Annotated in this window: 48 protein-coding genes; 25 read left to right on the forward strand and 23 right to left on the reverse strand. The window is 46.3% G+C overall.

Features of this window, described 5'->3' with window-relative positions; all coding sequences use genetic code 11:
• The first annotated feature begins 615 nt into the window (after positions 1-615).
• Positions 616-4,185, forward strand: coding sequence for a DUF4347 domain-containing protein (locus tag Q5691_RS04060; RefSeq protein ID WP_333343959.1), 3,570 nt, complete (start codon positions 616-618; stop codon positions 4,183-4,185).
• Between the two features lie 776 nt (positions 4,186-4,961).
• Positions 4,962-8,174, forward strand: coding sequence for a DUF4347 domain-containing protein (locus tag Q5691_RS04065; protein WP_333343960.1), 3,213 nt, complete (start codon positions 4,962-4,964; stop codon positions 8,172-8,174).
• Positions 8,175-8,416: 242 nt separating this feature from the next.
• Here Q5691_RS04065 and Q5691_RS04070 read toward each other — a convergent pair whose 3' ends face one another.
• From Q5691_RS04070 to Q5691_RS04090, 5 genes are all read right to left on the reverse strand, one after another.
• On the reverse strand, positions 8,417-11,956 hold the full coding sequence (locus Q5691_RS04070) for an AAA-like domain-containing protein (protein WP_333343961.1): 3,540 nt from the start codon (positions 11,954-11,956) through the stop codon (positions 8,417-8,419).
• Between the two features lie 27 nt (positions 11,957-11,983).
• On the reverse strand, positions 11,984-15,562 hold the full coding sequence (locus tag Q5691_RS04075; RefSeq protein ID WP_333343962.1) for a WD40 domain-containing protein: 3,579 nt from the start codon (positions 15,560-15,562) through the stop codon (positions 11,984-11,986).
• A gap of 27 nt (positions 15,563-15,589) precedes the next feature.
• On the reverse strand, positions 15,590-19,105 hold the full coding sequence (locus Q5691_RS04080; protein ID WP_333343963.1) for a WD40 domain-containing protein: 3,516 nt from the start codon (positions 19,103-19,105) through the stop codon (positions 15,590-15,592).
• 27 nt (positions 19,106-19,132) lie between these two features.
• Positions 19,133-22,771 (reverse strand): WD40 domain-containing protein, encoded by a 3,639-nt coding sequence (locus Q5691_RS04085; protein ID WP_333343964.1) that lies wholly within the window; start codon positions 22,769-22,771, stop codon positions 19,133-19,135.
• Between the two features lie 241 nt (positions 22,772-23,012).
• On the reverse strand, positions 23,013-24,302 hold the full coding sequence (locus tag Q5691_RS04090) for an AAA-like domain-containing protein (protein ID WP_333343965.1): 1,290 nt from the start codon (positions 24,300-24,302) through the stop codon (positions 23,013-23,015).
• Positions 24,303-24,988: 686 nt separating this feature from the next.
• On the opposite strand from Q5691_RS04090, the gene Q5691_RS04095 reads away from it, so the two are divergent.
• The 3 genes from Q5691_RS04095 (at position 24,989) to Q5691_RS04105 (ending at position 31,743) form a co-directional block, all read left to right on the forward strand.
• Complete coding sequence (locus Q5691_RS04095; protein ID WP_333343966.1) at positions 24,989-26,557, forward strand: ATP-binding protein; 1,569 nt, start codon at positions 24,989-24,991, stop codon at positions 26,555-26,557.
• A gap of 90 nt (positions 26,558-26,647) precedes the next feature.
• Positions 26,648-30,328, forward strand: a complete 3,681-nt coding sequence (locus tag Q5691_RS04100; protein ID WP_333343967.1) for a GAF domain-containing protein — start codon at positions 26,648-26,650, stop codon at positions 30,326-30,328.
• A 197-nt stretch (positions 30,329-30,525) separates the two neighbouring features.
• Positions 30,526-31,743 (forward strand): adenylate/guanylate cyclase domain-containing protein, encoded by a 1,218-nt coding sequence (locus tag Q5691_RS04105; RefSeq protein WP_333343968.1) that lies wholly within the window; start codon positions 30,526-30,528, stop codon positions 31,741-31,743.
• A 49-nt stretch (positions 31,744-31,792) separates the two neighbouring features.
• On the opposite strand, the gene Q5691_RS04110 is transcribed toward Q5691_RS04105, so the two are convergent.
• Both Q5691_RS04110 and Q5691_RS04115 read right to left on the reverse strand, forming a co-directional pair.
• A complete protein-coding gene (locus tag Q5691_RS04110; RefSeq protein ID WP_333343969.1) occupies positions 31,793-33,073 on the reverse strand; it encodes a recombinase family protein in 1,281 nt (426 codons plus the stop codon).
• 3 nt (positions 33,074-33,076) lie between these two features.
• On the reverse strand, positions 33,077-33,436 hold the full coding sequence (locus Q5691_RS04115) for a VOC family protein (RefSeq protein ID WP_333343970.1): 360 nt from the start codon (positions 33,434-33,436) through the stop codon (positions 33,077-33,079).
• 176 nt (positions 33,437-33,612) lie between these two features.
• On the opposite strand from Q5691_RS04115, the gene Q5691_RS04120 reads away from it, so the two are divergent.
• The 4 genes from Q5691_RS04120 (at position 33,613) to Q5691_RS04135 (ending at position 38,209) form a co-directional block, all read left to right on the forward strand.
• A complete protein-coding gene (locus Q5691_RS04120) occupies positions 33,613-35,757 on the forward strand; it encodes a SpoIIE family protein phosphatase (RefSeq protein WP_333343971.1) in 2,145 nt (714 codons plus the stop codon).
• Between the two features lie 156 nt (positions 35,758-35,913).
• Complete coding sequence (locus Q5691_RS04125; RefSeq protein ID WP_333215645.1) at positions 35,914-37,149, forward strand: adenylate/guanylate cyclase domain-containing protein; 1,236 nt, start codon at positions 35,914-35,916, stop codon at positions 37,147-37,149.
• Positions 37,150-37,180: 31 nt separating this feature from the next.
• Positions 37,181-37,789 carry a DUF6272 family protein gene (locus Q5691_RS04130; protein WP_333215643.1) on the forward strand — a complete coding sequence of 203 codons (609 nt, stop codon included), beginning with the start codon at positions 37,181-37,183 and terminating at the stop codon, positions 37,787-37,789.
• A 66-nt stretch (positions 37,790-37,855) separates the two neighbouring features.
• Positions 37,856-38,209, forward strand: a complete 354-nt coding sequence (locus Q5691_RS04135; protein ID WP_333215641.1) for a slr1659 superfamily regulator — start codon at positions 37,856-37,858, stop codon at positions 38,207-38,209.
• Between the two features lie 125 nt (positions 38,210-38,334).
• Here the strand turns inward: Q5691_RS04135 and Q5691_RS04140 are convergent, their stop codons facing one another.
• Complete coding sequence (locus tag Q5691_RS04140; RefSeq protein WP_333343972.1) at positions 38,335-39,816, reverse strand: ATP-binding protein; 1,482 nt, start codon at positions 39,814-39,816, stop codon at positions 38,335-38,337.
• 129 nt (positions 39,817-39,945) lie between these two features.
• A complete protein-coding gene (locus Q5691_RS04145; RefSeq protein WP_333215892.1) occupies positions 39,946-40,776 on the reverse strand; it encodes an alpha/beta hydrolase in 831 nt (276 codons plus the stop codon).
• 159 nt (positions 40,777-40,935) lie between these two features.
• Here Q5691_RS04145 and Q5691_RS04150 point away from each other — a divergent pair, with 159 nt between their 5' ends.
• Both Q5691_RS04150 and Q5691_RS04155 read left to right on the forward strand, forming a co-directional pair.
• Positions 40,936-41,136 (forward strand): hypothetical protein, encoded by a 201-nt coding sequence (locus tag Q5691_RS04150; RefSeq protein WP_006634481.1) that lies wholly within the window; start codon positions 40,936-40,938, stop codon positions 41,134-41,136.
• 156 nt (positions 41,137-41,292) lie between these two features.
• On the forward strand, positions 41,293-43,326 hold the full coding sequence (locus tag Q5691_RS04155) for a BamA/TamA family outer membrane protein (RefSeq protein ID WP_333343973.1): 2,034 nt from the start codon (positions 41,293-41,295) through the stop codon (positions 43,324-43,326).
• 460 nt (positions 43,327-43,786) lie between these two features.
• On the opposite strand, the gene Q5691_RS04160 is transcribed toward Q5691_RS04155, so the two are convergent.
• Together Q5691_RS04160 and Q5691_RS04165 are read right to left on the reverse strand one after the other, a co-directional pair.
• Positions 43,787-45,118: a HEAT repeat domain-containing protein gene (locus Q5691_RS04160; RefSeq protein WP_333343974.1), complete on the reverse strand. Its 1,332-nt coding sequence runs from the start codon at positions 45,116-45,118 to the stop codon at positions 43,787-43,789.
• Positions 45,119-45,163: 45 nt separating this feature from the next.
• Positions 45,164-45,715, reverse strand: a complete 552-nt coding sequence (locus tag Q5691_RS04165) for a CPBP family glutamic-type intramembrane protease (protein WP_333215884.1) — start codon at positions 45,713-45,715, stop codon at positions 45,164-45,166.
• Between the two features lie 59 nt (positions 45,716-45,774).
• Here Q5691_RS04165 and Q5691_RS04170 point away from each other — a divergent pair, with 59 nt between their 5' ends.
• Positions 45,775-46,089 carry an acylphosphatase gene (locus tag Q5691_RS04170; RefSeq protein ID WP_333215882.1) on the forward strand — a complete coding sequence of 105 codons (315 nt, stop codon included), beginning with the start codon at positions 45,775-45,777 and terminating at the stop codon, positions 46,087-46,089.
• A 133-nt stretch (positions 46,090-46,222) separates the two neighbouring features.
• Here Q5691_RS04170 and Q5691_RS04175 read toward each other — a convergent pair whose 3' ends face one another.
• Entirely contained in the window at positions 46,223-46,870 is a 648-nt protein-coding gene (locus tag Q5691_RS04175) for a phosphoribosylanthranilate isomerase (RefSeq protein WP_333343975.1), read from the reverse strand.
• A 133-nt stretch (positions 46,871-47,003) separates the two neighbouring features.
• Here Q5691_RS04175 and psaK point away from each other — a divergent pair, with 133 nt between their 5' ends.
• From psaK to Q5691_RS04195, 4 genes are all read left to right on the forward strand, one after another.
• Complete coding sequence (gene psaK, locus Q5691_RS04180) at positions 47,004-47,288, forward strand: photosystem I reaction center subunit PsaK (RefSeq protein ID WP_333040629.1); 285 nt, start codon at positions 47,004-47,006, stop codon at positions 47,286-47,288.
• Positions 47,289-47,368: 80 nt separating this feature from the next.
• Positions 47,369-48,565 (forward strand): site-2 protease family protein, encoded by a 1,197-nt coding sequence (locus tag Q5691_RS04185; protein WP_333215878.1) that lies wholly within the window; start codon positions 47,369-47,371, stop codon positions 48,563-48,565.
• An 81-nt stretch (positions 48,566-48,646) separates the two neighbouring features.
• Positions 48,647-50,596, forward strand: a complete 1,950-nt coding sequence (locus Q5691_RS04190) for an adenylate/guanylate cyclase domain-containing protein (protein ID WP_333215876.1) — start codon at positions 48,647-48,649, stop codon at positions 50,594-50,596.
• Positions 50,597-50,634: 38 nt separating this feature from the next.
• Positions 50,635-51,420 carry a DUF928 domain-containing protein gene (locus Q5691_RS04195; protein WP_333215874.1) on the forward strand — a complete coding sequence of 262 codons (786 nt, stop codon included), beginning with the start codon at positions 50,635-50,637 and terminating at the stop codon, positions 51,418-51,420.
• A 50-nt stretch (positions 51,421-51,470) separates the two neighbouring features.
• Here Q5691_RS04195 and Q5691_RS04200 read toward each other — a convergent pair whose 3' ends face one another.
• Complete coding sequence (locus Q5691_RS04200) at positions 51,471-52,250, reverse strand: biotin/lipoate A/B protein ligase family protein (protein ID WP_333215873.1); 780 nt, start codon at positions 52,248-52,250, stop codon at positions 51,471-51,473.
• A gap of 144 nt (positions 52,251-52,394) precedes the next feature.
• On the opposite strand from Q5691_RS04200, the gene Q5691_RS04205 reads away from it, so the two are divergent.
• Together Q5691_RS04205 and Q5691_RS04210 are read left to right on the forward strand one after the other, a co-directional pair.
• Positions 52,395-52,721 carry a thioredoxin domain-containing protein gene (locus tag Q5691_RS04205; protein WP_190738970.1) on the forward strand — a complete coding sequence of 109 codons (327 nt, stop codon included), beginning with the start codon at positions 52,395-52,397 and terminating at the stop codon, positions 52,719-52,721.
• Between the two features lie 226 nt (positions 52,722-52,947).
• The gene (locus tag Q5691_RS04210) at positions 52,948-54,162 is read left to right on the forward strand and encodes an LL-diaminopimelate aminotransferase (RefSeq protein WP_333215871.1); all 1,215 of its coding nucleotides are present in this window, start codon (positions 52,948-52,950) and stop codon (positions 54,160-54,162) included.
• Between the two features lie 252 nt (positions 54,163-54,414).
• Here the strand turns inward: Q5691_RS04210 and Q5691_RS04215 are convergent, their stop codons facing one another.
• Both Q5691_RS04215 and surE read right to left on the reverse strand, forming a co-directional pair.
• Positions 54,415-54,813 (reverse strand): hypothetical protein, encoded by a 399-nt coding sequence (locus tag Q5691_RS04215; RefSeq protein WP_333215869.1) that lies wholly within the window; start codon positions 54,811-54,813, stop codon positions 54,415-54,417.
• A 127-nt stretch (positions 54,814-54,940) separates the two neighbouring features.
• Complete coding sequence (gene surE / locus Q5691_RS04220; protein ID WP_333215867.1) at positions 54,941-55,747, reverse strand: 5'/3'-nucleotidase SurE; 807 nt, start codon at positions 55,745-55,747, stop codon at positions 54,941-54,943.
• 215 nt (positions 55,748-55,962) lie between these two features.
• Between surE and pheS the strand changes: the two genes are divergently transcribed.
• Complete coding sequence (gene pheS, locus Q5691_RS04225; protein WP_333343976.1) at positions 55,963-56,967, forward strand: phenylalanine--tRNA ligase subunit alpha; 1,005 nt, start codon at positions 55,963-55,965, stop codon at positions 56,965-56,967.
• Between the two features lie 223 nt (positions 56,968-57,190).
• Here the strand turns inward: pheS and Q5691_RS04230 are convergent, their stop codons facing one another.
• Both Q5691_RS04230 and Q5691_RS04235 read right to left on the reverse strand, forming a co-directional pair.
• Positions 57,191-57,637 (reverse strand): hypothetical protein, encoded by a 447-nt coding sequence (locus Q5691_RS04230; protein ID WP_333215863.1) that lies wholly within the window; start codon positions 57,635-57,637, stop codon positions 57,191-57,193.
• A gap of 794 nt (positions 57,638-58,431) precedes the next feature.
• Entirely contained in the window at positions 58,432-61,956 is a 3,525-nt protein-coding gene (locus tag Q5691_RS04235) for a response regulator (RefSeq protein WP_333343977.1), read from the reverse strand.
• 1,156 nt (positions 61,957-63,112) lie between these two features.
• Between Q5691_RS04235 and Q5691_RS04240 the strand changes: the two genes are divergently transcribed.
• Together Q5691_RS04240 and Q5691_RS04245 are read left to right on the forward strand one after the other, a co-directional pair.
• The gene (locus Q5691_RS04240; protein WP_333215625.1) at positions 63,113-63,358 is read left to right on the forward strand and encodes a hypothetical protein; all 246 of its coding nucleotides are present in this window, start codon (positions 63,113-63,115) and stop codon (positions 63,356-63,358) included.
• Between the two features lie 321 nt (positions 63,359-63,679).
• Positions 63,680-64,303, forward strand: coding sequence for a GNAT family N-acetyltransferase (locus tag Q5691_RS04245; protein ID WP_333215627.1), 624 nt, complete (start codon positions 63,680-63,682; stop codon positions 64,301-64,303).
• A gap of 695 nt (positions 64,304-64,998) precedes the next feature.
• On the opposite strand, the gene Q5691_RS04250 is transcribed toward Q5691_RS04245, so the two are convergent.
• The 4 genes from Q5691_RS04250 to Q5691_RS04265 form a co-directional block, all read right to left on the reverse strand.
• Complete coding sequence (locus tag Q5691_RS04250; RefSeq protein ID WP_333343978.1) at positions 64,999-72,207, reverse strand: DUF4347 domain-containing protein; 7,209 nt, start codon at positions 72,205-72,207, stop codon at positions 64,999-65,001.
• Between the two features lie 773 nt (positions 72,208-72,980).
• Positions 72,981-75,092 carry a prolyl oligopeptidase family serine peptidase gene (locus tag Q5691_RS04255; RefSeq protein ID WP_333343979.1) on the reverse strand — a complete coding sequence of 704 codons (2,112 nt, stop codon included), beginning with the start codon at positions 75,090-75,092 and terminating at the stop codon, positions 72,981-72,983.
• Positions 75,093-75,438: 346 nt separating this feature from the next.
• Positions 75,439-76,032 carry a recombination mediator RecR gene (gene recR / locus Q5691_RS04260; protein WP_172187730.1) on the reverse strand — a complete coding sequence of 198 codons (594 nt, stop codon included), beginning with the start codon at positions 76,030-76,032 and terminating at the stop codon, positions 75,439-75,441.
• A 152-nt stretch (positions 76,033-76,184) separates the two neighbouring features.
• On the reverse strand, positions 76,185-76,553 hold the full coding sequence (locus tag Q5691_RS04265) for a translation initiation factor (RefSeq protein WP_333215634.1): 369 nt from the start codon (positions 76,551-76,553) through the stop codon (positions 76,185-76,187).
• A gap of 383 nt (positions 76,554-76,936) precedes the next feature.
• Here Q5691_RS04265 and trpB point away from each other — a divergent pair, with 383 nt between their 5' ends.
• The 3 genes from trpB to Q5691_RS04280 all read left to right on the forward strand — a co-directional run bounded on the left by trpB (position 76,937) and on the right by Q5691_RS04280 (position 79,755).
• Complete coding sequence (gene trpB / locus Q5691_RS04270; protein WP_333085184.1) at positions 76,937-78,175, forward strand: tryptophan synthase subunit beta; 1,239 nt, start codon at positions 76,937-76,939, stop codon at positions 78,173-78,175.
• Positions 78,176-78,452: 277 nt separating this feature from the next.
• On the forward strand, positions 78,453-78,959 hold the full coding sequence (locus Q5691_RS04275) for a CAP domain-containing protein (protein ID WP_333343980.1): 507 nt from the start codon (positions 78,453-78,455) through the stop codon (positions 78,957-78,959).
• 163 nt (positions 78,960-79,122) lie between these two features.
• The gene (locus Q5691_RS04280; RefSeq protein ID WP_333215637.1) at positions 79,123-79,755 is read left to right on the forward strand and encodes a ribonuclease D; all 633 of its coding nucleotides are present in this window, start codon (positions 79,123-79,125) and stop codon (positions 79,753-79,755) included.
• 433 nt (positions 79,756-80,188) lie between these two features.
• Here Q5691_RS04280 and Q5691_RS04285 read toward each other — a convergent pair whose 3' ends face one another.
• Positions 80,189-81,250, reverse strand: a complete 1,062-nt coding sequence (locus tag Q5691_RS04285) for a hypothetical protein (protein WP_333208929.1) — start codon at positions 81,248-81,250, stop codon at positions 80,189-80,191.
• A 746-nt stretch (positions 81,251-81,996) separates the two neighbouring features.
• Entirely contained in the window at positions 81,997-83,124 is a 1,128-nt protein-coding gene (locus tag Q5691_RS04290; RefSeq protein WP_333208927.1) for a HetZ-related protein 2, read from the reverse strand.
• Positions 83,125-83,269: 145 nt separating this feature from the next.
• Here Q5691_RS04290 and glyS point away from each other — a divergent pair, with 145 nt between their 5' ends.
• Positions 83,270-85,453: a glycine--tRNA ligase subunit beta gene (gene glyS, locus Q5691_RS04295; RefSeq protein WP_333343981.1), complete on the forward strand. Its 2,184-nt coding sequence runs from the start codon at positions 83,270-83,272 to the stop codon at positions 85,451-85,453.
• Positions 85,454-85,725 lie beyond the last annotated feature (272 nt).

Raw genomic sequence — 85,725 nt, forward strand, 5'->3', positions numbered from 1 at the left:
TAAAATCTAAAATCTAAAATCTAAAATCTAAAATCTAAAATCTAAAATCTAAAATCTAAAATCTAAAATCTAAAATCGATTGACTGTTAGTAAATGCAACCAAACTTCCTGGTAATCAGTATTTGGGTGTACCGCCAACCTAGCAGCTTCAAAGCATATAGAATTCTTCAAAATCTACATAATTCTGTTTTCCCTTGGATGAAATACAGCTAGGGAAACTCTAGTGCATTGTGCCTATACGTAAAATATCACAATCAAATAAAAACTACTCAATATAATTAAGAGGAGTTATTCTGGGGGAAATTACCTCCACCCTTTCCGACTACCTGAAAGCAGACTACTTTTAGCAAAATAATGTCGCAAAAATTTGATAGTACCACCTATATTGATTTATTTAAATCTGCAATATAAATGTTGTAATATCTTCCCATCGGTAGAGGTAATAATTTTCATTATGGTCAATGGAGAAAAGGTAAATGTGGCTCAAAATAAATCAACAAAAATATTTTTAAAATGACGCCATCTCCAAATTAGGTGTTAAGATATAATCAAATAAGTCTGATGAGATTACTCCTGGGTGTATCTACTAATAATGCCCTTAATGGAGTCTCCAATATGAGTTCTACATTCGCTCAAGTTAACTCACAATCTGCTTTTGAAAAAGTGCCACTGCGCTCCTTAGTCTTCATTGACTCCGGCGTGGAAGATTACGAGTCACTTACAGCGGGAGTGCTGCCGGGACAGCAGGTAGTAATACTCGATCGCACCAAAAACGGCATCGAACAAATCACCTCCGAGATGGAAAAATATGCCTCTACTAACGGGGCGATAGACTCGGTTCACATTATTTCTCACGGCAGCTCTGGCAGCCTACAATTAGGCAATACCGCTCTGGGTTCAGATAACATAGAGCAATACAAAAGCCAGTTGGAAAAGTGGCAAACTTCACTAGCCCCACAAGCAGACATCATGCTGTACGGCTGCGATGTAGCCGCCGGTACAGGTGCTAATTTCGTAGATCGATTCAGTCAATTAACCGGAGCTGATGTTGCGGCATCTACCAACATAACCGGCAGCAACGGCGACTGGAATTTAGAATTTGCCTCTGGTCAAATTGAATCTCCCTTAGCCTTGCAGCCAGAGGCGATGGCAAGTTACCAAGGTGATTTAGCTACGATCGTAGTAGCCAACAATAGCGATAGCGGGCCCGGTTCATTAAGGGCTGCGATCGCCACCGCTGTTGCAGGGGATACAATTACCTTCGCTCCAGGTTTAGCCAGCCAAACCATTACCCTCACCAGCGGTCAACTCGATATTCCCGTTGGCAAAAACATCACGATTGACGGCGCTGCCGCACCCGGTTTAACTATCAGTGGTAACAACGCATCCCGCGCTTTCTTTGTCAACGCCAACGTTGCAACTGCTACTAATTTTGAGGTCAAAAACCTCATTATTACTAACGGCAAAACTACCGATCGAGGTGGCGCGATCGGCACAACCGACGAAGTAAACCTCACAGTAGAAAACGTTCAGTTCAACAACAACGTCGCCGATCAAGGCGGTGGCGCAATTTTCGGTAATTTCAACAATACCCTGACTGTTACCAACAGTAAATTCAACGGCAACGTGGCCACCGCAGCAAACGATGAGCGCGGTGCAGGTGCGATCGGCTTTTTGAGTTTCAAAACTTTTACAGTCACCAACAGCGACTTCACCAACAACAAAGGAATTAACGGCGGGGCAATTAACAGCCTTCAAGGTAAGCTGACAATTGACAACTCCCGATTCATCGGCAACGATACCACCGCAGCCGTTTACGCAACAGGCCAAGATAATCCGTTTTTAAGGGGTTTTGGCGGCGCAGTTTACACAGACAGAGCCAGCAATCCCAGCGAAGCTTCCGGCACAATTAAGATTACCAATAGCGTATTTCAAGACAATAAAGGTCGAGGTGAAGGAGGCGCAGCTTATCTGTTCACCGGCAGCCAAGACAACGTTATTTTGGAAAAGAGCACCTTCCAAAATAACGAAATTCTGGCGCTACCCGGTGGAAATCCTGGAAACGGTGGTGGGGTAACAATTTTGAGCGACAACACCAACCAGGGATTGACCATTACCAACACCACCTTTGCGGGCAACAAAGCCGGCAATCAAGGTGGTGGCCTGTGGACACGCAATGCCCCTGCTACGATTACTAACAGTACCTTTTCTGGCAACTCCACGGCGTTTGCTGCTGGTGATTTCAACAAACTCGGCGGTGCAATGACTCTTGGTGCACCCACAACCATTCTCAACACGACGATCGCCGATAATTCTGCCGGCTGGGTTGGTGGAGGTATCTTCGCCGATGCCAATAATGTCACCCTCAAAAACACGATTCTTTCCAACAATACAGCGGCTAACGGAGGAAACCCTTGGGGCATTCAGCAACACGCCACCGCCCAATATAGCGATCAAGGAGGGAATTTTCAGTGGCCGCTGATTGACACCGATACCAAGGTGACGACAAGTGTGACGATCGCAGACCCCTTACTTGGCCCTTTGCAAACCCTCAACGGCGCTTTAGTCAGGCCGCTGCTGATAGGAAGTCCGGCAATTGATAAAGGGATTGCCACCGACGCACCCACTACGGATCAGCGCGGCGTGACTCGCCCTCAAGATGGCGACAGCATTCCAGGTGCGATCGTGGACAGCGGCTCTTTTGAATTGGGAGGTAGTGTCGTCCCAGCGCCAACTCCCACACCCGCGCCGGCCCCAACTCCCACACCCGCGCCGGCCCCAACTCCCACACCCGCGCCAGCGCCAACTCCCACACCCGCGCCAGCGCCAACTCCCACACCCGCGCCGGCCCCAACTCCCACACCCGCGCCAGCGCCAACTCCCACACCCGCGCCGGTCCCGACTCCCACACCCGCGCCAGCGCCAACTCCCACACCCGCGCCGGTCCCGACTGAGACTCCGACTCCGGCGCCAACTCCCACACCCGCGCCGGCGCCAACTCCCACACCCGCGCCGGCGCCAACTCCCACGCCCGAACCGGTGCCAACACCAACTCCCGAACCGGTGCCAACTCCCACGCCCGAACCGGTGCCAACACCAACTCCCGCACCGGTGCCAACTCCCACGCCCGAACCGGTGCCAACACCAACTCCCGCACCGACTCCGCCGCCAACACCAACTCCCGCACCGACTCCAACTCCGGCCTCGGATGATTCCCTACTCGATAGCCTCAACGCCCCGCAACTAGATCCTGCCACCATCACCCCCAACCCCGTCCAACAAACTATTAACGGCGGCGAGGGTGCCGATTTCATCATGGGCGGTGTCATCAACGAGTCAATTAACGGACAAGCCACCAACGATACTCTCTACGGCATGGGCGGCAATGACAACATTGACGGCGGCGCAGATAACGACTTAATCTTCGGCAATCAAGGCAGCGATTTCATCTCTGGCGACGCTGGCAACGATACCATCTACGCTGGCAAAGATAATGACACTGTTGTTGGTGGTGAGGGCGACGACTTTTTGAGGGGAGATCTCGGCAATGATACAGTTGCCGGCGGCGGTGGCAACGACACGCTTTTTGGTGGCAAAGATGACGATATCTTACTCGGTGAAGATGGCGACGACTACATTTTAGGCAACTTAGGAAATGACACAATTAATGCTGGAAACGGCAACGATATTGCCTTTGGCAATGAAGGTGCAGACCTAATTTTTGGCTTATTGGGAAATGACACGCTTTACGGCGGCAAAGAAAACGACAGTCTCGATGGTGGTGAGGGCAACGACTTGCTGTTGGGCGGCAATGAAAACGATGTGCTGTTCGGCGACACCGATAACGATACGCTTTACGGCGGTAAGGGTAATGATATTCTCAGCGGCGGTGCTGGGGACGATTTCCTGTCCGGGGATGTTGGGGATGATACATTGACGGGAGGTTCGGGAAATGATGTGTTTTTCCTAAATCAAAGTTTGGGTAGCGACATTATTACCGATTTCCGCAAGGGAGAGGATTTAATTGGGTTGAATTCTGGTTTGAGTTTCAATCAACTCAGTATTACTTCCAGCAACAATCAAACTTTGATTAGTGTGACGGACACCAATCAATTGTTGGCGAAGCTTAACAATATTACCCCCGGTATTCTCACTGCTAGCGATTTCACTCAGGTAACAATCTAACTGCCTGGGGTAGGGTGCGCTATAAGCAGCCAGCCCGCTTAGAAGTGGTGAAGAAAGCTCCCAAACTCCTAAAATTTGCTGGATGACGTTAGCGCAGCCCGCCCCTAGGGGGGCTACGCCAACAAATAGGAGCGATCTGATTCTTTTCAACTGCGATCGGTAATAAATCTTGTTTATTGCCGATCGCCCACACCTAGAATGAGGCACATCCGTCTATTGCAATCCTGAGCTGGCTAGCCATAAGTAGCGCCCGAATAAAGCCAGCTTTCTCAACACTAAATTTCAGATTTCTGGGAACTTTTTTCCATATAGTAAAAAAGTTAAATTAATCAAAACTTTAGGAAATTTTCCTGGTTTTATCTAATGTGAATGTATCAGGTACTAGCTAGAGCAATTCTCAGGACTTCCGAAGTCCAGAAAATATTTTCTGGATTTTACCTGACCAAGGCTCCCCAATGGTTTGATGCACTACTTATCTGGCTAATGAGGTGCATGGCAAATCTACATATAGAGGTTCCCCGTGCCCGACTATTTACATTACATCCTCTGCTACATTTAATTGCCAAAAAAATCGCAATTTCCACCCAGCTTAAACTGATTATGAAGACAAGTCTCGGATTTCACTTAGGGATAAAATTAAAGTTTTTCCCTAAATTTTAATCTCCCCGATGGATAACCGAGGTTTTTATTCTACGTTCTGCCTTTTGTATCTCTAGCCTTCTGCTTTCAAGGTGAATCTACCAGCATATAGTAAACATTCTCATAGGGTATGCGAAATGAACTCAAGTTTTGCCAGTATTGATTCACAATCTGCGAGCCGCAATTCTCGTTCTAAATCTATTGTCTTCATTGATTCCGAGTTAGATGACTATCAAACTCTTACGGGTGGCCTGCTTCCCGGTGCAGAGATCATCATTTTAGATAAAAATGGTAACGGAGTCGAGCAAATTACTGCGAAACTGCAAACAATTTCTGCTGCGGGGGAAACTGTAGATCAAGTTCACGTTTTTTCTCACGGCAATTCTGGCAGCTTGCAGCTAGGTTCTACGACGTTGAATTTGGATAATTTATCGCAATATGAAAGCCAGTTGCAAGGGTGGCGAAATGCGTTGAGCGACAAAGCAGATATTGTCCTTTACGGTTGCGATGTTGCTGCGGGTTCGGGAAGCGATTTTGTCGATCGCCTGGGCGAGTTAACCGGGGCTGATATTGCGGCATCTAGCGATCGCACTGGTCTCGGAGGTAACTGGAATTTGGAGTTTGCCAAGGGTGATATTGAAGCACCGCTAGCCTTGACTCCAGAGGCAATGGCGAATTATCAAGGGACTTTAGCGACGATTACCGTTACTAACAATAATGATAGCGGGCCCGGTTCCTTGAGAGATGCGATCGCCTCCGCAGCAGCCGGCGATACCATTCAATTTGCCTCGACTCTTGCGGGCCAAACAATTACCCTCACGAATGGTCAACTTGTTATCAACAAAAACTTGACAATTGATGCAGTTGATGCAGCCAATTTAACCATCAGTGGCAATAATACTTCGCGGGTAATCCGCACAGAGAGTGCAACAAATGTTACTCTAAAAAACCTGATTATTGCCAACGGCAAAGTTTCTGGAACCGATCAGAATAATGAGGCAACTAGCGCCGGTGGTGGCATTCAAACAGGAGGTAGCAGCACTTTAACTTTAGAAAATAGCCAAGTCAATAATAATGTTGCTGGTTTTGGTGGCGGCATTTACACGGGTTTCCGCAGCACGACGACTGTAATTAACAGCAAGTTTAGTGGCAATGATGGTTCATTCGCGGATAATACCGAACGTGGTGGCGGCGCGATCGCAACTAAAAGCGGCGGTGTTCTGACTATCAGAGATAGCGAATTTACCAACAACAAAGGCAGCTACGGCGGTGCTGTTAATAACCTGTTGGGCAGCATGACGATCGAAAACTCTAAATTCATCGGCAACCGCACAGAGAAAGGCGTTGGCGGGGCAGTTTACGTCGATGGTGCTAATGCTTCGGGGCCGAATGCAACCCCCGGCCCCGTTGCCGGAACTATTGCTATCCGCAACAGCGTTTTTGATGGCAATATCGGAGCGAGAGAAGGAGGAGCGGGATTTTTATTTGGCTATCTTCAAGATAAGATAGTTTTGGAAAATAGCACGTTTGTTAACAATAAAGCTGTTAAGGATCTAGCAGGACTTGGAGGTTCCGGAGGCGCAATTCGTCACGGAAATGTGGATCTTACTGTAACAAACTCCACTTTCGCTAATAACCAAGCTGAAGATAATGGAGGCGGTTTGTGGGCAGGAGGGAATGGAAATATCAGCGTTGTCAACAGTACCTTTTCCGGCAACAGCGCTGCTAAGCAGGGCGGAGGAATGGTTGTCGCTAACAGAGATTCCTTTTCGACTAACATCGTTAATTCGACTTTTGCTAAGAATACCGCTGAATTTTCGGGAGGTATTGCTACTTTTAACGACCCTGTGAAATCGCCAATTACTGTCAAGAATTCGATTTTTGATAGGAATACGGCAAGTAACTCTTTTAAAACTAGGCAGCACACTGGACGGGAGCTAATCGATGGGGGAAACAATCTTCAATTTCCCGCTAAACTGACGGTTGGAGATCCTAATGATAGTAATGTTACGCCGAATGTGACGATCGCCGATCCCTTACTCGGCCCTTTGGAAAATATTAACGGCGCTTTCGTGCTGCCGCTGCTAACAGGAAGTCCGGCAATTGATACTGGTACTGGTGCGGGCGCGCCGGCGGCAGATCAGCGCGGTGTGAGTCGCCCTCAAGATGGTGATAATAACGGAAGTGCGATCGTTGATATTGGCGCTTACGAATTTAACCCTACAGTCACGCCCACCCCAACTCCCACACCGACTCCGACGCCGACTCCAACTCCCACTCCGACTCCCACACCCGAACCGACTCCGACTCCCACACCCGAACCAACTCCCACGCCCACACCCGAACCGACACCAACTCCCACGCCAACTCCGGCCGTAGATGATTGCCTACTCGATAGCCTCAACCCTCCGCAACTAGATCCGGCCACCATCACCCCCAACCCCGTCCAACAAACTATCAACGGCGGCGACACTACCGACTTCATCATGGGCGGTGTCATCAACGATTCAATTAACGGACTTACCGGCAACGATACTCTCTACGGCATGGGCGGCAATGACAACATTGACGGCGGCGCAGATAACGACTCAATATTCGGTAATGAAGGCAGCGATTTCATCTCTGGCGACGCTGGCAACGATACCATCTACGCTGGCAAGGATAATGACACTGTTGTCGGTGGTGAGGGCGACGACTTGTTGAGGGGAGATTTAGGAAATGATACAGTTGCCGGCGGCATTGGCAACGACAGCATTTTCGGCGGCAAAGATGACGATATCTTGCTGGGTGAAGATGGTGACGACTACATTTTAGGCAACTTAGGAAATGACACAATTAATGCCGGAAATGGCAACGATATTGCTTTTGGCAATGAAGGTGGAGACCTAATTTTTGGCGACATCGGTAACGATACCCTGTACGGCGGCAAAGAAAACGACAGTCTCGATGGCGGTGAGGGCAACGACTTGCTGTTGGGCGGCAATGAAAACGATGTGATCTGTGGTGACATCGGTAACGATACGCTTTACGGGGGCAAAGGTAATGATATTCTCAGTGGTGGCAGCGGTGCAGATTTCCTTTCCGGGGATGTTGGGGACGATACATTGACGGGAGGTTCGGGAAATGATGTGTTTTTCCTCAATCAAAGTTCGGGTAGCGACATCATTAATGATTTCCGCAGGGGAGAGGATTTAATTGGGTTGAATTCTGATTTGAGTTTTAATCAACTCAGTATTACTTCCAGCAACAATCAAACTTTGATTACGGTGACGGGAACCAATCAATTGTTGGCGAAGCTTAACAATATTACCCCCGGTATTCTCACTGCTAACGATTTCATTACTCTGTAATTATTATACTAAATCCGGTTTGTCTATACCCTCGATCATTCTGCGTATCCTTCGGCGGTTAAAACCGCTACTAAACAAACGAAGTCTGAGTCCGCAGAGTGAGATAAAAGGAGTATTTAATCCGGATTTAGTATTATAGCATCTTCCAATAAAAAGTAGCCAAGGATGATAAATATCCTCTAATATTCTGATGCTATAGCCACACATATTAATCTCTTTTTCCTAATAAAGCGGACTTGATATTATTCCGTTTTAATACGATCGCACAAATGTCTGTCCTCCTCCTTAACTTCCGCATTGGTTCGCAGATAATCCCCCACGCGATCGCACGCATAACCGAGTTCATCGAGTTTGAGAATACGCTCTAGATCCCACAAAATCACAGTGCGATCGTCCCCGGCGGAGGCAATGAGTTTGCCATCGGGGCTAAACGCAACTCCCCAAACGTTCCCTTCATGTCCGGTTAGCGTCGTTATTTCTGTCCCGTCTGTTTTCCAGAGTTTGAGTTCACCAGTTGCGCCTCCCCCCACCAGCATTTGACCGTTTGGACTAAAATCAACCGCCATCATGCCTCTAGTATTTCCATTGAGGGTTTTGATCAACGTGCCATCGCCTGTCCAGAGTTTAATCGTGTCATCCATGCTGGCAGTTGCCAATGTGCGGCCGTCTGGACTCATAGCAACTTCCCAAACTCCACTGCGATGACCTTTCAAAGGCTTGGAAAATTTACCGTCCAAACTCCACAACCGAACTGTCGCATCTTCACTAACGGAAACTAACTGTTTTCCGTCGGGGGTAAAGTCCACATCGTAAACCCTTGCCTGATGTCCTGTGAGCGTCATCAGGAAAGTACCGTCAGGCTTCCACAGTTTTATGGTTTTATCATCGCTGGCAGAAGCGAGTAGTTGACCGTCTGGACTTGGGGAAATATCCCAAACTCCCGCCTCATGTCCTTTTATTGTTTTTAGCAACGTGCGGTCAAACTGCCAGAATTGAATCGTTTTATCTTCACTGGAGGAAGCCAGGTTAGGTGTGTTGGCAGGGTGGGCAAAGCTAGCACCCCACAGGAAAGAAACGGAGTAAAACGCAGCCTGCTTTCCGGCAAAAGACTTTAGCAATCTACCGTCTCGCGCCCACACTTTAAAGGTTCGATCTGAACTCGCTGAAGCTAACATCTGACCGTCTGGGCTGAAATCGATATCCCAAATGGTGCTGCTATGTCCGTAAAGGACTTTTGAGAAGGGGTTGGTCAGGTTCCAGAGTCGGGCAGTAGTGTCGTCACTGCCGGAAACAATCATTTGACTGTTGGGAATAAAGGCAAGCCCGCGAATTCCAGATTGATGCCCTTTAAAGGTTTTTAACAGTGTCCCGTCTGACTTCCAAAGGTTTATGGTTTGGTCGGCACTGGCGGAAGCGATCGCATCGCCTGCTGTGTTTACAGCAACTTCAAACACTTCCGAATTGTGCCCTATGAGAGTTTTGAGCAGCGTTCCGTCGGGTTGCCAAATTTTAATCGTGTTGTCAGCACTGGCAGAGACGATGACGGGACGTTTTTTGCCACTATTATCGCCAAGTAAGACGAATTTAACGTCCCAAACAGTGGCGCTGTGACCTTCTATGGTTTTCACCAGTTTGCCATCCAAAGTCCAGACCTTGACCGTACCGTCCGCGCTGCTAGAAGCAAGCTGGTTTCCATCAGGACTAAAAGCAACACCCCAAACCCCGCTTTGATGTCCGCTTAGGGTTTTAAGCAGTTTGCCATCCATGCTCCACAGGCGAATGGTACTGTCTTCACTGGCAGAGGCGATGCGCTGCACATCAGGACTGACGGCAATTCCCCAAATCGCAGCACCGTGTCCCTCAAAGGTTTTGAGCAGCTTGCCTTGCCGATTCCACACATAAATGCTGCCGTCCAAGCTGGCTGTGACGACGCGCTGGCTGTCAGAACTAAAACTGACAGCGTGGACGGTGCCTTTGTGTTGCAGGGTGTGCAGTAGGGTGCCATCAAGCTGCCAAAGCTTGACAGTTTGGTCGTTGCTGGCTGTCGCTATCAGTTGACCGTCAGGACTGGCATCAAGTCCCAGAACTGCACTGGGATGCCCCGACAGGCGATTGAATTCTGTCGTTCCGTAGATGGCTTGTTGCAGCACTTGCTGAACTTGAGATTGCAATTGAAGGCTGGAATTAGGGAAACTATCGAGTCTGCGTCTGGCTTTGATGGCAGTCACGAGAGCATCTAATCGCTGTTGGGAGGCGAATTGCCCGGAGGATGAGGAGGTGAGGGCTTGAATTTCGCTCGTAACGGCTTGATGATATTGCCAGAGGGCGAGGATGCTGGAGGCGATCGCAACTATCAGTGCTCCACTTAGCGCTCCAATAAACCTCCGCTGTCGCTTTGCCGTCTCTCGCTCTAAAACTAACCGCTTGCGTTCTTCTGTGAGTCTGGCTTCAACTTCTCTGAGCCTCGCTGCTTCCAGCGCTTGCTGCACTTCCAGCCTGTCTAATTCGCCAGAAGCGGCTAAAAAGTGATAATCCAAATCGCTCAAACTTTTTCCCTGGGCCCAGTAGGAAGCGTCTTTTAACGATTGTCCGCGCAACAATCGCGATTCATCGGTTTGTTTTGAAGCGATCCAAGCGTTGAAAGCTTGGGAATAAGGACGCAGTTGCCCTAACTGTTTTTCTACCCATTGCAGGTTAAAGACTTCTTGATAAATCTGGTTTCTTACCTTCAACAAACCTTGTTGTTTTACTACCAAACCTGATAGCAGCAGTTCGATCTGCTCTCGACTATCATCCGCTTCAAGTCCACCACATTGTAAGAGGTTTTGATAGATACCTAAGCTACGTGCAGTGAGTTGTTCGTTGCGAATGATGCGATCGCGGATTGTCTTTAAATGCTCTGGCTCATCTTGCGATTCCCATTTATTAATGATGTTTTCTCTCACCAATGATTCCACAAAAAATCCCTCGGTTCCCGGTATTTTTAAATCACCCGTGTGGGATTTCCGCGCCATTTTTACAACTAATTCACATATTTTTTGCGTTAAAAACGGCTGTCCTCCAGTCCAATCTAAGATTTTTTTGAGAACTGCTTGCGGATTGGCTATGACATTTTCTAACCCTTTCGCTAATGGTTGCGCTTCTTCTAAGCTAAATCCTGACAAATCGATCGCTTGTCCGATATTAAAAGGTGTCCGATTTTTATCGGCGATTAAATCACTGGGTGTAGCTACTCCGAAAATCGCGAAGGTAATCCGGTTGTATTCTGGATTAATGGCTCGTTGGTTGTAACAATAACGAATCAAGGCAAAAAAGTCATCGACGGGAAAATCTAAACTTAAAATACTATCAATCTCATCGACAAATATAAAAATTCGCTCGTTCGGAAATTGAACCAATAAAATCTCTTCAATAAATTGACTCAATCTTTGCAGGAGAGAAACTTCTTCTTGTTCTTTCCACCAAGTTTTTAAGTTTAATTGCCCTAAAAGATGGAAGCCACGCCATAAATCCCCAACGATTCCTTTGTACCACTGTAAGGGAGTAATGTTTTCGCTACCGATACGGGTCATGTCGATCGTGCTGCATTGAAATCCTTCGGCTTGCAATCGATGGAAGGTGCGAACGAGAAGGGAAGATTTGCCCATTTGTCGCGAATTGAGGACGTAGCAAAACTCGCCTCGTTTTAAGGCTTGATAAAGTTCGATATCTGCGTGTCGTTGGACATAGGTAGGCGCATCAGTTGTGAGACTGCCACCAATGTGGTAAGAGTAATCTTTCATAATTGATAGTTAATTGTTTCGGATAATTTAGCGATCGCCCACTCGATCGCACAGATGCCTATCTTCCTCCTTCACTTCGACATTCGTTTGCAGATAATCCCACACCCAGTCGCATCCATACTGGAGAAAATCGAGCTGGAAAATTCGCTCTAAATTCCACACAATTGCTGTGGTATCCTGACTGGCTGAAGCGACTAACTTCCCATCAGGGCTAAAGCTGACTCCGAACACCCCATCGCTATGTCCTTTTAAGGTTTCAAGCTCTTGACCATCGTAGCTCCAAAGTTTAACTGTCCCGTCAAAACTTGCTGAGGCGAGAGTCTTGCCATCGGGGCTAAATGCGACTCCGAATACCCCATTTTTGTGTCCCTTTAAGGCTCTAATTTCTGTACCATCCAACCGCCAAAGTCTCACCATGCTATCCATACCTGCTGAAGCGAGAGTCTTGCCGTCAGGGCTAAATGCCACTCCCGCTACCTGACGGCGATGGCTTGTTAAAGTGTGTAGAAGCTTGTAGCTGGGCTTTCCAGAGGCGATCGCATTATCCCACTGCCAAAGTTTGACAGTGCCATCCACACTACCAGAGGCAATGAGCTTTCCATCGGGACTAAATGCCACTCCGTTAATGTGATCGCTATGTCCTTTGAGAGTTGCTAATTGGGTGCCGTCAATCCTCCAGACTTTGACCGTTTTGTCCTCACCCGCGGAGGCGAGTGACTGCCCATCGGGATGGAAATCAACCGCGAAAACTCTACCTTGATGTCCAGTAAAAGTCTTGATTAAGGTTCCATCTAGTCGCCACAATCGAACAGTGCTGTCATAACCACCTGTCGCAATCGTGTCTCCCTTTGGGCTGAAATCTACTCCGAAAACTTTATCAGCTTGTTTAGGGAAAGTGCGAATTAAGCTACCATCAAGCGGCCAAAGTTTAACGGTATTGTCACGACTGGCGGTGGCAATTGTCTTACCATCAGGACTAAATTTTATGGTGTAAATTGATGCTTGATGTCCGTTAAGAGTCTTCAGCAAACTATCATCAAGCTTCCAGAGTGCGATCGGGCCATCCCAACTGGATGAGGCAAAGATTTTCCCGTCAGGACTCCAAGCCAATCCAGAGACGACATCCTTCGCGACTAGCAGGGTTTTTACCAGAGTCCCGTCAAGCTGCCACAGTTTGACTGTTCTGTCTAGACTTGCCGAGGCAAGCAAACCACCTTGAGGGTTAAAAGCGATTTTGGTCACGGCATCGCTGTGTCCAGTTAGGGTTTTGACTAAAGTTCCGTCAAGCTTCCAAAGTTTGACTGTTTTATCCGCACTCGCCGAGGCAATGAGATATTCTGAAGGGCTGTTGGCGTAGCCTGCGGGCGCATAGGCAACATTCATAACTCTATCCGTATGTCCGGTGAGGGTTCTGATCAGTTTACCGTCTGCATTCCAGAGTTTGATGGTTTGATCTTTAGAAGCAGATGCAATAGTTTGACTGTCCGGGCTAAAGGCAACGCTGTTAACTTCATCTGTATGTCCGGTGAGAGTTCTCAGCAGTTTACCGTCTGTACTCCAGAGTTTAACTGTTTTATCTTTAGAAGCAGAAGCAATAGTTTGATTGTTAGGAGCGATCGCGACTTGTGAAATATTATCGGTATGTCCTTTTAAGGTCTGCCATAAGGTATAACTCGGCTTGACCTTGGTTGATTTTGTACTGTTTTTACGCCAAAGTTTGACTGTTTTATCCGCCGAACCCGAAGCAATTAAATTCCCTCTGGGGTTAAATACGACTCCCCAAACTGCATTGTTGTGCCCTTGAAGCATTCCTAGTCTTGTACCGTCTTTTTCCCAAAGATCGATCGTTTTGTCGGCAGAAGCTGAGGCGATGAGTTCCCCATCAGGACTGAATGTGACATCATTCACCACATTGTTATGCCCCGATAAATGATTATAGTCAACTGCTCCATAAACAGCTTGATGGAGAGCTTCTTTAACTGAGCGTTCGAGTTCTGGGTCTACACCACCTAACTTTTGCAGTTGTCGCTTTCCTCTGATTGCCTCTATGAATGCGTCTAGTTTTTGATTGGAGGCGAATAGTGCTTCGGAAGATTTGGCGATCGCTTTGATTTCGCTGACAGCAGTTTGCCGATACTGAAAATACACCGCTACCCCCAATGCACAGGCGATAATTAATGCTATTGTTACTACAAAAAGCAAAAATCTTTGCCGCTTAGAACTTTTTTTCTCTACAGCTAATCTTTTTTGTTCTTCCGTTAGTCTGGCTTCAATTTCTTTAGCCCGTTCTGCTTCCAATCCTACCTGCATTTCTCTGCGGTCTAATTCTTCAGAAGCGCCTAAAAACTGATAATCTAAGTCACTCAAACTTTTACCCTGGGCCCAAGCTTGAGCATTTTTCAATGCCTGTCCGCGCAACAGTCGGGATTGATCGGTCTGCTTGGAATTTATCCAAGCATCAAAGGCTTGAGAATATGGACGCAAGGAAGCGAGATTTTTTTCTACCCATTTTTTGTTAAATACTTCTTGATAAATCTGGTTTCTTACCTGTAAAAACCCCTGAGATTTTACTACCAAACCAGACAGCAATAGTTCTACCTGTTCTCGCGAGTCATCGGTGGGTACTTCCACTCCTTGTAAGATTTTTTGATAGATGCCTAGTAGTCTGCCAGCACGTTGCTCGTTTCTCAGGATGCGATCGCGGATCGTCTTTAAATGCTCTGGTTCGTCTTGAGATTCCCAATTCTGGATGATGTACGATCGCACGACAGATTCCACAAAAAATCCTTCCGTTCCCGGGGGAATTATCAGCACGTCACTGTGAGATTCTAGCGTTGCTCTTACTATCAATTTACACAGCTTTTGGCTCAGAAATGGTTGCCCAGAAGTCCAAGCTAATATTGCTTTCATAATTGCCTCGGCATTACTAACTACACTCTCTAACCCTTGAGTTAAAGGAGAGGCTTCTTCCAAGGAAAAACCGGGCAAATCTACTGCTTGTCCGATATTAAAAGGTGTCCGATTTTTATCGGAAATTAAATCACTGGGCGCAGCTACTCCGAAAATCGCGAAGGTAATCCGGTTATATTCTGGATTAATGGCTCGTTGATTGTAACAATAACGAATCAATGCGAAAAAGTCATCGACAGGAAAATCTAAACTTAAAATACTATCAATCTCATCGACAAATATAAAAATTCGCTCGTTCGGAAATCTCGCTAATAATACCTCTTCAATAAATTGACTCAATCTTTGCAGGAGAGAAACTTCTTCTTGCTCTTGCCACCAGCTTTTTAAATTAACTTTTCCTACCAGATTGAAACTGCGCCACAAATCCCCAACAATTCCTTTATACCACTGTAAAGGAGTAATGTTTTCGCTACCGATACGGGTCATGTCGATCGTGCTGCATTGAAATCCTTCGGCTTGCAATCGATGGAAGGTGCGAACGAGAAGGGAAGATTTGCCCATTTGTCGCGAATTGAGGACGTAGCAAAACTCGCCTCGTTTTAAGGCTTGATAAAGTTCGATATCTGCGTGTCGTTGGACATAGGTAGGCGCATCAGTTGTGAGACTGCCACCAATGTGGTAAGAGTAATCTTTCATAATTGATAGTTAATTGTTTCGGATAATTTAGCGATCGCCCACGGCATCGCACAAATGTCTATCCTCCTCCTTTACGTCGGCATTTGTTCGCAAATAATCTCGCACGCGATCGCATCCAGAGGCTAGTACCCGATCTAACTCTACACTCTCCTCTAAATTCCAGAGAATTACTGTTTTATCCTCTGAAGCAGAAGCAAGAGTTTTGCCCTCAGAACTAAAAACTAAAGACCCCACCCGTCCGTTATGTCCAATTAAAGTGGTAATCTCATTGCCGTCACGTTGCCAAAGTTTAATCATACCGTCACTACCTCCTGTAGCGATCGTTTTATTGTCAGGACTAAAAGCCACACTCCAAATTCCAGAAATATGTCCCTTGAGAGTGTGTAGCAACTTACCATCACGACTCCAAAGTTTAGCCGTTTTGTCATCACTCGCCGAAACAATTACCTCGCCGTCCGGGCTGAAAGCTACACCAAAAACTAAACTACTGTGACCTTGAATGGTCTTAATTAACCTACCATCAAGCCGCCAAAGCTTAACTGTCTTATCTCCACTTGTTGAAGCAATAACCTTCCCATCAGGACTAAAAGCTACCCCCCAAACCCCAGCTTTATGTCCTCTGAGGGTAGTCAATTCGGTTCCGTCTAACTGCCAAAGTTTTACTGTTCTATCCCCACTGGAAGAAGCTATAATTTTGCCGTCAGGACTAAAAACAACTCTCCTCATATCAACTCCTCCTGGGAGAGTCTTTAATAAAGTGCCATCAGCACTCCAAAGTTTAACTGATTTGTCTGCACTAGCGACAGCAATAATTTTGCTATCGGGACTGATATCAACACCACTAAACGCAGAGTTGCGGCCCTCAAATCGCCTCAGTAAGTTACGGTTCCTGTGCCAAAGCAAAACCTCGTTTCCACTTGATGAAACAACTAATCTTTGATTTTTGCTTAAAGCTACTCCCCAAACGCCAGCAGTATGTCTCCGTAGAATTGTCAGCAAGGAATTACTGAATTTCCAGAGTTTAACAGTGCCATCAAAAGAAGTCGATGCAAGATATTCGCCATTGTGACTAAATGAAAGATCGCTAATTGCGCTGCCATGTGCTTTGATCGTGGTGAGTAAGGTGCCGTCAATGTTCCAGAGTTTGAGTATTTGGTTATCAGAACCAGAGGCGATGGTTTCTCCATCGGGGCTAAAAGCTAATGCCTGAACTCCTGCCTCATGGGCGGCAATTGTTCTTAACAAAGTGCCGTCACGGTGCCAGAGTTTAATAGTACCGTCTCCAGTGCCCGCAGCGATCGCCTTACCATCAGGACTAAAGATAATGGATAAAACAGGAGATTCATTTTGTGAAAGCGTTTTGAGCAAGGTGCCATCACGCCGCCAAATTTTCACAGTGCTATCTTCAGAAGCGGAGGCAATTAACTCTCCATCTGGGCTAAAAACTGCTTTCCTGACTACGCCAAGATGCCCTGTTAATGTCTTGAATAATGTGCCATTGCGCCGCCAGAGTTTCACCGTACTATCTTGGGAAGCTGAGACAATTAATTCTCCATCTTGGCTAAACTTGACGCTGTAAATTGGAGCTTTATGTCCTGTGAGAGTGTGTAAAGGTAGTGCTGCTTTATCTGTGCTACTGTTAAGCTGCCAGAGTTTAATTGTTAAGTCTCCACTCCCAGAAACGATAAGCTGACGATCGGGACTGATGGCAATTCCTAGAACGGGTGCTATATGTGCTTTGAAGGTGCGAATTAATCTGCCATCTTGATGCCAAATTTGCACCTCCCCGTCGCTTGTCCCCACAGCGATCATCTCCTCATCAGGACTAATGGCTAAGGCATTCATCCAACCACTATTGCCTGAAAAACGGTTATATTCAATTGCTCCATAAATTGCTCGACGTAGGGCAGATTCAACCATGCCATTTGTCTGGCGATCTGTGCCGTTTAATAGTTGTAGTTCTTTTCTGGCTTTGAGGGCTTCTATTAAGGCATCTAACCGCTTATCTAAGGCAAATAGGGCTTCGGAATACCGCGTTATGCTTTGAATTTTGCCAATTTTTTCGTTGCGTTGGCTTTGAGTGGCTTGATGATATTGTGAAAAGGCGATCGCTCCCAATCCTAAAGCTAAGATTAAGGCCATACTGAGTGTTACTATAAAGTGTTTTTGTCGTTTGGCATTTTTTTTCTGCTCGAACAGTCGCGCTTCAACTTCTGTTAGTCGTGCTGCTTCTAGTGCTTGTTGCACTTCGATGCGGTCTAATTCTTCACTTTGGGATAAAAACTGATAATCTAGGTCACTTAAACTTTTTCCTCGCGCCCAATCTTGAGCGTCTTTCAATGCTTGTCCCCGCAATAGGCGCGATTTATCTTGTTGTTTTGTCGCCCACCACGCATCTAAGTTTTGCGAATAAGGACGTAGTAATCCTAATTTTGTTTCGATCCATTCGCTGTCAAAAACTCTTTGATAAATTCGATTTTTTACTTTCAGGAAACCTTGTTGTTTTTCTACCAAGCCACTGAGTAGCAATTCTATCTGTTCTCGACTGTCATCGGTTGGCACTGGCACTCCTTGCCAAATTTTCTGGTAAATTCCCAGCCATCTACCCATGCGCTGCTCGTTTCGCAAGATGCGATCGCGGATTGTCTTTAAATGCTCTGGTTCGTCTTGCGATTCCCATTTATAGATGATGTTTTCTCTCACCACCGATTCCACAAAAAATTCCTCGGTTCCCGGTAGGATTTTTAAATGCCCGCTGTGGGATGCGCGCGCTATTCTTACCACTAATTCACATATTTTTTGAGTTAAAAATGGCTGCCCTTCCGTCCAAGCTAAGATTTCTTTGAGAACTGCTTGCGGATTGGCTATGACATTTTCTAACCCTTTCGCTAATGGTTGCGCTTCTTCTAAGCTAAATCCTGACAAATCGATCGCTTGTCCGATATTAAAAGGTGTTCGATTTTTATCAGCGATTAAATCGCTGGGTGTAGCTACTCCAAAAATCGCGAAGGTAATTCGGTTGTATTCGGGATTAATTGCTCGTTGGTTGTAACAATAACGAATCAAGGCAAAAAAGTCATCTACGGGAAAATCCAAGCTTAAAATACTATCAATCTCATCGACAAATATAAAAATTCGCTCGTTCGGAAATCTCGCTAATAATACCTCTTCAATAAATTGACTCAATCTTTGCAGGAGAGAAACTTCTTCTTGTTCTTTCCACCATGTTTTTAAGTTAAGTTGCCCTAAAAGATGGAAACTGCGCCATAAATCCCCAACAATTCCTTTATACCATTGTAAGGGAGTGATATTTTCGCTACCGATGCGGGTCATGTCGATCGTGCTGCATAGAAATCCTTCAGCTTGCAATCGGTGCAGGGTGCGGACTAATAGAGAAGATTTACCCATCTGTCGCGAGTTGAGGACGTAACAAAAGTCGCCTGCTTTTAAGGCTTCGTAGAGTTCGGAATCTGCTTGTCGTTCAACATAGGTAGGCGCATCACTGGCGAGACTGCCACCAATTTGGTAAGAGTAATCTTTCATAATTGATAGTTAATTGTTTCGGATAATTTAGCGCTCGCCCACTGCATCGCACAAATGTCTGTCCTCCTCCTTCACATCGGCATTTGTCCGCAAATAATCCCGCACCCAGTCGCAACCAAACACCAGAGGGTCTGTATTGAGAATTCGCTTCACATTCCACAAAATCGCCGTTTCGTCATGGCTGGCGGAAACAAGGAAAGTGCCGTCGGGACTGAAGGAAACTCCTGTCACTATACCTGTATGCCCCGCGAGCGTCCTCAGCAAGATGCCCTCTTTGTTCCAGAGTTTCACAGTGTTATCCAGACTTGCCGTAGCGACGATCTCACCATCCGGGCTAAAGGAAACTCCCATCAGTGCCTGTGTGTGACCTTTAAGCGTTCGCAGGATCTGTAAAGAGTGAGGAACCGAAGAGTCAATAAGAGTCGATGAGATATCTAATTTCCAGAGTTTGGCGGTGCTATCCATACTGGCTGAGGCGAGCATCTTGCCATCGGGACTGAAACTGACTTTCTTAATCAAAGCTTGATGGGCATCAATCGCCTGCAACAAAGTGCCATCTAGTTTCCAGATCGCGATCGCGCCGCTGCTATTGACGGCGGCTAGAGCTTTTCCATCAGGGCTAAAGGCCACACTCCAGAAGGTGCTGCCATCTAGCTTCAGAGTTCGTAGGGGCAGTGCCCCCGTGCCTGCCCCGTCTGGCTGCCAGAGTTTCACCGTGCCGTCTGCACTTGCGGAGGCAAGAATTTTACCGTCAGGACTCCAAGTAATTCCGTAAACGATTCCGTTGTGTGCCTTGATTTCTCGCAGGAATCTGCCATCCTTATGCCAGAGTTTAACTGTTTTTTCGCCCCCCGCGGCAATAAGTTTACCGTCAGGACTGAATGCCAAATCCCAAAGCTCTCCTGTGCCCTCCTTGAGCGTTTTGTGCAACGTGCCATCGACGCACCAAAGTTTCACCGTGCCGTCTATACTTGCAGTGGCGACGATTTTACCGTCAGCAGCGAAAGCAGCAGCATAAAGAGCAGCGTCGTGACCTTGCAGGGGCAAGAAAAAAATGTTTTTCGGCTGCCAAAGTTTGACATCATTTCCTACACCCAGCGAAGCAATGAAAGTGCCGTCAGGACTGAAATTGATATCCCACACGGCACTGCTATGTCCTCTAAAAGTTCTCAGCTCTTTACCGTCTTTGCTCCAAAATTTAATGGTTCGATCATCGCTGCCTGTGGCGATAATCTCACCGTCAGGACTTAAATCTAGACTCTCAACGCCAGATGCGTGACCCTTAAGGGTTTGTAGGGGAGGCACTTGCGTTGGCGGGTTCCCCGACGTAAGCAACGTGCCTGGGTGTAACTCTTCGTCTAGGGGAGCATTGGAGCGCCAAAGTTTAACAGTTTTATCCATGCTCGCGGAGGCAAATATCTCGCTGTCAGGACTGAACTTGACATTCCAAATGGCAGCGCTATGCCCTTGAAACGCTCGCAGTAACTTTACGGATACCCAGAATGGGCCGTTTTTTTTCCACAATCGGATCGTACCCTCCGTACTGCCGCTACCGAGCATTTCCCCGTTGGGGCTAAAGCTCAGGCTCCTCACCGCATCGGTACGATCGAGAATGGTTAATAAATTGCCGTTTTTGTCCCAGAGTTTAACGGTGTTATTCTCACCGGATGCGGCTAAAATCTCCCCATCTGGGCTGAAGGCTAGACCGTTAAACTCGGTGCTGTGTCCCTCAAGGGTGTGTAAGAGTTTGGGGTTCTGCCAAGACGTTCCCTTTTGCTGCCAAAGTTTAACTGTGCCATCTTCACTGGCGCAAGCGAGGAGTTTGCTATCGGGGCTAAAAGCCACCCTCCATACCACAGCGTTGTGGGGAAGAGTGGCAACAAGGGTGCCATCTCGCTGCCAGAGTTTGACCACTGTCTCTGTACTTGAGGAGGCAATGGTCTGAGCGTCGGGACTGATTGCTAATCTAAACAGTGTCGCCTGTTGTCCTGACAAGCGGTTGAACTCGGAAGCTCCATAAACTGCCTGCTCTAGTAATAATTGCACGCGATTTTCTAGTTCGGAATTTGTGCTGCCGAGTTGTTGCAGTTTGCGCTTGGCTTTGATGGCGGCAATGAGGCTGTCTAATTTTCGCTCTAAGGTAAAGAGGGCTTCGGATGAGGTGGCGATCGCTTCGATTTCGCTCAAGGTAGCATGGCGATATTGCCAAAAAGCTGCTGTTCCGAGAAACAGGGCGATGGCTAATGCGAAAGAGAGTGCAGCAATAAACCACTTTTGCCGTCTGGCATTTTTTTCGACTTCTTTTAACCTTTCTGCTTCTAAGGTTACTTGCATTTCTTGCTTGTCGAGTTCGGCGCTAGCTGCTAAAAACTGATAGTCTAAATCGCTCAAACTTTTTCCCTGCATCCAGATTTGAGCATCTTTTAAGGCTTGTCTCCTCAAAAGGCGCGAATCATCTGTTTGTTTGGCAGCGACCCAAGCATCGAAAGATTGGGAGTAAGGACGCAGTTGCCCTAATTGTTTCTCTACCCATTCTATATTAAATACTTCTTGATAAATTCTATTTTTTACCTGCAAATAGCCTGCATTCTTTACCACTAAACCCGATAGCAATAGTTCTATTTGTTCTCGGCTGTCATCGGTTGATACCCCCCCTAGCCCCCCCTTAGTAAGGGGGGGAGCCGAAGGCGGGGGGGTCAGAATTTGCTGGTAAATGCCGAGTAATCTTCCGGCGCGTTGTTCGTTTCTCAGGATGCGATCGCCTATCATTTTTAAATGCTCCGGTTCGTCTTGCGATTCCCATTTATCGATGATTTGCGATCGTACTAGACTATCCACCCAAAATGCCTCGGCTCCAGGGGGAATATTTACTAATCCTCCCGCCGTTTCTAGGCTGGATCTATACGCCAAATAGCAAATTTTATGGGTGAGAAATGGCTGTCCTGAAGTCCAAGCTAATATTTGTTTGAGAACGGCATGAGGATTACTGACGGCACTCTCTAATCCCTTAACTAATAGTTGGGCTTCGTGCAGTTCAAAACCCTGCAAATCTATAGCACGACCGATATTAAAAGGAGTTCGCTTTTTGTCTGCAATTAAATCGCTTGGCGTGGCTACTCCAAAAATTGCAAAAGTAATGCGGTTATACTCTGGATTAATCGCTCGCTGATTGTAGCAAAACCGAATTAAGGCAAAAAAATCATCGACAGCGAAATCCAAACTGAGAATGCTATCGATTTCATCGATGAATATAAATATCCGCTCGTGAGGAAAATTGACCAGCACGATATCTTCAATAAAATGACTCAATGTTTGCGAAAATGAGACCTCTTCCTCGTCGCGCCACCAAGTTTTTAAATTAACTTTTCCTACCAGATTGAAACTGCGCCACAAATCCCCAACAATTCCTTTATACCACTGTAAGGGAGTGATATTTTCGCTACCGATGCGGGTCATGTCGATCGTGCTGCATTGAAATCCTTCGGCTTGCAGCCGGTGCAGGGTACGGACTAAGAGAGAAGATTTGCCCATTTGCCGGGAGTTAAGGACGTAACAAAATTCGCCAGCTTTTAAGGCTTCATACAGTTCGGAATCTGCTTGCCGCACTACGTATGTAGGCGCATCACTGGCGAGACTGCCACCAATTTGGTATGTTACCTGGGTCATGCGGTTTATGGGTGGGTTTAAAGCTGAGTATGTAGGGAATTTATTTAGAGGTAAGGATGTGGTGCTGGAGCTGTATTATAATATAATTTATGATAAATTATGCTAACTTCTGGTTAATTTATGCCTGTTTTTTAGTCCGCATAGGCGGACTTTGTTTGTATAGCAGCGATTTCTAAGCGCCAGAAAAAGTCGAGTTTTTAAGGCGGATATTGGATTACGCAAATGAACTCTAAAGCCAGCTCTAAATAAAGTTGTGCGAAGTAAAATACAGGCGGTACAACTCGCAGCTTAGCGTACAGCGGTTGTTATCGATATGAATCAGCCCCATACTAAATAATTTAGAAGCCAATATCGGATCTAATTCCACTCCGTGTTCCGATTTTACCACTTGTTTAACTGCAACCGCAAGTTCGGGATACTCTTGGAATGTGGTCCAAAAACTCCGCAAGTAATCTTTATAAATTCCCGCTATTGTCGGAGCTTCTTGTAGTAGCTGATCTAGCCTTACACTGTTTTGACAGAGGTGGTAAAGAGCTAGCCGCACCAGATAAGGATGTCCCCCCACCATTGCCATCAGTCGATCGCCATTGGGGCCATCTGTCCAATCCAGTCCGTGACGCTGGGCTAAAGCAACTATCTGCTCTTCTGTAAAATAGGGCAATTGCAGCGGCAAACCGACATTAAAAGGCGATTCTGTGAGCTTTAAAGGAATATAAATTTCTGTGGAGTGAAGAACGATTAACCGCAGTTTTTCCAGGGTTTTAATCCGCTTTGCTTCTTCATGCCAGCTTCGCAGCAGTGGCAAAAATTCTCGGGCAATTTTGGGATACTCAAAAATTTTATTTACTTCATTTAAAGCTAACACAAGAGGCGTACTTATTTTTGCTAATACATATTGTTGCAAATAGATGGTGCAGCTTACTTTGCTACCCATGTCTTCATCCCAATAATCATCTAATAGAGGTGGTAATCCTAGGTGACGGCTGATATTGGCACAAAACCAGCGTAAAAATTTATCGATATTAGCTAAAACAGCTTCCTCGGCTTGCTGAAAATCTAAACTTACTGTTCGATAGTCAAGAGAACTTGCACGATCTAAAATCCTTAGCAGAAGGGAACTTTTTCCCATCTTCCTGGGAGCCTTAATCCGCAGCACACTTCCTGGTTTGGTAATCTCTCGATAGGCGAGTTCTTCAATTAGCGGGTGATGGATATAAAATGGCGAACCGAGGGGTACGGGAGATCCGGGAAATTCTAAAGGTGTTGCGAGGCATTGGCTGCGGGTGAATTCTTCAATTAATTCTCGTTCCTCTGTGGTCAGGGAACGTGATTCTACACAAGAGCGAAAATTTGATTTGCTAATAGATGTCTGCAAGATTTGAGAGAGAGATTGCCACAAGGACGAGGCGATGTTTCTCAGGTAATGCTCTCCGTAATGAGAGGCAGATGCGATACTTGTATAAGTCTTTCCTTCCCAAACTTGGCGGAGTATGATTTCTTGTATGGGATATAAATCTTTTTGTAATCGCACACGAGTTAGCTGTAGTACCTCATCTATCGTCATAACGAGCAATAACCATATAAGTGTATCGTTGATATTATCACTTATGATTGAGTGTAAAGCTCAGAGCGATCGCCGATTGGATTGCGACACGATACTGTCGCGACATTTTTCATGGGGTAATTGGTCAAATCGGTTAAATCTCCCCGAAGAGTATCACTGTCAATGATCAAGAATTCCCTCGCGGGGTGGGGGCGGGTGTATTTAACCTGTCTGCACTTTTCAAAGGTACAAAAGTGAACCCACCTCTACAGGTTTTTGAGAATGGTTCTCTTCGTTAATTTAAATCCGTGACATCCGTTAAATCTGGTAATTACCCCGTTGCCTGACTGGTCACTCAGTGCTACAACCCAATTTTAATGGGCGCTGGCGCTCCTACTGGAAAGGAATCTGCGCTCAGTTTTTCTTGATCGTTGGCCAAAATGTCATGTCGGTGTCACAGTTGGTAGTGAAGGCAGAATTAAAAATGTGACAGTTGACTTTGCTAAAGCTGAGTCGATTGATGTTAATTTAATTAACAATAGTTTCAGATCGCTGCATTTACTCATCACAAGTGTGAAGGCCAAAAGCCTAATTCTTATTTGTGTGCCAGCATTTTTTTAAAATTTTCCTGTAATCACCTCTGAAAAATTTTAGCAAATAACCGAGTTAATTTGATGCAAATGGTTCATGAAATGTTTTCAAATTATTTTATTCCTCACGGTCATTGCTACTTGTGGAAGCCGGGATTAGTGGGGCTACACGTTTTGTCCGATGGTTTGATAGCCGTAGCTTATTTTTTGATACCGATTACGCTGATTTATATTGTTAAAAAGCGGCAAGACGTGCCTTTTGACTGGGTTTTCATGCTGTTTGGCTCTTTTATTATCTGCTGCGGAATTACCCATATTATGGAAATATGGACGCTGTGGCATCCTAATTATTGGTTCTCGGGTTTTCTTAAAGCGATTACGGCGTTGATTTCGCTATCTACAGCAGCAGTGCTGGTGGAACTAATCCCAAAAATCTTGGCTATTCCCAGTCCTGATCAATTGGCGGTGGCAAATGTAGCTTTACAAAATGAGATTGGCGATCGCAAACAAGCTCAAGAAGCACTCTCGGAATTAATGCTAGAATTGGAAAAACGGGTGATAGAGAGGACGATCGCTTTAGAATCCACTAATGAACTTTTGCTACAGGAAAATCGCGATCGCTCTTTGGCTGAAAATTCATTGCGGCACTCGGAAGCTAAACTGCGAGAACAAACTCAGCATTTAGAGAACGCTCTGCAACAACTTAAAGGCGCTCAAACTCAACTCGTGCAAACTGAAAAAATGTCGTCTTTGGGGCAAATGGTAGCTGGGGTTGCCCACGAGATCAATAACCCTGTTAACTTCATTTATGGCAATCTGATTCCTGCGGAGGAATACATTAAAGAGCTTGTAGAATTGATTAAGGCTTATCAAGTTTATTACCCCACTCCGGCGCCGGAAATTGCAGACAAGATTCACACTATCGAACTCGATTTTATTTTAAAAGACTTGCAAAAACTTTTTGGTTCGCTCAAAATTGGAGCAGAGCGAATTAGGGAAATTGTTAAATCTTTACGGACTTTCTCCCGGTTAGACGAAGCCGACATGAAAAAGGTAAATATCCATGAAGGTCTCGATAGCACTTTAATGATTTTGCAGCACCGCTTGAAAGAACAACCAAACCGTCCGCCTATTCAAGTGATTAAAGAGTATGGAGATTTGCCAGAATTGGAATGCTACGCTGGACAGCTTAACCAAGTATTTATGAATATTTGTTCTAATGCTATTGATGCTTTAGAACAGATTGTACAGCAGGGATATTCGACCAACGGCTATTGGGAAAATAATTTATTTGACTACTCACAAAACCCCTATTGCCCACTGCTAAAAATTCGCATCCGCACGCTTTTAGTTGATGGCAAGTGGGTGCAGATTCACATTGCTGATAATGGCACTGGCATAGATTATGATGCGATCGCTAAAATTTACGATCCATTTTATACAACGAAACCTATCGGTGCTGGTACCGGACTGGGTTTGGCGATTTCTTATCAGATTATTCAATCCCATGAAGGTTATTTGCGCTGCACATCCGAGGTTGGGAGAGGTACGGAGTTTATCATTGAAATTCCTTTGCGATCGCAATTTAGCGAGCGCCACCTAGTACAAAAGCAAGCTGTTATGAACAAGCTGGGTTTAGGCGTTAATAAATAATGCTGAATCCAGCTAAATTTTTCGGTTTCTTTTATTTTTTGCCTAACTTAGGCATCATCAAATCCATATTATCTGCCAATAACAAGTATTATGTGGGAAGCACTCAAAAATATCTTTTCCCCTACTCAGTATATGCCTCACGGTCATTGCTATCTTTGGCAAACGCCTTTAGTGTGGCTGCACGTAACTGGGGACTTTTTAATCGCGATCGCCTACTATTCAATTCCGGCGATGCTAATTTATTTTATCTTCAAGCGGCGCGATGTTCCTTTTTTAGGAATATTTGCTTTATTTGGTGCATTTATTATTCTCTGCGGCACGGGTCACTTGCTAGACATTTGGACGTTGTGGCATTCCGCTTATTGGCTGTCGGGGATTGAAAAAGGAATTACTGCACTGGTTTCCTGCTACACCGCCGCCTCGATGGTAACACTATTGCCCCAGTTTTTGTCTTTAAAAACCCCCCAAGAATTAGAGGCCATAAATCGCAAGTTGCAGACTGAGATTGGGGTGCGTGAAGATGCTGAATTAGCGTTGCGCCACGCTTATGATGATTTAGAAATAAAAGTCCAAGAGCGCACCGTACAGTTAACAGAAATTAATGGTTATTTAGAAGCACAAATTAGAGAAAGAATAGCCGCTGAATCAGCTTTGCGCGAACGAGAAACTAGGTTAACAGAACAACAAAATGGTTTGCTAGAATTAGCGAAAAATTCTAGTATCTACGAGGGAAATATCGCCGAGGCGTTGAGAGAGATTACGCAAATGGCAACTCGTACCCTGAATGTTGATAGGGCAAGTATTTGGTTTTATCAGGAAGATAAATCCTCACTATGCTGTGCGGATCTTTACGAACTGAGGCCCAATCAACACAGCGCCGGCGCAGAACTAAAAGTTGCTGACTATCCTAGCTATTTCCAAGCTTTGAATACAGAACAGGCGATCGCAGCGGTTGATGCCAAAACAGATCCGCGCACCCGAGAATTTAGCGAATCTTATTTGACGCCTTTAAACATTTCGTCGATGCTAGATGTTCCTATTACCCATCAAGGACAAATTGCGGGTGTAATTTGTTTAGAACATCAGGGAACGACCAGGAATTGGACGCTCGATGAACAAAGCTTCGCTAGCTATGTGGCACAGATAGCAGCTTTAGCAATGGAAGCTCGCGATCGCAAGCAAGCTGAGTTAAACTTGCGTTCTGTCACCGAACGCTTGCAATATTTACTGGCGACTACTCCGGCGGTCATTTTTAGCTGCAAATTAGGGGGAAATTATGACGTAACATTTGTCAGCGATAATATTGTTTCAATGATTGGTTACGAAGCGCGAGAATTTCTTGATGGTTCCCTTGATTGGCATAGCCTGGTTCATCCCGACGATCGAGAGATTGTTGCTACTTCATTCGCTCAGATATTGGAAAAAGAATCGATTTCCTATGAATACCGCGAACGGCACAAAGACGGTAGTTATCGCTGGATATACGATGAGGTTAAGTTAGTCAAAGATGCTGCTGGTATACCTGTGGAGTGCGTTGGTTATGGAGTAGATGTTACTGCTCGCAAACAGGCGGAAATCGCCTTGCAGCAGCAAGTAAAAAGGGAGCGGCTCGTTAATTCCATTCAAGAGCGGATTCGTTCTTCTCTTAACCTAGAAGAAGTGCTGACAATGGCGGTGGAAGAAGTGCGCCAGTTTTTGTCAACAGACAGGACAGTTATTTACCGCTTTAATCCAGATTGGAGTGGATTTATAGCCGTCGAGTCGGTATCTGTCGGTACGATGCCAATTCTGGGAATTGATATTAATGACCCTTGTTTTCGAGAACACTACGTCTCTGTTTACGAGCAGGGACACCTGCGCGCGATCGACAATATTTATACAGCAGGTATTTCAGAGTGCCACGTTAATTTACTGAGCGAGTTGGAAATTAAAGCTAACCTCGTCGTTCCCCTTTTGCAAGGTGAAAAACTATGGGGGCTACTCATTGCTCATCACTGCCGCAGTCAAAGGCATTGGGACTCTTCTGAGATAGAATCTCTCAAGCAAATTTCCGTGCAGCTAGCAATTGCTATCCAGCAATGCACCCTTTTTGAACAAGCTCAAACAGAAATTGCCGATCGCAAATTAGCAGAAACAGCATTACAAAAAGCTGTCGTAGCTGCTGATACAGCTAACCGCGCCAAGAGCGAATTCCTTTCTTCTATGAGCCATGAATTGCGGACTCCTCTGAATGCCATTCTCGGATTTAGTCAGGTGATGGTGCGCGATTCATCTCTCAACAATCAACACCAACAGCACCTAGAAATTATTAATCGCGCGGGTGAACACTTGCTTGCCCTGATTAATGACATTTTAGAAATGTCCAAAATTGAAGCTGGAAGAAGTCAGCTTAATGAAAGCAGTTTTAATTTAATGCGCTTGTTAAAAACCTTAGAAGAAATGTTTCGATTAAAAGCTAAATCTAAAAAATTGCAGCTAAATTTGGCAGTGGGTGACGGCGTACCACATTTTGTTACTGGAGATGAAGGTAAATTGCGGCAAATTTTGATTAATCTTGTAGGAAATGCGATCAAGTTTACAGAGATGGGTAGTGTTACTTTGCGAGTAAAAAATCAGGGACAAGAAAGTTTGAGAGCTAAAAATGCAGAGTTTGGGGACACACAAACAAAACTTGCCGGCGCGGGTTCTGAACATTCCACAAGCTTAGCGCTTGAAGCCACAGCTATACAAAAAAAACCCGGATGGTGCACTGGTTTTAATCAGTCCGAAAGCTTGGCGGACTTTGATTGTGTAGACGCGAATGAACTTCGCCCGGAATTCTTACGCCTTCAGTTTGAAATTGAAGATACTGGCCTTGGGATTGCCGCAGAAGAGATAAATAAGTTATTTGAACCCTTTGAGCAAACAAAAACAGGTCAAAAGTCTCAACAGGGGACTGGATTAGGTTTACCAATTAGCCGCAAATTTGTACAAATGATGGGAGGAGATATTACTGTCAGCAGTACACCTGAGTTGGGAAGTAAGTTTGCATTTGATATTAAAATTAACCTGGCTACTCCCAGCGAGATTAAAATCCTTAAACCGCAGAAAAAAGTAATTAGTTTAGCACCGAATCAACCAGAATACCGGATTTTGGTTGTTGACGATCGCGCCGATAACTGCCTAGTCATAGAGAGATTATTGTCACCCCTAGGCATCCTCGTGCGAGAAGCTAGAGATGGTCAAGAAGCTATTGCTGTATGGGAGGATTGGCAACCGCACCTGATCTGGATGGATATGCAGATGCCTGTCATGGATGGCTATGAAGCAACCAGAAAAATTAAAGCTCATCCGATCGGAAAAAAAACTGTAATAGTTGCTCTTACTGCTAGCGCTTTTGAAGAGGAACGACAAACTATTTTAGGAGCAGGCTGCGATGATTTCATGCGTAAACCCTTCGAGGCAAAGATATTATTTGCGAAAATGGAAGAACTTTTAGGAGTACGTTACATTTACGAGGAATCTGTTGATGCACCACGAGAAAATGAAAGCGAAATTAGCGGAGGGAGTAGCAATCAATCTATCGAGTCACAACTCCGTCAAATGCCTCTTGAGTGGGTAGAAAAGATATCTCATGCTGCTCATGAATGTTGCGACGATAAAATTGTCAAGTTGATTGAGGAAATGCCGAGTGAGTTTGCTTTAGCCGCAGAATATTTAACTACTTTGGTGCAGGATTTCCTATTTGACGATATTATAGATATAGCGCAGTCAGCAGTTGCGACGAGGTAAAAATACCAGTTTTCATCAACTAATCTAAACTTAGGAGAGTATTTTATTGAAAAAAAACCTAACATTAAGCCCCAATACCGTCTCCTTGCCATCTCTTTTTAGGAGATAAAATCTGAATTTCTACTGTTGCATTTTTTTGAGGTAAACTTCGTAAGTGTTAATATTTTTTATCTTGACAAACTACCGTGAGAGATCGCATGGACAGCCATCAGTATCCTACAATCCAAGCCAACATTTTAGTAGTTGATGATAAGCCAGATAATGTGCGGCTTTTATCTACAATCTTGACCGAACAAGGGTATCAGGTTCGTAAAGCGCTGAACGGGCAAAGGGCGATCTCTACAGTTCAAGAGTTTCCGCCGACTCTAATTTTGCTGGACGTGATGATGCCAGACATGAATGGATATGAGGTATGTGCAAAGTTGAAAGCTTCACCAAAAACCAGTTCCATTCCCGTGATTTTCTTAAGCGCTTTAGATGACGTTTTAGATAAGGTGAAAGCCTTTGATGTGGGAGCAGTTGACTATATTACTAAACCTTTTCACGGTAAAGAAGTATTGGCACGAGTGGCAAACCAGTTAACTATTCAAAGTCAACAACAGTTACTTCAACAGCAAACAAAGCAATTCCAAGAACTTGTCGAACGTTTGCAAAACGAAATTAAAGAGCGGCAGGGGGTGGAGCTAGCTTTACGGCTTGCTCAAACAAAGTCGGATCATTTATTGCTGAATATTTTACCAGCAGCGATTGTTGAAAATTTGAAAAAGGGCGAGGGTTCTCCTGCCCAGAGGTTTGATTCAGCAACAGTTCTTTTTGCCGATATTGTCGATTTTACGTCTATTGCTGCTAGAATGTTACCTCTAGAATTGGTAAAGGTACTAAACCAGATTTTTTCAAGGTTTGACCAACTAACTGAAAAACACGGTTTGGAAAAAATTAAAACAATTGGAGATGCTTATATGGTAGCGGGGGGGTTGCCTGTGCCGAGGGCAGATCATGTAGAAGCGATCGCGAATATGGCCTTGGATATGCAGGAAGCGATCGCTGATTTTCAAACTGACAGAGGCGAACCATTTCAAATTAGGATTGGCATTCATACAGGGCCCGTAGTTGCTGGCGTAATTGGCACTAAAAAATTTAGCTATGACTTGTGGGGAGATACTGTTAATGTTGCTTCTCGGATGGAATGTCAAGGCTTACCGGGATATATTCAAGTTACTACTGCTATTTACGAAGTGTTAAAAGATCGGTATTTATTTGAAGAAAGAGGTGCGATCGCGATTAAAGGAAAAGGAGAGATGATCGCCTATTGGCTAAAGGCTAAAAAAGATAATTCAGCGTTTGAAACCGATTATAGTCAAAGGAAGTCCTCTCCTAGCGAAGTAATAGAGTACCCAAATACCCCACTGCTTTAAGAAGTCGGGCATCTCACCTAAAAGCTACGGATGAAAGTTGAACTAATTATTAAAAAATGAAAATAATTTGCAACTGCAAATTAGTAGGTTCCCGGACGATTTCAATGCGATCGATAAATTCTCGAAAGTAAAACCTGCGTTCTGATTCTGATAAATCGAGCCAAAATTGCGGCAGGGAAACTGTTTGGGCAATTTCTCGCAAATTTACGGGGGGTAGTTGCGCTAATTTGCTTTGCAGTTCGGCAATTTCGGTGCGGATTTTGTAGGCTCTAAACTCAGCCGTTTCGGTGTCTAATATGCCGCTGTCAATCAGGGCGGAAAGTTGCTGTATGATTTCTTGTTTCGATGCGATCGCCCTGACAATTCCTGCTTTAATTCCATTCATATTCGGCCTTTGCAACCCAGCAACAGCATCGGGTAAATCCCGACAAATACCGGCGATGGTTAATTGCAATACTTCATCGTAGGAAAGGCCGCTACATTTAGGCTGTTTTGAACAGTTAATCGGTCGCAAATAAAGGTATTCTTTTTCTTGGCGGTAGGAGGTGACTTTGGCAACTGTCATGGGGGATTTGCATTCTGCACAAATTGCTAAACCTGCGAGGGAACGTGGGGCGCTAGCGCTGCGAGGAGAAAGGCAGCGGTTGCGGCGCAGTAACCTGTCTATTTGGGCGGCTTCTTCTCTGGAAATAATCGGGACGTGGGTGTTAGAAATTACTTGGCTGTTTTGATATTCCAAATCGCCTCGGTAGGCGGGATTTGTCAACCAGCGGCGGCCGGTGCTTACAGAGATTTTTTTGTTGTATTTCTTGGCTAAATACCGCACGGAACCTCGCAAGGAACCGTAAATTAAAAAGTGTTCAAAAAAGTCTTTGACGGTGGGGGCGGTGGTTTTATCGATCGTATAACAATCTTTGCCGCGCCGGTAGCCGTAGGGAGCCTTACCCGGTGGAATCCGGGATTTGATGCGGTTGCGGGCGTGTCCTTTGCGAATACTCCGGCTGTGTTGGCTGCGCTGGATTTCTGCGAGGATTTGCAGCAAGTTTTGGCGGTTTCGCGGTTCTGTTTCTGCTTGTACGATGATTTCGACGCCGAGGTTTTCGAGTTGGGCGAGGTGCGAACACACTTGCTGTACGGTGTCGCCTAGTTCTTCAAACCGCTGAATTAATAAGTATTTGACTGGTTCTGTTTGGCAGTCTTTGAGGAGTTGTTGCAGTTGCTGCCGCCCTCCTAAGTCTTGATAGGTGCGATCGACTTCTTGACCCCAAATTTCCGGTGCGGGTGCTGCTTCCAGTAGCGGTTCGGTGTAAGAATAAGCGATGATTTTCATCTGTTACTCGCTGAGTTCGATGATGTTGCCGTCGGGATCTTGGGTAAATAATGCCGATCGACCTGACGCGCTCATTTGAAACGGGCAATTGTGAGCGATTAACTGCTGTTTGGCTGCCTCTAAGTTGGCCACAGAAAATGCTAGATGTCGGTTGCGTCCCCATTTGGCATGGTCTACGGCATCTGGGATAATTGTTGCACCTAAAATTAGGTGGAGCTGGAAGTCGCCGATTTGATACCAGATTCCGGGAAATTTTAAGTCGCGATCGATTTTTTGCAGTTTTAGTACGGTGCTGTAAAAGTGTTGGGATTTTTCCAGGTTGGAGATGAGGATGGCGCTGTGGAGGGATTGAGTAATTTGCATTGTTTCTTGGAATTTATTGTTTTATTTTAACCGCTGATGCAGGCAGATGAGCGCTGATGAACGCAGATTTTTTGATGTTGGTTGAGTTTTTGATATGATAACATTGTCCGTCGCTCTTAATATATCCATTATCAAGTCTTGTAACAAAAAACTGCCCCCTGGGAGTGTTTTTAACAATGGTTTCTCAAAAAAGTGCGATCGTCTCCAGATCGGGCAAATTTCGTCTCCGCAATGTCTTGGTAGTTCCCTTTGTTCTCCAAATTTTGGCGGCTGTTGGCTGCGTTGGCTATCTCTCTTACAGAAACGGAGAGCAGATAGTCAACGATATTGTTAGTCAGTTGCGGCAGGAAGTGAGTGCGAGAGTTTACGAACGTGTTCAAACCTATCTGGAAGCTCCGCCACTGGTGAATCAGATTAATCAGGATGCTGTACCTTTGGGGGTGTTGAACTTTGACGATTTGGAGCAAGCTCGACCATATTTTTGGAAACAAGTTCTGCAATTTAAGTCGATCGGTCACGCGGGAATTGCCAACGAAAAAGGTCAGTACCTGCGTGTGGGTTGGGTAAATCGGCTGGTTGGACTGGAACAACCTCAGCTTGCCCAGCAACTGATTCCGGGGGGTGGCGACTTGATCTATTACAACCTTGACGATAATGGAAACCCGACAACAATCGAAAAAAACACGCCCAATTATGACGTTCGCACGCGCCCTTTTTACAGAGTAGCTGTTGAGAAGAAACAGGCAGCTTGGAGTGAAGTTTATATTAATTTTGGCTACGGTACGCTGCAAATTAATGCGAGTCTACCCTATTATGATGCCGAAGGGAAACTAATTGGCGTGCTGACTTGCCAGATGGGACTAGATCAAATTCGCCACTTCCTGCAAACCTTAAGAGTGGGTAATTCCGGTCAAGTATTTATCATTGAACCCCAGGGTGAGTTAATAGCCACCTCGCTTAAAGAACAGCCTCTTTCGGTGGGAACAGGCAAAGATACAAAGCGGCTAAAAGCACAAGAAAGCAGCAACCCGCTGATGCGTCAAAGTGTGGTTTATCTGCTCGATAGCTTCAAGCGTTTGGAAGACATCCATCAAACTGTTCAACTTGACTTTAAGCTAAACGGTGAGCGGCAATTTATCCAAGTTTCTCCGCTAACTGACAAGTACGGTCTCAATTGGCTGATTGTAGTAGTAGTTCCTGAAGCCGACTTTATGGCGCAAATTTATGCTAACACTCGCCAGACTATTTGGCTGTGTATTGTGGCTCTCATTGTCTCTGTTGGAGTGGGCATTTTCACCGCTAGCTGGATTACTCGCCCCCTAAGCCAAATTGCTCAAGCTTCAGAATATCTAGCAGGTGGTGCTCTTAACCAAAATGTTGCTTCCAGTCGGATTTGGGAAATTGAAACCTTAACAAATTCCTTTAACAGCATGGCGAGACAACAGCAAGAATCCTTTGAAACTCTAGAAGATAAAGTCAAAGAACGCACCTCTGAACTCGCCACAGCCACGAAACAAATTGCCGCTCTCAACCAGCGCTTGAAAGCGGAAAACCTCCGCATGAGCTCTGAACTCGATATGCTCAAACAAATGCAGCAGTTGATTCTGCCAAAACCTGCTGAACTCGCAGCCATTCAAGATTTAGATATTGCCGGATTTATGGAGCCAGCCTCGGAATTAGGTGGTGATTACTACGACGTACTTTGTACTAACGGGGTTGTCACGATTTGCATTGGTGATGTCACCGGACACGGATTAGAAAGCGGCATTTTGATGGTGATGACTCAAGCTGCTGTCCGCACTCTTCAGGAAATGCAAGAATCCAACCCGGTGCGTTTTTTAGATACCCTCAACCGCACTATTTATAAAAATGTCCAGCGCATGAACTCCGACAAAAATATGACACTAGCTTTGCTAAACTATGCGGATCGCACAATTAGTATCAGCGGTCAACATGAGGAAACTATTGTGGTCAGGAAAGGTGGTAAAATCCAGCGGATAGACACCATGAATTTAGGATTTCCGCTCGCCTTAGATGAGGATATTTCCGATTGGATTAGCCATGTTTTAGTAGACTTAGAGCCGGGGGACGGGGTGGTGCTTTACACTGACGGCATTCCCGAAGCTAGAAATATGCACAAAAAATTCTATGGTATTGAAAGACTCTGTGAAGTTGTTTCTCAAAACTGGCACTTGAGCGCCGAACAAATCAAGGAAGCCACCATCGCTGATTTGCGAAAATTTATTGGAAAACAAAAGGTTTTTGATGACATTACTTTGCTAGTATTGAAGCAACAGGGAAATATTGTGCATAATTTATGATTGACTGTCGTCAACCCGGTTTCTACCAGGGGTATTGGATTTAGTGGTCAAGTATCGACGCAGAAACAAGATTTAGAGTTCCGCGCCTGTAAGTTATAATAATTTACAGCTAGGAAGTCAAACAACTTTGCGCTTCCAGATTCGGAAGTATAAATTATGAAACCACAAATAAATTTAGCACCATCTAAATCTCCAGAAGAACTCCATAAACAGCTACAGGAGTTGAGCGAAAAACTTGAGGAAGTAGAGGATGAAAAAAACAGCTATGAAACTTTAGTAGAAATTATCACGGAACACTCCACGGATCTGGAAAACCAGATCCATCATAAAAACCGAGAGATGCAGACTTACATCGAGCAGGTAAAAAAGGTTATAGATGCAGCTATTGCTGTAAAAAACAATAGCTTTCAACCCCAGATATTGTCAGATGTGGCAGCGCGCAGTGATGCACTGGGAGAACTGGCACAGGTATTTTCCCATATGGTGCAAACGGTGAAAGCGCGGGAACAAGAATTAGAGAAACTTTTGCAGGCTTACGGACGTTTCGTTCCCGATGAATTTCTCCAATTTCTCGGCAAGCAAAGCATGGTTGATTTCCAGCTTGGAGATCACGTGAGCAAAGAGATGGCAATTATGTTTTCCGATATGCGTTCGTTCACCACGATGGCGGAGCAAATGACTCCTCAAGAAAACTTTGATTTCATCAATAACTATTTACAGCAAATTAGTCCCGAAATTCGTAAGCATAACGGTTTTATTGTCAAGTATATTGGAGATGGAGTTATGGCAGTTTTTCCTGATGGCGTGGATGATGCTATTCAGGCAGGAATTGTGAAATTGGAGCAGTTGCATAAATACAATCAAAGCCGTAAAATAAATGGGGATATACCGCTGAAGATTGGCATTGGTATCCATGTGGGTGATACGATGGTTGGGATTATTGGTGACGCCAATCGGATGCAAGCAGATGCGATCTCAGATCATGTCAATCTCACCGCTCGTCTGGAAGGTTTGACTAAGTATTATGGCGTATCTTTATTAATTTCTGGAGATGTGGTACAACGTTTGAGTCAACGCGAAAAGTATCATATCCGTTTTTTGGATCGGGCTATTGTCAAAGGTAGACAAGAAGCCATTTCAGTTTGTGAGGTGTTAGATGTTGAAGTAGAACCAGTGCGATCGCTCAAAATTCAAACTTTGCCTATATTTGAGGAGGGACTCCAAGAATATTGTCAGGGAAATTTTGCTAAGGCCATAGTTTGTTTTGAACAGATAGTGGCGCTAAATCCAGATGACAAGCCCAGTCAACTTTACCTAAAACGCCTCCAATCGCTGTTAGAAAAGAGTCTTCCTGCTAACTGGAATGGCGTGTGGAAATTTACCCAGAAGTGACATTGATACATCAATTGGAGGCAGAAAAATCATGACATCTGGAAGCTTAAAAACAATGACACAAATCTTTGGAGAATTCATTGAAGAATTTCCTCCTGAACACGACTCCCTAGAACTTACATTTACCCCCAGTTCTCGCCCCATCAAACAGCGCTGGCGCAATAACAGGCTTTCAGCTCATTTTGTAGCCGATTATTTGTCTAGCTTTCTACCGGTGGATGAGGAGGATGCTAGCAGCGAGAAACGGATAAAAGAAAGCAAGGGAGCTGTGAGTTATGTGGCAAACGAACTGTTAGAAAATGCGATAAAATTTAATAACGATGATACCAATTACAAGGTAAGATTTGGTATACATTTTATTGGTGAAACAGAGGTGACGGCGATAATTTTTGCCAGTAATAGTGTCAAGCCAGAAAGGGCAAATAAATTGAAGGAGTTTATTGAAGAAATTCTGGCTTCCGATCCCAATGAACTTTATTTGCAGCAGCTTGAAAAGAATGCGGAATCGGAAAGTGACACATCGGGATTGGGATTGCTGACGATGATTAATGACTATTCAGCTAAGATAGGTTGGAAATTCGAGCGCAGACCAGATAGTGATACCATCATTGTTACGACTGTGGTTCAAATTAGGGTCTAGTTGCTAGTATTTCAATATTTACTCTCTTGTGCGAACGCACTATTTTAGTCAGGAAACAAAATTACAATGGGCATTCAAGAAATTCAAGGTGAAGATTACAGCATTCAGTACGATCCAGAATCAGTCACAGTCACTTTCCAAGGCGAACTGAGCCTGAGCGGCCCAGCAGAGTATGCGCCAATAGTCGAATTGTTAGATGAGGTTGCCAATCCCCAACCGCCTACTATTACCTTGAACCTAAAAAATTTGGAATTTGTTAACAGTTCTGGTATCAGTATGCTGTCTAAGTTTGTCATTGCCGTTCGGAAAAAGAAAACGATTCAACTTTTGGTATTGGGTTCAAATGATGTTCCCTGGCAACAGAAATCTCTCAGAAATTTAGAAAAGCTGTTGCCAACTTTGAAGCTCGAATTAGCGTAGGATATGTGTAAATTTTAACTACAGTTAATACAGGCGGGACGCCCGTTCCACACACAGTTAACATAGGCGTGACGCCCGTGCCACACCGAGTTAAAATAGATAAATTTGGATGATCAGTAAATTGCTTAAGTTTGCTGGATCGGCAGTTCAATGATAAACTCGGTTCCCTTGCAGGGTTCAGACTCGCACCGAAGCGATCCTCGGTGATTTTCTACTAAGATTTTGTAGACAATAGACAATCCTAAACCAGTACCTTTACCGATTTCCTTGGTGGTGAAAAACTGCTCGAACATTCGTTCTTTTATCTCTGCTGTCATTCCAGTTCCCGTGTCTGCAATCCGCACTCTCACGCGATCGGACCCAGCTAATTCTGTGGTGATCAAAATTTTTAGCGCAGCATAGGGCTGATTTTGTGATATCTCGTCCAAAGCATCGATCGCGTTGGTAATTAGATTCATAAATACTTGATTTAGCTGTCCTGAATAACACTCTACAGGAGGCAATTTTCCATAATTTTTAACTACTTGAATGTCGCGACGGTCTATTTGAGAATTGAGACGGTTTCGCAAAATTAACACGGTGCTGTCAATGCTGTCGTGCAAATCGCACATGGTCATGTTACTGTTATCGGTTCGCGAAAAGTTGCCCATAGATTTGACAATTTCGCGAATGCGATTGGAACCCATTTGCATGGAAGAGATAACTTTAGGCAAGTCTTCAACTAGAAAATCAAGATCTATCTCTTCGATTTTAGCTGTGATTTCGGAACAGGGATTGGGATAGCATTCTTGATAGAGACACAGCAGATGCAACAAATCTTGAGTATAAATTGCGGCATGGCTCAAGTTGCCGTAAATAAAACTAACTGGGTTATTAATTTCGTGGACGATACTAGCCATTAGCGCCCCCAGCGAAGACATTTTTTCGCTGTGGAGGAGTTGAGCTTGAGTTTGTTTTAGTTCGCAAAGTGCGCGATCGAGCTGGGCGGCTTGGGCTTCCGCTTTCGAGGTAGCAGCACAACTTTCTTGATAAAGTTCAACCTGTTTAAGGTCGATTTCAAATTGTTCGATTTCGCTTTCTTGCTGGTATTGACTCACCACGGCATCGAAAGCTTCTAGCAAGTCGCCGCCCGCTGCTTCGACAATGTAGAGCAGGTGGGGGTTTTCCAGCATGAGTTCGGCATCAGGAACTTGCACCAGTGCTTTTATTCGATCGATATATGCGCGCACTTGTCTGTCTAAATACAGTGGCGGCTCAAAATACATTGCCTTGAGGGCGGGTGAAGGGGGACTCACTAAGTTGACGCTGCTGCCAAGATTAATTAAGTCGCGGTGCGATTTTTCCATAAGCTCGATCGCCTCTAACAAATCCCGGCGCAGTTTTGCTCTTTCTACCCCATTCTGAGAGCAAACTAACCTCATGCAAAAAAAAGCCGTTCGTTGGGAAAGCATTCGCTGGCGGCCGCTGATGTTAATTACCGCAGCACTAATTTTTCTGGCAGTCGTAATTTCTTCCAGATTAAAGTAGTTGCTCAGTGCTGCCATTGGTAATACCCCCGACTCTACTAAATGTCTGTAGCTCCTGCTGACACAAGATTTAAGAGCCATAAAAAAAATTGTACAAGACACTAATCAATATATTCTGTATTTCCTAATAAAGTAGTATACTAAAACACAATTATTTTCAGTTGGTGGCTTATCACAATTTTTATGATTCGGCTTATTGCACAGTTTTTCTTAACTATTCAAAAATTCACAAGTCAACTTCGCCATAATTTGAGCTTGAGTTTGCGGCAACCCGTGAGCAGCATTGGGAATAATTACTAACTCTGCCCCCGCTATCTCGTTAGCGTAGGTTTCACAGTGCCATAGAGGAATTGTTTCGTCGCTATCTGCTGCGATAACTAAGGTAGGAATTTGCAATTTGTGAATTTCTTTTTCTACTGTATCAACTGCGTCTTCCGGTCGCATCCGACTCATTAAAAATGACCTTGCTACTGGTTGAGACATTAACTCCCTGCGCCACCCGGAAATTTGCTGTAATTTCTCACTTTTTCCAGCTAAACTAGCAAAAGGTTTTGCCAACTGCAAAGCCCAATCAACGGCTGGGGTTTCCCACAACAGCGGCCGCAAAGCATCATATTGACCGCAAAAACTATCGTCCCGAATTCCCGCTGGGGCTGCTAATACTAAACTGCTGACAGAATTAGGATATTTTAGGGAATATGCAGATGCTACCCAACCGCCAAAAGAATGTCCGATGATGCAGCAGGGTTCGATATTTAGTTGTTCTACAACTTGCCGCACAAAAGCAACTTCTACAGCTACGTCGTAGCGGATTTCTGGTTTGCTGGATTCTCCAAAACCCAACATATCTAAACTGATGCACCGAAACTGAGATTGCAATAACTCAATTAACGGCAGCCAGCAAGTCTTTTCTCCTAAGAAACCGTGCAGCATCAATAAGGGTCTGCCGCACCCGATGTCGAGGTAGGCGGCTGTTTGGGTGGTGCTATTGACAAATGTAGTTAATGTGTGCGTTTGTCCTCGAAGTGCTTGAGACTGCATGGGTGATCGACTCCTAATAGGTAAGATACATTTGTAAAGGATTGTAACAAAAAAGCAGTTCAAACGTTAAACTTCATTACGGAGTACACAGTTAGAAATAGACCATGATATTGTCTATGATTATTAGAAAACACTACAAACCCAAAGCAGGAGAACACTTTGAACTCTACTTTAAAACAGTACCCGGCTTGCTCTCTTCGCGAAGATGTCAGTGAGTACGTAGCACACCTACAGCTTCACATGACGTTACAAGCTCGCAACTTGCTCCCTACCATTACCACCGCTAAGGATAGTCGCGAACAACTGTTGCAGCAGACTCAGGCTCATTTTGAGAAACGTGTTTCTCGACAAGCTATTTAAACAAATTTAACGATCGCCCGCGGTCGATCGAACTTTCCCATATTTCAGCATCCCAGAAACCCGGTAGCCTCAACAATACCGGGTTTCTTTTCGGCTAATTATGCAGGGGCCCGGTTTTGGGTAATATGCGTTCGGTGTGTTTTAAATTTAATGTCTATGCGAATTCCGATTATTGCATTTTTGACTTTGGCGGCGCTGGCTGGTGGCGAATTGGCAGCGCAGGCGATTGATCCGAGTGCCGCACCGACTGAGGCGGAGTTTAGAGGGGGAACCGCAGAGGCGCAGAGGGCGCAGAGGGAGGAGGATGAGGTCATTGGTGACAACTTAACGTCAAACCGACCATCTATGTTGTTTGTAGCGAAGTCTCGATCCCCCCTAGCCCTTAATAAGGGGGGGACAAGAAATATGCTCAAAGTCCCCCTTCTTAAGGGGGATTTAGGGGGATCTAGACTAGATGACAAGCGACATTTGTTATCGCTTCCAGTCTTAAATAGTCACCAATCGGATGAGGTGAATCCAACTGTGCAGGATTTGCCGGCATCCGATGAGCTCGCAGCTTCTCCAGAAGTACGCGCGGCGCAGCTATCTCCTAGGGAATCGCCCTCATATCGTGTCCGGTTGCATAATAATAAAATTGAGTCAACAGTTAACACTCAACCATTGAGTTTTTCCACCCCAAGTCCACAGTCAACAGTCACCAGTCAACAGTCAACAATCATTCCGGTGCAACCGGGAGTGATATCACTCAAGTCCAGCCATCATAAAGATTTTACATCTCTGTTAAAAACTCCGGCGACGATCGCGGCCAACGCCGAAATCCCCGAAGCAGTAAACAGCAACGCCCGACAGCTAGGCGGTACTCTACAAATCAGTCAAGCGGCCAATGCTGAAGGCGTTTATGTTGCAGAGGTAAAAATTCGCTTTGTCAATTCCCGAGGCGAAGCTGTTGATAAAAAAGGGAATCCAATTGAGGGCAGAATTTCGGAAGATTTTATCCGAGGTGAGCTCAAACTCAAGGCGGGGGATAACTACAGCCGGGAAGTTGTACGATCGGATTTGCAGCAGTTGCAGCAATTGGGATTGTTTGACAAAGTGACGGTTTCGATCGAAGAAGTTGGCACGGATGTTAATGTAATCTACAACGTTCAAGAGCGATCGGCTCGCTCTTTTAGCGTGAGTGCCAGTCTGAGTGATGATGTTGGCGTTGCGGTTCCTCTTTCCTATACCGATCGAACTTTCGGTACAACCCCGCAGCGGCTGGCGGTGGATCTTCAGCCCAGCCTCCGAGGTATCCAGTACGATGTCCAGTTTGTCAGCCCTTACGTTGCCGCCGAAGACCGTTTGGGATACAGTGTGAGAGCTTTTGGCGATCGCAGAATATCGGAAATTTTCAACAAAGATATTGATTTGCCCAACGGGAACCGAGTTCGGGAAATTCGGGTGGGGGGAAATCTCAGGTTTACCAGACCTTTGGGCGATTGGCAATCGACTTTGGGGCTGAATTATACAAACATCAGTACGCGCGATCGCAACTTAAATATCGCCCGCCGCGACGAACTCGGCAATCCTCTCACATTCAGTGGCAGCGGCGTTGACGAGTTATACACTGTTTCTTTCGGTGCGATGCTCGATCGGCGGGACAATCCCTTCAACCCCACCAGTGGCTCAATTCTCAGCCTCAGCACCGAGCAGTCGATACCTCTGGGGCGAGGTAACATTGTGAGTAATCGGCTGTTAGCAAATTATATACAGTATGTACCAGTAACTTTGCTCGGCATCAGCGAGTCCGAAGCCTTGCCTGAAATGCTGGCTTTTAACTTGCAAGCGGGGACGGTAATCGGGGATTTGCCACCAACGGAAGCTTTTCGCCTCGGCGGCCGCAATTCCGTGCGGGGTTACGACGGCGGGGATATTGGCAGCGGCCGGAGTTATTTTTTGGCTTCGGGTGAATATCGGTTTCCTGTTGGTCAAGATGTTGGCGGCGTGATATTTGTTGATTTTGCGTCGGATTTGGGAACGGGAGATAGTGTACTCGGAAAACCGGCTGTAGTTAGGGACAAACCGGGGACTGGGGTGGGTGTTGGGGTGGGTGTGAGGGTGCGATCGTCCTTTGGATTAATTCGCTTAGATATGGCTGTTAGCGACTCCGGCGACCTCAAATTTATACTCGGTACAAAGCAACGGTTTTAACAATAGTGCAACAGATCATATCAATTCCGGTTGCACTCCTTCGGAATTGTTGACTGTTGACTGTTGACTGTTGACTGTTGACGGGCGGGTCGAAAAACTGAAGGGTTGAGAGTTAACTGTTGACTCGATTTTATTATTCCGATGCAACGGGAAACGATATCAGTTAACCCACAGTGTGAAACAGATTTTGGGCGACTCAATTGCCGCCAAAGCCGTTGGCCGGACATGATCAAACCTATCGGCCTCGGCTGGCGGGGTGTCGGTGATTTCTGCTAAGGATAGGGTAAATTGTCGATCGAATAATTGAGTTTGATTTCTTTCCTCAGCCCAACCTCCAAAGTTTGTAGTAGTAATCGAAATTGAGTGAAATACAGCACCTTGGTAAGGACACAACAATGTTGTATCCCTACTGTGTTGTAGGCAATTGACAATTGCTATACTGATTTATGCTCGTAAATGCTTAACGCTTTGGTTTCTTCACATCAACAGTTTTCGGCTTAGCCGCCGGAGTGCGGGGATAAAACTTAAACTTATTGAGCGCAGCACTTGCCGATTTAGCCACACCGCTATCTATATCTCGCAAAGCTTTTTGTAGCAGCGGAATCACTTTTTCAGACTTAATCATTGCTAGTGCTTCCACAGCAGCTTCGCGCACCTCCGGGTGAAGATCTTGAGCTAATTTTCCCAAGGTTTCTATTGCTCGCTGACCTTCCGATCTCAGAGCATTAGCAGCAGCCATTTTACCTAAAGCCGACGCTGCAAACTTGCGGGTTTCTTTGTCCTCACTTTGAACACATCCCATCAACTGCGGTAGGGAATAGATTGGTGCTTGTCTGGCAATTGGAAGCTGTTGTTCGACTTCTGGTTGATGTAAATCAATTGGTTGGGGTTCCGAAAGATCTGTGTAATTTAACTCTTCTTCAACTTCTGTTTGATTTAACTCACTTGACAGTTCCTGCCAAACTTCTTCTTGTGATAAACCTTCGGAAAATTCTGTTGAATTTAACTGACTGAACTGCTGCTCCGGGACTTCTTGTTGTACATTACTCTCGTACCGCTCTTGCAAAGACCTGATAGTAGCTTGCATCTGAGCTTCGTGCTCTCTCAACTGCTCGTGAGCCGCTTGCAACTGACTCTCGTATTGCTCTTGCAAAGCCTCCATATTTAACTGCAGCTCAACCTCGCGGTTCTCATATTCCTCGGCAGTTTGCCTCAAGCGAATTTCGTGTTCATTTTGCAAGTTTTGCAAATGTTGCTCCATCTGAGCTTGATAATTTATATGCAATTCGTCAGCAACTCTAAGTAAATGATGTTCGTGTTCTGCTTGCAAAGATTGGATATTTTGCTGCATCCTAGCATTGTTAGCGGCTTCTAATTCCTCGCTGATTTGTCGCCGCAGCTCATGCTCGTCTATGCTGGCAAATGGTTGGGGCTGACTGTCGCGTTCTGCCAAAACTTGTTGGATCTGACTGTCACGTTCTGCCTGAACTTGTTGGAGCTGATTTTCATATTGAGCTGCAACTTGTTGGAGCTGGTTTTCGTATTGGGTAGTAACTTGTCTGAGTAAATTTTCGTGCTCGATAGTAGCTTTTCTAAGCTGATTTTCCCGTTCTCCTTGCTGAGATTCGACAGCTTGTTGCACCCGAGACATCTGAGCTAATTCTATTTCCTCACTAATTCTGCGAGTTTGCTGCAAGTATTCTTGCTTTTGCTTCTTTAAGCGCTTTTCCACTAACCAGTAAGCAACTGCTACCCCTGCCAAAAAACCTACGATCGCTCCTATGATACCCACAACTGAGATCCTCCCGACAAAATAGTGATACTGGACTTTTTACATTTAACCATACAGCCTCCTGTAACCGCCCAGTAGCAACAGCCAGGCTGTCACTGCGAGCCAGTGAACCGCCACCGCAGGCCAGATAGAACCGCTTTGCAGGTATGCGAGGGAGCACGCAACTCCCAAAATTGCCGCCAGTAGCAAAAATACTGGATTCATAAAGGTCGATCGACCAACCGGGTAAAAAGTTAGCGCGTTCAGCGGGTGGTAAACTACAAAAACCGCCAAACTCGCGCATCCCCAAAACCACAGCATTAAGCCAGAAGCCTTCTCGAACGGGTGTGGCAGCATTAACACGCGGAAATATACTTCCTCGGTGATGCCAGGACTTAATAAACAGCCAACAAGCACTCCTACAATTGTAGGCCTGGAGGTTTGCAAATCAACTTTCAAAAATCCCGACCAAAAACCGATAGGAAGCGCGATCAAAGTGTAAATCAGCGTGAGCATAGCTGCAACCAGCCAATCAGTGAAATCGGGAATAGTTGAAAAAGCTAGGGTGACGCGGCGTACCAGCAATCCCAGCAGCGCCATCGCACTAAAATTTAACATAATCAAACTGATCCTTAAAATTTTCAAACAGATGTTAGCAGTAATTCGCGCCGTTTATTATGCAAAACCAATCATTGCCGCCCGTCAGAGCCCGCGTTTTTGTTTCGGGATTAGTTCAAGGAGTAGGATTCCGATATTCAACGAGGAATCAAGCAAAGTATTTCGGCCTCAGCGGCTGGGTAAGAAATCTCCCCGACGGCCGCGTCGAGGCTGTCTTTGAAGGACCCAAAAAAGCTGTGGAAGGAATGATTAGTTGGTGCCGCCGCGGCCCCACCGGTGCTACGGTTAGTGAGTTGGTTTTGGAATACGAAGACCCGGAGGGCGATTCCCTTCAAGATAGCTCCGCCGCGCGTACTTTTGAGATCCGGCGATAAAACAATAAAGGGAATAATCTGCGGTTGAAACCGCTACTGTAGAAACGAGGTCTGCCTAACCTACGGCAGACTTCGCTCACGCTGACTAAAGAATGAATCGGATAAAAAGCACGAATTTGGTATTGCCACCTTATCAATGATGAGCAAGTTGACTTAAATTAGCAAACAACTGAGTAACTTTGGTCAAATCTTTATCTCCCGGCGCTATTTCTACGCCACTCGAAAGGTCAACACCGCTGAAGTTATTGCCGATCGCGCTATCAATTGCATTTAAAATATTATCGGGTGTTAAACCGCCCGCCAGCAGCCAAGGACACTGCGGTCTAAACTCTGATAACATCATCCAGTCGATCGTTTTACCAGTACCGCCCAATTGCTGTGGATGGTAAGCATCCAGCAGTAAAGTATCGACACGAACAGCATAAACAGCAGCGGTGGCTAAAGTTTCAGGAGTCTTAACTCTCAGGGCTTTGATAATTTCAATTCCCGGCAAAAACTCCCGCAGTCGATCGCAATATTCCGGTGTTTCATCTCCATGCAACTGCACTCCGCTTAAATTTGACTCTGCCGCTACTTGACAGATATTTTCTATTGTGGTGTTGGCAAAAACGCCGATGCGATCGACATTTTCCGGCAACTGCTCGACAATCAGGCGAATTGTTTCTGGGCTGACATAGCGGGGGGAAGCCGGCACACAGATAAACCCCAAAGCCTGGGCTCCCAAGCGGGCGATCGCAATTCCTTGGTCTAATTTAGTGATTCCGCAAATTTTAACCCGCACTCTTCCTCCTCGGTTCCGCAGTTGTATCAAAATATCAACGAATTGTTAACTATTAAAACAAATCTTAGTTTAATGCAAACCGCTTTTTATAATTTTGGAAATCAATTTATCTGTGAAATCAGGAGATAAGAACATGATCACCTCATCTTTGCTGTTAGCCGTACAATCTACCGCTCCCTCAACACCAGAGTGGTCGCCACTGGTAGGACTGACAATGATTTTATGCAATTTGCTGGCGATCACGATCGGCTACTACGGCATCTCCAAGCAAAACCGAGGCAAGGGCCCAGCTTTACCCGTTGCACTCCCTGGCATGTTCAAAGGCTTCGGCGTACCAGAACTGCTGGCAACAGCCAGCTTCGGTCACTTGCTCGGAGCCGGAGTAATCTTGGGCTTGGGTAACGCCGGAGTTCTGTAAAAATCAGGGGAAAGGCAAAGGCAAGGGGTAGAAAAGATATAATAGAAACTCTTTCTTGCTCTCCTTTCCCAGGAAACTTCATGCAGACAGGTTGGCGAATCGGCTCTTTATTTGGCATCCCCCTAGTTATAGATTATTCGTGGTTTATAATTTTAGCCTTAGCAACCCGCGAATACGCCAGCAGTTACCGCCTGTGGGGGCCTGCGCTCTCCTGGAGTGCGGGGTTAGCAATAGCTCTGCTACTGTTTGCTTCGGTGCTATTGCACGAGCTCGGACACAGCTTGGCGGCGATATCGCAAGGAATTAAAGTTAATTCTATTACCTTATTCTTATTTGGCGGAGTAGCTTCGATCGACTCGGAATCAAAAACTCCCGGTCAAGCTTTTCAAGTAGCTATTGCCGGCCCTCTCGTCAGCTTTGCGCTGTTTTTAATCCTCGGTTTGGGCTCTCAAGTTCTTCCCCCGAAAAGTTTGCTAGCAATTGTCACCGAAAGGGTAGCACTAATCAATCTCGTTTTGGGATTATTTAACTTAATTCCCGGTCTACCTTTGGATGGAGGACAAGTTTTAAAAGCAGCAATTTGGAAAATCACTGGCTCTCGATTTGCCGGCGTTCGCTGGGCGGCAAAAACCGGACAAGTTTTAGGTTGGCTGGCTGTTGCTTTGGGTCTGAGTTTATGCTTTTTAGCGCGCGAGTACGGCGGCTTGTGGATTGCGCTGATCGGCTGGTTTGGCATTCGCAATGCCAGTGCTTATAGCCAAGTTACTTCGCTGCAAGAAGCCCTACTCAAAATTAAAGCCAGCGATGCGATGAGCCGCGAGTTTCGAGTTGTAGATGCAGATTTGACTCTGCGAGAATTTGCCGATCGATATTTGTTAGAAGTCAATCCGTTTCCATTTTATATTGCTGCGACCAACGGCCGGGATTTGGGGTTAGTGTCGATCGACGATATCCGTTTCACAGAACGCAGTCAATGGCAAGTTCAGACTTTGCACAACATTTTGAAACCCCTGGGAAAAACCCCCACAGTCTCCGAAAAAGCATCCATCGCCGAAGTAATTAACAGCATGGAAGCCCGTCAACTCCCCCGAATCATCGTCCTCTCGCCGATTGGTTCAGTAGCGGGGACGATCGATCGGGGTGACGTGGTTAAAGTTTTGGCAAAATACCTCAAACCCCAGATTTCAATGGCCGACATCAAGCGCAGCAAAGAAGAAAACAGCTATCCGCAGGGATTGCAGTTAAGTGCGATCGCCAAAACTGCACAAGAAAACTAAAAATTGGGTATCGGTAAGGGGCATCAGCGATCAGTTAAGATGTAGCATACTTTGTGACTCAGGGTTGAAACACTAAATTTTATGCCCCAATTCTTTAAGAGAATTTATCATAAATTTGCGGAGGGACTTGGGAAAAATTTAACTCATTTATTCCCCAACGCTGGCTTGCAACCTGTTGCTATTATCTGGATTGTCGTGACCGGAACTCTATTGGGAGTGAGGCATTTAGGCGGGTTGCAGCCACTAGAATTAAATGCTTACGACCTCATGGTGCAGTTGCGCCCAGATCGGGGCCCTGACCCCAGGTTGCTGATAGTTGAAATCACAGATCGGGACATTAGTGCTTTAAACAGATGGCCAATTTCCGATCGCGTTTTAGCAAAAGCGATCGCCGAAATAGCGCGTTTGGAACCCAGAGCTATTGGTCTCGATATAATTCGTGATATTGCCTACGAACCGGGGAGTGCAGAATTAGCAACTCAACTGAAAAACCCCAAAGTATTTCCCATTACCTTCATCGGCTCCTTAAAGTACGATCGAGTGCAGGCACCTCCCAACATACCAGACAAGCGGGTAGGATTTAACGATTTGTATCTCGATCCAGATGGTATAGTGCGTCGTAATGTGATGTCTATTGGCGATGGTAAAAACACGTTTTATTCATTTCCCTCCCGGCTAGCTTTTGCATATTTTGATAGCAAAAAAATAGAATCTAAAGCCACAGAAGACAATGAATTTATAGTAGATAAAACAGTATTTTATAAGTTACGATCGAACTCAGGAGGTTATCAGAACATTCCTGCCCAAGGCTATCAAATATTGCTCAATTACCGCTCTCCTAAAAAGATAGCAGAAAGCGTGACCATAACTCAAGTTTTGGAGGGCAAAGTTGACCCCAAATTGGTAAAAGGTAAAATAGTCTTAATCGGGGTGACAGCCCCAACTGTAAAAGATATTTTTTCTACCCCTTACAGCGCTACTAAAAACGGTAATATCCCGACGCCTGGGGTATTAATTCACGCAACGGCCACCAGCCAAATTCTCAGTGCAGTTTTAGACGGCCAAGGGCTATTTTGGTATTGGGATGAATGGCAAGAAATCCTCTGGATTGTGGTTTGGAGTGCAGTGGGTGGCTGTTTAGCTTGGCGGCTAGAAAAAGCGCTGAATTTGATCGCGATCGCGATCGTAGCTTGCGGCTCATTATTCGGATTCACCTTTTTCCTCTTCCTACAACAGGGGTGGATACCTCTAATTGCTCCAGCCCTTGCCCTTTTAATCACCGCAGGAGTCGCAGTTACCTATAAATACGAGCAGTCGAGACAACAGCAAGGGATTGTGATGAAATTATTAGGACAACAAACTTCACCCGCGATCGCAAATGCCTTGTGGAAAGAGCGCGTCCATCTGCTCGAATCAGGGTTATTGCCAGGTCAAAAAGTTACTGCTACGATCGTCCTCACCGACGTGCAGGGTTTTAGTACAATCTCCGAAAAACTCGCGCCAGAAGTAGTAATGAGTTGGTTAAATGAGTATTTATCAGCAATGGCCCAAGAAGTCCAAGCACATCAAGGGGTAATTAATAAATTTACCGGAGATGGAATGCTGGCAGTATTTGGCGTACCCATTCCCCGCACCACTGCAGAAGAAATTGCAGAAGATGCTCGCCTTGCCGTATCTTCCACTTTAGCTATAAGTTCGCGCTTGCCAGAAATGAATCAAAATTGGCTTGATCGCGGTTTACCGACTGTAAAAATGCGAGTAGGCATCTTTACTGGGCCTGTGATGGTGGGTAGTCTGGGAGGTACAACCCGTTTAGAATATGGAGTGATCGGCGACAGCGTAAATATTGCCTCTCGCCTGGAAAGCTGCGAAAAGGATCGGCAAGAGGACACTTGCCGGATATTGATTGCAGAAGAAACCTTTCTGTATTTGGCGGACAAATTTGAGGTAGAATCTTGGGGACCTTTACCGTTAAGAGGCAGGGAACAAAAAGTTAATGTCTACCGGATTTTGGGAAGGAAAAAGAAATAAAAAGAGAGAATATCTCCCTACAAATTCATGGAGTTAATATGAAAACAATTACTAAGTTTCTCATCAATCTGATATCAGTTGGCTCAATAGTATTGATAGCCACACTTAACATTTCTCAATTGGCAGTTGTGGGACAGCCCCAAATAAACACACCTGACCGCCCACCCAACCCTATACCGGGAGGGCCGCGCTTCATTCCGCCTACTGAAGATATAGATAATTGGCCCCCCACTCAACCGAGACGGCCTGTGCGCGGTGGCTGCGCGAGCATTAGTCAGCTAGGTCTCACAGCCTTAGTGCCTAAAAATAAGATCGGACGGACGGTTTCCGACTATCCAACATTCTTTTTCTACTTGCCTAAAACAGAGGCGGAATCAGCCGAATTTATCCTACAAGATCAAAACGGCAAGGAGATTTATAAACAGGATCTCACAATTAGCAATTTATCAGGGGTGATCGGCGTTAGTATCTCCGCTAACAAAAATGTGCCGCCCTTGGAATTAGGCAAAAGTTACCGTTGGAATTTTACAGTGATTTGCGATTCTCAAGACAGATCGAGCGATCAGATCGAAAGCGGTAGTGTACGGCGAGTTGAACTCAGTGCAGATATCCGCAGTCAATTAGAGAAGGCCGATGCGCGCCAGAAAACGGTTATTTATGCTGAAAATGGGATTTGGCAAGATGCCCTCAGCACCCTAGCTGCGGCTCGCCAAGCCAATCCTAACGATGCACAATTAGCTGCTGATTGGGAAAGCTTGCTAGAGTCAGTGAAATTGGGCAAAATTGCCAAAGAGCCGATCGTTGAAATTGAGCAGCAGCCATAGATGAGTTTTCCGATTTTAGATTGGCGATTTTAGCGAGATACCCGACTTCTTCAAGAAGTTAGGTATCTAGTATCTAATATATTTTCCTTCTTCCTTCTTTTTTCAACATCTGCTATATCCTGCCATTCCTGATCCGAAAGCGGCTGCACTTTCAAATCAATCTCCAAACAGCGACAAGCCGTCGCACTCAAAACATCAATTACAGTGGCAATCAAATTATCCCCTCCTTCAGATAGAGGTAATTGCACAGGAATTAATTCCTCTTCAAACACTTGAGAAAACAAACAAACATCCGGCTGCAAACGCATCGAACCGTGCTGCAAAATAGCATCACCCCGTCGCAATTGCGCGCTACCAATTAACTTGCAGCCATCAGCGGTAACTAAATCCGCACCCGTCGCAGTACCAAAACAATTCGGATTGTGAATATAACCCCTTCCCGCTTCCCCGTATTGCAAATCCAAACCCATCGCCCTCCAACCCTCAATCAAAAACTCGCAAATAGTCTGATAAGCTTTCATACGGCTGCTTCCAAATCCCGACGCCACAACTGCATAAGTTAAATCCCCTTGATGCAACACTGCGCGCCCGCCGCTGGGCCTCCTCACCAACTCCACAGGCATTTTCTCCCAAGACAACTGCTGCCAAAACTCCGGCCATCGGCGCTGGTGGTAGCCCAAGGAAATCGCCGCCGGTTGCCAGGTGTAAAATCGCAGAGTTGGCGGATGTTTGCCCGCTAGATGCTGTTCCAGTAGCCATTGGTCGATCGCCATCTGCACGCTACCAGACGCCGATAACAGTGGAATTAAACGCCATACAGAATTAGCCATCCGTCCCCAGTCCTGAGTTTGCACTCAATAATTCACAGAATGTTTTAAAATTAGTAACAGTTTTTTGGGCCTGTCTTCTAAGTTGGTGCAAGTTTCACGCCCGCCGGTGCTTTAGAAATAAATAGAAAAAATAATCGCAGAACCATGAGCAACAGTGTAATTGTCATTAACGACGAAAAATTTGAAACAGAAGTCCTGAAAGCAGAGCAACCAGTGCTTGCCTATTTTTGGGCTACTTGGTGCGGGCCTTGCAAACTGATCGCGCCTTCGGTAGACTGGGTGGCGGCCAACTACAGCGATCGGCTGAAAGTGGTTAAAATGGAAATTGACCCCAATCCTAATACTGTCAAGCAGTATAAAGTAGAAGGAGTTCCAGCTCTCAGGCTGTTTAAAAATGCCGAAGTAGTGCTGTCTCACGAGGGAGCTATTACTAAACAAACTTTGGTCGGTTTGCTCGACGCTCACTTATAAAGTTTGGAAATGATTCGGGAGTTTCCAACTCCCAACTTACAACTATATAAATCGCAAATATTTTTTTAACATCTCTCTTTTCTCCTCGATATTCCTCTCTGACTCTGCGCCCTCTGCGCTCTCTGCGGTTAATAAAAAAAATCACAAACTCAATAAAAATGCCATATAAAAAATAATTGATATCAAATAAAAATATTCCTTAAAATTCCCCAAAACTATAGAAAATATGCAATTTGCTAAACGTTTAGAACCACTGCAATTTAATGTATTTGCCGATATGGATCGGGCAAAAGCTCAAGCTAGAGCAGCGGGGCAAAATGTGATTGACTTGTCTCTGGGTTCTTCGGATTTGCCGGCGGCTGCTCATATTACAGATGCGATCGCCCATTCTCTGTCAGACACCAGCACCCACGGCTATTTGCTATTTAACGGCACAAGAGATTTTCGGGAAGCAGTAGCTATTTGGTACGAGCAAAAATTTGGAATTGTAGTCAATCCAGAAACAGAAGTGCTGCCGTTAATTGGTTCCCAAGAAGGCACGGCCCATTTGCCTTTAGCTGTACTAAACCCCGGAGATTTTGCTTTGCTGCTCGATCCGGGCTATCCTTCCCACGCGGGCGGTGTGCATTTGGCTGGCGGTCAAATTTATCCGATGCCGATATTAGCAGAAAATGCGTTTTTGCCGATATTTGAAGATATTCCGACAGCAGTGCTGGCTGAGTCGAAGATGATGGTTTTGAGCTATCCTCACAATCCTACAACTGCGATCGCCCCGGTTGCTTTTTTTGAGAAAGCTGTGGCTTTTTGTCGAGAACATCGGCTGGTTTTAGTGCACGATTTCCCTTATGTGGATTTGGTGTTTGACGATCGCAATTCTGCAATTGAGGCGACTGGTAACGAGGAAGAATATCGAAAATTGATGGCCCCGTCAATATTTCAGGCGGATCGAGATAAGAGTGTGGCGATCGAGTTTTTTACACTATCCAAATCCTACAGTATGGGAGGTTTTCGAGTCGGATATGCGATCGGCAATTCCGAACTAATTGCAGCGCTGCGACAGGTAAAAGCCGCAGTGGACTTCAACCAATACCGAGGGATTTTGAATGGAGCGATATCCGCATTAACAGGCCCTCAAGATACCGTCAGAACCAGCGTAGAAACCTTCAGAAAACGGCGGGATGCCTTTGTAAACGCGCTACAGGGCATCGGCTGGCAAGTACCCGTACCCCCTGCCACCATGTACGTCTGGGCGAAACTGCCGGAACCTTGGGCCAATGATTCCGTGAAATTTTGCACTCAGCTAGTACAGAGTACAGGAGTCGCAGCTTCCCCCGGTGCCGGTTTCGGGAAATCAGGAGAAGGCTACGTGCGATTTGCCTTAGTCGAGTCGCCAGCAATCTTGGAAACAGCAGTTAGAAAAATTGCTGAGTTTCTAAATTGAGCGATGTGATATGTGTCAACTTAACCCGAAACACCCTGGTGAGACTTAAGCCCACCAGACTTGAGCTTTGAGGCCGGGGTCAAAACCCCTGCCGGACTGGGGTTTTGACGTTTTTGGACACAGGAAGAAGGGCACGGCGTCTAAGTGCTTACCCGCAGATCAAGATGGATGCAATTGCTAAAATAGTGTGATTTATACCTAAAGGAATAGATATTTGCACGCAGTATCTGTCACAATCTTTTTTAAGAAATGTTAACGTGAGACATCTTGGGAATTACCAGTTCCGCTCACCCACTCTAAAAATCCTTGCAGTGAATTCTGTCGGAGTAGCGATTGTTCCGTAGCGGCGAGCGCACACCCGAAAAAGACCACACTGCCCAAAATTGCAATCAGCGGCAAAGGCTTGCCCAGCCCAAAGTCCCGCTGAAGGCGAGCTAACGGTCTGCTCTCGCGCCTGAGCATCTTTCCCACCGTCAGTTGTTTGAGACTAAAAGGATCGCGCACAAAATGACCGCTCCAGCTAATTACCATATGAGAATGACAGTGGGGACAAGTGAATAGTCCACTGACCATCCCGACTGGGCCTACGACGCTAGAACGGTTGCAGATCGGGCAAGTGACAGAATGAGTGTTATAGGTAGGAGCGTTCATAACTGTTTTTCTTGAGTAAAAAAAACTAACAAGTAATTGGGAGCCTGTGTTAACGCCAAAGGTATAGACCTTGAGAGGCACTTTTCCTTAATTCCTAGTTTACCGCTCCGATCGGGTCGATCGGAGCTCACTGCTTGGGAAAACCTTCAACTTGCCAATCCCGCAACGAGTGCAAGTCTGGAGCACAGGTGAGATTATATTGCAAAGGAGTTACGGTTATTCTGTTGTCGCGAATAGCTTGTACGTCTGTAGGAATATCATGCGGCACCGCCGAATCGGCGATTTCTTCTACATCTTCTAACAATTCCCCAGCTAGCCAATAATAAGTTTTGCCGCGCGGATCGGTGCGCTTTTGAAATATGTCGAAATAGCGGCGAATGCCTTGACGGGCGATCGCAACTCCGGTAATTTCTGCTTGTGTGACTGCTGGTATGTTGACATTCAACAGCATCGGTTTCGCCATTGGCTGTTTTTCCAACTGTGCCAGCAAGCTGACAGCGAAATCCACCGCCGGCCCAAATTCCTGCGAAGTAAAGCTGGCGAGGCTGAAAGCAATGCTGGGAATCCCTTCCATAATTCCTTCCATTGCGGCCGAAACCGTACCCGAACAGATGATATCCGTGCCTAAATTGGGCCCGTGGTTGATACCGGAAAGAACAAAATCCGGCGGTTTGTCCAGTAAAGCCCACAAAGCAAGTTTCACGCAGTCGGCGGGAGTACCCGAACAGGCCCAAGCTTGAACTGCGGGATCAAAAATAGATTCGACAATTTCGGCGCGGATGGGTTGGTGCAGAGTAAGGCCGTGGCCGGTAGCGGAGCGCTCTCTGTCGGGACAAACTACACTCACATCGTGGCCAGCGGCGGCGAGAGCGTTGGCGAGGCTGCGGATGCCTTGTGCAAAGATGCCGTCGTCGTTGCTAATTAAAAGTTTCATTGAAATTTTTATAGGCATTATAGCAATCTTAAACTAAATTCAACTAGGGCGATCGCTCTAACATCCAATTACCTATTACAAATTATCCGTAACTGCCATCAATCTAAAATCTAAAATCTAAAATCTACAAGCTGTCGAGCCAAAATTGCGCTAAACTCAACTTGGCCCAAAACTGCCATCAATCTAAAATCTAAAATCTAAAATCTAAAATCAAAATGACTGTCCAGCTAAGCGACATTGAAACTCAACTAGAAACCCTCGGTCAAGAGTCCAAAAGTGCGATCGCCACTGCCAATACCCTCGAACAACTCGAACAGTTGCGCGTCGGCTACCTCGGCAAAAAAGGCCAACTCTCTCAAATTTTAGGCATGATGGGCAAACTGTCGCCAGACCAACGGCCCAAAGTAGGTGCGATCGCCAATACAGTCAAAGAAGCCCTGCAAGCCGATTTAGAAGACAAACGCGCCGCCCTCCAAACCGCCCAAATCCAAGCCAAATTAGCCTCAGAAACCCTCGATGTCACCATGCCGGGGATTTTTCGCCCCCAAGGCCGCGTTCACCCCTTAAACGCCGTCATAGACCGCGCTCTCGATATCTTTGTCGGCCTTGGATACACCGTCGCCAACGGCCCGGAAATGGAAACAGATTATTACAACTTCGAGGCGCTGAACACACCGCCAGACCACCCGGCGCGGGATATGCAAGATACATTTTACCTAGCAGGCGGCAACTTGCTGCGGACTCAGACATCATCGGTGCAAATTCGCTACATGGAACAGCACAAACCGCCGATTCGGATTGTCTCTCCTGGCCGCGTTTACCGCCGCGATACTGTTGATGCTACTCACGCAGCAGTCTTCCACCAAATTGAACTTTTAGCCATTGGTGAAGGTCTGACATTTACTGACTTGAAAGGCACAATTAAAGAGTTTTTGCGGCAAATGTTCGGGCAAGATTTGCCGATTCGTTTCCGCACGAGTTACTTTCCGTTTACCGAACCTTCTGCCGAAGTTGATTTGCAGTGGAACGGCAAATGGCTAGAAGTTTTGGGCTGCGGAACCGTCGATCCTAACGTTCTTAAAGGAGTCGGTTTAGACCCAGAAAAATATACTGGGTTTGCGGCAGGTTTTGGGGTCGAGCGGTTCGCAATGGTACTTTATGAAATCGACGACATTCGCCGGGTTTATGCTAGCGACTTGCGTTTTTTGCGACAATTTTAAACAAGGGCTTGGGGTCGCTTACACGAGCCATCTAGAGGTCTTGGTCAATGTACATCAATCTTTCAGTTTCAAGTAAGTAAGTACAAATAAACATCACTTGGGGAGAGGGCGGGTTCTGCAACGATGACTCGCCCTTACTGTAGATAAGCCCTAAAGCCGCCCTTACAAGCCCCTGCAAGATATTATTGTTTTTTTGCGCTTACCTACTTAATTAATTTATTGTCTAGTTGCTAAAAACACCCTTGATGCTGTCAACAGCGCTCTCGACAGCATTCTTGGTATTATCTACTGCTTTCTGAGTCCGAGCTGAATCTTCCGATGCTCTTTTCTCAATTGTGGCCGCATCTTTCTTAGCTTTGCGCTCTACTACACTACCATCCTCCGATGATCGATCGACTTTAGCAGCATTTGTCTTGGCAGTTTCCTTAACTTTATCTTCTGTATCTCGGATGAAGTTCTTGGCTCGTCCAGCATCTTTGCTGGCTTTTTCTTGAACCGCATCGCCCGCATCTGCTGCTGCGATCAAGTTTACAGCAGGAGAGGCCATTGCTGCGGTGTTGGAGAAGAACGCACCAGACCAGACGAAGGCCATCGCTGACACGCAAAGCACAGTTGTAGCCATCAAGCGCCCGACAGTCGAAAGCCGTTTCGTAAAAGAATTCAGTTTCATACAATACACAATCAGATATGACATTACTATTTCTAACCGATCAGAGCGCTCGGCTGAACCGTTCTCTAGAGAGAGGTTATCCGCCGACCAACCGTTAAAAAATTTCCCTCTTTTGATAGATGGACGCAAGGAATGTCAGTCAATTTTAGATTTTAGATTTTAGATTTTAGAGTTGAGTCCCCACCCGCCCTTTGGAAGCTTGAACTTTGGTGAGTAGATTGTAAATTTTAGATTTTAGATTAAACAATTGATATCCAATCTGTTAGGAGCGGAATTATTCATATATCTCTTCTCGACCTCTGCGTTAATCTGCGTCAATCCTTTGTCATCTGCGGTTAATAAATTTTCTTTTTTTTGACCGCAGATGAGGGCAAATTAACACAGATTAACGCAGATGAATGACATCAATTCCGGTTGCACCATCCATAGGTAATTGTTGATTTTTGACTGGATTGGACTATTCCGATCCAACCGGAATTGATATGAGTCCACAACCGGAGCGCAGAGCCGCGCGCTTAAGTAGGTACGCGGGAAAAATAATCTTTATGCAACTAAACATTAACTAGCGTGATTCAAGTTAAATTTAACACATTGTTTACGGCTAGTAAGTAGGTGCGACTATCAAGCTATCATCAATCGGGCGATTGTTTGCATAAAATATCCCTTCTAAGGATTCTTTCACGGAGTGACAACCGCTTTGGGCTACATACATATTTGGCAGCTAATCTACTTATTTAGGAATAGGTTGTTCCAGAAATAGTGCATGGGATATCAACATATAATACTTATAATGACTAATCACAATTTAGTAAAAAAGTCAATACCGTTTCATCAATTCCCTTTAGTTTCAAAGGCTTATATTTAACAATGCGATTTTCCTCAACATAATCTGCCACCGCCGCCGAAATTAGCACCGTGTTTGGTTCCGTCACCTCTTGCAAGCGGGCGGCAATATTCACGCTCGGCCCGATCGCAGTATAATCCGATCGATCAGGACCGCCAAACATCCCCACCACCGCAGTACCCTGGTGAATTCCGCAGCGAAACCGCACCGGAGGCACGCCATTTTCCCCAACAATTCCCTGCTCCAACCAGCCCTTGTTAAGCTCCTTCAGAGCTTGCAGCATTTGGCCAGCAGCAGCCACAGCGCGGCGTACTTGCTCATTAGGGGTTAGTTCCTCCGGCGCCCCAAAGAAAGCCATTACCGCATCTCCAACAAACTTGTCCACGGTACCGCCACTGTCAAAAATAGCCTTAGTCATTGCCGCCAAATATTCATTTAACAGCTCAGCTACCCGGCGCGAGCGCAGCGTATTTGCCATTTGAGTAAAACCGACAATATCGCTAAACAAAATAGTAATCAATCGCGGTTCTGGGCGCAAATCCAAGGCCAAATCTCCAGCCGCTGCAGCCTTCACCATCGCCGGTGGCAAAAATCGGCGCAGCACCGACTCAGTTAAATAACTGTTCAACTGCTGCACTCGGCGCTCGTTTTGTTTGAGGGCGATCAAATTCCGCACTTCCGCCAACAATTCTCGATCGTTAAAAGGCTTAGATAAATAAGCATCTGCACCCCTTTCTACTCCTTCAATTCGAGTATCTTCGTCGGCTTTAGCGGTCAGCAAAATTGCCGGAGTTCCCTGCAATTCCTCATCCTCTCGAATCATCCGAATCAAATCCAATCCCGAAATCAAAGGCATCATCAAATCAGTTATAATTAAATTAGGGCGACGTTTTTTAGCTACCGCAAATCCTTCTTCTCCGTTGCGCGCCAACAAAACTGCAAAGCCGGCATCTCGCAGAATTGCCGACACATAAAAGCGCAAATCGGGATTGTCGTCAACCACCAAAACCGTTCCCACTGCTGTTTCTGATTTGATCGCTTGGAGCGCCTCTAAATTATGATTTTCAGCCTCATTTTCCGACAACTCCGCCTCCACATCTGCCAGTTCAACCGCAGCTTTCGATGAGTGAAACTCTGCAGGTATTTCTAGTACCTGTTCCGGGGGCAAGTGAGTCGAACCGAAGTGCAGCCAAACGGTAAAAGTAGTACCTTCGCCGTAAACTGACTCAACTGAAATTTGACCGCCATGGAGTTCGACTAATTCTTTGACAAGTGCCAAACCTAAGCCGCTGCCTTCATAGGAACGGCTAGCTGAACCTTCGGCTTGGCGAAAGCGCTCGAATAAATAGGGGATTTGTTCGGTGCGAATGCCGATACCAGTGTCTTTTACTTGCAACAAACAGTGAGCGCCGGCAGATTCAACTTTCAGAGTGATAGTTCCGCCTTCTGGGGTAAATTTGACAGCATTTGACAGCAGGTTGTAAATAACTTTATCAAATCTTTCCAAGTCCAAATAAAGTAAAGGACATTCTTGCAGTTGGGTAATTAAGTGCAGTCCTTTTTTCTCGCAGTAGGCGCGGAATGACTCTGCGGTAGAGTAACAGAAACCGACTAAATCGCAGGGGCGAAAACTTGGCTGCATCCGTCCAGCATCGAGCCGCTGCAAGTCCAGCAGTTGATTTACCAAGCGCAGGAGGCGACGGGAATTACGCAAAGCGATTACGGCTTGTTCGTAGGGTAAGTCTTCTTTGCGTCTACAAGCTGATTCCAGAGGGCCGATAGTTAGAGTTAGAGGGGTGCGGAACTCGTGGGAGATATTTTGGAAAAATTCGGTTTTGAGCCGATCGGCTTCCAAAAGCCTTTCTGCCTGCTGTCTGGTAGTCTGGTAGAGGCGCGACTGCTGCACGGCTAGAGCAGCTTGAGTTGCGACTATTTGAGCCAGGTCAATGTCTGAGATGTTCCAGCGGCGGATGCTGTGATTTTGGCGCAGGGAAATGCTGCCGATGATTTTGCCTTCTGAGAGTAAGGGAACGACTAACAGGGCGCGGGCTGGCGATCGAACTTGCAGTTCTGTAACATTTAACTCAGGGTGTTCGTCGAGATCTTCGATCGCCACCGGCTCTTTTGATACCATAACTTGCAACAACAGCGGATTGCCTCGAATCGGCACCAAAGACTGTGGCAAAGAAGGATGGGCAAAAACCCAGGCGCGAGTGCTCTCAGCAGCATCACCAGAAGCCGTCTCGTAGCCCAGAGAGTTCACAACTACTTCTGGATTGTCAATAAAACCCTGTTCTACAGCCACGGTATCCCTATCTGTGTCGTATAGCCCCACGCATTGGACGTATTCATCATCTTCAGTCCACAGAGATAGGGCGCAGCCGTCAACTTGCAAAGCTTGGCCGAGTTGTTGAGTAATGGCTGCAAAAATATTTTGGGGATCGAGACTCGATCGAATTGCCGTAGTAATAGTATTGACTAAGGCCTCGCGCTTGGCCAGCGCCCGCACCTGTTCGTAAGCCCGGGCTTGAGAAAGCGCCAAAGCCGCTTGGTCTGCCACCGTAATTACCAACTGTACCTCGTGGTCTTGCCACTGGCGCGGTTCCTCAAACTGGTGCAGCGCCAAGACTGCCATCAGTTCGATTTTGTAAAACAGCGGTACGATTAAGCTCGATCGAATATTCGCAGCTTCGTAAGCCTGCTGTCGTTGCTGATTATCCCAGTTTAAAACTCGATCGTCAGTTTGGGCATCTTGAATCACCTCCACATCCAGAGTTTCCCAAACCAAATCCGGCAGCAAATCCGGGGAGAGTTCGACAGCAGAAGCATCTCCGGGCGTGACTTCCTCATCGCCCCCCAAACCTTTAGTTTCTGCCTTCTGGTAAACGAACCACTCATCGGCCACCCGGCCGTCTTGGAACGGCCGCAGCAGACAGCAACTCACCTCAAACATCTGCCCGACAGTTTCCACAATTCTTTGCAGCATTTGCTGGTAATTGGGAGCCGATCGGATAGTATTGGTAACGGCATAAAGCAGCGATTCTTGGCTCAAAGCACGGCGCAGTTCATTGGTGCGCGTTTTCAGAAGATTGTGAGTCTCAACAGCTTGACTGACAAGATTGATTAGCTCTTGAGCATCCCAAGGCTTGGTAACGTATTTAAATACTTTGCCAGCGTTAATAGCTTCAACTAAATCTTCAACATCCGTATAGCCAGTTAAAATAATTCGGATCACGTCGGGGTACTGAGCCGCCGTCAGGCTGAGAAACTCCGTACCGCTCATTTTTGGCATTCGCTGGTCTGAGATAATCACCGCAACTTCTCCCTCTTTTGCCAAAATTTCGAGCGCAGCGGGGCCAGATTCGGCTCTGAGCACTTTGTAGTCTCGATGAAAGGTGCGGTAAAGCAAGTCGAGGTTATCCGGTTCGTCATCGACGATCAGAATTTTTAGCTTAGGATTTTCTTGGGAATTCATGCACCGTTCTCCTGTGCCCCGGGGCTGTTCGATTTAATAAGTCTGATCAAATGAAGAATTCGCCGATTTAAATTGCTGAAGTCATAGCATTTTCGATTTTCGATTTTCGATTTTCGATTGCGAATGACTGATGACATAAGGGTTGGGATTTTGCCTAGAGTGCCATTATTTCGGGAAAAAGGTATCACAATAATTCGTCGATATGAAGTTGTTGTGAGTGTGAGAGGCAAGCATCAACCTTGAGTTTTGATGTCTGGGTTTTCAATTCGGAATTCTTCTGAGCCACAGTTATCTGTCGTGCACCCCAATTTTATTATTTAATGATATTCACATAAACTCGTCTCCCGATAATTTTCCTTCCCCCCCTTACCTTTATGCAGCCGGAGAGCAAACACAAATCTGGCTATTTTAACTGCCGTCTGGATTTCTCAGAATACATAGGAATAACCGTCCTGATTGTGAGTTGATTTGCCAGATTTATGTTTGCTCCTGGCTCCTGGGACTATTTTATTTGGTATGTGAAAGCTGCCCGCAGCAAGATAGAATAGACAACCAACATCTTCGCCTGTGTTTTTTCCCACAAGTAATAGCAACTTTAACAGTCAGCCAAGGATACCGACCACAATCAGGCGCCGAGCCCCTGACTGATATTCGGGGGTGGCCCACAGACCACAGAGGTGTCTGTGGGAGTGACGCAATTGCTGTACCATTTTAGTTAGACTTGCACTTTTTTCCCCGATCTCGGCATTTTTTGTGCGTCCTGCAGACCAACGCCCAAGCCAATTACTGCAGCGAAACACCGCAAGCTCGAGCATCCATCTGTTAATCTTAGCTAGGGATGTACTCTGTGGAAACCGATCAGTCGATTTTAGATTTTAGGTTTTAGATTTTAGATTTACTCCACAGATGAATCGGGGAGCTTGAACTAGGGTCTAAAATTTTGATCGGTCCCCGACGAGTGTCGGTGGCTTGTATCGGTTTTTGGGCAGGGTCAATTAGCTCGATCGAGGTTTTTAAGGTCTCATCGCGCGCAGCAGAGTATCGAACCGACGGCGAAAACCCCTGCTGACTGTTTCCAGGCATCCAAATTTAAATTGGAAGTTGGGAAAGTACCCCCTAGCTCAACAGGTAAGGCCGGTTCCATGGGGGACGGACGATGGATAGCCCAGAACTGCTGAAAACTAGGGTGCCAAGCCGGGGGGGGCGGCGGCGAACATCCGACGCGCGATCGTACGCGGTGTTAGTATGGTCAGTCGTGGAGTTTTTCTACTACCGCTGGACGGATAAATTATATTCGATCGGGTATTTCCGTAAGCAGAGATCGGTAGGATTCCGGGAACCTGATGTTAAAACCTTTGTGATTGTTTTTAATACCTTGCCCGCTAAGCTGTCGCGCATTTAATTTGTAAGCTACTGTTTACTTAAACTCTTCTGATGCCGGCGGAAAGCCAGGGATCAAGCTTCAATTTAAAGGCAAAATAGCTTATCCACAAATCTAGTATTAGGGGATGAATTTTATTTTTTCATAACTAGAATATTAAATGATAAAAATTTTCTGTTTACCTCAAATTGTACTTAAAGTCAAGCACCAAAAAATATAATTTAATCGGGCTCATAAACTATGCCTATAAGTTAGGTTATAAGATCAGTATAACATTAGTGAATTTTCTAAGAGGGTAGCTTAGAAACCCGCGTAAAAAAATTAATATAGTGGCCTGGCATTGTGAATCCTTCATTTTTTTCCTCACCATCTCACCAACAACAAACTCCCGGACTTTCTGGTTTTTCGATCCGGGTCGCTGTGCCCAACGACTTAACGCAGCTAGCTGATATTTTAGCCATGAGCTTTCACTCCCGCGAGGGGTTGGTAGAATGGGTGTATCCAGTGTTGCGTTTGGGCATTTACGAAGATTTAAAAAATCGACTGCGTTCTAAGGCAGAACATTACATTTGTCTGGTTGCTGAGCTAGTCTCGCGCGAGGAGGGAACACAGAATTATCGATCGCACCGAACTCAGCGTATGGCAGGAACAGTAGAAATGGCTTTGCGTTCTCGCTTTCCTTGGCAAATCCCTAGTTCTGACTATCCTTATTTGTCGAATTTAGCCGTTCACCCGGATTACCGGCGGCAGGGAGTTGCTCAACAATTGCTCAGCAACTGCGAGGAGACCGCCAAAGAATGGGGATTTTCAGAGATTTACCTCCACGTTCTAGAAAATAATCACCCGGCGCGACAGTTGTACTATCAGGCCGGCTATCGCTTGCAACAGGTTGATTGGAATTGGACTGGTTGGCTGTTCGGCCAGCCGCGCCGCCTGTTTTTACGCAAGCAGATTTCGCTATCCTAAGCTAAGTATTTGAATTGATCATGGGGAATTGGGGCTTCGCCAAGAAAAAGGAAAAAATAGCTATCCGTGTATCTTGTACTTCCGAATTGTGGATCAATGGAATGGGAATGGGGAATTAGTGATAAATTTTAGTTTGCTCTTAATCCCGATCGCGCAACACAATAAAATTAGTCCGATCGAGCGATTAAAAGGGCGGGTTTTTGAGATTTCAATTATTGGCAGATATTTTTCGTGAACCCGCCCCTACCGTATTAGGCGTAATCGACCGGACATGATATTATATCAAATTCGGTATCCTCATCCGGCGTAAAAACCAGTCAATAATCACGGAATGTGCAACAAAAATTAATCTAATTAATCTGCGTTAATCTGTGTTTATCTGCCTGTATCTGCGGTTGAAAAAACATAATTCCTTAACCGTAGATGACAAGGAATTGACGCTAATTCAAGCCGATCAAGATAATAGATTCATGAATAATCCCGCTGCTAAAAAAAATGATTATACCAAATCCGGCTTGAATACACCTTTATTTTTTAGCATTTTAGAGAGAGACAAAAGGCAACTGTAAGAGCGATGTCAAGGGCCGAGTGCAACAAAGTTTCTAACCCGGATTGAGTAGGGTGAGGAACGCCACAGAAGTTCTGATCTGCTGTGGCGTTTTGTTCGCCAGAACAGGAGACTTTCGCCGCCAATTCTAGAGTTCAGAGAGATTTGGTAGGAAATCCGAGGAGCCGATTGGCCCGTTAACCCCAACCAGATTTGCTAAAACCCGATCGGTTCCAGCTACTCGCAGCAACGTACCGTTCGGAGTGGTGCTAAATTGCAACTGCTGGAAACTCAGCCCGTCGGTCAAAACAAACTTATCGACGCCTACCTCGAAGTTAATGACAGTATCAGTGCCGCCCTCACCATTCAACACATATCGATCGCTCCCAATACCTCCAATTAAAGTATCTTCGCCCAAGTCGCCAAACAGCCAGTCATCTCCAGCGCCCCCATTGAGAAGGTCGTTATCTTTACCACCAATCAAGGTATCGCTGCCAGCATCTCCGTTGATAGTATCTTGGCCTTCGTTGCCGTAAAGCAAGTCATCGCCCTCACCGCCGTTGATGCAGTCTTGCTGGTCGTTTGCGGCCACCGAGACACCCCGGTTATCAGCACGATCGCCATAGATGGTATCGTTGCCCTCGTCACCGCAGATCTCATCGCTGCCGTCACCGCCGTAAATCAAGTCGTCACCCCGATCTCCGTGTATGAGGTCGTTAGCTTTGCCGCCGTAAATCAAGTCGTTGTCTTCACCGCCACTGATGGTATCGTCACCCTCATCGCCGAACAGCACATCAGCACCGATGCCACCAAAGAGCAAGTCCTGGCCGCCAACATCTTGAACTCGACTTCGAGCACCGCCGTACATGGTGTCGTCGCCGCTGTCGCCCACAAGGGTATCAGAGCCAAGTTCGCCCCAAATCAGGTCATGATCTTTGCCACCCCAAACACAATCATTGCCTTTACCTGCTTGCACGGTATCATTACCGTGACCGCCGCCAATGATATCGTTGCCACCGTCGGCAAAGATTAAGTCTTGTTCCCCGATATCCCCGATTGACTGAGAACTGCCACTGTCGCCGAGCAGAGTATCGGCTCCTTGGCCGCCGTAGAGGGTATCGGACCCTAATTGACCGTAGATGATGTCATTGCCTTTACCTCCGTAAGCGCGATCGTTATCTTTCCCTGCAACCAGCGTATCGTTTCCTTGTTGGCCGTTGAGGAAGTCGTTACCGAAGCCTCCGTACAGCAAGTCGCGTCCCTGGGAGTCGCTAGCCTTTTGGTCGCGGATGCCCCCAAACAAGCTGTCGGAGCCGATGCCACCAAACAACGTATCGGAGCCGAGTTCGCCCCAAATTAAGTCATTTTCTTTACCTCCAAGGGCAATATCGTCACCTTTGCCGGTATGGATGGTATCGTCGCCCTCGTTGCCGTTAATCAGGTCTGCACCGTTGCCTCCGAAGATCAAATCGCCATTGTTCTGAGCACTGCTGGAGTTATCGTTGCCGTTGTCTCCCAAAATCGTATCGGCACCTAGATCTCCAAACAGGCTGTCAGAGCCTAAGTCGCCGGCAATCCAGTCGTTCTGTTTGCCTGCAAATACGATATCGTTGCCCTCGTCTCCGTAAACAATATCGGTGTCAATGCCCCCAAAAATCGTGTCATTGTCTTCGTTGCCGTAAATTTCGTCCGCGCCGTCTTCACCTAAAAGCAGATCGTTGCCTTCAAAACCGAAGATTTTTTGGTTGCCTTTGGTGTCTACGATCAAGTCATCGCCGTCGGTTCCTTTGGTGGTTTGTCCCTCTGAAAATTGTGAAATAGGCCGGACAAAGCCAACTGCGGGTGGTTGCTGCGGAGGCGCAAAGTTAATTCCCGGTTTTTCAATAATGGGCGAACATTGACAGTTGGTATCTGTTTCGGCGATCGGATTTGAGATGATCGGCGATGCCGGCGTTGGTGTGGGTGTAGGTATGAGTGGGGGAACTGTTCCAACTGGCCTCAAGATAGCAGCAACAGTAGCGCTAGCGGGGCTGACTTTGCCGAGGTTGTCGGTGGCGGTGTAGCTGAAAGTTGCTCCGTTAAAGTCAACTGTGGCTACGAAAAATAGTTGTCCTATTTGTGCCGGAGTCAAAACTTGACCGACTGTCACGGGTATGTCGCCGTTGACTGAATCTGATAGGAACAGGACTCCTTGGTTGGCTGGGGGGACTCTGGTGATGGTGTAAGAGACGATCGACCCATCGGGGTCACTTCCTCCCAATCCCAACACCTGCACGATGCCGTTAGTCGGAACCGTGAAGTTAACATTGTTAATCGATGGCGGTTGGTTGGAAGTCGGGGAGATAGCGGCAACTGTAGCAGTGGCGGGGCTGGTAGCGCCGCTGTTATCTGTGGCGCTGTAGCTGAAATTGGCACCGGTAAAGTCGCCGGTGGATTGGAAAAATAGTTGTCCTATTTGTTCCGGTGTCAAAACTTGACCTGGTGTCACGGCTACTCCGCCGTTGGCTGGATCTCCTAAAAACAGGATTCCTTGGGCCGCTGGCGGCAGGGTGTTGATGGTGTAAGAGGCGATCGACCCATCGGGGTCACTTCCTCCCAATCCCGGCACCCGCGCGCTGCTGTTGGGCTCTACCGTGAAATTAGCATTGTTGGTTACTGGCGGTAAGTTTAGGGGATTTGGTGTGGGAGTTGCTCCTGTGGCACCGAGAGTTGCGGTAGCCAGGGAACTGGTAGCGCCGTTGCTATCTGTGGCGCTGTAGCTGAAAGTTGCTCCGGTAAAGCTACCTGTGGATTGGAAAAATAGTTGTCCTAGCTGTTCCGGTGTCAGGATTTGACCGGGTGTCACGGGTACGCCGCCGTTGGCTGGATCTCCTAAAAACAGGACTCCTTGGGCCGCTGGCGGCAGGGTGTTGATGGTGTAAGAGGCGATCGACCCGTCGGGGTCGGGGTCGCTTCCTCCCAATCCTGTAACTAACCTGCTGCTGTTGGGTCCGAGGCTGGAGTTGGCATTGTTGGCAACTGGCGGTTGGTTGTTCGTTGGAGTTGGAGTTGGTGTGGGCCCTATCAGTCCAGCCACACTAGCGGTAGCGACTGGACTGATAGCACCGCTGTTGTCTGTAGCGGTGTAGGTGAAATTGGCTCCTGTAAAGTTGCCCGTCGTGAAGAAATATAGTTGCTGCAACTGTTGAGGAGTCAGGACTTGACCTTGTGTCACTGGTACACCGCCGTTGGCTGGATCTCCTAAAAACAGGACTGCTTGGTCTGGTGAGGGCAGGGTGTTGATGGTGTAAGAGACGATCGACCCGTCGGGGTCGGGGTCGCTTCCTCCCAATCCCGTGACTAACCTGCTGCTGTTGGGTCCGAGGCGGGAGTTGGCATTGTTGGCTAATGGCGGCTGGTTGTCAGTTGGAGTTGGAGTTGGTGTGGGAATTGGCGAAACAGGCCGCAAGATAGCCGCCACAGTAGCGACAGCGGGACTGGATGCGCCGCTGTTGTCTGTGGCGCTGTAGGTGAAATTGGCTCCTGTAAAGTTGCCCGTCGTTTGGAAAAATAGTTGCTGCAACTGTTCTGGAGTCAGGACTTGACCTGGTGTCACTGGTACACCGCCGTTGGCTGGATCTCCTAAAAACAGGACTGCTTGGTCTGGTGAGGGCAGGGTGTTGATCGTGTAAGAGGCGATCGACCCGTCGGGGTCGCTTCCTCCCAATCCTGTCACTAACTGGCTGCTGTTGGGCCCGAGGCTGGAGTTGGCATTGTTGGCAACTGGTGGTTGGTTGTTCGTTGGAAGTATGGCCGCGACAGTAGCGGTAGCGGGACTGGTGGCGCCGCTGTTGTCTGTGGCGCTGTAGGTGAAATTGGCTCCTGTAAAGTTGCCCGTCGTTTGGAAAAATAGTTGCTGCAACTGTTCTGGAGTCAGGACTTGACCTGGTGTCACTGGTACACCGCCGTTGGCTGGATCTCCTAAAAACAGGACTGCTTGGTCTGGTGAGGGCAGGGTGTTGATCGTGTAAGAGGCGATCGACCCGTCGGGGTCGCTTCCTCCCAATCCTGTCACTAACTGGCTGCTGTTGGGCCCGAGGCTGGAGTTGGCATTGTTGGCTAATGGCGGTTGGTTGTTAGTTGGAGTTGTGGGAGTTGGTGTGGGAGTCGGAGTTGTGGGAGTTGGTGTGGGAGTTGGAGTTGTGGGAGTTGGTGTGGGAGTTGGAGTTGTGGGAGTTGGTGTGGGAGTTGGTGTGGGAGTTGGTGTTGTGGGAGTTGGTGTGGGAGTTGGTGTGGGAGTTGGAGTTGTGGGAGTTGGTGTTGTGGGAGTTGGTGTGGGAGTTGGTGTGGGAGTTGGAGTTGTGGGAGTTGGTGTGGGAGTTGGTGTTGGAGTTGGTGTGGGAGTGGGTGCTATCAGTCCATCCACAGTAGCGGTAGCAGGGGGACTGATAGCACCGCTGTTGTCTGTGGCGCTGTAGGTGAAATTGCTTCCTGTAAAGGTTCCCGTCGTTTGGAAAAATAGTTGCTGCAACTGTGCTGGAGTCAGGACTTGGCCTGGTGTCACGGGTACGCCACCGTTGGCTGGATCTCCTAAAAACAGGACTGCTTGGTCTGGTGAGGGCAGGGTGTTGATCGTGTAAGAGACGATCGACCCGTCGGGGTCGAGGTCGCGGCCTCCCAATCCCGTGACTAACTGGCTGCTGTTGGGCCCTAGGCTGGAGGTGGCATTGTTGGCCTCTGGCGGTTGGTTGGGAGTTGGAGGTGGTGTCAGAGTTGTGGTGACTGTAGATGCGTTGTTGTCCAGAGTCGGGTCAGCGGTAGTTGAGGTACTTCTAGCGGTGTTGGTGACGCTGCCGGATGCAGGTACGATGAAGCTGACTGTGTTGGTGACGGCGGCACCGCTGGCTAAGCTGGGAACGGGCGCGAAGGTGACAATACCTGTATTCTCATCGTAGACACCGCCGTTGACTTCTGTTACGGCGCCAACGATGCTGTCAGTAATTGTGAGGTTTTCGGCTGTGCTTGGGCCGTTGTTGACTGTGGAAATTATGTAAGTAACTCTTTCACCTGGTGCTGCTGTCGCAGTCCCGCTTTTGGTGGTAACGACATCGGCACTAGGTGTCAGAGTTGTGGTGACTGTAGCCAGCGGATCAGTGCCGTTGTTGTTCTCAGGAAAAGGATCTGGGGTAGCTGACGTATTTCTGGCAGTGTTGGTGACGCTGCCAGATGCAGATGCAGGTGCGATGAAGCGGACTGTGTTAATGGCAGGAGCACCGGAAGGCAAGCTGGGAATCGGTGGGAAGGTGACAATCCCAGTATCTGGATTGTAAACAGCCTCGTTGGGTAGACTAACTATTGTTAAACCGCGAACAATGCTGTCGGTAACGGTGACGTTTTCGGCTGTGCTTGGCCCGTTGTTGACTGTGGAAATTATGTAAGTAACTGTTTCACCCGGTGCTGCTGCCGTAGTCCCGGTTTTGGTGGTAACAACATCGGCAAGAGCAGCAACAATTGTAGTTGAGACTTGAGAGATGGGTTGGGAACTATTGTTGTTAGCTAGATTTGGGTCGAAAGTGCTGGATGTGCTATAGGCAGTGTTAGTTAAGGGAGCTGTGACTGTTGGGGAAACTGTGGCGGTGATGGTGCGGGTTTGGCTAGCACCGTTAGCCAGAGTCGGAATCGCCGGCCAGATGACAGTTCGCGTTTTGCTGTCTAAAGTACCGCCGTCAGATATGCTGACTGGTATTAAGCCCGCGGGCAGGGGATCTTGAATCAGGACGCTTTCGGCGCTGTTTGGCCCGTTATTTGTGGAGGTAATCGTATAGGTTATGGTGCTGTTGGGTGTGGCGAACAGCGGGCCTTTTTTAACAATGGAAACGTCGGCTACGAGTGTAGGCGGATCTATACTTTGGATGATGACATTGTTAACTTCGTGAATGTTTGTGTTTCCCCCAGTCGAAGCAGCAAAGCCAAATTTAAAAGTACGTGGCACTGCTCCGTTTATGGTTGCCAAATTTGGTATGTCGATCAGTGTTTCGCCCGCATCAAATGTGTCACTACCGTCCAAGTCTAAGGCAACTGTAAGACGGTTAGGTGTTACTGAAGTCGTCGGGAATAATGTAATTTGGACGGTTCTTTTAGTATTAAGAGTAGTGCGACTGGGTGCGTCTTTATTGTCTATGCCAATGGAAACCCCCGTCAAAGTGTTAGTTAAAAGACTAGAACCTAAAAATTTATAATTTTCGGTTGGGATTGTGCTTTCCCTGCCTCTAAGTCCTACTGCATCAGGTCGCTGCCCTGGGCCGCCCACACGCCCTGCAGTAGGATTGGAAAAATTGCCAAACTCGTCTAATCCGACACCTAAATAACCTCCTGAAAGACCAGTTGAAAACAAAGCAGGATTATTATTCGGAGCATAGCCGAGAGAGCCACCGTAGCCTCCCGCTTTTGTTGGCGTAGCTGTTCCGTCAATGAGGAAAAAACTAATGCCATCGGCACCAAGAATGGGAGGCGGAACCCGTGTTTCAAAAGGATAAATGTCATTACCTCTGTTATAGGCAAAGAAATCAAAGGTAACTCTCAGACCCTCAGTGGCGGAGATGGGGTTGTTATAGATAACAAAAGCTGATTGGTCAAAGGCGTTTGATGTTAATCTCAAAGTACCTATTCCGGCTGGATCGCCAGTCCCTAAAGCAGGAATAACTCCGCTGGGGTTTGGTGTACTACCTGCGGTTAAGCCTGGGTCAGGTGTAAGGGTGTTGCCAACTCCATATATCCAAGGCCCGATTACTGTTGAATTTTTAAATTCTTCAGCCGCTAAGGTAGCGAGGACTGATGTGTAGCCTTCTAGGACTTCTTTTTCAAAGGCTATTTCGGTATTTATTTGTCCTGTGGTAATTTCTAATTCCCAGTCGCCGCCTAGTGCTGCACTCCCTGTCAGGTTGTTGGAAGCGGCAATATTTGCTCCTGTTATTTCACTGAGTTTTTGTATGAATTTAATGCCGAATTCGTCGGCTGCTATGTTACAGCCGTAAAGCAGAATGCTGCCAGATTCGTTAAGGGCTTTTCCCCACTGCTGCAATTGGTTGCTGTAGGTTTCTAGATTATCAATATTAATTTCTGTAGAGCCGATTTCTACTGCTGCTTCTCGACCGTGAGAAACTATGTGCAGGCTGGTGATGCTGTTGCGCTGACCCAGAATTTCGGTGATTTGCTCGATTCCATCCCGGGTTCTATCCAGCAAGATTACTTCTGTACCGCATTTCACTCCCCTGAGCAACTCTTGGTAGTTTTCTACTTTTGAATCCACAATCGCTAGATTTTTTCGGCTAGCCGTCTCTGCTTTATGGGTAGCTTGTCTCAAGATTTTAGTCTCCATATTTGTAGATTTCCCTGTTTGTGTAGATGACAAATTTGACAGATTTAGGAGGGTTTTCATTTGGGGTTAATTTTATTGCTAAATCTAAGCTACCCCTTTTCATAGGTGACGATAAACTTTCAACTATAAAGTTTTAAAAATTATTTGGTTTAGAAAACATAATACTTACCTCTATTTGTGATTTGTGATCTTAGTCAATCATTAGACAGGATTTACAGCGATCGCCCTTGGATGTCCTGATGCGACAGATGGCTGCAAATTCTAAGATGAATAAGGGGTAACAGCCTTTGTATTAGCGAAGATGCTCTATTTTTGGGCAAAATGATATCAGGTCTAAGGTTAGTTATATGGTAAATTACTTACGGATTCATCAGCACAAGGGGTCACACCCCTCATGCCACTGTTCTGAGTCTGGTGATATCGAGGCTGTCTCAGACAGCTTGAACGGTAAATATACTGAAAATATTAATTTCCTAAAAATTGGCAGATTTTGACTTTGAGGTGCGATCGCTCTTAAAAGTTGAGAGTACCGTATTTCTAGAGATTTATACTTATACTAATTGGGTGTGCAGTAAACTCACAGCCATGTAATAATAGCAACTTAACGCTACAAAATTTAACAAAAAAAGTTGACAAATTATATATGTTAATACCAGGATTGCGGGGCCAAAAAAGAACGATCGCCCTTGAATTCAAAAAGTACGATCGCCCTTTACACCGTCTTTCTATCTAAATCATCAAACTCCATCGATCGCACGCCCTAACGTCGCTTGCTAAGCGTCAATATCGAGTTCGCGCACTAAAAAAGCCCATTCATCAGCTAATTCTTCAATCACTTTAGCAGTAGGCTTGCCGCCCCCGTGTCCCGCTTTAGTTTCTATCCGAATTAACACGGGTTTTTCTCCCGCGTGGGTTTCTTGCAAAGCAGAAGCAAACTTGAAACTGTGGGCCGGAACCACGCGATCGTCGTGATCGGCAGTTGTAATCATTGTCGCCGGATAAGTCGTTCCCGGTTTGAGGTTGTGCAGGGGAGAATAGCCGTAAATTGTCGGGAATTCCTCGGCATTTTCGGGAGAACCGTATTCCGAAGTCCAGGCCCAACCAATGGTAAACTTGTGGAAGCGCAGCATATCCATAACCCCAACGGCAGGCAATGCCGCACCGAACAATTCCGGCCGCTGAGTCATGCAAGCCCCTACTAATAAACCGCCGTTGCTTCCACCTGCGATCGCCAATTTTGCAGGTTTGGTGTATTTGTTTTCGATCAACCATTCAGCGGCAGCTATAAAGTCGTCAAACACATTTTGCTTATTCAACTTTGTCCCTGCTTGGTGCCATGATTCGCCGTACTCGCCGCCGCCCCGCAAACAGGCGATCGCATAAACTCCGCCCAGATCCAGCCATACGACATTGCTAACCGAAAAACTCGGAGTTAGGGACACGCCAAAACCGCCGTAGCCGTAAAGATAAGTGGGGTTATTGCCATCCAACTGCAAGCCTTTCTTGTGGGTGATAAACATGGGTACTTGCGTACCGTCTTTGCTTGGGTAAAATACTTGTTTTGTTTCGTAATCGTTGGGATTAAAATCGACCTTTGGCTGCCGATAAATGGTACTTTCATCTGTCACCATATTGTAGTGATAGATGATGTTAGGTGCAGTGAAACTGGTGTAAGCATAAAAGGTTTCGGTGTCGTGCCGCTTGCCGCTGAATCCTCCCGCCGAACCGATTCCGGGCAAGGCAACTTCTCGCACGAAAGAGCCATCTAAGTTAAAGATTTTAATCTGGGTGTAGGCGTCTTTCAAGTAGGAAGCCACAAATTGATTGTTCAGCAGGCCTATGCCTTCGAGAGTTTCTGCTGCTTCGGGGATAATTTCTGTGAACCCCCCCTCTCTGGGCGACGGGGGAGTTTCATCACAAGCGAGGGATGACGGAGGTTGGTTGTTGGTGTCGATCGCAATTACGCGGCCCAACGGTGCATTCAAGTTTGTTTGAAACCAGAAAATAGATCCCTCATTGTCGATGAAACTGTACTCAGCCTCGAATTCGCTAATCAGTTCTACAACGGTTGATTCCGGTGCAGTTAAATCCTTGTAGAAAATCAAGTTTTTGGTTTCAGTTCCTTGCCAAACTGAGATAATCAAGTATTTGCCATCTTCGGTGACGCCCCCGCTAAATCCCCACTCTTTTTGATCGGGTCGCTCGTAGATTAATACGTCTTCAGATTGGGGGGTGCCGAGTTGGTGGTAAAACAGTTTTTGGTAATAGTTAACTTCTTCGTGCTTGCTTTTTTCGTTGGGTTCGTCGTAGCGACTATAAAAAAAGCCTTTGCCGTCGTGAGTCCAGGATGCTCCTGAGAATTTAATCCACTTTAAATGGTCTGATAAATCTTCGCTTGTTGCCACCTCACGGACTTTCCATTCCTGCCAGTCAGAACCGGAAGTTGACAAACCGTAAGCCATGTATTTGCCGTCTTCGCTGATAGCTATCCCCCCCAAAGCAACAGTTCCGTCTTCTGAGAGAGTGTTGGGATCAATTAATACTTTGGGTTCGGTGTCGAGGGATGTTAATGTGTAGAGTACGGATTGATTTTGCAGACCATCATTCTTGTAGTAGAAATAGCGAGATCCTTCTTTGAAAGGTATGCCGTATTTCTCGTAATCCCAAAGTTGAGTCAGGCGCTGTTTGATTTTTTCCCGCGCCGGAATTTCGTTGAGATAGGCAAAGGTAACTTGATTTTGGGCTTCCACCCAAGCTTGGGTGTCCTCTGAGTCAGGATTTTCCAGCCACCTGTAAGGGTCGGATACTTTGACGCCGTGGTAGTCGTCTGTTTGGTCGATTTTGCGGGTTGTGGGGTAGGTGAAAGGTCGATCGAATTGGGTCATGATTTTTTACTCTCGGTAACTTTGTCCAGTTTACCCTTTCGCGGCAGTGACGACAGGGAACAACGAAACTCAAGACCATAAACCAAATACCAAATACCCGACAGGTTGAAACCTGTCGCTACACACACAAAACCCGCCGACGCGGGTTTCATATCTTACAATTTTGTCATTATGAGCCTGAGCGAAGCAATCGCAGAAGCTTAGAATATAGCTCTCGTCGCATCAATTGTCAACTCTTCATCCTCTCTTCTCTTCCTACCCTTCGGGAACGGCTTCGCCGAACGTACTCTTGGCGTCTTCGCGGTTCGTTTCTCTTATTTTTAAATCAGCCATCACCCGTTTTCAACTAATCCAACTCCCTCCTTCCTTCCAAAGCACGAGCCAATGTAACTTCATCGGCATATTCCAAATCTCCCCCCATCGGCAAACCAAAAGCTATGCGCGTCACCAGCGTAAAAGGTTTTAATAAGTGACCGATATAAAGAGTAGTAGTTTCGCCTTCCACGCTGGGACTAATAGCAATAATTACTTCCTTAATCTTTTGCTGGCTGACGCGCCGGACTAACGGTTGAATGTTCAATTGTTCTGGGCCAATTCCATCCATCGGCGAGATAACGCCACCAACAACGTGATATTTACCCATGTATTCCCGCGTTTTTTCTAAAGCGATTACGTCGCGGGATTCTGACACTACACAAATGGTATGACTGTCGCGGTTGGTATTGCGGCAAATTTCGCAAACAGGGTCAGCAGATAAGTGAAAGCATACTTGACAGAAACCTACTTGCTGTTTGGCATCAATCAAAGATTTAGCTAGGGCTTGCACTTCTTCCTCCGGTCGCTTCAAAATATGTAAAGCGAGCCGCTGGGCTGTTTTTGGACCGACTCCTGGCAAGCGCTGCAATTGTTCGATTAAACGAGCTAAAGGTCGAGTGTACATTAAAAATCGGCGGTAATTGGTAATATCATTTCTGGTTGATTCGCGATCGTAGAATTAGCGCGATGTAGGGGCGGGTTTTACCAACCATCTATGTTTTAAACTAAGTATATCATAAACTCGTCCCGCCCATACACTGATGACTATTGACTAATTTACCCTCCACTAATTTTAGCTTTGTAGCCTAACTTTGTGATAATTTCTCGCAGCTTTTGCTTGTGTTCGCCTTGAATTTCGATTTCATTATCTTTGACTGTGCCGCCAGTACCGCATTGGGCTTTTAGCTGCTTGGCTAAAGTTGCTAATGTTTCGGGTTTTTCCTGAAAGCCACTGATGACTGTAACTGTTTTGCCGCCGCGTCCTTTTCGGGATGCTTCGATTTTGAGGTTTTGTTGATTAGGGGGAACTTCGGCAATTCCCCGTTGGAGGGCTGCCGAGTTGTCAACGTTGCCGAATTCGGAGTAAACTATTCGTTTGCCCTCGGTTGTTTTGCTGTCAGAATCTTTGCGTTTGGATGCTGCCATAGGTTAAGATGCTTGATTTTTTTTTACTGGTATTTCTAGTTTTAGCGGATTGGGGTATGGTTGCGATCGCTCGGAATGCCATCTATCTTCTACTTATTGTATTAGCCCGTCAATCGATTTTAGATTTTAGATTTTAGATTTTAGATTGAAGGATTGACCCCACGGATAAATTCGGGGGGCAAGTTTCATCGGATACAGGTTTTTTATTTCTGGACGAATGAATACGGGGGCTTGTATCCTGGATGCTTTCGCTCAAGGGTTCAAAGAATTATAATGAAATTTGTTCGATCGGCTCAAGTCCACAACCGATTTGGTACGATCGACACCAAGCCTCTAGCTTACCCGCGAATCTAAAAAATCTAAAATCTAAAATCTAAAATCAAATGACAGTCACCCCCCTGCATCTCACCACCGAAACCAGCGCCCAACGCCCCGACTCCCTCGGCAGATTCGGCAAATTCGGCGGCAAATACGTCCCCGAAACCCTGATGCCCGCTTTATTTGAACTAGAAGCCGCTTTCCACAAATACCGCAGCGAACCGGAATTTCAACAGCAACTCCAACAATTGCTCAAAGATTATGTCGGCCGCCCCAGCCCTTTGTATTTCGCCGAACGCCTCACCGAACACTACGCTAAAGCAGACGGAACTGGCCCGCAAATTTACCTCAAACGCGAAGATTTAAACCACACTGGTGCTCACAAAATTAACAACGCTTTAGCTCAAGCATTGCTGGCAAAACGTATGGGCAAAAAGCGGGTAATTGCTGAAACTGGTGCCGGTCAACACGGCGTTGCTACCGCCACAGTTTGCGCTCGTTTTGGTATAGAATGCGTTGTCTACATGGGCGTTCACGACATGGAAAGACAGGCTTTAAATGTGTTTAGAATGCGCTTGATGGGAGCCGAAGTGCGGCCGGTGGCTGCGGGTACGGGAACGCTGAAAGATGCGACTTCAGAAGCGATTCGCGATTGGGTGACAAATGTCGAAACAACTCATTACATCCTCGGTTCCGTAGCGGGCCCGCATCCTTACCCGATGATGGTACGCGATTTCCATGCGGTAATTGGTGAAGAAACGCGCGCTCAGTGTCAGGAAAAGTGGGGCGGTTTGCCGGATATTTTATTAGCTTGCGTTGGCGGCGGTTCTAATGCAATGGGCCTTTTCCATGAGTTTGTCGGGGAAGAAACTGTCAGATTGATCGGTATTGAAGCGGCGGGCGAAGGTGTGGAAACTGATAAACACGCTGCTACTTTGACTAAGGGAAGTGTGGGAGTTCTACACGGGGCGATGAGTTATTTGCTGCAAGATAATGAAGGTCAAGTGATTGAGCCGCATTCGATTAGTGCGGGTTTGGATTATCCGGGTGTGGGGCCGGAACACAGTTATTTGAAGGATGCGGGCAGGGCTGAATATTATAGCGTAACTGATGCAGAAGCGCTGGAAGCATTTCAGCGACTTTCGCAGTTGGAGGGGATTATTCCGGCTTTGGAAACTTCTCATGCGATCGCCTATTTAGAGACTCTGTGCCCACAGCTAACAGGCAATCCGCGCATTGTGCTGAACTGTTCCGGACGTGGCGACAAAGACGTGAACACTGTGGCGAAGGTTCTGAATATCTAGGTTAGCGGAATGTGGGGCGATCGCTCTGTAGGAATTGGTAACAATTAATTGGTGTCAACTTAAGACTAAAATCCTTTGTATCTCTCGTTTGTATCGAAGTCTAGATCCCCCCTAGCCCCCCTTAATAAGGGGGGAAATGGAAGCGATGTTTCGTCCCCCTTATTAAGGGGGATGCGAGGGGGATATAGAGGCTTATCCTCAGACGGTATACTCATACTACTTTTGGCCTTAAGTTGACACTAATAGTAACAATTAACTTTATTTCTCGTTTGATTTCATGTCCAAAGGTTTGATTTCGATTTGCTTGGGATTGTTGACAATCCTGCCTAAGTGTGACACCTCCATTCCTATGCGATCGCTGCCACAAACTCCCATGAATACTAATGTTGCTTCGAGTGCTATTACTGACTTAGAAAAAGCGGTTAACCAACAGATAAATCAATACCGAGCATCTAAAAAGTTGCCGCCGCTGAGTATCGATCCGCGAATCAGTCAGATAGCAAGAATTCACAGCGAAAATATGGCTAAGGGTAAAGTCAGTTTTAGCCACGATGGATTTGAGGGGCGGGCGAAAGCAATTACCATTCCTTATCAAAGTGTAGCTGAAAATCTTGCTTACAATTTTGGCTACAACGACCCGGTACGCAATGCTGTTGAGGGTTGGATTAAAAGTGACGGCCACCGTAAGAATATGGAGGGTCAGTTTAATGTGACTGGTATTGGGGTTGCGAAAAATGCCAAAGGGGAGTATTATTTTACTCAGCTTTTTGTCCGCAGTCGATAATTTGAAGGAAGAAGGAAGTTCGGCAACGGATTCTGTAACGGATGTAACGGATGTAACGGATGTCAGTCCGAGGGAAGTCGGAAGAGGGAAGAAGGAAGAGGGAAGAGGGAAGAAGGTAGTCAACAGTCAACAGTCAACAGTCAACAGTCAAAAATTACTAATAATGGAATTTGCAGATTTTCAAGTGTGCGATGGTGATATTCCCGATTCTCTCTTATCTTATTATTTGACTGCTCCGGCGATCGCCGTTGATACGGAAACAATGGGTTTGCTACCTTGGCGCGATCGCTTGTGTTTGGTTCAGTTGTGCAATCCCGAAGGTAAAGTTGCAGTGGTGCGGATTGCCAAAGGCCAGACAGCAGCACCGAATTTAAAGAAGTTAATGGAAGCCGAAAGTATTGAAAAAGTATTTCATTTTGCGCGCTTTGATATGGCAACAATGCGTTACAATTTAAGTATTGACATTGCACCAGTTTTCTGCACCAAGCTAGCTAGTAAACTTGCTAGAACTTACACCAACAGACACGGATTGAAAGAATTAATTCTAGAACTTGAAAAGGTAGAATTAAATAAAACATCTCAAAGTTCCGACTGGGGAAATGCGACTAATCTTTCTGACGAGCAACTAAATTATGCTGCTAACGATGTCCGCTATTTGCTGAGCGCTAAACAAAAGTTGACTGCTATGTTGCAGCGAGAAGAACGCTGGGAAATTGCACAGCAATGTTTTCAGTGTTTGCCAGTTTTTGTGAGTTTGGATTTATTGCAGTACAATGATGTTTTCGAGCACGGCTAATACCATTTTAGATTTTAGATTTTAGATTTTAGATTGGGAATGACTGATGACTACCAGGGTTTAGAGCAAGGGCATACAATTGCATTCTTTTTTTGAAATTGTATAATATTGTGTCACCTCGCACAATTGCAATCAAATTGGTTTGTAATGAAGACTTGAGTTATCATAAAACTCGCTTGGACTTGAGTCCTCACTACAAAGGTAATTATTATTATTTGACCGAAAGCATCCAGGATACAAGCCCCCGGATTCATTCCGAAAGCAGACTCAGGACCCAGAAATCAAAAACCTGTATCCGAGAAACTTGCCCCCCGAATTTATCCGTGGGGTCAATGCTTCAATCTAAAATCTAAAATCTAAAATCTAAAATCGATTGACCGGACTTGATGTGAGTTTAAAAAAATTCAAAACAGTCATCTATTGCTGATTATGGCTAATCGGGATTGTGTTCGTGCAGCAAAGCTTCAATTTGGTCGTCAACATTTCTAATCACCTGTTCCAAAGCGGGCAACCCCTCTAAAGGCACAGGAGAAAGCCGAGTTCGATCGCGAATTTGATTCACTTTCCGCTGCAATTCTTCGGCCAGTCGCAGCGCGTCCCGACTCAAAGTAGACAACTGCTGCTGCTGGTAAAACCTCAAAGCTGCCCCCCGCAAAACTTGCAGGGTGGCTTCTTCCTTGCCACCCACGGTCATTACCCGCAAGCGCAACAGCAAATGAGTGTTTTGGTATATGCGCTCAACTTCGACTTGTTTGGCCTGTTCCACCGGGCCAACAGGCATATCTGTCAGCCGTTTCAACTCATCGATGACCTCTTGGAAAAGGACGATATCGATACCTTCGAGCATCGATTTCAAAACGCCATCTTGACTCCAAAGAATGCGACCTTGGGACTGATGCCGCTCAAAAAACAAGCGGCCGATACCCTCTCGCAGCACTCTACCGAGCAATTCTTGCAGCAGTTGGGGCGCGGGCAAAGTTGCCAAAACTTCCACTTGGCTTGACAAGTGCAAGGCCTCGACATTCAAAACCGATAGCTGTGTCGGTGTCGGGGGAACCTCAGCGCCAGCAGGTTTAAACCGCTCAGGAGCGGGCATCGAGGCTTCTGGCACAGACAGCAGCGTTGCTGCATTGGGGCCTGAAGTTGCTGGTGCGGGATTTTTGGGTGTTGGGGCTGCGGCGGTTTCTGTCTGGCTCGGTTCTCGGAGCTGGTTCCCGTGCAGCAAGTAAGCTGAGAGCATCGAGCGCTGAGTTTCCGAGGCAATTGGCTCTGTTGTGACTGAGCAATTCATGTAAGCTAAAATCCGCTGCACGTAGTCCAAGGCGGAGTCATCTTGGGCATCGACTACGCCCAATTTAAACAGATTACCTTCTAGAGATAAAGGCAAAACTTGATAGTAAAGGCAAGCTTCAAAGGGGACAACAGTGTCGATTAGGTGAAATATTCGATCGGAGTCCATTGTAGCTGCCGAGCCTGTTGAAGATGTATGTACCATTAGCTGCTTTGTAGTTGGAAGCGCGATCGAGCGCGACGCACCAACCTGATGCGATAAAATTAAACGCTGCAACTTCCCTGACGGAGGAATTGGCCTAACAACCGGAAGCTTTTATTAAAGAAAAATCCTTAGTCCCAGAATTTTCTCCCTTCTGTATTGCAGCCTCAAATTCTACCAAAAGATTGAGAACTAGATGATGACTAGCGCAGTCTAGACCAACTATCATCGATCGCCCGATATTGAGGCCCGTGGCTGGCAACAATAGAATTATATCTTTAATGCACAAGTATTAGAGATGCACCACAACGGATGATTTACGGGCTACCGCTGAATAGAGGATTGGTTAAAAAATCCTGAAAAGTCGATCGTGCTGCTAGTATCTTACCTCAGAGAGTGGGCTGTGATCGTCTCGGAGCGCGATCGTCATTCGATTTTAGATTTTAGATTTTAGATTTTGGATTGACTTGCGCGAGATAAATTCGGGGGCTTGAGGAGTTGAGATTTTCGATTTTGGATTGATTCCACGGATAAATCACGTAGCGGCTACGATCAAGAAACTCGCTTGTCACGGCAGCGCTACGATATCCCGATCGAGCTAACCTGATTGGACACAAGGGGCATCGCGCGGTTTTCCACGGGGAAACTCGCAATAATCTGTGGCTGTGCGGGAATGGATTTGTAGCGGGGATTATGAAAAATGCTACTGCCAATTAACAATTAGCAATTGCCCGCCACCCATTACCAATCTACTCGTTGCGGAGCGATTGAGCTGCTAAATAGAGTTTGCTCCACTCGCCGATGACTTGATTGGTTTTCAGCTTTAATTCAGATGCGATCGTCTCTACACTTTTTCCTGCTTTCAGCGATTCTACCAACTGCCGCTGAACCGGCGTGAGGTTTTGTAAATATTGCTGCCACTGAGCCGGAGTCAAGCCCAAACTGTGTTCTTGGAGCGAAGTTTCCAGCCAGTTGGCGACTAATTCCGGTGCTTGTTTGACCGCAAAAACGCGAATCGCGTGGTAACTGACTTTTTCTCGCAAGCGGTAAATTTGCTTGATCGGAACCTTCAACTCCTCGGCAATTGCCTCTTGGGAACGACCTTGGAGGTAAAGCTGCAGCCACCGGGAAGCCAGCGGATCGACTTCAGCGGCCAAGTAATTCTCAAATTCTTGTTGGACAATCTGCCGCTGAGTTTGCTGCTCTTCCCAAGCTTGATTTTCTCGATACTCGGACATCGCCTGTTCGTCTAGCAGGCTGAGCGGTTCGTCTGTATCGTCGGGTAGAACCTGTTCCGACACCAGCCGCACCCAGTCTCCCGCAGGCACTTGGGTCAATCCGCCCCGCTGAGCACGCCGCAGGTAGTTGACAAAACGGTACACCAACAGCGGCTGGTTGCGGATCGGCCGCAAGCAGTATTCTTCTGTGCTCGCTAGCAGCAAAGCATTTCGCAGGCGTCTGTCTGAGGTGCATTCGGCAATCCAGGCGACTTGCTGCTGCAGGTAGCGATCGGAATTGAGCATTTCCTGAATCACTTCTTGTAGTACCTCCACCGCACTCCGCTGTCTGTCGCGACTCAGGGAAACCCAGGCTTGGATTTTTTGCCGGAGCACCACCAAACCGCCCAGTCGCCCGATCAAGTTGCGGTAAGCTTTTTCTGGGGGTACTCCCAGATACCGAGAAATCAAAATTCGATATAAAAAGTCGATCGCGCCAGAGGCGACAGACAATTGAGTTGGGCTAAGAGTGTCAAATCTTTCGGGCTTGTCTCCCAACAGCCACCGGACAACACTCTCGCGAGTGCTAGAATTTTCGTCCGGGCAATCTTTTTCCAGTCGAGACTTCCAATCTTGTCCTAGTCTTTCCGCCAAGGTCATGGGCTGTCGAGAATATTGTCTTTCACCCCCGATTTTACGTGGTATCCTGGATTTTTGAGTATTTTTCAGATATTTCAGATATACGATCGCGCGATCGGATAAATTACCTTAAATTACCCTAAACAAAATTCCATTACGGTGCGATATGCCTAACTTTTTATTAGAACTCGGTACAGAAGAATTGCCCGCATCTTTTGTCGTAGGCAGTGCCCAGCAGTGGCAGCGACTTGTACCTGCAACGCTGGCAGAAGAATCCTTGACAAATGACTCAATTAATGTATACGCTACTCCGAGGCGTTTGGCCGTTCTCGTGAAGGGACTGCCAGTTCAGCAATTAGATAGAGAAGAAGAGGTAAAAGGCCCACCCGCGAGTTCGGCTTTTAAAGATGGCAAACCGACGAAAGCAGCGGAAGGTTTTGCGAAAAAGCAGGGCGTAGAAATTGATGCTTTGGAAGTTCGCGCTACCGATAAAGGCGATTTTGTGTTTGTGCTCAAAAAGATTCCGGGGCGGATGAGTGCGGATATTTTGACAGAACTTGTGCCGCAGTGGATTAATAAGTTAGAAGGCAAAAGATTTATGCGGTGGGCTGACGGAGATTTGAAGTTTCCGCGCCCGATTCGATCGATGGTGGCGCTGTTAGATGATACTGTACTGCCAATTACATTGGTGAGCGGTTCGGATACGGTCAAGAGCGATCGGATTTCCCAAGGACACCGGGTGTTATACACCCCCCCTACACCCCCCCTTGGCAAGGGGGGGACGGGGGGGGTCTCGATTCCGCAAGCCGAGGATTATGTCGAATATCTGCGGGCTGCTTGCGTGGAGGTCGATCGAACCCAGCGCAAAAATCAAATTAAAGCACAAGTAGAAGCCGCAGCGACAAAACAAGGCGGTTACGCCGACATTACCGAAGATTTGTTAGAAGAAGTCACTGACTTAGTAGAATGGCCGAACGCAGTTGTCGGCAAATTTGACGAGGAATTTTTGATATTGCCGCCGGAAGTAATCACCACAATTATTGTTACAAACCAGCGGTATTTTCCCATCCTCAAAAGCCCCGGTTATCCCGAACTTCTGCCCTATTTCATTACAATTTCCAACGGCGACCCGGCTAAATCCGCGATTATTGCCGCCGGTAACGAACGAGTAGTGCGGGCCAGATTGGCAGACGGTCAGTTTTTCTACAAAGCAGACTTGGTAAAGCCTCTAGAGGATTATTTGCCCAAGTTGGAAAAAGTTACTTTCCAGGAAGATTTGGGGACAGTGCGCGCAAAGGTCGATCGTCTGTGCAAGATTGCCAGCCTGATCACCAATCAACTGCAAATCACAGGCGAAGAACAAGCTTACATAGCAAGAGCAGCCTTACTTTGCAAAGCCGACCTCGTAACCCAAATGGTTTACGAACTGCCCGAAATGCAAGGAATCATGGGGCAGAAATACGCCTTAGCAAGTGGCGAATCGGAAGAAGTAGCCACAGCGATTTTAGAACATTATTTGCCCAAAGGCGCGGGCGACAATTTGCCCCAAACTCTGACAGGTCAAATTGTCGCCATAGCAGACAAATTAGATACATTAGTCAGCATCTTCGGTTTGGGAATGTTGCCGACTGGTTCATCCGATCCCTTCGCTTTGCGTCGCGCAGCCAATGCAATAATTAACATTATTTGGGCGGCTCAGTTGCCAGTAAACTTGCACCAGTTGCTCGCACAAGTTGTTGCAGAATTTACTGCAACGCGCCCGGAAACACCGACGGAGTTGCTGGCTCAGTTATACGAGTTTTTCTTGCAAAGAATTCGGACTTTGTTGCAAGAAGAAAAAAATGTAGATTATGATTTGGTAAATGCAGTTTTGGGAGAAAACGACCCAGAATATACTGAACGAGCATTGAGAGATTTGTTGGACGCACTGGAAAGAGCGCTTTTCCTACAACAAATCCGCAATAACCAGACTTTGGATTTAATTTATGAAACAGTCAACCGTTCAACTCGTTTGGCGGCTCAAGGTGATTTGGATAAAATAGAATTGGAACCGAAAGCGGCGGTGAAACCAGATTTATTTCAAAAGTCGTCTGAACAAGCTTTTTACGATGCAGTCGTGCAGTTAGTGCCGCAAACGCAGTTATCCAAGCAAACTCGCAATTACCAGCAGTTAGTAGATAGTTTGACGGAAATTGCTCCGACTGTTAGCAGCTTTTTCGACGGGCCAGAAAGCGTTTTGGTGATGGATTCTGACCCCGAAATTAAGCAAAATCGGTTGAATTTACTGGGTTTGCTGCGGAATCACGCGCGGGTGTTGGCGGACTTTGGGGCGATCGTCAATCGATTTTAGATTTTAGATTTTGGATTTTAGATTGCGACCAAAGGTTTTGATGTAATATCAAATCCATTGGTATCGGAATTATTCATTTCTATCTTCTCTCTTCTCCTCCTCTGTGTCCTCTGCGCCCTCTGCGGTTAAATCATCCCAAAAAAACCGTAACCGAAATCGATTTTAGATTTTAGATTTTGGATTTTAGATTGCGACCAAAGGTTTTGATGTAATATCAAATCCATTGGTATCGGAATTATTCATTTCTATCTTCTCTCTTCTCCTCCTCTGTG

The organism is Microcoleus sp. w1-18aA5 (genome assembly GCF_036701705.1).
Taxonomy (GTDB): Bacteria; Cyanobacteriota; Cyanobacteriia; order Cyanobacteriales; family Microcoleaceae; genus Microcoleus.

Coding starts and splice junctions, on each gene's coding strand:
- Q5691_RS04240 (WP_333215625.1), top strand. CDS start 63,113: ATGGATAGCCCAGAACTGCTGAAAACTAGGGTGCCAAGCCGGGGGGGG.
- Q5691_RS04075 (WP_333343962.1), bottom strand. CDS start 15,562: ATGAAAGATTACTCTTACCACATTGGTGGCAGTCTCACAACTGATGCG.
- Q5691_RS04155 (WP_333343973.1), top strand. CDS start 41,293: ATGCGAATTCCGATTATTGCATTTTTGACTTTGGCGGCGCTGGCTGGT.
- Q5691_RS04060 (WP_333343959.1), top strand. CDS start 616: ATGAGTTCTACATTCGCTCAAGTTAACTCACAATCTGCTTTTGAAAAA.
- Q5691_RS04190 (WP_333215876.1), top strand. CDS start 48,647: ATGCCCCAATTCTTTAAGAGAATTTATCATAAATTTGCGGAGGGACTT.
- Q5691_RS04100 (WP_333343967.1), top strand. CDS start 26,648: ATGTGGGAAGCACTCAAAAATATCTTTTCCCCTACTCAGTATATGCCT.
- Q5691_RS04195 (WP_333215874.1), top strand. CDS start 50,635: ATGAAAACAATTACTAAGTTTCTCATCAATCTGATATCAGTTGGCTCA.
- Q5691_RS04230 (WP_333215863.1), bottom strand. CDS start 57,637: ATGAAACTGAATTCTTTTACGAAACGGCTTTCGACTGTCGGGCGCTTG.
- surE (WP_333215867.1), bottom strand. CDS start 55,747: ATGAAACTTTTAATTAGCAACGACGACGGCATCTTTGCACAAGGCATC.
- Q5691_RS04255 (WP_333343979.1), bottom strand. CDS start 75,092: ATGACCCAATTCGATCGACCTTTCACCTACCCCACAACCCGCAAAATC.
- Q5691_RS04115 (WP_333343970.1), bottom strand. CDS start 33,436: ATGCAAATTACTCAATCCCTCCACAGCGCCATCCTCATCTCCAACCTG.
- Q5691_RS04265 (WP_333215634.1), bottom strand. CDS start 76,553: ATGGCAGCATCCAAACGCAAAGATTCTGACAGCAAAACAACCGAGGGC.
- Q5691_RS04275 (WP_333343980.1), top strand. CDS start 78,453: ATGTCCAAAGGTTTGATTTCGATTTGCTTGGGATTGTTGACAATCCTG.
- Q5691_RS04205 (WP_190738970.1), top strand. CDS start 52,395: ATGAGCAACAGTGTAATTGTCATTAACGACGAAAAATTTGAAACAGAA.
- Q5691_RS04120 (WP_333343971.1), top strand. CDS start 33,613: ATGGTTTCTCAAAAAAGTGCGATCGTCTCCAGATCGGGCAAATTTCGT.
- Q5691_RS04070 (WP_333343961.1), bottom strand. CDS start 11,956: ATGAAAGATTACTCTTACCACATTGGTGGCAGTCTCACAACTGATGCG.
- Q5691_RS04125 (WP_333215645.1), top strand. CDS start 35,914: ATGAAACCACAAATAAATTTAGCACCATCTAAATCTCCAGAAGAACTC.
- Q5691_RS04130 (WP_333215643.1), top strand. CDS start 37,181: ATGACATCTGGAAGCTTAAAAACAATGACACAAATCTTTGGAGAATTC.
- trpB (WP_333085184.1), top strand. CDS start 76,937: ATGACAGTCACCCCCCTGCATCTCACCACCGAAACCAGCGCCCAACGC.
- Q5691_RS04135 (WP_333215641.1), top strand. CDS start 37,856: ATGGGCATTCAAGAAATTCAAGGTGAAGATTACAGCATTCAGTACGAT.
- Q5691_RS04170 (WP_333215882.1), top strand. CDS start 45,775: ATGCAAAACCAATCATTGCCGCCCGTCAGAGCCCGCGTTTTTGTTTCG.
- Q5691_RS04145 (WP_333215892.1), bottom strand. CDS start 40,776: ATGCAGTCTCAAGCACTTCGAGGACAAACGCACACATTAACTACATTT.
- psaK (WP_333040629.1), top strand. CDS start 47,004: ATGATCACCTCATCTTTGCTGTTAGCCGTACAATCTACCGCTCCCTCA.
- Q5691_RS04080 (WP_333343963.1), bottom strand. CDS start 19,105: ATGAAAGATTACTCTTACCAAATTGGTGGCAGTCTCGCCAGTGATGCG.
- Q5691_RS04185 (WP_333215878.1), top strand. CDS start 47,369: ATGCAGACAGGTTGGCGAATCGGCTCTTTATTTGGCATCCCCCTAGTT.
- Q5691_RS04210 (WP_333215871.1), top strand. CDS start 52,948: ATGCAATTTGCTAAACGTTTAGAACCACTGCAATTTAATGTATTTGCC.
- pheS (WP_333343976.1), top strand. CDS start 55,963: ATGACTGTCCAGCTAAGCGACATTGAAACTCAACTAGAAACCCTCGGT.
- recR (WP_172187730.1), bottom strand. CDS start 76,032: ATGTACACTCGACCTTTAGCTCGTTTAATCGAACAATTGCAGCGCTTG.
- Q5691_RS04110 (WP_333343969.1), bottom strand. CDS start 33,073: ATGAAAATCATCGCTTATTCTTACACCGAACCGCTACTGGAAGCAGCA.
- glyS (WP_333343981.1), top strand. CDS start 83,270: ATGCCTAACTTTTTATTAGAACTCGGTACAGAAGAATTGCCCGCATCT.
- Q5691_RS04285 (WP_333208929.1), bottom strand. CDS start 81,250: ATGGTACATACATCTTCAACAGGCTCGGCAGCTACAATGGACTCCGAT.
- Q5691_RS04290 (WP_333208927.1), bottom strand. CDS start 83,124: ATGACCTTGGCGGAAAGACTAGGACAAGATTGGAAGTCTCGACTGGAA.
- Q5691_RS04200 (WP_333215873.1), bottom strand. CDS start 52,250: ATGGCTAATTCTGTATGGCGTTTAATTCCACTGTTATCGGCGTCTGGT.
- Q5691_RS04065 (WP_333343960.1), top strand. CDS start 4,962: ATGAACTCAAGTTTTGCCAGTATTGATTCACAATCTGCGAGCCGCAAT.
- Q5691_RS04085 (WP_333343964.1), bottom strand. CDS start 22,771: ATGACCCAGGTAACATACCAAATTGGTGGCAGTCTCGCCAGTGATGCG.
- Q5691_RS04165 (WP_333215884.1), bottom strand. CDS start 45,715: ATGTTAAATTTTAGTGCGATGGCGCTGCTGGGATTGCTGGTACGCCGC.
- Q5691_RS04215 (WP_333215869.1), bottom strand. CDS start 54,813: ATGAACGCTCCTACCTATAACACTCATTCTGTCACTTGCCCGATCTGC.
- Q5691_RS04280 (WP_333215637.1), top strand. CDS start 79,123: ATGGAATTTGCAGATTTTCAAGTGTGCGATGGTGATATTCCCGATTCT.
- Q5691_RS04250 (WP_333343978.1), bottom strand. CDS start 72,207: ATGGAGACTAAAATCTTGAGACAAGCTACCCATAAAGCAGAGACGGCT.
- Q5691_RS04095 (WP_333343966.1), top strand. CDS start 24,989: ATGCAAATGGTTCATGAAATGTTTTCAAATTATTTTATTCCTCACGGT.
- Q5691_RS04105 (WP_333343968.1), top strand. CDS start 30,526: ATGGACAGCCATCAGTATCCTACAATCCAAGCCAACATTTTAGTAGTT.
- Q5691_RS04235 (WP_333343977.1), bottom strand. CDS start 61,956: ATGAATTCCCAAGAAAATCCTAAGCTAAAAATTCTGATCGTCGATGAC.
- Q5691_RS04140 (WP_333343972.1), bottom strand. CDS start 39,816: ATGGCTCTTAAATCTTGTGTCAGCAGGAGCTACAGACATTTAGTAGAG.